This is a genomic window from Paenibacillus sp. FSL H7-0942, assembly GCF_045040715.1.
GTDB lineage: Bacteria > Bacillota > Bacilli > Paenibacillales > Paenibacillaceae > Paenibacillus > Paenibacillus amylolyticus.
The window spans coordinates 2883569-2998911 of the sequence record NZ_CP150279.1 but is presented as its reverse complement, the minus strand read 5'-3'; the positions used below and the strand labels follow the sequence as shown (position 1 = coordinate 2998911).

Here is a 115343-nt window from a genome sequence, read left to right as displayed (position 1 = left end):
ATAAACCAAAAATGATCCAAGCAGTACAACAACGGTCAGACCCAGCGTTAACCAAGGCCATGTTTTTCCAAACCAGCTTTTCATATAAACACTCCTCATTCGATGTCCCATCAATATTCAATCAACAGACGGATGTATTCATTAAGCATACCTGATTCGCATGACAATGAAAATGACCCCTCTGGGCTATTGCGATTGAGCAAAAATATTTCAATAGAAAAAGCCTGATTTCTCAGGCTTATCTACGGGTATTCCCGTTCATGCTTCGCAATATCCCTTTTTGTATAACTCAGGAATAGATCGGTGTATTCCGACTTCGTCTCATGCGTAATTTATACAACTCTGGTAGGGCTACACCAATGAGCACAATAATAACTCCGAACCATTGCAATCCGCTGACATGCTCATGGAGCACGATTGAGGATAACAAAACTGCAATTGGAAGCTCCACTGCACCCAAGATTCCGGCCATGTCACCACCAATATGCGGAACACCGATAGCGAACAGTACTGGTGGAATGAATGCCCCGAAGAATCCAAGCAGCAATCCAAATACAAGCAACTGGCTCCAGATCAATCCGTTAAAGAGGAATGTCGGTGGGAACAAAATGCACAGCAGGATCAATCCGCCTGTAACCATCCACGCACTACGGAAGGCTGGATGCGCTGAAGGAACCGCTTTGCCGCTGAACAAGACAAACAGGGAATAACTTACGGCTGCCATTAGCCCAAGAGCAATACCCAGACCGTTGAACTCACCCAATCCTTGTTCCAGAAAACCCGCTGCCAGCAAGGTTCCACCAAACAGAATGATCAACGTCAGGAACGTGACTTTGTCTGGACGTTGACGTTTGCTTATCGCCTGAATCAATACGCTAATCCAAGTGAACTGGAACAACAGGATAATGGCAAGTGAAGCCGGGATATAACGTAAAGACTGATAATACACGAGACCTGTAATTACCGTTGGTGTTCCAGCAGCCATCAATATCAGACGTTGTTTCCACGTCAACCGCTTGAATACCTGTGCCACGGCTCCTGATGCTTTGCCATTTGCCTGTGACTTACGTTTTGTTCTAAATTTTGTGTATAGCGCCAGCATCCAGGATAGAAGAAAACCCGTGATCAGCTGTGCTCCCACAACCTCTCCAAGTTTATATCCTTCGCCGTACGCCAGAACCACAATCGTGGATAATATGCCATAGCTCATCGCTCCCGCGAGAACGGACAGATAATATTTCATTGTGAATAAACCTCCTGATGATAAGAAAAATACGCCCGCATGTTGGTTCATGCCAAGGTCACAACACCATCTAAATGCAAAAAATCCTAACTACGAGCAAGGAATACATTGATTCCTTGGCATCGTAGTTAGGAAGTATAGGCTTCCCGTAGAGACCCTCGCCCTGTGTACACTTTCGGCCTGCGAGGTTATACGAAATGATATATGCAATTTGATGTAATTCGTGTGTGACGACTTTTCATATATTACATGGGAGGTGAGATGGTGTCAACCCTATTCCGTATAAAAAGTTGAACTAAATTATTACACCGAGTCGCTTCGATCGCTGTACCATTCTTCGAGTACTCTGATTACGTAAAAACGTCACATCCGATTGAAGCCTGAAGAGTCCCACTCCAATGTTTGCTGTAAACCTGCCTTCAATCCACCCAGATCCAGCCCATCCACAGCAAAAGCCTCACGGATCAAAGGCGGCGCGACGAATTCATCATACTTACCCAGATAAGGTGCTTCATCTTCAGCCAGTAACGTAGATGCGTCTTCAGCCGCCCGACACTCACTCATAATCTCGGCTAACAATGTTCGTTCATCCACCTTGCCGGACACTACAAAATAATATGGCTCCATGGGCACAACCGAACGCAAGGCAAGTTTCTTGGACAGATTATGCTTCATCAGGCGCTCCAATGTACGGAATGATTTACTTCCCACCCAAGGAAGAACGTACATCGAATCTCCCCCTGCCGGAATCACAACCTGCTTCAACAGTCCGCTTTCACGAGCTAAGCGGCGTGCCCGTTCAAGTCGATTGACGGCTTGTGGTGACAGGTAAGGATAGATGGTCGAGTCGGACAACACTTCACGCATTTTCTGCACTACCGACGTATGAATATCTCCTCCCGCACCAAGCCATAACGTATCTACCTTACCTTTTGCAGACTTCACATACACAGCCTTGTGCTTATGATCGACCTCTTCCACTTTCCACAGTTTGCCTGCGAGCGAGAAGCAATAGCCAGGTGGGGGTACGGTTGTAATCGAACCGATCTCTTCCGAGCCGTTTAATACTTTATGTTCCTCATCGTCCTTGAACACGGCATAGAAGCGATAATTATTCACAATTTTCTCACCTGTCAGACCGATGATCAATGTTCGATCCTCTGTCCATTGCAGATGATCCGTCTCAATGAGGTAATTCAGGAAAACCTGATATTGATCAGGTCTAATCAACGCAAATGGAGCCAGCGAAAGGATGGCTTCTGCAAGATCTCTCGGCTCCGCCTCCCCCATACTTTTCAACATGCTCATCGTCTGATGGTAGAGCACACCTATGGGCATTTTGCGAGCTTCAAGAGGTTCGACCCACTTGGTTTTTACATAGAGCTCAATGACAGCAATCGCACGCATTAACGTCCACGGCATACGTGCTGGCAATTGGGCTTCCTCATCCTCTTCCTCCGGACATACAAAAAGCATCTCTGATGCCATATCCTCTCGTCTCCCTGAACGTCCCAGACGCTGTACAAAGCTGGACGCACTATACGGCGCACCGAGCTGAACCACACGTTCCAGCTCGCCCAGATCGATGCCCAGTTCAAGCGTGACCGTTGCCGCAGCAACCGCGGGACCCGATCCAGTGCGTAGGGCAGCTTCCGTCTCTTCCCTCAGCATGGCGGAGATACTTCCATGATGCACATGGAACACATCACGCTCTTGCCTGCGAGCCGCGACCCGCCGCATCTCAAGAATGGTGACTTCTGCATCTGTACGGCTGTTGGTGAAGATCAGCGCTTTTTTACGATGTGTGCTCTCATAGATGAAGTCGTAGTACGCTTTACGTGCGTTATGAAGCTGCTCCGCTTGCTCCTCGTCCTGCGCATCTGGAAAAGAGAAATGTTCCACCCGCAATCGCAGCTTGCGGCCGCCCGGGGAAGAGACCACATCCACCCCCTGCTGCGTTCCGGCAGCAAGCCAAGACGTAGCCGCATCATAGTCACTAAGTGTAGCCGACAAGCCCACTCTTCGCGGTGCACAGCCAGCCATACGCTCGATTCTGGCAAGCTCGCTGAGTACTTGAATGCCCCGATCCGCTCCCATGAAAGCATGCACCTCATCGATGATGACATACCGCAGGTCATGAAACAGCGCCGGGATTGCATTCGGTCGATTCATGAGCAGACCTTCCAGCGATTCTGGCGTTATCTGGAGCACACCGGACGGATTTTTCATCAGTTTTGTTTTCTCCGCCTGAGGTACGTCCCCGTGCCAATGCCAAACCGGAATATTTCCTTCGGATAACAGATCCTTAAGGCGTTCGAATTGATCATTAATCAGGGCTTTCAGAGGTCCAATGTACAAAATACCAACCGACTTGGAAGGCCGTTCATACAGCTCGGTCAATGCAGGAAAAAAAGCCGCCTCCGTTTTGCCGGAGGCCGTTCCCGCCGCAATCAGCATATGATGTGGGGTATGAAAACAGATATTGCAGGCCTCAATCTGAGCAGGACGAAGCGATTCCCATCTTTTTTTATATATAAATTCCTGAACAAACGGAGCCAGCCGATAGAACGGATTATCACTCATAATTCAAACTCCGCCAGAAAGTCGTCCAGATCATCTGTATTCGCGGAAGCATCTGTCCCTTTACCCGTTTCCTGAGGTTTGGCAACCCGCTCGCCAAGTAATTGAGTATAAGTCACTTCAGGATTCTGGTGTAACGTATGCAGAACATCCATAAAGTCTCGTACCACTTCACGCGTGGTCAGCAATTCATCCGCACCCAGCCGGTTCACCGCCGTTTGCATAAAATCAACCAATTGTTCATCCGTCAGACTTGCGCTGTATCCAAAATGCAGGGCATGAATCTGCCGCAGCTTCTGAAGTAAAATCAGAATCTCTTCATGCGATAACATCGCCAGCTTCAGGATCGGACCTGTGTAATTCGCATACGCTTTGGCTGCATAACGACCATCAATAAGCCTGGAGCGAAGCGCTTCATAGCTGTATAATCCGCGCCGTTCATCCTCCACAAATTGCGGCGTACCACCTACAAATATGCCCAGGTGCTCTGCCTTACCCTGCATCGTATCATTGAACATAGTCAGCAATTTCTCATAGTTGCTTTGACGGGAGACACTGTTTGTAATTTTGTACAGATTCACTGCTTCATCAATGAACAACAGCAATCCTTTGTAACCAATGCGCGCTGTGAATTCAGACCACAATTTGAAGTAGTCATACCAGTTATCATCGTCAATAATGACCCCAACAGCGAGTTCTTTTTTCGCTTCCGTTTTGGTTGCAAATTCTCCTCGAAGCCAGCGAAGCGCCGCCTGTTTGCGATCATCATCAGCCAGCTTGTACCCGTTCCAGTACGACGCCAGTACTTTGGCAAAATCAAAGCCGTGAACCAGATTCTGCATCTCCCCCGTCACCGCATAGATCTGCTTCTCTACTTCCAGCGGCAGAGCGGGATCATCCGGGCGCAAGTTCTGACTCTGCATCGAGGACTGTTGCAACCCTGCGATCCATTTTTGCAAAATCGGCTCCAACGCTCCCCCATCCGGGCGTGTGCGTGTAGACAGACGAGTCATCAGTTCGCGATATGTCGCAAGTCCCTGCCCTTTGGTTCCCACCAATCGACGCTCAGGTGACAGATCCGCATCCGCAACAACGAAGTCACGATCCATCGCATAGTTACGAATCATTTGCAAAAGAAAGCTTTTACCGCTGCCGTAACGACCCGTAATGAGTTTAAACGCTGCGCCTCCCTCGGCGATATTATCCATATCCCGCAAGATGGCTTCCACTTCCGGTTTCCGACCAACAGCAATCTGCTCCAGTCCTATGCGCGGGACAACACCAGCTGTCAATGAATTTACAAGCGCGGTAGTCAGCCGCTTTGGTATTTTAAGTTCTGTCACTGCGTATCACCTCTTCACATGTTCGAACACATCTATATAATCAGGAACAATCCGATCACCATCAATCAGAAGATCACCGATCGTTTCCATAGCCACATCATTAATTTCATCCAGCAGAAGCGTAGGCATCGTTCCATATTGCTCAGCCAGACGCATCAGCTCCGTATCTGGACTTGCGCCAAGTAGGACATGAATCGTTTGCACCTGCTGAGGGGAGAGTTCATTGGCAAAGAGCAGCCATTCTTCATCCAGATCAGCCTCAGCAGACTCGTCCCACTGCAACCTAATCGATTCTACTTCCGCTCCTGTTGCAATCTCTACTGCAGATGGCTCCGACTCCATGGAACCTTCAGTTGGAGTGATCTCATTCCTTGCTTCCAGTACATCGAATGGATTACTTGTAACATTTGCGTTGTTATCCTCTTCATCCTTCACTTCAGAAGGGTGATCATCCTCAATTGTAAGCGCCAATCGCACGTACTCACTTTCCTGCTGTAACGACGCCAATTTCTCTGTATCAATACGAATCATTGGTTGCTCCACAGTCTCAGCCTGCTCGATCGCATAAGCCTTGTCCAGGTAACGTTCAATCAGATTTGCAAGTTCGGGTTCAAGAGTCTGTCCTCGCAATCGGCCTCTGAATCCGAGCAGTTCACGAAGTTTATTTTCAGTACATCGATAGATCCGCGTGACCATCTGCACAAATTCAGCCTGTTCACCTATGGGCATATATCTGAACGATACCGATCTTCCATAGATCGAATCATCATAGACTGCTTTGCGAAACAGGATGCGCTCCATCGTGCGTTCATCGTTAGGATCACACTCAGGCAACAGTCCAACTAGTCGCGTACGTTCCAGGTACGAATCAACCAAGGCCATGACCCGCGGGATGTACTGCTCCATCACTTCTTTGCCGCCATCTCTATAAAATTTACTGAGTGTAATATCGTAATCATAGTATCTTTGCAGCATATTCAGCGAGATATCCGATACATTATCCTGTAAAATACGTTGCAGTTCCCTATCCAGCATCTCTGCTGGCAGGTATCCGCCCGAAAGGCCCATGACCTCGGATAAGGACATCTCCATCTGATGGACCAGCACATAATCGACCATCCACTCTTGCATATATATATTTAATTGGGGCAGCCGTTCACGGTAGTTCACCCATAGCTGCTTTAATTGATCATAACCATCCTGAGGATTCTGCCAGCGAATGCCGTTAATTAACTCGTAGATATGAACAAATAGATAGGACAGATCGGTATCCGGGTATCTCCCCTGACGTACTTCCTTCCTCCAAAACATATACCACTTGCGCTGGGCTTCATTCATCACGCCATACGTTGGCCAGTAACTCATAAAGGGAACCCACGGGGATACATCCCCCTCCATATCTGCCCACTGCTTTGCTTCCTCTACAAAACGTTTCTCTGAGGACAATATGCCTCCACGATGCTGCATCGTATCATGTGCAGACTGCACAATGGTTGAACGATCGGGAACCGGAACTGTTGCTGTTTCAGGTTCTTCACTCAGATCTATCTCCATAAATTCCAATTGTCTTGAGTTGTCTTTCATAGAACGTTATCTCACCCTCCTCCAAGACAGAATACGAACAAGTGTATCCATAGGGATCATTATATCACTTGTGCTGTGTCTGCGGTGACGAAATTTAGACATTCCTGGACACAAAAAAGAAGGCATTTCTGCCCTCTTTTCATCATGTCTATTTAACTTTTCTCTGTCCTCTCCGTTAGGTGTAAATGTATTGTTTCAACTTATATAGGTTCCTTTTAATATATGAAAAAAGTCCGCCCTACGTATTAATCCATTGATCTAATAGTCGGAATGTCTCTGATGCACTGTGTACCATGTTGTCATGATCTTCTGGAGTGCTGATGGACTGCTGAAGCAAACCTGTAAACTCGCTCCATCTTGTTCTTGTCTCAGAGCCGTAAGCATTGAAATATTCCAATCCACGATCAGCTTCAATGGTCAGGAACTGCGACAAGCGCTTGGTCATGATCTGTCCACCGTTCGTGGACCCCTCAATTACATACAGATATCCGAACAAACGGGCAGGTGTTGAAATATCCGGTAGTTCTTCACAGAGCGGAAGTTGGCTGATTTCCTCTTCACTGGCACCCAGATTTCGTAAATCTTTCTCCAACAGTCCAGCCTTGCCTCTAATCTCGATATCCAAACCCGTACTTCCCCAGAAAGGCAGCAGAACAGCCTGATCTTCCAGTGGTTTCAGGAATCCATAAAATTTCTCTAAATATGTTCTATATTCTTCTATAGTCACAGTTTGATTCATAATGGCTTTTGCATAAGGGTTCTGTTCTACTTGTCTGTGATAATGAGCTGTCTCGCTCTTCAGACGTTCCATAATTGTTGTTGCTGTCATCGTAGTTATCCCCTTTCACAATCTGTTTTATTGTTGCAAATGAATGCTGATCCTCAACTGATCCTCAGTATATTGAAATAGAAACTGCTTTTCTTGCTCTCAGCTCCATTTAAGACAAACAAAGACTCTATGTAAGTATACTTATTCTTGTTTGAGAAAACTATATGAATCCGTCATTGTTTCACGTTAGATTATTTCCCGCATTGTTATGATAACTTAGTTATAATTCATAGGATAAAAAAAAAAAAACGACCCCTGACGTCATGTTTGTCAGGAATCGTTTGATATAAAGATGATTTATTTGTTTATGGTATCGGACCCCGAACCCCAGTTTTTTAACTTGTGTAATAGACTGATTAGAGCCGGAAGCAAGATTGGAAGCATGACAAAACTTAGCAAAACCAATCCGATGATGACAGAAATAGCTACTTCAATCAGCGTAACAACACCGGAAGGAATTAGTGCGGCGAAGGTACCTCCCAATATTACTGCCGCCGAGATCACGACCCCTCCTATATTACGGGAAGCTTCCGTAATTTTATGAATTGGATCTCCTTCAATCTCACGATATTTCATCATGAGGAAGATACTGTAGTCCACACCAAGTGTAACAATCATGATCAGACTGAAGAAAGGAACGTTCCAGCTCAGATAGTCAACGCCAAGCGGGCCAACCATCAGCAATTCATTCAGACCAAGGGCCACATAATACGTCAGGAATAACGCACCTATAATGATTACAGTCTGCCAAAACGAACGAATAATGAACAAAAGTATCAATCCAATTCCAATCAGCATGATCATGGACGTCCGATTCAGATCACCTCCGGATAATTCTTTCATATCCAGGTTCTGTGAGGGTATGCCGCCCAGTGCCACTTTCGCCTCACTCAAATCCGTGCCAACCAAAGCCGTTTCCAACTGCTTGTTAAGATTTTGAACAACATCCATCGCTTCTTTCGAATATGGATTATCGGTCAAAATGATGGAGATTTCCGCTGTCTTCCGATCCGAAGACATATACATGTCGAGCGAACTTAGAAACCCTTCTCCTTTTAATACATCTTCTGGAATGTAGAAGCTTTTCGCAGTATCAGACTGGCCAAGATGGGCCAAATAATCTTCGGCATCACCAAGACCCTTCGACACATCTGAGAGTCCTTTTGTACTTTCGGTCAATCCGGATTTCAACTCACCCATTTTGTCCTGCAAATCGTTCAGACCGCTTAACAACTGGCTCTGTCCTTCATTAATCTGACCCAACCCATCTTTCACTTCCAATGTTTTACCCGCTATCTGCTTGGTTCCGTTGGCTCCAGTCGCCAAACCTTTGGATAGCTCGCCAGCACCGTCTTCAAGCTGACCGACACCTACAGCAACCTGAGTCAGACCGCCACTAATTTGAGCCATTGACTCGTTGGCTTCCTTGAAAGAAACCATAGCCCCATTGTACTGCTGCATCAACGGGTCCAACTGTGTGTATAACGCGTTCAGTTCAGTTCGAGCCGCTTGAGAAATATTAATCACTTGTACGGCATCTTCTTCTTGTTGTAACTCAGGATGAGTCGCAATTAGACGGGTCATGCTGCCTTCGATCTGAGTATAGGCATCAAGCGCTCCCTTAATGGCTGTCTTGATGCTTGTGAAAGTACCACTAAAGGAACCAAATCCCTGTTCAAGTTGCCTATACCCTTTTTGCAGATCATTGGCACCTTTAGACAGGTCTCCAACCTTTTCTTTAAGGGTAGTAAGTCCGTTTTTCAACGTCTCTGCCCCTTCTTCCCCATTATTCAGCCCATCAGATACCTGATTCATGGCGTCTCCCAATGCATTTACTCCAACTTGCAACCGGCTTGTCCCATCAATCAACAGCTGTACATTACTTAAATCATTTGAAGATTGAAGCTGTCCAGCTGCAGAGGACAAACCTTCGTTAATTTCGCTTACACCATCGTTTGCTTTACCAATACCCTGATTAAGCTCCTCTGCTTGATCGTTAATATACAACTCTTTAATTTGGACTCCAGTTGGTCGAGTGACACTGTAAATCTCAGAGACACCTTCCACCTTGGACATCTTATCCGTCAGATCATCCAGTGCCTTCAGCAATGTCTGATTGTCCATTGCCTGCTCGGATTGCACAACCAATGTTGTTGGCGCTGAGAATCCTGGTGCATAATGCTCCATAATCAGATTAATCCCCTGTTTGGAATTGTAGTCATTATTGACTTCAAACAGATCATTATAACTTAGTCGATTACTGTAACTAAATAATAAAGGAACACTAATCACCGCAACCAGAATGATCGCCAGGAAAGGTCTTCGTACCGATTGGCGGGATAAAAATCCCCACAGCCGGCTGTCCGCATGGCCTTCGAATTTTTTCGATGGCCAGAACATTTTTTTGCCCATGACAACCATGAAGAACGGGTTCAACGTATTGAGGACGATAATGAGAACCGCTACTGCGATCGCCACCGCAGAGGTTGCTTGATATAACTGAAACTTGGCAAGCAGGAGTGAAAGAAACCCGATGAATACAGCGATGCCGCTATACAATACGGTTCTGCCTGCTGTTTTAAATGTCGCTTTGGTCGCAAGAATCACATCGCCATCTTGTCTACTTAGTTCCTCCTTGAATCTGGTATATAACAGGATATTATAATCCGTCCCAATACCAAAGAGGATAACGACCATAAATATCTGAGTAAAGTTCGAGAACGGAAAGTTAAACCAATCTACAAGATATCCCACAATAGCTAATGAAACAACGTAAGATATACCTACCGTGAGCAGTGAAATAACAGGTATGATTGGCGATCTAAAAATAATAATCAGGATAACGAGGATGAAAATGATCGCGATAATTTCTGTTTTCTGCACACCGTCTTCAATCGATTTACCAAAATCATCATCGATCAGGTCAGCTCCCGTCAGATATGTATCCACATCAGGGATGGCTGTAGATTCTTTTAATAGACTAATCACTTCCGAAAGAGGAATATTCTCATCTTTAGTGACGGTGATTTGAGTCAGGATCGTGGTTTGGTCCTCGGATATAAGCCGATCAGCTTGCTCTTCACCATCCAGATGGCTTGTGATCGTCTCAATATTCAGTTGCTTTTTCTGATTTTTCAGGTTGGATAAAACGGATTCGATCTCCGTCTTTTGCTGGTTCGTTAATGCTTGTGTATCTTCTCCACTATTAAATACAGCAATGAGGGAATAAGTATTCCCGCTATCCTTATCCATATCTTTCAACATAGTCGCAGCAACCTGGCTTTGTGCCGTTTCAGGAATTGAAATCTGTCCTTTTTCTTTTACCAGTTGACCAAAATCAGGCATCGCCACTACAGAAACGAGAGTAATAAGTATCCAAAAAATCAGGGAAATCGTTCTGGGATTCCTAAGTTTATTCATGATTTATCTTCACACACCTTATGTCTAGTATAGGAATGAATATTCATTCCGTTTATGTTGTAAAAAAGGCCAATAGAATCAATGGACTCTAATGGCATTCCACAGGCACTCCTCAAGCTGGTTCATTAGCTCCGGCGTCGCTTCCAGGAGACCTTTGTTAAAGTGTTCAAACAAATGTATGAAAGCACCGTAAACTATATTCATTAAAGCTTCTGTAGGCAGTATAATAATGGCTCCTTGCTGCTGCCCCTTATGTATGCATTCATTCAGAAACCCCATAAATTCATTGACACTTTCCTTGCTTTCATCGTGAAAATGCAATGCATTACCCGTAGAATTAATAAACTTTAGGCGATCCGGGTCGGACTCTGCGAACTTGAACAATCCACGAAAAATATGATGAAACTGGTCTCGTACAGGTATCGGCTCATTCGGAAATCCCTGTTTTAAGGCATCAAGAAACTCCCTGATACTTTTCTGAAAAAGTTCATTCAACAATACTTCCTTGTTCGTAAAATAACGGTAAATAGTGCCTGCCCCCACCTGAGCCGAATCAGCAATCATCGGCATGGTTGTTGCATCGAATCCCCGCTGGGCAAAAAGCGTTAAAGCAGCTGCAAAAATATCATCTTTTTTGCTGCTTTTAGCCATGTGGCTATCCCTCCTTTATATAGGAATGAACGTTCATTCCGTTATGTTTGATCAGTATAACTCCTTTTGTCACTTCAAGCAAGACCTTTCTATTCTACTGTTTATTCTTCAAAATGATACAATAACAATAAAATCTATTATTTTGGAGGACTTATGTTCATGAATATAACCATTCAAGACATTATACAGTATCTCACAGCCCATGTAGAGTTACCGGAGAACACGGTAGATCGGCTGATTACTGGCTCGTCCGACCAAACGGTCACAGGTGTGTTTGTTACTTTTATGCCCACTCAACATGTCATTGAACATGCCGTACAACGTGGGGCCAATCTAATTATCGCTCATGAATCCCCCTTCTACAACCATCACAGTCATACCGATTGGTTAGCCAATGATCCAGTTTATGAAACTAAAAAAAGCTTGATCACCGAAGCAGGCATTTCCATCTATCGATGTCATGATATCATCCACCGCTTCCAACCGGATGGCATTACCGAAGGACTGATTCAGGCCTTGGGGTGGTCCTCTTATGTGGAGCAACAACTAGCGGAAGCAGACATCCTTTCTTTTCCGGAAGGACGCACCGTTGAAGCTATTGCTCACCATGTGAAAAGTTCCCTGGGCATCGATTATGTACGCGTTGCAGGTAATGCGGAAATAGTCTGTAGACGTGCAGCGGTACTGGTAGGTTTTCGTGGCAATGGCCCTGTGACGATTCCCTTGATTCAGAATGAGCAATTGGATCTCATCATCGCTGGAGAAGGATTCGAATGGGAGACACCGGAATATATCCGTGATGCTGTGCAACAAGGCAAGTCCAAGGCATTGATCATGATGGGGCATGCAGAGAGCGAGGCTTCGGGAATGAAGTTATTGGCAGACAGGTTGGCAGAACGTTTTCCCGAATTGTCTGTTCGTTTTGTAGGCGAGAAGCCTGTTTACACTGTGATCAAGTAGGATCATTGGATTTGTACGGAGAAGATCTTCTAGCTGATTGCTTCTAATCTGCCTGTCCTACCCTGGAGCTTTGGATACTTACTATGCTCCGGGGACGCTGGGCAGACTCTCGTTTCATTTTTTGGATAGCAACGAACCTGATACACTCTATTGAGCGAATATTTGCCGATTTTCAAAAGTAACGAATCGTAGACACCCTATTCCTCCATTCCCCCCTGTTACCGTCCATATCTACCCAACGTAGCCCAATTAGCGTCGCTGAGATTCGTTAGATTTCTCAGTTCAACCAAATCAGTACAATTAAGGTGTCACTGGTTCGTTAGACTATGATGAAAAATGAGTACTGAGCACATTTACCCACGCATCTCTTCATGCCCCATCTGGATTTCCCGAGTTCTTTATTGTACTCTAAATGCTGTGACTTCAAAGCTCAGGACATTTGTCCTTGGCGTTTGGGATGAGTTTATCATTTAATAATAGAAGTCGAAGTGATTGAATAAGGAGCGTACATATGAGAGGAATTATTTTTGCATTACTAGGCGGCGCGTGTATCACGCTCCAAGGTGTTGCCAATACTCGGATTAGCACCGACATGGGCACATGGCAGGCCGCTACGATTACACAACTGACAGGATTCATCTTAGCAGCGCTGATCCTAATCTTTGTTAGAGACACCAATCTTCAAGGACTCAAACAAGTAAAACCTATGTACTTGGCTGGAGGTGCTTTTGGCGCCGTCATTATTTTCAGCGAAGTGACGGCCATTCAGCAAATTGGGGTTACGTTCACGATCTCGGCCCTGCTCATTGCTCAGCTGTTCCTGACTTTTCTGGTGGATAGTAACGGATGGTTCGGCGTCGTGAAACAAAAGATGAAACTGCCGCAATTTCTGGGCATTGCCTTAATGGTGACTGGTGTCATTATTATGAAACTATAGTTTTTGGAGAAGGATTGAAACATATCGTCGGGGGTGAATCACAGCGTGCAAGAGATCCATAACGAGCAACAATTAATGCAGTATCTGAAGCAATATCAACTCGAAAAGGTATTTCACGAGCCCCTGCGTACACATATGACATTATGCCACTTTGAGAAGTGTGAATTGATCTGTCGTGAAGGGGAAACTTCCGAATATTTGTACGTACTGGTCGAGGGTAAAATCAAGATTTTCACCACCTCCGCTCAGGATAAAACGCTGGTGCTTTGTTTCAAAACACCGCTTGAAGTCGTCGGTGACATAGAGTATGTCCGTGAAAGCGATATTGTTAATACGGTTCAGGCCGTGTCACCTGTGGTGATGCTTCGCATTCATTATCAATGGCTCGCTGAGCTTGCCAGCGATTATGCACCTTTGCTTAAATTTTTGCTTAAAATCATCTCACACAAATTCTACATTGACTCGAACTTTTCCAATTTCAACCTGATGTATCCCGTTGAGGTTCGTCTAGTCAGCTACCTGCTCTCCATCTCAACAGAAGAAGCGGGCAACGTCGTTCATGAAGAGCTGGACGCGTTCAATCTGACCGACATCGCGAATCTGATCGGCACCAGTTACCGACACCTGAACCGGGTCATCCAGAAGCTCTGTGCAGACGGGTTAATTGAACGACATCAGGGGTTGATTATGATCAAGGATCGAGCGGGTCTAAGGGAAATAACAGGTCACAATATTTATGAATAAGGAGTTCGACAACCATGTTAATCACAGGTATTTCGCTTGCACTACTGGCAGGTGCACTTGTCAGTCTGCAAACGATTTTTAATAGCAAAGTCAATGAACGCACCGGTTCATGGTCCACAACAACGATGGTGCTTTTCACCGGATTCATTGCTTCGTTCCTCATCTCTCTGCTAGTGGAGGGCAAAAATACATTCAGCTTCCAGCATATGCAGCCCTGGTACTGGCTCAGTGGAGCCATCGGCGTTGGCGTGGTATTCTGTCTCGTGCAAGGGATGAAGCTGCTTGGTCCCACATATGCCATCTCGATCGTACTGACGTCCCAATTGAGTTTTGCGCTACTATTTGATTCCATGGGATGGCTCGGTCTGGAGCAAATTCCTTTTTCGTGGAATCAACTGCTAGGTGTAGTTGTCATTGTCGGCGGAATTGTGTTATTCAAGTTCGGTGGAAGTAAATCGGAAAAATCAGAGCAGTCCCCTGGAACAATTCAGTCTGACTCATAAACAAACAAAAAAAGAGTGTCCGTCCAATCCCGCAGATTGGTCAGACACTCTTTTTATGCAATCAAACCACGTATCGCCTCGTTATCTTAAACGAACTCTACGTTGTGGTAAACTTGTTGAACATCTTCAAGGTCCTCAAGCGCATCGATCAGTTTCTCGAACTGAGCTTGTGCATCCTCTGGAAGTTCAATATGGTTTTGCGCAAGCATGGTCAGCTCGGCTACTGTGAACTCAGTAATACCAGCAGCTTTGAATGCTTCTTGTACAGCGTGGAATTGATCCGGTTCTGCATATACAATTACAGCATCGTCTTCGTCCACGATATCACGTACATCCACATCTGCTTCAAGCAGAAGTTCCAGTACTTCCTCGGAGTTTTTACCTTCTATACCAATAACCGCTGTTGGATCAAACATGTAAGCAACAGAACCGCTGACACCCATGTTACCCGCGTTTTTGTTAAACGCAGAGCGCACTTCCGGCGCTGTACGATTCACATTGTTGGTGAGTGCATCAACGATGACCATCGCACCATTCGGTCCGAAACCTTCATAACGCAACTCTTCATAGTTCTCATCCCCGCTGCCTTTTGCTTTTTCCATCGCACGATCAATGATGGCTTTGGGTACATTATACGTTTTGGCACGTTCCAGCACGACTTTCAGTGCACGGTTCGCTTCCGGGTCCGGTTCGCCCTTCTTGGCAGCTACATAGATCTCAACGCCGAATTTAGCGTAGACCCGGCTCGTGTTTGCATCTTTTGAAGCTTTCTTTTCCTTGATATTATTCCACTTACGACCCATATCGTTTCCGCTCACTTTCAACATTTAATCTGCTTTCTACTATGCCATTATATCTTGTTGAGCGTACTTCAACAAGTTAATACACACGAAATAATGGGAATAACTGCGGCGATTATCCATCTCCATTTGAAGGTTAGCCTCAGTTTATCCTCTCATAAATCTCTCAGCAGCAACTAACGTTACCTCTATTCACTCCATATATAGCAGACAAGAAGCACCCCATAAAGGAATGCTTCCGCCCTAAATCAGTCCTAATTTCAGTTATCTTACTCGGTCAATTAAGCGTGAAATTGTCGACCATCCAACACTTCAGGAACATAACCCACACGAATGACAAAGTCTCCGAAATGTTCACCTTCATTGCGCTCTTTAGCATACTGGTTCACCATTGGAGTTAATGTGTCCAGAATCTCGGTTTCGCCAATGTTTTCTTTGTACAGCTTATTCAAGCGATGTCCAGTGAAGCTGCCACCGAGATACATGTTGTATTTACCCGGCGCTTTACCGATAAATGAAATCTCCGCCAGCATCGGTCTTGCGCATCCGTTCGGGCAACCCGTCATCCGAATGACAATCTCTTTGTCTCTCAGCCCGGCTTCGTCCAGTACAGGCTCCAGTTTGTCGATCAGGGACGGCAAGTAACGTTCGGACTCAGCCATCGCAAGGCCGCAGGTCGGAAACGCAACACAAGCCATTGAACTTCTGCGCAACGCTGAGTAATGCGCACCATCGGTCAGATTATACTGCTGAATCAGCGCTTCGATCTTTTTCTTCTTCTGGCTGCTAATATTACCGATGATCAGATTCTGGTTCGCAGTCAGACGGAAATCACCCGTATGCACTTTGGCAATTTCACGTAAACCCGTCATGAGAGGATATCCATCAACATCCTTTACACGACCATTCTGAATGAACAGCGTGTAGTGCCATCTGCCATTATTACCTTTTACCCAACCATATCGATCTCCGTTAGTCTCAAAATGATATGGACGTGCCGCATCCAGTTTCCATCCCAGACGGGTGGTCAGCTCTTCGACAAACCACTCCACACCACGATCATCCAGCGTATATTTGAAACGAGCATGTTTACGAACTGCACGATCTCCATAATCACGCTGAATCATAACTGTTTTCTCTGCAACATCAATCATTTGCTCCGGGGTACAGAAACCAATGACTTTGGACACCTGAGGATAGGTTTTGGCGTCACCATGAGACATCCCCATGCCGCCTCCTACGGAAACGTTGAAGCCTTGCAACTTGCCGTTCTCCACAATAGCAATAAAGCCAAGATCCTGTGAATAGACGTCCACATCATTGGATGGTGGTACAGCAATACCGATTTTGAACTTCCGTGGCAAATACACTTTGCCATAGATTGGTTCAACTTCTTCGTCCGAGTCCTGGGAATCAACCACTTTCTCTCCGTCCAGCCACAGCTCATGATAAGCCCGGGTCCGAGGGTCCAAATGATTGCTCACCTGACATGCCCACTCATACACTTCAGCATGCACATCAGATTGATTCGGATTCGGGTTACACATCACGTTACGGTTTACGTCACCACATGCAGCCAGTGTGCTTAACAACGAATCGTTCACTTCGCGAATGGTGTTTTTAAGATCCCACTTCAGTACGCCATGCAGTTGGAAAGACTGACGTGTAGTCAGACGAATCGTCTCATTCGCATATTTATGCGCTACCCGATCCATCATCAACCACTGCTCCGGGGTTACAATCCCACCGGAAGCACGCACACGTAACATGAATTGGTATGCAGGCTCCAGCTTGGATTTGTGACGCTCATTACGCAGGTCACGGTCATCCTGCATATAACTACCGTGGTGTTTCATCAGACGGTTGTCGTCCTCTGGAATAGCCCCCGTGATACGATCAGCCAACGTTTCGGTCAGACTTCCGCGCAAGTAATCACTTTTGATCTTTATATCTTCCACATCACTATTCGTGCGCTGTGGGTTAAGTAAGTTATTATAAACCATGCTGCTTTCTCCTCTCGTCTCTGCGGGATGGTGCAATCCGGCTGGGCCGGTGATTAATAGACGTCCCGCTGATAACGTTTCTCCTGCTGTAACCGTGTCAGATATTCCGATGCCTGCTCAGGCGATAAACCGCCTTCTTGTACAAGAATCGTGGTGAGCGCAGCATGCACATCATGTGCCATTTTTTTCTCGTCACCACAGATATATACGCTTGCACCTTCCTGAAGCCACTGGTACAGTTCTTTGCTGTGTTCCAGCATGCGATGTTGTACATACACTTTCTGTTCCGTATCACGTGAGAAGGCTACATCCATCTTAGTAAGCACACCATCTTTGAGCCAACGTTGCCATTCCGTCTGGTACAAGAAGTCCGTGGCGAAATGCTGATCTCCGTAGAACAGCCATGTCTTGCCCTCTGCTCCTATTTCTTCACGCTCACCAAGAAAAGATCTGAACGGTGCCACACCTGTACCTGGGCCAACCATGATGATCGGTGTATCCGGGTTCTCAGGCAGCTTGAAATTCGGGTTATGCTGTATATATACAGGCAGGGTGTCGCCAGCTTCGATTCGTTCTGCCAGATGTACCGAGCACACACCGTAACGTTCTCTGCCACGCGCTTCATAACGTACCGAACGAACGGTAAGATGAACTTCATCCGGGAAAGACTTCGAACTACTCGCTATGGAGTACAGACGTGCCGGAATTTTGCGAAGAGCAGCTACGAATTCTCCGGCAGGGATCCCTTTCAGATTATAATCATGAACCAGATCCAGCAGATCACAGCTATTCATGACCGTGCGGAATTCGGAACCATCTGCGAGTAACGCTGTCAGGCCACTCCCAGGATTCAGTTTCGCAAGTTGTTCCACGACCGGTTTCGTCACAGCTGTAATTTCAAAATAACGCAGCAACGCTTCGTGCACAGATGCCTGATCGCCGTTTTTATTCACGGTCACGCGTTCATCGGCATTCCATCCCATGGCTGCAATCAATTCATCTACAAGGCGCGGATGATTCTCAGGGAATACCCCAAGGCTGTCACCTGGCTCGTAATCCAGGCTGGAACCTTCCAAAGACAACTCAATGTGGCGTGTTTCACGGTCCGATCCTCTGCCATTCAGATTGAGATTCTCCAACACTTCAGCCTTGAATGGATTCGTGCGATCATATTCGGATTCCCCGCCGCTCACCGCAGCTGTAACAGCCTCCGTGGTTACCGTACTCGCACCAGTAGATGTACTGCTTAAGGATGCCAGTACTTCATTCATCCACTCCGCAGCTGCTTCATCAAAATCAACATCACAGTCCACGCGTGGTACAAGGGCTGTGCCACCCAACTCCTGCAACCGATTATCGAAGTCCTTACCTGTCTGACAAAAGAACTCATAGGAGGTATCTCCCAGAGCCAACACCGAGTAACGAAGTCCTTCAAGCTTTGGAGCCCGTTTGCTGTTCAGGAATTCATGCAGCGGAATCGCATTATCCGGTGGTTCGCCTTCGCCATGCGTACTGACGATGATGAGGAGATTTTCAATTTTCTTGAGTCCGTTCGGTTTGAAATCTCCCATCGATGACAACGTTACCTGAAGACCTTGCTCTTCAAGTTTCTTGGCCAGCTTTTTCGATAGGCCACTGGAATTCCCGGTTTGTGAACCAAAAAGCACGGTAACTTCCCGGGATACTGGCGGAGCACTGACAGGTGCAATACCTGTAGCTGGTGCAGCCTGTACCAGGTTAGCAGGAGCCGCTATTGTCGCGCTTGCCTGAATTGCTGCAATATATCCGCTCAACCAAGTACGTTGTCCATCGGTCAATGTAGGAATAAGACGATTAAGCAGTTCAACTTGTTCTTGATTAAAAGGGCTGTTTGTCACTTGAAGTTCCACTGTTTGCCACCTCGCGCATTGCTTCGATTTTAATTCCGACTAAAATCATCACATTAATTTAATTTCTTCTCTCTAAAACCTAACACACCGGGTGTTGAGGGTCAATTTCAATGATTTTATAGCATTTATCAGTTTCGCTGATAAAGGACAAAAAACAACAAAAAACCTCCTTTTTAAATCAAGGACGGTTTTGTTATATTTTTAAATTTGGCAGCCAGCTCAAGTTGAAGTTGAAAGTGGAGTATAGTCACTAAAATGATTTCCCAGCACTCTGCTTTTATCTCCGTATACTCTGTCCAAGTGATTCTCTCCCCATAGACATATGCGGTCAATGATGTCCTGTAGTGTCAAGCCGTACTCTGTCATCTCATACTCTACCTTGGGCGGAATCTGGGGATGAATGATCCGATGGATGATTTCATTCTTTTCCAGTTCACGCAGTTGCTGGGTTAAGACCTTCTGGGTAATGCCAGGAATGGCTCTGCGAAGTTCGCTTGTACGTTTTTTACCTGATATCAGCTGGTGCAGAATAAGAATCCTCCATTTTCCACCGACCAGTTCCAGCATGGCCTGCACACCACTCTCATATTTTTTCATTTCTTGTTCCACTTGTACTCCCCCATAATTCACATATATGTATATCCGTTATTAAAAGTAACCGAAGAACCCCAAAGTATCTACAGCACTCTCAGGTGCGTACTTCTCAAGAAGATGTCATGAAACTTATAATAACATTGGTCAGAATGTTTAACCAAAATAAAAAAGAAAAAAGGATGGTTACTCCTACATGAAAGTTAAACTGGTCGTTACTCACCCAAGACAGGATTCCCTAACATTTGCCGTGATGAATCGTTTTATAGAAGGTATGCAGGAGAATTCCCATGAAATCGATATCCTCGATCTATATCATGACGGATTCGATCCCCTATATCGTGTAGAAGATGAGCGAGACTGGCAAAATCCCGATAAACAGCATGCCCCTGTGATTCGCAAAGAGCTGGATCGTGTGCTTGCGGCTGATGCCATTGTATTTGTTTTCCCGATCTGGTGGTACAACGTTCCCTCCATGCTCAAAGCGTATCTGGACAAGGTATGGAACATGGGTCTGCTGAACAAGGCAAACTCCAAAAAGGCACTGTGGATTGCACTAGCTGGGGGGACAGAGGCTTCGTTCCATAAATACGACTATTACAACATGATTTCCAACTATCTAAATAATGGGATCGCAGGCTATGCGAGAATGCAGGAATCCCGAGTGGAATTCCTCTATGAAACCATTTCAGAATCCAAAGAGCATATCGAAAGCTTGCTGGAGCAAGCATATCAAATCGGCAAACATTACAATTAACAATTCTCAGACATTACAGATAACAACTGCAAAACGATAGGAAGTTACTCGTTCGTTGAGTAACTGACTTTTCGCCCATGACGGGCGTACAATCAAGAAGGCTTACTCCAACCTGGGTTCCAGGTCAAAGTAAGCCTTCTTTTTCACACGCTACAATTCTGGTGTATCATCACTTATTCCATACCAGTTTGTCCATCATCGCATATAACAATGTAGCCGATTCAGCTCGGGTCGCTTCGGCAAGTGGTTTCACCTCACCGTTGTACCCGTGGGCGATACCCAGATTCACAAGTAATGCCACACTATCCCGGGCATAGGAGCGAATCTCGGAAGCGTCGCGGAAACGAGTAAGGTTATCTGTTACAGCCGTCTCAGAGTCAACCAGTCCAGCAGCCGCAAGTGCCCTCACTGTCAACGTCATCATCTCTTGACGAGTGATCGTGGACTCTGGCAAGAAGCGTCCGTCACCAGTACCACTGGTGATACCTAGCGAACGCGCAGCTGTAACTGCTTCGTAGTACGAAGCATTTTCGTTTACATCAGAGAACGCATTCCCGGAAGAAGCATTCAAGCCCAGCGCAGTCATCAACCATTGCATGTATTGGCCACGGGTCATATCCTCTTTTGGATGTAACTGCGTGGAATCACCGCTTGCCTCAGCATCAATTACACCTCGGACAGCCAAAGCCTCCATTGCTTTTTTGGCCCACTGCACTTCTGCAAGATCTGCGAATGTCTGCTCCACAGGCACAACAGCATAATTTCCTGTGAGTGATGTGACGGAAAATACAAGCTGCCCGCTTTTTTGATCGTAGTAACTTTGCGGCAATGGGGTTGCCACACCGTTCGCGCCAATGGCAAATGCTACAATCCGATCCTGCTGAGCATTTTGTGAGGATTGGAAAGGCAGACGAAGTATTAACTGGCTTTCCGATGGCCATGGTTGACCATCCAGTTGAAGTTCAAGCTGGACTCCATATTGCGTGCCAAGCTGATCTGAGACTGTTTTTGGCAGCTCCGTTCTGACCAATCGGATTGATGCAATCCCATCACCAACGATATCCTTTGTCAACAGTGTCGCAGGAAGCTCCAACATTCCCAGCTCTGTAACAATGTTGAACACATGTGACTCACCCTGATCTATTAACGCAGAGGCAGGCAGAGATACTTCATATACCGTTGCTCCCGAAACCGGCTTCAGCCGAAGTTCGACCAAGCGCTGACCCGCATCTGTTGAGGGGGCAACTTTAAAAGCATCTTTAATCGTTGAAACATCCACGTTGGACTGCACTACACCCATCTGATCAGACTGTCCCTGCAACTCCAGAACAGAACGGTCCTTCTCCGGTTTAGGTTGTGGTACCGCATTCTCTGCACTTGAGTTACCACTTCCGGATTGTCCACCATTGCTGGATGAACCAGAACCATTTCCTGGATTTCCACCTGAATTACCACCTGAATTACCACCTGAATTACCACCCGAACCAGGGTCCGTGCCTCCAGGGGAAGGAACAGATGCTGGCACCTTCACTGTCAACGGTATAGTCAGGGCTCTACTGTCGTCAGAAGTTCGAGTAATTTCCAACTCCAGTGTTACTGTTGTTTCCTTGGATGGTGGGACAATCGTTCCATCGGTTTGAATGACCGACGGTACCGAACTGGAAGCGATCTTCACCGTGAAACCTTGCGGCACGGATGGTAACTTCAGTTTTTTTGCACCTGCGGAAGGCTGTTCCAATGCTGTGATGCCTGTAGCTACATCGGCAGCGCTCTGCTGAGCCGTATGCACCTGATAAGCGGAAGATACACCTCTCAAGGATTGCCCCGTCGCATCCAAAGCTTCCACTTTGTAATAATATTCCGTGCCGGGGTTCAGTTCACTGTCCGTGTACTTCCGTCCATTGCCACTGTAAACCACCTTATACTCACCTTGCTCACGATCTGAGCGGTAGAGCTTGTAGGTTGCTGCACCAAGATGAGCATCCCAGCGAAGCGTTGCGCTCGTTGAATCTAACGCATCAGCAGTAAGGCCAGCACTATCATTTGCAGGTGGCGCGGCGTCAGGTTTAACGATCATAATCCAGCTAATCATCGGGTCTTGCGATGCCGTGTTGCGCACGGTCAGTTCTAGCTTGTTGTCCGACACGCTGATGCCATTATGGGCTCTAACACTGGCAGGCGTAAAAGTAACTGCTCCGGTATTGGTGCCATTGATGATTAAATTCGCTCTGCGCGATGTATTGGTCCACGGATCGTTGAATCCGGCGTACACATCGTATGTCCCGTTTGGCACATCAAATCTATAGGTTAAGTCCGTGCCTTTAGGAGAATTGCTGACATTACCACCGTTCAGATAACGTACGGTCGAGAATATATCCCCGCCATTCGAACCGGATGCCAGTGCATCTGCGCTGACATAACCCCAATTGTGTCCCTCAGCCGGAGCGTACATCTGGTCCGCCGTTCCCGGGTTCGCAAGCGTTCCCTTCATATAAGCACCCATGAGACTGTAATCAGCCGTTTCGTAACCTCCGCTGTTCACGAAATACAGTGTATTCTCCGGAATGACATTTACGCGAACTGCCTGCTTTTTGTTGTTATATTCCGGTGTCGTTACCTGTAATGTGAGCGGTCCTGGCTTGGCAAAATCCTCTGCCGTCATGGTCCGGTTATCAATCGTCCATACTGCTGGCGTTGATACCAGTGCTCCACCGTCGCGCACATTCAATGTTGTTGGCAGGGACGGTACTTTGCCTAACGCCACGGCTTCTGGCAACGGATCAGCAATATCTACCTTTCCCATCGAATTCAGCAGATCAGGTGTCCAGCTGTTATACCACTTGATCGCGATGTCGGAGCCTATTCCAAACTCAATTGGCAAGAACACATATTTTGCAGCATCATTCGAGAAATTACCACCATTCCACGTATCCCCCACGTAAATGAATTTTCCTTTTTCCGGATCGACCGGAATGACGGAAGTGGTCTGTGTGCCAAATGCTTTTCCTGGATCGGGATCACTCGGCAACGTGCGCACGAACGGATTGGTCTGCGTTGACCACGGGCCAAAGATGTTGTCCGCCACCGTCACTTTGTTTTCGTTAGGGGCCCAACCGGAAGCTCCGGAAGTCAAAATATAATATTTCCCCTGATACTTGAACATCGCCGGTGCTTCACGTTGCCCTCCCGGGAACACACGCACGTAATCGACGCCGTATTCCGCCTGATAGGTGGAATCTCGTACCGGATTGCCTTTGTCATCCGTTCGACCTTCCTTATGCCACCCTGTTACGTCACTGTAGTCTTCATTCAGTTTGGAGATATACAGCGTCAGGTTTTCCTCACTGGAGTAGATCAGATAACCAGTGCCGTCATCGTCCTTGAACAACGTCATATCACGTGCCATACCCTTATCGGTTGGGAAGAAATCTTTCTCCCCTTCGGGAGCTCTGTCCATCCGGTAACTCTTCTGATACACAAAAGGCCCTGTTGGAGAGTCGCTGATCGCATAACCGGCCCGCGCCTTACCATAATTCGCATTATCGTTATAGGGGTCTTTGTCGCCGTCCATGTGGGCCCACATCACGTATTTCTTCGTTTTGTCGTTGTAGATGACCTTTGGTCGTTCAATAATCCGTCCTTTGCGGATATCTGCCCAGATATCCACGCGGTCTTCACGCCCCGCATACAATTTGGAGATCAACGGGTCATTGTCAAAATCATCCATGGATTGAATTGTTGTTAAAGCCATGCCTTCATCCTTCCAATTCATCAGATCCTTGGATGAATACACACGCACACCAACAGCTGGCCAGCCGCCCTTATGATATTCGCCATACCAGTAATAGGTCTCCGTCTGTTCATCATAGAAAAAGCCAGCCCCATGAGCATCAATCGGTTTCCCGTCCAGATCTGGCCACAATTGCCCTGGTGTAATGCTTGTGCGAACTGTGGCAACACCCAGCGGTGCGGATGCTGGAGAAGTTACGCCGTCCACGGTCGCCTGAATGATGTAAAAATATCCTGTGCCCATCGTCAGACCACTATCGTTAAACGTGCTTTCATTGCCACTATAGACCTGCTGATACGTACCCGTAGCACTGGTAGACCTCGAGAGCGTATACGTTACATCAGATCCAGGCAGGACATTCCACCCCAGAGAGATTGATGTGTCCGTCACAGCTGTGGCAGCAAACTCTGCTGGAGAGTCAATGGAGTATGTCGTGGCTTCTGCAACAGTGGGCGCTGACTCACCAGCTGCATTAAAGGCCGTCACGCGATAGCTGTAGCTAGTGCCAGGCTCAAGCTCCAGATCTGTAAAAGTAAGCCCCTTCCCTTCATAGATCTGCTCGTATTGCTCACTGCCAGCTTTGGCCCGAATCACGCGATAACCAGTTGACTTGTCCACGGCGGACCAAGATAGCTTCACGCTCGTTGCGTTGAGTGCTTCGGCCTTTAATTCGCCAGGAGCCTGTGGTGCCGCCGCAGTCGTCCGAACTTCTAGCGGAGCAGTCCATTGTGACTCGGTTAGGCCTCCGTATTCATAAGCGAGCTTGTAATAATACACCGTATCCCCGCTTAATCCTTCATCCGTGTGTCCCAAATTCCCAGTATTGGTTACCAGGGAATAACCGCCTTCAGGCGTAGAGGAACGGTACAGGCGATAGGCTGATGCACCTACGATTTCAGACCATTGCAGTGAAACCGAAGACGCCGTCTGCTCAGCAATAGAGAGCTGAATATCTTTCCCAGGCGGTTGCTCCGCAATGATCACGTCATCTGTATGTACCGACTGCCACTTATTCCGAATGCCCACGGTACCTGACCCGTATGTAGTATCGACCAGATCAAATACCAACCGATCGGAGCCGTTTTCCGCGATATACCCGCGAATGGTGGTACCTGATAACACCACTTTGAGCGTGTACCATGTATCTTTGGCAAAAGCATAGTCCACCGTTTTCAAAGTTGTGTCTGATCCGTTCACCCGTTTGGAGAAAACGAGTTTATTATTGGGAACCTGCATTTGAAAATAGTAAAAGTTGCTCTTATCCTGAAACCGCGGCAATATTCCCGGATACCCCTGACCGGCTCCCGTGTAAAAGCGCATGGACACGGTCATGTCCGACATGGAGTCTCCAGTAGAGATGATGCCTTCATTGGTATCGCTCTGGAAAAGCGTAAAGTTGGACGCATCTGTCGGGTCAGCGAACACTTCCCAGTTGCCTGAGCTTACGTTCCACGCGGGTGATTCCGTGAAATTCCCATCCGAAAAATCGTCCTGCAACAACGTGGCAGGTATACTGCTCAGATCGGCATACGCCTTACTCGGCAACATCAACGGTCCCGAAGACAGCGCAAGTGTTGCAGATAACATAAATATCATGGGTTTCCTGAGTTTATCCAATGTTCATTCTCTCCTTTGGCGTGAAAGATGAAAGCATGGTTCTTGTATGCGCGGTGTTGTTGTTCAGCCTATCCTTAGCAACCAGTGGTCAGTAACGAGCTCTTGTCCACCTCCTTATTTTAATGAAACCGGTTTCATTGGAGCGCAAAAAAAGACCCGTCTTCCCTTCTAAGTGCAATGATACTCATACGGAATACCGTGTTTTCTTTGCCCCTATGCAGTGAAACAGGTTTTTAATATATAAATGTAATCGCTTTCCTGAATTATATTATTGCCTTATTCAAGCTGTCAACTGTGAATTGGGCTCAAACATTTTTCGTTAAAACCACGCAAAAAAGGCGCGAGTTCTGCTTGTTCTGCAAGCAAAATTCGCGCCTTTTCTCACGCTTCGAGCTTGTTCGCAAGCTCGCACATGATTCGTAATCAAAAGCGGACTTTTTGAACAACCTCTATTTAGAATACTTTTGTTGTCCACGACTCACAGTTCCACGTCTCCGTAACGACATCACGGTAGAATTCCGGTTCGTGGGAAATCAGAAGAATACTGCCTTTGTAAGCCTTGAGCGCACGTTTCAACTCTTCCTTGGCATCAACGTCCAGATGGTTCGTTGGCTCATCGAGCACAAGCAGGTTGGTTTCATTATTGATCAGCTTACAGAGACGCACTTTAGCTTTCTCGCCACCACTCAGTACAGCTACCTTGCTCTCAATGTGTTTTGTAGTCAAACCACATTTTGCAAGTGCAGCACGCACCTCGAATTGGGTATACGAAGGAAACTCCTGCCAGATCTCTTCAATACACGTATTGTAGTTGGCATCCTTCATCTCTTGCTGGAAGTAACCAATCTCCAGATGTTCACCACGTTGAACGGTTCCTTCCAGAGCTTGAATTTCACCCAGAATACTGCGCATCAGGGTTGTTTTACCAATTCCGTTCGCACCAACGAGGGCAATCTTCTGTCCACGCTCCATACGCAGATCCAGTGGTCTGGACAACGGTTCGTTGTAACCAATCACAAGTCCTTTGGTTTCAAAAATGAGCTTGCCGGATGTTCTTGCATCACGGAAGTTGAACTGCGGTTTCGGTTTCTCCTTGGCGATCTCAATGACATCCATCTTGTCGAGTTTCTTCTGTCTGGACATCGCCATATTACGTGTAGCTACACTTGCTTTGTTCCGCGCTACAAAGTCCTTGAGGTCAGCGATCTCTTGTTGTTGGCGTTTGTAAGCCGATTCCAGCTGCTGTTTTCTCATCTCATGCACTTCCTGGAAGTGATCATAATCGCCCACATAACGAGTTAGATTCTGGTTCTCCATGTGATAGATCAAGTTGATTACACTGTTCAGGAACGGAATATCGTGAGAGATCAGAATAAAAGCATTCTCATATTCCTGCAAATAACGTTTCAGCCATTCGATATGCAATTCATCCAGATAGTTCGTAGGCTCATCGAGCAGCAAAATATCGGGTTTTTCTAGCAGCAGCTTGGCAAGCAATACTTTGGTACGCTGTCCACCACTCAGGTCATTGACGTCTTTATCCAGACCGATATCCGTCAGACCCAGACCACGTGCGGTTTCATCCACTTTGGCATCGATCATGTAGAAATCCTGGTTTGTCAGTGTATCCTGAATCGTACCCACGTCTTCAAGCAGTTGTTCAAGCTCCTCCGGTGTAACATCGCCCATTTTGCCATACATATCATTCATTTCCTGTTCCATATCAAACAAGTACTGGAACGCGCCGCGAAGTACGTCACGGATCGACTGGCCTTTGTTCAATACAGCATGCTGGTCCAGATAACCAACACGCATCCGTTTGGACCACTCCACCTTACCTTCATCCGGCTGAAGTTTTCCTGTAATAATGTTCATGAAGGTGGATTTACCTTCACCATTGGCCCCGATCAGACCAATATGTTCGCCCTTCAACAGGCGGAATGAAACGTCGTTAAAGATAGCACGGTCACCAAAACCGTGACTTAATTTTTCTACATTTAATATGCTCATTCATGACACCTTTTCTATATAGACTTAATTCTTTGTATATTATAAGCGTTATATCCTGCACAACTCAACGCCCTATTAAAAAATATTGCACCTTTTTGTCTGAAATTTGCCTTATATGAAAGTATGGGTTAAAATTTTGCCTTAACGAATTACTATTATATAGAACGGAGCTCTTCGAAGAGCATCAGGTGAAGATTATGATTGAAGTGAAACAATCCAAGTTGGGTGATGGTGGTGAGTTTAACCGCGGGGTATTTGCTACCGTTGATATTGCCAAAGGAACGCTTGTCCATCAGGCACCCGTTGTGCCTTACCCAAATGAAGATCATGAGCATGTCGAAAAAACGATTTTGGAAGATTACGTGTTCGAATATGGGGCGAATCATACCGCAATTCTGCTCGGTTACGGCAGTCTGATCAACCACTCTTATGAACCTAACGCTACTTACGATATCAATTTTGATAACCACACCTTTGACTTCTACGCGTATACAGACATCAAAGCTGGCGACGAAATCGTGATCAATTACAACGGTGAGGAAGACAGTATGGACCCGTTATGGTTCCTGGACGATTACGAGGAGCGTATGCTTGAGTTCAATAAGTCCAATGATGATGAGGGTGAAAAAGAGACCAACCCCCAGTCCCTCGATACGGACACGAGTAAATAAACGTTAAACTCAAGTAAAGTTCACAAGCACTCTATTGTATGTGCGAAAAGAACTCACTGACCCCGGTGAATGATGAAATGAGTAACTGAAGACTTTTCATAGTCCAAAGTTTAAACACACAAATAAGCAAGTCCTCCGTTAGTGGAAGACTTGCTTATTTGTGTTGTCTTGCTTTCTAAGCCAGGTACACGTGTTCATGTTTCATTGTTTATCGTGCATCTTAACTTGTTTTAATCTGTAATCGGCGGATCTGTATGCAAGTCTTGATCGGGTGTCGTGGATCTCCACTTGGTAAAGGCTACCTCGAAACCTGCTCGCTTTGGTGAACACAGAAATGGACCAGCATGTTTGTTCGTCGGATAGGCAAAACGTGCAACCCGAATCGTACGCCAAGGATGCTCATCTGTGCGAGCACGAATGACAACAGCCTCATTACTGTAGGAGGCTCTGATTGTTACGATTCGTCCACCCCACTCTGGCACAGGAGAGAGTGACCAATCTGAATACGTATCCGTCACGACAGCTCCAACATGTGCCACGCCATCATTAACCTCAACTCCAGCCTTGATCCATTGGTCTTCTCCGTACCATAACATTAGTCCAGCCTGATCATACAATTCGGTGAATGAGCTTAGATCAAACGATACCTCAATCGCTTCCGTTCCGTCCCATGGAGCAAGCATGGCGTGTCCATCCCGATGACAGAACCCGTAGAATGTGTTCTCCCAGAAGTCACTGCCTTCCCGAGCTTCCACAACGAAACGATCCCCATCCATCCGTGCAGCAACGGGTTCCTTAGTCCACTTTCCTTCATGAAGCCCAATAAAATCCGATGACATCGTTGTTTTCATCCTTCCTTCCATCCCAAAGGGGAGTTCATCATCACTTCTAAATTAAAGAACCCAGGTCCGATGCAGCAGTAGGATATGCAAAATTCATGGTGTTTAACTGATCGATAGTCAGATTGAACTGAATCGCCATTGCAAAAAGATTGATCAATTCTTCTGTTTTGCTCCCGAGCACATGTGCACCCAGAATACGCCCGGTTGATTTGTCGATCACCACTTTGGCCATGGCAAATTTTTCATGAGTTCGCTTGTAAGTATACCATTTCGTCATATCATTTACCTGCACCTCGTAGCCCTCTTTCTTGGCTTGTTCCGTGCTCATACCTACAGCTCCAAGGGCAGGGACAGTAAACACAATGGAAGGCATCACTTTATAATTAGGTTTGTGTTGATTTCCCTCCAACAAATTGAACGATACAGCCCGGGATTCCTGACCTGCTAACGGGGTTAAAGGCAACCCTTTTGTATCCGTTACATCGCCAGCAGCACACACTCTCGGATTACTTTCACTTTGTAAGTACTCGTTCACCGTAATCCCCTTTTTGCTGTAGCTGACGTTGGCTTTCTCCAATTCCAGCCCATCCACATTAGGAACACGCCCGGCTCCATGAACGACAAGTCCGCACTGCCACTGGTGATCTGCACCATTACGTGTGCCATGAACAACATAGGCGTTCCCCTCTTGCCGTATGGACTTCACCTCCGCATTCAAGTGAACATGAATGCCGATCTCTTTTGATTTTTGCAACAAAGATTCTACAAGCTCCACATCAAACGACTTCAGAGGCTGTTCACTCCGATGCAGGATATGGACTTCCGTCCCGGCTCTGGCCGCAATATGCGCAAACTCAAATGCAATGTATCCACCGCCTACCAGAACTAATCGATCCGGCAGCTGTTCCAGATCCAGAAAGTCATCACTATATAGAAGATGCTCCGAGCCCTCAATCTCAAGTGGCGCAGGTCTTGCACCGGTAGCAATCAGGATGTGTTTGCCATGGAGCACTTCTTCTCCAACTTGAATATGATTTTCATCGACAAATGAAGCTTTACCATGAAACGTATCCATTCCGGCCTGTTTGAATTGATCTTCACTTGCTCTAGGTATGCTCTCGGTAAAGGTGCGTTTAAAGGACATAAGTTCAGACCAGTTGATGGTCGCCTGTCCCTGAATTCCTTTCCCTTGCATCCGTTCATTCCAGTCAATCAGCTCCGCGGCTCCGGCCAGTACTTTCTTGGGATCACAGCCACGCAGTGCACACGTTCCGCCGAACTCACGTTCATCAATTACAGCGATTTTCCAACCAGCTTCAGCGCAACGGGTGATTACAGAGCTTGCCGCGCTTCCTGTGCCAATCGCAATCAAGTCATACGTTTCTTGTGTCATCATGGTTCCTCCTCATCCTTTTGGTACATCTATTGCAGGTATGCCTGAAGTTACAGCAATCCAGCCTGTTTAAGGTACTCTGCCGCAACCTGTTCAGGATTCGCTCCCTCTACGTTCACGTCATAGTTCATCTGACGCATCTCATCATCCGTAATTTTGCCAGCAAGCTGATTCAGCACCTCAACCAGTTGTGGATATTGATCTGCCGTTTCTTGACGAAGCATCGGCGCGCCTTGATACGGTGGGAATAACTCCTGATCATCCTCCAGCACAACGAGTTCATATTGTCTCAACTCACTATCTGTGGAGTAGGCATCTACCAGATTGATATCGCCACGTTGAACAGCACCATAGCGAAGCTTGGGTTCCATTGTTGCAACGTTCGGGAATTCAATCCCATACTTTTTCTGTATGCCAAGGTATCCGTCTTCCCGATCCGAGAATTCAAGTGTGAATCCTGCCTTCATCTGCTGCTCAACCGGTTTGAGATCCGAAATGGTCTTGAGATTGTATTGATCTGCGATGCTCTTTGGAACGGCCAACGTATACGTATTGTTGTAATCCATAGGGTTCAGCAGCACCATGTTGAATTGGCTTAACATTCCGTCTCTGGCTTGTTCGTAGACCTCTGTTCGATCCGTACTCACAGCCGTTTCCTTCATAAATTCGGAGATGGCTGTCCCCGTGAATTCAGGATAGATATCAATATCACCCGACTTGAGTGCATTGAAAAGGAATGGTGTTTTGCCTAATCCGGGTTTTAGTTCAACGGTCAGGTCTGTATCTTTTTCGATTAACAATTTGTACATATTAATGAGAATTTCGGGTTCCGCCCCCAATTTCCCGGAAATGACGAGATCCTTCTGTCCACCACGTGCCACGAAGGGAATGGTAATCACAAGTATCGCGATCAGAGCTAGCGAACCAAGGGTAACCAATGTTTTCTTAAAGGATAACCGCTGGAACTGACGCAATAGTGCATCAAACAAAATAGCCAGCAAGGCAGCCGGAACGGCTCCAAGAATGATCAGTGCCGTATCGTTCCGATCAATGCCCAGCAAGATTAATGCACCCAAACCTCCTGCGCCGATCAAGGCAGCAAGTGTCGCCGTTCCTACAATAAGCACCATCGCGGTCCGAATTCCGGCCATAATGACAGGCATCGCCAGTGGCAGTTCCACTTTGATTAGACGTTGCCAACTATTCATGCCCATCGCATTCGCCGCTTCCACCATGGAAGGATCAACTTCGGATATGCCTGTGTACGTGTTGCGGAGTACCGGAAGCAGCGCATACACCACCAGTGCAATGATTGCAGGAAGTGTGCCTATGCCGAATAACGGGATGAGCAAACCGAGAAGCGCCAAGGAAGGTATCGTCTGCAACACAGCCGTAACCCCAATAATCGGTTCAGCGACTTTTGGCTTGCGTGTCAAGTAAATACCAAGCGGAATAGCGATGAGGACAGCAAAGAACAATGCGATAAATGAGATCTGAATATGTTCCAGCAGAGCAGACAACAACTGACCTTTGCGCTCACTGAACACCTCCGTGAATCTACTCATGTTCTTCACCTCGTTCCTGTAACTGACCAGACCAGTATTTCATCAGATCAACTCGACTGATCTCGCCAATAATTTGGCGGTTACGTTCAACCAGCAGATGGTCATGGGAAGCCATGATATCAACTAATTCCGTTAACGTAATGGATACAGGAACGGCAGTTTTGGCTGATTTTGGCACATGACCCGGTGAGAGTGGTGACATGATGAATTCGAGATCAAAATCAGATTGTGAACTCGTATCGGTGTTAGGACTTCCAACAAATTCACGTACGAAATCATTAGCTGGCTGTCGGATCAGTTCTTCCGGGGTGCCTACCTGCAAAACCTGTCCATCCTTCATAATGCAGATGCGATCCCCCAGCTTCATCGCTTCCTGAATATCATGGGTGACAAACACAATTGTTTTTTTCATCTGACGCTGGATATCCAGAATATCGTCCTGTAATTTCTCCCGACTCATTGGATCGAGTGCACTGAACGGTTCATCCATCAAAACTATCTCGGGATCGGCAGCGAGTGCACGCAACACACCAATTCTCTGCTGTTGTCCTCCGGATAACTCGGACGGTTTACGCTCACTGTACGTATCTCCGTGCAAACCCACCATGTCCAGTAACGTATGTACACGCTCCTTGATTTGATCTGACTTCCACTTTCGCAGTTCAGGAACAACTGCAATATTTTCGGCAATTGTCATATGCGGGAATAGTGCAATCTGTTGCAGCACATATCCTATATTCCAGCGCAATTCGTGAATGTTGTATTCATCGATTGGGCGTTCATTAATGCGCACTGTTCCATCTGTTCGTTCAATCAGGCGATTGATCATTTTGAGCATGGTGGTTTTGCCACATCCACTCGGACCAATCATGACAAACAGTTCTCCCTTGTTAATGTTGAGGTTAACCTGACGCAAAGCCGTTGTTCCATCAGGATATTGTTTTGATACATTTTCGAACTGAATCATTCGCTCTCTTCGCCCCTTTATCTAGGGCGTGTTTCAGACACGCCCTAACATTCATCTTCATCTATTTCCCCAAAAGTGTGTTCGTATAATCACTGCTTTCCTTAGTGTCCCTTGTTAGGGAGAGAACCATATTCGAATCAACGATGTCAACATGCTGGTAGACATGCAAAAAGACGGGCACTAGGCACCGTCTTCTCATAATATGAAAATGTTTCTTCCATTATTTCCATACTTCCATATGATTCTGAATAAATTGCTCGAATGAAATCGGGTTATTCCCCGTTAATTTTTTCACCGTATCCGTCGTCTGATCTTCTCTCCCCTCCTCCCGGATAGGCACATCCAGTCCTGCGAGGGCAGTAGCGTATTCTTCTGACATTCCTGCGCGAATCATGCTATTCCTCAATTCATCATCGGACAAAGATTCATGCTGGATGGACTGACCCAGTACACGGCTCAAGACGTCTGCAACCTGTCCATAGGACAACGTCTCCGGCCCTGTAATAATATGCTCCGTATTATGAGGAACAATATCCGTCAGAGCATGGAACACAACTGCCGCGATATCATCTGCACTAACAAATCCAATTTTCCCTTCACCCGTAGCACTGTATATTTTCCCGAGTTGTTTCGTCGTCTCCCGATGCGGTCCCTCCGTAAAGTTCTCCATAAAATAGGAAGGCTGCAATACAGCCCACTCAGGAGCATGGGCTTTTATATACTGATGTACTTTGCCAAAAATAGGGCCATCTCCATCAATTGAAGCACTGCCAAGTAAAACGAATCGCTTAACGCCGTTCCACAATGCTTCCTTGATGAACGGAATGATGACGTCTTCTGGGTTCATATCCATGACTGGCATGACAAGGTACACCTGATTCACATTTTTCAGCGCCAGCGCATATGTCTCGGAATCATACCAATCAAAATAGACATAATTATCGGCAGAACCAGAAAGAGATGGTTTAGTTCTTCCTGCCAAACGCACCGGATAATGATGCTTTTGAAGTATGGCCGCAACACGGCTTCCTGTCTTTCCATTAGCTCCGGTAATAAGTGTCAACGGTTTATCATTGATCATGCTTGTTTCCTCCTAAGTCCGATTCGAGTACGACCATCGGATTCCAATAGTCTTTATAATGTGTAATTTTTTCATTAGAGTGGCTCACTACAGAGATGTACGTTTGGTTGTATGGCTTGCCTGTAACTAATGAACGCCCTTTACAAGTAAATTCAGCCACAAACTGTTGTTTCGTGGAATCAGCCAAGATCACCGGTTCAGAAAACTGCTGAATTTCAATCATCTCCAGTAGATTATGAAGATGATTCGTAATTGCGGCTTTGCCTTCCAGTTTCTGAGGATATCCTGCTGGTGCATATGGGAATTCGAAAATAGCGTCAGATGTATATAGCTCCAACCATTGTTCTAGTTTTCCCTCCAGTAGCAATTGAGTAAATCCATGCATGATCCGATACGGTATACTATTGCCCGCTTCCAACTGCTGAGATTGTGTCATCCTTATTTCCTCCTTCAGTTTGTTTGGTGTTCTTTTTCCAGACCAATCGGTCTATAATAGTCAAAAAATAAACGCTCTAAGCGTCCATTTTCAAGAAAACGTAAAGAATTCTTACTCAAATCATGTAAAACGTTAATCCATAGCCCTTAGGGTCATCTGTACAAAATCTCGTAGCGCTTCTGCGCTTGCACCGCTCTTCGCTGTAAAGGTCAATGAGAGTCGGGAATAATTCAGAAAACGGGCAAGCCCGGGCAATTCTTCCTCTGCATGCCTCAATTCGCCACTCCTCTGGCCTCGTAACAGCGCAGTATGGAAAACATCTTCCATTTGTTGGTTAGTGGTTTGAATAAAGGCCGCGATTTCGTGATTTTGTGGTGCCTGTTCAACCGCGCTATTAATGATGAAACATTCATTACGACGTTCGTTGTCTGTCAACACGTTAACCGCTTCGTTGAACAACTCGGTCACGCCTTGCCTCACACTTGTGCATTCGTTTAATAGTTTGATCCCCGCCTCTGTCTTCTGCTGAATATAGAATTTAAGAGCAGAGACAAATAAATCATGTTTAGTTCCGTAGGTGTCATACAGGCTTTGCCGCGCAATGCCAAGTTCACTCAGCAGTAAGCTCAAAGATGTACCTTCATAACCGTACGCTCCAAATACAGACGTTGCTTTTCTTAGAACAGTCTCCGTGTCGAACTCCTTGGCTCTTCCCAATTTAAGACCTCACCTCCCTATTCATTAACTAAAGAATACCTTTTCCAGACTGATCAGTCAAGAAAATAAATGCTTTGATTTTTGCCAAAGTGGTATAATGGGAATAGAAGCTGAATGAATTCTTTTACCATTTACCAACCATGACCACATATAAAGGAGTGTACCTATATGTATATTCAAATTACAGATTTGGCTGCAAAACGATTGACGGAAAGCCTGAATGACCAACCTGGATATTTCAAAGTGATCTATGACTTGGAAGGTTGCGGATGTAACGGAGTTATCGCTATTATCATTGTTGATGAACTTGCGGCTCTCGACGCGCAGATTGAAACCAATCTGGTGCCATTCTATGTTGATCCGAAGCAGCAGCTAAACCTTGAACAACACATGAAGCTGGATACAGAAGAGAATTATCCTTCTTTCAAATTAAGCAGTGATTCTGGTGTGCTCAGCGCCAACGTTCGCGTTCGTGACACCCGTGCAGTAACTGCGGGAAGCTCCGGTGGATCCGACGCCTGCATGCTGTAACACAGTCTCCAGCATATTTGAAGTAATCTAGCATTATCTCTCTTCACATCAAAAGCCGTTGCATCTAATGCAACGGCTTTTTTAACGTGCTTTTCTTTATATGCCTCTATCAGAGTTGCAAAAAAGACTCTATAAAAGATGAACTAAACATTTACATGAAACGGAGAGGACAGAAAAAACCTGAAGAAACGAAGTGTTCGCCTAAAAGCTTTCTGAAAGAAAGCTGCATCGGAAGCATACGCTATCCCAAGATTTTCACCATTATAAAATTGAATCAAAAAAATCAGGGGATAACAGCGATCGGAAGGTTGTTCTGTCATCGAAGTGGCAAGGTAAATATCCTCTAGTTAGATTTTATAGCAAACTTTGTTTACAACTCGGAAACAATTGGAGAACCTATGGATATAATCCTCTAGTATACTCGGTATATAGATTCATATATTCCGAGGAGGAACACACATCATGAAATCTTTTACTCGTAAATCCATCATATCTACAATTCTCGTAGGCTCTGTTGTAGCAGGTTCTGCCTTTACTACGTTTCCCATCACTTCAAGCCTGAATCCCGTCGCGTCTGCTGCAAGCTCCAGCTTCACTCAATTTCTGCATGATAATGCACCTGGTCGTACGATCAAAACGATTAAAAATGTGGCGACGGTGACCAATGTGTCCAGTACAGTTGTGCTTGTCAATAAAAAGAGAAATCTGCCTTCAACTTATGCACCTCAAGATTTGGTTGTACCTAATATTCCTTTTAGCTTCTCAGGTTCCAGTCCGAAGAAACAGATGCGTAAAGTGGCCGCAACCGCGATAGAGAAATTATTTGCGGCTGCCAAAAAAGACGGCATCGATATCAAAGCGGTGTCTGGCTATCGCTCGTATGCGACTCAGAAATCGATCTTTGACCGTAATGCCAGCATCAAAGGCGAAGCTGTTGCCAATAAAACAAGTGCTCGGCCAGGACAAAGCGAACATCAGACCGGTCTAGCTATGGATATCTCCAGCGCTTCGGCTGGTTATGATCTTCAGCAAAGCTTTGGCAACACCAAAGAAGGCAAATGGCTGAAAGCCAATGCCCACAAGTACGGTTTCATCATCCGTTATGGCAAAGATCAGGAGAAATTGACTGGTTACTCCTATGAGCCATGGCATGTACGTTATGTAGGGGTATATATTGCTGGTGAGATTACCAACCAGAAACTTACGCTGGAGCAGTATTTGGAACGTGCCAAATAAGGCAGGTTAACCCAAAGCTTAGACAGTTATAGTTATCTGATTAGATAAAAGAAGCGTGACTATAGATAACATGACTGAAGGAGAAGATGGGGCCGCAACTGGCCCTCTTCTGCTTTAATTTCTCATTTACACACTTCATCATGTCCCAACGATTTTTCTAAAGACCAGTGGCAGTCTCTTCAGACCTTCTGTTCCAGCCCAAGAGCCTACTCCAGCAAGTATTACATTATGGCACAAATAAAGTGCGACATTGTACACGATAGGGCCTAGAATAATCTCCACGACTACAAAACGTTTTAACGTCGAAGATTGGATTACATATACCCGAAATTCATGAGGGTCATGTCCTCCCATATACCTTGCGATCAATGCTTTCATGAATCACCTCTAGTGTTTTATTTTAGCGTATGGCAGACGATCCTTGTCTTATTCTAAAATAATACTTACATAAAGTAACTAAGTGTGTTATAGTCAGTTTATAAATCATACATAAGCGAGGGAAACTACCATGAGTGAGTTGGAGAATCTAGTCAAAAACCGTAGATCGGCCGTTATTTTTGAAGAAGGAATTGAAATTTCGGATTTGGAACTGCAAGAAATGTTTGCCCTGAACAAATTTGCACCATCTGCCTTTAACCTGCAACACACGCACTATCTTGTGATTAAAGACGAGGAACAGAAAGAGAAAGTCTATGAGGCTTCCCAGCAATATAAGGTAAAAACAGCTTCTGCAGTCATCGTGGTATTGGGCGACGTCAACGCGCATCATCATATCCGCACTATTAACGAAGGCCTGCTGAACCTGGGCGCTCTTACTCCGTTCCAATACGAGCAGGAATCCCAAAGCGTCACCGAATTTTACGAATCTCGCGGCAGATTCTTCCAACGTGAGGATGCGATTCGCAATGCCAGCCTGTCTGCCATGCAATTGATGCTGATCGCTCAGGATCGCGGTTGGGACACTTGTCCAATGATTGGCTTTGACTCGGAAGAACTGCAACGGAGTCTGGAAATCCCTAACCATTACGTACCCGTTATGCTGATCACCATCGGCAAAAAGTCGGAAGCCAAACAGCGCCCACGCGGTTACCGTAAACCGATTAACGAATATGTTAGCTTTAACAAAATGCACGCTGAATAACATATAATATAAGTTGAACTAACATTTACACGATAACGGAGAGGACAGAAAAAACCTGAAAAAGCGAAGCGTTCGCCTAAAAGCTTTCTGAAAGAAAGCTGCATCGGAAGCATACGCTATCCCCGGATTTTCCCCTTTAGAAAAGGAATGGAATTAAATCTGGGGATAACAGCGATTGGAAGGTTGTTCTGTCATCGTAGTGTCAGTGTAAATAATCTTTAGTTCAACACAACAAAAAAGCCACGATCTCGTGGCTTTAATACGTTTCATAGATCAACGTATCCAACATGTGAAATTCATCGTCAAACTCCGCATATATGTATAATCGGCCAGCAGGTGTATCCCCCGCATCATAACCCAATCGGAAATATTGATCTCCCTGAAATTCTGCATCAGCCAAAATCAATGTATTGATATCTTCGTCCGGATGAGCCTCGGCAATGGTTTTAAGTGCCTGCTCACCAAGCATGTCCCACCGTTTCCACGTCTCTTCCATATATGAGGATAAGGCTTCCATCTCTGTCTTGGTTGAAACCTGTGCAGTGACTACCAGTTCTTTATCCTGAATAAGTAAGCTCATCTGATAGTTGGACATCGAGACGTCATACTGAAACAACCCCATACCCGGAACTTCATGATTGGATTCAAACATTAGATTATCTGCATACTGCAGTCTTTCCAGCTTGGGATTAGCGCTATAATCCAACTCGGTTAATTTGTTCTCGGAACAGTACAACTCTTTTAGTTGTACGTTATGGCGAATATCCAGCTTGCTAATATGGTTGTTAAAACAACGGACACTTTCTAAAACCATATTTGAACGAAAATCCAACTGTTTGATATGATTGTGGTTACAACGAAGTTCAATCAAGTTTGGACAACTTGTTACATCAAGTTCTAACATGTAATTGTTGGCGCAATCAAGTCGCCGCAGTTGCTTATTGTGTTCAAGTTCAAGTGAGAAAAGAGCGTTATAACTGCAACTAAGTTCCTCCAACTGCTCAAGGGGCTCCGAAACCAGCTCCGACAACATATTCCAATGACACTCTACCGTTATAAGTTTGGAATTATGAGAAAGATCCAATTTGCGAAGTCGATTAAAACTGCAATCCAGCACCTGCAATTCCGAATTGGAGCGGAGGTCCAGTGTAAGAAGCTGATTCTCTCTGCAACGTAACGTCCTCAGCTTGTGATTCTGAGTAAGATCCAGACCGCTCAATTGATTATAGGCACAATCCAGCTCTTGAAGACCCATGAAATACTTGATTCCATCAAGATTGCTAATATTGTGATTGGAAAGTTGCAATATCTCAACCTCACAAACGTCACTCTCCTGAATGAAATCCCGCTGATCACAAAAACGATCCAACACAACTTGCCTAAAACGCTCATCCGTGAAGGCATAAGTAATATCCATGTCTAACGCCTCCCCTCTCATTTTGCTCTATTGGAACAGTCTTCCAACATATTATCACTATTCTATGAGTTTCGTCTCCAGGATTCAACAATTACCTAAGCAAATTTTTTTATACCATGTTAGCATCAAACATGTAAGAGAAATCGTACAGAGAGGAAGATTTTCATGGAAATGGTTATCGAAAACCTCCCGTCGTATCGTATCGCCTATGTGCGACAAGTTGGTTCGTATGGGCCTGCCAACAGTCAAGCTATGGAAATGTTAAAGAGTTGGGCTAGAACCAAAAATCTGCTTACTGCATCGACTGTATTATTCGGTATCCCCCAGGATAACCCGGAAACCACGATTCCCGAAGATTGCCGATACGATGCTTGTATTGTCATTTCGAAAGATTTTCCTATGAATGAATTGACCCCCGATCTAAACGAAACTGTACTTCCAGGCGGGCAATATCTGGTTTGCAAAGTCAAACATACTACAGAGGCTGTTCAGCAAGCGTGGACTGAAATTTTTCCGCATTTGCAGAGTAGCGGTTATACTCTGGATAACAAACCAGTTATGGAAAGGTATACGGGCCATCTTGTTAACCTTGATTTTTGCGAGATATGTGTTCCAATCAGGCCTGTTTAGTTGCAAAAAAAGTGACTTCAGTCAATGAAGTCACTTTTTTTCTTGGGTTCCAACAAAGACCACTAATCACTTCACTCCGCTCCTTGCTATTGCTAATCAAGCTTAGAAGAAGAGTTTTTACTTAACGGTATACACTTTCAGTGCGTTGAGTATCCTGGTAAAAAGCATTGGAGCAACTCTACCAAAGCAAATGTAGATTGATGCATTATTGTTTTTCAAAAAATTCAGTTGCTTTATGCACGTATTTCAAATATTGCGAAGGTAAATCCTCTTCATAGTAGATCGCTTCAACTGGACAAACGTCTAAACAATCAGCTGCTTTTTCTGAAATACATGCTTCGGTAATTACAAAAGGCATTTCTACCAATCTCCTTTTCGTATTAGAATGATATCTTATCCGTCTTCAATTGAATCTGCATGAAGACTATTTCTTCGGCCAATTTCTCCAACCGACTCAGCGCATCAGCATCTTCGATTTTATTATCAGCACCAAAATGATCACTATTTAGATAAACATATCTTGGCGCTACATATGAACGAAAAAAGCCCGCGATCGGTTTTAATTGATTTTCGACAACCAAATAATGCTGATATGTGCCCCCAGTTGCAATAAAGCCTATCACTTTATTATAAAAACTCTGTACAGGGAGTAGATCGAACACATTTTTCAGTACACCTGTCAAAGAGGATTGATATATAGGTGTGCCGATAACGAAAAAATCAGCATCAATCATTTTTTGGATTACTGACCGGGTGTGTTCATTATAATCCTCTAACTTGCGGCCATCGCAAAATTCGATGTTTTTGTATTCTCTCAAGTCTATTAGTTCAATTTCAATTTCCGGATGATTTTTTTTCACGAATTGTAGTACAGTATCCACACCAATTGCAGTCTTTGATCCAATCAATGACCCAGACAAACCTATTAATTTCATAACTGGTCCTCCTAATCGCTTATCTGTATTTGAACTATTCCGTTCGTTCTAATTGACAGTCAGTCATTAATTTGAGCATACTACCCAAGTTGATTTTTCCTAACTGCCTCATCAGTTGTTGTTCACACTCTATAAAAATACTTGTGAGTTGCATATCTATCTCTGCTGTTAGATGTCCCTTACTGCTCATAGATGGTTTAGGAATCTGTAAAGGCTTAGACGACACCAATTTATATATATCTTGCAAGGTTATATCATGCGGCTCCACAGACAACACATAACCACCATCAATACCCTCTTTTGTCTTAACATATCCCACTTTTTTAAATGAGCTAAGGATACGGCGTATCCTAACAGGGTTTACACTAATCTTTTCTGATATCTGAGCACTGGTTAGTTTCTCATTCTTATGTGAACTAAGGATAATGAGAATGTATATGACAACACTTAGCTCACTATTCATATTAGGCCCCCTAGTTCATTATTCTTCGTAGTTGTCCTTCAAATCCAATGGCATGAACTGTAGGAGGCTGACCTTTATCAAACCATGATTTTCTTTGAAATCTTGCGTCATTTACCTTGCTAAGCATATCAGAGCTTCATGTTACTGCTATGACCTGGTGATAATTTGGCAGTAGGATCAATATAAACCTTAGCATTGTTGATTGCAGTTGGAGCCTCTCCGAAGCCTACAGCGATCAGCTTAATTTTCCCTGGGTAGGACGTAACGTCTCCAGCTGCAAATACTCCTGGAATATTGGTTTGCATCCGCGTATCAACAACAATAGAGCCGTTATCAACTTCCAATCCCCACTCAGCAATGGGACCCAAAGAAGAAACAAAACCAAAATTCACGATAAGAGCATCACAAGGAATGATTCTTTTCTCCCCCGTTTTCGCAATAGTGACTGTAATCTCGGTTATCCGTTCATCACCAGTTAACCCGGTAATCTCAGACGGAGTGACGATATGAACTGAAGATGCCCTCAATTTTTCAACGCTATGTTCGTGAGCACGAAATTTATCTCGTCTGTGAAGTAAAGTGACTTGTTTGGCAATGGGCTCAAGCATAAGTGCCCAATCGACTGCTGAATCTCCACCACCGTTAATAATCACGTGTTGATTGGAGAACTGCTGCAAATCTTCAACAAAATAATGAAGGTTAGATTGTTCAAACTGACTCGCGTTCTCCAGTTCCAATCGGCGTGGTTCGAATGCCCCTATACCTGCGGCAATAATAACCGACTTACTGTAATGAATAGATTTATCTGTAATAATTTCGAAATGATGTTCCCCTCTTTTTAATACCTGTTGTACCTTCTCCTCTAAATAGACATCAACCGGAAATAATTGCATCTGCTCCAGTAAATTTTCAACGAGTTGAGCAGCTGTAACCCTTGGAAATCCAGCAATATCATAGATATATTTCTCAGGGTAGAGGGCAATCGCTTGACCACCTAATTGCGGCATACTATCAATAATTTTGACACTTGCTTGACGCATACCAGCATAAAAAGCGGCAAACATTCCAGTTGGCCCACCACCAATAATTGTGATATCAGTAATTGATGGAGTAAGTTCTAGTGACAATGGGAGCTCTCCCTCTCTTTATGTTTTTATAATACACAACATAATATACTATAATGTATAAAATATATAAATATCAAATAAAATTCTTTATTAAAATCAAACATAAACGATAGATTTGATATTTTTATACTTATATGTATATTATGTATATGTTAAAGCATTTCGAATAATAGATATGAAAAGTTAGGAGGTGTGGAGGAATATGCCCTTTGTAATTACAGAGCATTGCATTCATGAACAAGCTGCCGATTGTCTTGATGTATGTCCAGTCGATTGCATTGTAAAAGGAGAAGACCAATATTTTATCAATCCTGACCAATGCATAGATTGTGGGAACTGTGAAACAGCTTGTCCTGTTGGAGCTATTTATTATGAGGAAGATTTACCTGATCATCATCAAATATATGTAAGCAAGGCACTCGACTTCTTTAAGTTAAGTTAAATGAATATATAAAAAAAGATGCTTCCTAGCGTTATGCTAGGAAGCATCTTTACATATCTAATACGTTCAATTACTTTTTTTTACTTTTATGGAATATGTGCAACGTTGCCCGCCGTCAGCCAAACACTCCATTCTTTTGACTTCAGCCTCCCCAAGCAATGATTTAAACATACTTAATTCACATTGACAAACCTTCTTATATTTCATGGCGACGTGACTAATTGGGCAGTTATTTTCCTTTAAAATAAATTCATCATCGCTAATCTTCTCAAGTCCCACCATATAGCCATTCTCATTCTGAATGTTCGCAAGTGTCTCAACACGCTCCGAGATATTTTTCGCTTTCATACTTTGGTCATATTTTTCGATCATTTTATTTTTGCGACTTTCAAAAATTTTCTCAACAGCTTCCGGTCCTAATTGTTCTTCAAGCTCAGTCAATATATCCAATGTTAGTGAATGATATTTATTAGGAAAATATCCTACAGACTGTTCAGTTAAACAATACACTGTTGTTGGTCTTCCAATAGATTGTCGCTGTATCTTAGACGTAATTAAATTATCTCGTTCTAGCGATTGGATATGACGCCGAACCGCCATGGTGGTGATCCCAAGCTCATCGGTAAGATCTTTAGTAGTCATGTCCCCTTTGGTTTTGAGGAGATGTAATATAATTTCTCTGGTTGGAAGACTATTCACCAGATCAGGATTAGTCATTTATGATTCAACCTCCTTACGAATAAACAATTTTTAACACCTTCGATCGATTTCGTGTATACAATCCATGTATATCGCTCTCGTTGTTTACATCATCTCATGTTCTCAGATACATTATATCCTTAAACAACCGATATAACTAATTTTATATTTATTATATATAATATACGTGTTAATTCAAACTCTAATAAATGGAAAATAACCCAAACTATTAATTGTGATCATATAAATACGAGAATGACAAACTAAACTTTATATACATAAATGTTGATTAAGTATATAAAATGAAGTATGATCAATTTAGAAAGATCATTATATTACATTGGAGGAATAACACATGACATATCAATTACCCGCATTACCCTATGCAAATAACGCACTCGAACCACATATTGATGAGCAAACGATGATGATCCATCATGATCGTCATCATAATACTTACATTACGAATCTGAATGCTGCTCTGGAGCATTTGCCTGAGCTGCAAGGGAAATCTATTGAAGCTTTGATCTCCAATCTGGACAGTGTTCCACAGGAACTTCGCGCAGCTGTTCGAAATAACGGAGGCGGGCACGCCAATCACAGCTTGTTTTGGAAAATCATTGGCCCCAACGGGGGAGGAAATCCAACAGGAGCATTGGCAAAAGCGATCGATAATGAACTGGGCGGATTTGAAGAATTTAAAGCGAAATTTACGAAAGCGGCAACTACTCGGTTTGGCAGTGGATGGGCGTTCCTTTCCGTTGCGAATGGAAAATTGAAAGTCGATAGTCTTCCTAATCAAGATAGTCCTTTGATGGAAGGGGAAACTCCGATTATTGGTCTGGATGTCTGGGAACATGCCTACTATTTGAATTACCAGAATAAGCGCCCAGATTATATTAGCGCATTTTGGAATGTAATCAATTGGAGCGAGGTAAATAAGCGCTACGAATTGGCAATCAAACAAAGCATTGATTCCAACTTCATCATTTCATAAAATTCAAGTCTTCAACTATGCTACTAAGAGTATGACCAAAAGGAGAAGAGCAACCTCATTAGAGATTGCTCTTCTCCTTTTTCACTACACCTATTAAAAATTAAAATGCCCAGTTGCCTTTACGGAATACCGGCTCGATTGTACCGTCTTGTAACTCACCATCGATATCCAACTCAGCGGAACCGATCATGAAATCAACGTGAGTCAAGCTCACATTGCACTCATGCTTCAGCAACTCTTCGTTCGACATCGTTGTGCCATCTTTCATGTTGAATGGATACGCACTTCCCACAGCCAAGTGGCAAGATGCATTTTCATCAATACCCGTATTGTAGAAAATGCGATTCAGGTTGGAGATCGGGGAGTCATGTGGTACGAGTGCGACCTCACCCAGATAACGTGCTCCTTCATCGGTGGCAAACAGGTTCTTCAAATGCTCTTCACCGGATGCTGCCGTAAACGCAACAACCTGTCCATCCTTGAATGTGATTTTCATCTGGTCTACCAGTTGCCCGTTCAGGTTCAAAGGCATTGTGCTGCTGACATACCCATTCACTCCGCTGCGTTTAGGCATGGTGAATACTTCTTCAGTTGGCATATTGGCAACGGTGTATACACCTTGTTTATTTTCGCTACCACCGCCACCCCAGATGTGGTTGTGGACCAATTCAATTTTCAAATCTGTACCTGGCGCACGGTAATGCAGGCTCTTATAGTTCTTTTTATTCAGGAGATCACTCATGGTATTCAGGGTATCCAGATGTTCTCTCCAATTTTGTACGGCGTCTCCGCCATCTACACGGTTCATTTTGAAAATCGTTTCCCACATCACGTTGATTCGGTCTTCTTCCGGGATGTCGGCAAATACTTTGTTCGCCCAAGCCTTGGTCGGTGCTTTGATCAGACACCAGCTAATTTCATGGTTGCGTGTGTATTTGGCATATCCGCGACGTGCGTGTGCAGCTGCCTTGGTAGCACGGGAAACGCTGTCGGAGTCGATTCCGTTATACAGTTCAGGATCTGGAACTTTGATCGTCAGGGTAGCGCCGCCTGCTTCTGCAAACTTCTCCATCATATCCGCTTTCCACGCTGGATAATAGTCAAAGCTGTCATTGGAACCATGCTCAAAACGACTGCGGGTAATGTTGTCATCATCGAAGTCCACTTGTACATAGTTGGCACCAGCCGCATAGGCTTTTTGCACAATGAGACGTGTGAATTCAAGCGTTTCGATCGGTGCAGTGACGAGCAGATCCTGTCCTTTTTGAATATTCACGCCAACTTTAACAACAAGTTCTGCGTATTGTTCCAATGACTTTTCAAAGGTTTGTTCAAATTGACTCATGGTTGTGTTCACTCCTGTTTCATATATTATGGCATGGTTTGCAAACTTGGGATCTGTTGAGTGGCCGTTACAGCGAAGGATCGTTCTTTAGATCGTCGTTGTCTCCAAATTTTCTTCATCGTATTTTTCAAAGGTTAAAATTCGGAGACAAATACGACCGCTTTCGCTTCTGCAGAATCGATTCCTTCTCTTTCACTACGCAGGCACAATCCCCAAAATTTCATCTATACAAAATGATCTAACCATTACGTTTTTCTTGTTCGCGCAGTTCGATCCGGCGGATTTTACCAGAGTTGGTCTTCGGCAGATCCGTGACAAATTCGATCTTGCGTGGATATTTGTAAGGTGCTGTGATTTCTTTGACATGGTGTTGCAGTTCACGCATCAGTTCCGGTGAAGCCAGTGAATCATCTCGCAGTACAACAAAAGCTTTGACAATATTACCACGGATCTCATCTGGACTCGCAACCACCGCGCATTCCTTCACACTGGCGTGTTTCATAAGTGCTTCTTCCACTTCAAATGGTCCAATCGTGTAACCCGAACTGATGATGATATCGTCACTGCGACCTTCAAACCAGAAGTAACCTTCTTCGTCTTTGCGTGCACGGTCCCCTGTTACAAAATAATCGCCACGCTGACTTGCTTCCTTCCGTCCCTCATCCTGATAATAGGACCGGAACAAAGCTGGCATCTCTTTGTGTACCGCGATATCCCCCACTTCACCCGCAGGCACAGGTTGTCCCTCTTCATCGATGATTTCAATCAATCCAGGTGTAATCGACTGACCCATCGAGCCAATACGTACAGGCGCATCTTTGAGACTGCCGATTAACAACGTGCTCTCGGTCTGTCCATATCCGTCTCGAATAGTCAGATCAAAGTGACGCTGGAAGATTTCAATAACTTCCTGGTTGAGCGGTTCGCCCGCTGAAACAGCACTGCGCAGATGAGACAGGTCATAATGTCCAAGATCATCGGCTTTGGCCATCAACCGATATTCCGTTGGTGTACAGCAAAGGACATTAATCTGATGTTCCTGCATCAGTTCCAGGTAACGCTTGGGCTGGAATGATCCATTGTAGACCAGTCCAGTCGCGCCTCTTCCGAGTACCGACAGGAACGGACTCCAGATCCATTTTTGCCAGCCAGGTGCAGCCGTTGCCCATACGGTATCTGAAGGTTGGATATCCAGCCATAATGAAGAAGCGATCCGCAGGTGGGCATATCCCCAACCGTGGCTATGTACAACTCCTTTGGGATTACCTGTTGTGCCCGAAGTATAAGCAAGGATAGCCGTATCATCACGATGAGTCTCCACCGCAGCCATCTCATCGGGTTGATTCTGCATTAACTGATGCACATTGACCCAACCTTCAGCAGGTACGCTAACTTCTTCATTCGGTGATGCCACGATGCGATGTGCCAGTGACGGCAGATCCGCGTCCATCTTTTCCACTTCCGAGGTCGTCTCGGACCATACAATAACAGCCCGCGCCTCAGAGTGACGCAGACGATATTCCAGATCTTTTGCCCGTAACATCTCGGAGGAAGGAATAACGGCAATCCCCAATTTCAGACAAGCAATATAAATGACATAGGCAATAATACGGCGTGGTACCATGACCAACACCCGATCACCCTTCTCTAATCCAAGTTCACGCAGACCTCCAGCAAGACGATTCGCCTGCTTGAACAAATCACCATACGTGATCTCTTCCAATTCTCGTTGATCGCTGAGCCATCTAAGTGCAATCCGGTCTGATGGATGATTCTCCATCTCGGATGTCAGGTTATAGCTTTCAGGCGAAATCCACTGTTCAAAGTTCAAATGGAGCCTCTCCTTCGTAGTTCAATTGTATAGCTTCTATATATTATACCCTAAATCCTAGGACCAGGTGCTATGAACTAGGTTCATTCTAAAAAAAATAAACATAGGTCAATTAATGAACTATTATAATAGATCTTATCCTATAATGAAAATGACATATACAAAATGGCGCCTTCCTGATTGATCAGGTAGGCGCCATTTTCATTCTTCATTTATATTACATTAGTTTTACCTAACTATAATTTTCACACAGCTATACTGTGTATGTTACCACGGATAATTACCCATTCCGTCCAAAATGCTTTCGATCTCATTCAACTCTTCCGTTGTCAGATCCGGTGCGCTGAGCGCAGCTACATTTTCTTCAATCTGGGACACACGGCTTGCCCCAATCAATGCAGAAGTTACACGGTTACCACGCAAAATCCAGTTCAGAGCCAGTTGGGAGATCGTTTGACCTCTTCGCTCCGCAACCGCCTGAAGTGCATCGAACTTGGCAATCCGTTCGTCCGTATATGCTTCTTTTTTCAAATTTCCTGTTGGATTGACGCGTTCTTCCTTGATCTTGTCGACATATTTATTCGTCAACTGACCGCGGCCGAGTGGACAGAACGCAATGGAACCTACGCCTTGCTCATCCAGTACGTCCTGCAAACCGTCTTCAATCCAGCGATTCAGCATCGAGTAGTTTGGCTGATGAACCAGACATGGCGTACCCAGACGACGCAGAATGGTTACCGCTTCTTGTGTCTGTTCTGCATTATAATTGGACAAGCCTACATACAGTGCTTTACCTTGCCGCACGATATGATCCAGCGCCGTCATCGTTTCTTCCAATGGCGTGTCCGGATCTGGACGGTGATGATAGAATATGTCCACATAGTCCAGCCCCATCCGACCAAGACTTTGATCAAGACTGGCAATCAGGTTTTTGCGGGAGCCCCACTCGCCGTAAGGTCCACTCCACATATGGTAGCCTGCCTTAGACGAGATGAGCAGTTCATCCCGGTAAGGACGAAGATGTTTTTTGTAAATCACGCCAAAGTTCTCTTCCGCTGATCCTGGAGGTGGACCATAGTTATTCGCCAGATCGAAATGGTTAATTCCGAGGTCAAAAGCACGCAAAATCATTTCTTCCTGAATATCCAATGTACGGTTGCCACCAAAGTTCTGCCATAAACCCAGCGCAATTTGCGGCAGTCTGATTCCGGATTTGCCGGAACGTACATATTTCATCTCATCATATCGTTGTTCACTCGCAGTATAGGGCATCGTTATTCTCACTTTCCTGTAAGGTTTGTTGAATTCCTTTTCATCTTAGACATTTTCCTGGATAAACGATATGGCATTTCACTTTGAACATATGGAATAATGATTGTTATCTATATATACTAATGTTAAATAATTAATCTTTTCAGCTATTTAGTATGTTAAAATGCAAGATGAGACGAAATCGTACAGGAGTGAATACCCTTGATTACGTATATGTTCAAAAACAATCATTTTCAGGAGCTTCAGCTCCTTCATTATGGTACGGAAGCCTGTACACCAGGTCACCACTTTGGCCCTGCCATGCGAGACTATTATAAAATTCATTATATTTTGAATGGCAAAGGCACCTTCGAAGTTGGTGGCAAAACGTATACCCTGCACAAAGGACAAGGATTTCTGATCGTTCCGCATTCCGTCGTGCATTACGAAGCAGATCAGGATGATCCATGGGAATACAGCTGGGTTGCTTTTCAAGGCAGCAATAGTTCTTCCTTTTTACAGCAAGCATGTCTGTCCGAGCATCACCCGATTTTTGAGCTGGGTAATGAGGATGACGAGATGCGATCCTGCCTGCACCGAATGATCAATTCTCGCAATACCCATAAAGGCTGGGAGATTAGCATGACTGGTTTGCTGTATCAATTCTTCTCTATTTTGATTGATCAGGCTAATTCAGAGCATCTTCAACCCATGCCGGATTATTCGAAGGAAACGTACGTTACGCAGGTAATGGACTTCATTGAAATGAACTATGCCAATGCCATTACCGTTCAGTCCATCGCGGCCCATGTCGGTTTGCAGCGCAGTTACCTGTGCTCTCTCTTCAAGGACCAGATGGGAAGCAGCATCCAGTCGTATCTGGTTCATTACCGGATGCGCAGGGCTGCCGAATTGACCCTTGATCCCGGCCTGACCATTGGTGATATTGCCCGTTCTGTGGGCTATACGGATCAATTGCTTTTCTCCAAAATGTTCAAAAAAGTGATGGGTGAATCGCCCACCTACTACCGCAAACATAAAACAGCACCCTCCCAGTTAAGTTGTTAATTGGGAAGGTGCTGTTTGTGCCAATCGTTTATCCTTACAGTCGTGATTCCTTACATTCTATACGTTGGTTTATACCGTCTCCGGCATGGATATGCCAACAACTTGCACTTTGATTTCATCGACCATAACGCCGGCTAATTGTTCTACAGCCTGTTGAACATTATGTTGAAGTTCACGGCAGACCTCGTGCATCTTGTTGCCATATTGAATATTGATGCGCAGCTGGATGGTTGCCTGATCGTCTTTGACGTGTACGTCAATCCCTTTTTGCAGACTCTTGCCGCTGATACTCTTGGCAATCCCTTCAGTCAGTCCAACGGACATGGAGGATACACCAGCCGTTGATTGAGCGGCCATCCCCACGATCTTGGATAACACATCATTCGAGATGTGAATGGTACCCATTTGAACAGATTGAGGTGCAATATATTCAGGTTCATTGTATTGTTTTTCGATAATTTCAGACATGTGCTCCACTCCTTCGAATAATTAAATTCTATGCATTCTGCCATTTGTCCTTAAAGAACATGTTATAGATTCGAACCAAAAGAATTTTAACAATCATATAAACCGGGATAATAATCAGGATGGCAATAATTCCACCCAGGTCGCCTGCACCCAACACCAGAATGATGGTCGTGAGCGGATGAATATCCAGCTTTTTGCCGAATACGTACGGTGCAACCAGGTTGTCCTGAATCTGCTGAGCGACAAGAATAATAATCAGAGACCAGATGGCAACCGATGGTGATACCACGAGACCCATGATCACAATAGGTACGGACGACACAATCGCTCCGATAAACGGAACAAAGTTCATGATGACCGCAATTACCGTGAGCAGTAATGCGTACGGCAGTCCAATGATCAAGAAACCGATATACATCAGTACACCCAACGCCAGATTGACCAAAACTCTTCCCACGATAAAACCACTCAACGCCTGATCAATCTCAATTACAACATCACGGCTGTCATTTTGGAAACGTTTTGGAGCGATATGTGCCAATTTACGACCAAATTTCTCGCCTTGTAACAGCATATAGAACAAAAGGATCGGTAGTGTAAACAAGATGATCGCAAAACTGGAAACGAGTGAGAAAAATCCACTTACATAGTTAGTTACAAAGTTAAATCCTTTGTTGATATACTCCGTGATCTGGGAGAAAGGTGTCGAGCCCTCAGGGAACAAGGCCTGAATGGCACCATTTTGCTCCAGCTCTCTCAGCTGTTCACTTAATGAATTAATTAGACTTGGTGCGTTATCAACCAGATTGATCAGTTGCTCACGTAACGATGGCCATAAACCAATGATGAAGAACACTCCCAGAATAGCAATAACCAGATAGATTAGCAAAATACTTAGCGTGCGATTTATTTTCTTTTTCTCCATATAATTCACAAGCGGCCTTAGCAGATAATAAAAGAACACCGACAACATCATCGGCACGGTAATGACCGTGATCATGGTGACGAGCGGCTGAAAGATGAAGCTCACACGTGATAATAAATAGATATTAACCAATATCAGCGCCAGTGCAATACTGAACCGGACAAACGTATTTACTTTGAACAAAATATTTCCCTCCACATGGACATTTCTTCTCTTATTTAATTTGGAATCTCAATGGTAAACACGGTGGTCTCTCGCCCACGCCGGGAAAGGATTAGCCGTCCGCCCATTTTCTCCGTATTACGTCGTGCGATGGACAAACCAAGTCCGGTGCCTCCGGTCGCTGTCCGCGCCTCATCCCCTCGTACAAACGGGTCAAAGATCGTTGACCATAGTTCTTGAGGTATGCCCACTCCGTTATCTGCCACTTCAATCACTACATGGGTATGAAGCGGAATGAGTTCGACGCGCAGTTCGGTCCCGATTGGATTATAAGACAGAGCATTGGTAATCAGATTCTGGATGACTCTGGATAACAGCTCCCGATCATACCTCGCGTAGATCACCTCATCAGGAACAAGTACATGAAGGACAAACTGTTTCTGTTCAATCTCCCCATAGGTATCTGCCATAATCTCGCGCAGGAATTCTCCAATCTCTCTTCTCTGAATATGCATGCGAAAATCGGGCGAATCCACCTTGAGCAGCTCCAGCATATTCTGTATCATGCGTGCAACTTGAACAGACTTGTTATAGATGTATCCCAGATATCTTTGCTGCCTATCCTTGTCCTCCCCACGTCCTTCCACCAATGCCTGCGCATATCCCTGTATGGATGTTATCGGTGTCTTCAGATCATGTGATAAATCTACAATCAGTCGCTGTTTGCTCTCTTCGGCGTAACGCTTCTCCGCAGAGGTGTTCTCAATGACGTCCGCCATGTAGTTGAAGGTCTCACCAATCTGGACAAATTCCCTCTCGGCTGAGATAGACATCCGTGTACTATAATTTCCCTGTATCATCTGCGTAAGACCCGAGGAGAGGATACTGAGTGGTTTTTTGATTCTCCGTGCGACCCAGTAGCTGTAGACAAAGATCAACAATAAAACCAAACCGATGCCAATCATAATGTAAAAGGATAATGGATGTTTCAGATTGGTAATCAACTGATTATCATTAATTCGCACGCTGACCAGATCACGCGGGATTTTGAGCAATACATACGCTGCCGCTCCTTCTGTCGAGAGAGGAGTGATCGAATAATAGTATTCCTGGTCACTCCTATTTTCCAGTCCATCATACAGATCGGCTTCACTGTATTGCGTGAACGCATCTTGCTTGTCTCCCACATGACGAATGACATTGCGATTCGCATCCAGAATTTCAATCCAGCCGCCGCTGTCCTTGAGACGTTGAATCTCTGTGTCTTTGCCTTTCGACACCGAACCTCCACCGGAATAAAATTCGTTCTCCAGCTCTTCCACATACACGTGGGCTTCAACATTCAGATCCGGATCAACCACCTGATCCGAAATGCGAAAATCCACGACATCCAGTGAAACCATAAGGTACACAATCAATACCAGTAACAGCAAAAAGAAGTTGAACAGCAAGAAGTCCAGTGTCAGGGATGTCTGCAACAGTCGCTTTTCTCTAGCTTTCCATGGGCGCTTCAATTTTGTATCCCAGTCCCCTTATCGTTTTGAGATATTCCGGTTGTCTGGAGTCACGCTCGATCTTCTCCCGAATGTTGCTGATATGTACCATAATCGTGCTGTCCTCGTGCGCATAATAGTCGCCCCAGACCGCTTCGTATATTTTTTTACGGGTGAACACTCGGCCAGGTTGATCAAGCAACAGTTCCATAATTTTATACTCTGTAGAGGTCAATGTTACAGGATTTCCTGAACGAAAAAGGATACATTGGGATCGATCCAGCGTCAGATCACCTAATACCAGATTCTGTTCTTTCGCTTCGAGGATCTCCGCTGCATCAAATTGATTAACTCTTCTGAGCAACGCCTCTACTCTAGCAACAATCTCAAGCGGGTTGAACGGCTTCGCAATATAATCGTCTGCCCCCAGTCCCAGTCCAAGGATTTTATCGTGATCCTGACTTTTAGCGGATAGGAACAGTACAGGCATGTGATATGTGGCTCTGATCTGTTTGATCAACTGCAATCCATCCATTACAGGCATCATGATGTCCAGTATGACCAAATCGATCTGTGTTGAACGTATGCATTGTAATGCCTCGGCTCCATTCACCGCAGTTTTAATGGTATAGTCCTTCTCCAGATATAGTTGAAGCAGTTCAACAATCTCTGGTTCGTCATCTGCAATTAATACGGTGTATCTCATGTTATTCCTCTCATTTCCTATACTCTATGCCTATCTCTACATTATTACTATATACTACGTCTCTTAATTCAACCTAAATCATTTCTAAAGATAATCTAAATAAATAGAAATAGAACCCTGGCTCATGCCAAGGCATTAACTAAAAAAGGGCTGTTTTCAGCCTACATTCAAGCTTTTCGTTCTTCATTCAGGCTTTTCAATCTTCATTCGGACCATTTGTATTAGATCATCAGATCAGTCCTTAAGCGAACGTAGCCACGGCTCCACTTTTCCGAATAAACGTTCCTTGTCATACTGCACATATTGATTCGCCCGATTGCGCACCGGATCACCCGCGTAGAAACGTTCATATAGATCATGCCTTGCTCCGAGTGGACTTCCGGTCAGCTCCCATGCAAGTTGAAAGAGACGAATCTTCTCCGCGGCTTGCATCGTTACTCCACCAAGATATTTGCCTATCAAAGAACCCATCATTTCATTAGTCTCAAACGTACCTGAAGGAATCTGAATCAGACCACCCGCAGCAATGGTCTTCAAAATCTCCACCGCGCGGGGATAATAGCGATTGCCCAGATTACGTGCGGTTTCAATATATTTGAATTCCGGCAGCCAGTTGCCAAATGTGTCTGGTTTGGACTGTGCTTCAGCAGCAATAATCAGTCCCTCGATAGTCTGCATCTGACTGATCAGCTCTCCAAGTTGTTCCTGCACATTCAGGAAAGAGTCCACCCCAATCTCCTTGGCAATGGATGAGGTCACGGCTGTAATAAACTCCAGTTTCGAGTGTAATCGAATGACACTCTGATGGTAGGCCAGACTGGCCGAAGCTGTATTGCAGCGAATCTGCCATACGGCTTCAGGGTTATTGTGCAGTAATACACGTTCCCAGGGTACAAATACATCATCAAAAAATAATACAGCATCCATCTCATCATACTGCGCACTGAGTGGATGTGATTTATCTGTATCTTTTGTGGCAAAAGATTCACGACACATCATGTGCAAGCCCGGACTGTCCGCGGCTACAATTACCATATGGGCCAGCTCTGGCAGGTGGCCTGGAATTCGTTGAACGGGATAAGCAATGATATCATCCGCATAAGGCGCTGCTGTTGCCACCATTTTGGCCCCGCGTATCACAACGCCCTCTGTATTCCTTTTGACAATTCGCAGCATGGCATCCTCATCTTCTCCAACAGGCAAGGAACGATTAATCTGTGGGTCCCGCTGGACAATTGTCAGGAATGCATCTTTTCGTTTGGCTTGTGCAAAATAATCCGATATTTTGTCTGCAAATGCCGGGTCATGCGCTGTGATCTCTTGTCGTGTTGCATACCAACCCGTCAGCCGGGATCGGGCATAATCAGACAATCGGCTCATCACCCCGTACGTCCGATCGGCCCACAGCCGAAAAGCATCCGCCCTGCTCTTCACGTCAGGAACTGAACGAGGCACAAGAAAAGAGCGATGCACGTAACTTCCCGTCTGTTCGTCCCAATAGGCCACGGTTTCCCTTGTCTCCGGGTCATCCACCAGATTGAACAATCCTTCTATGGTTTGAAGTGTTCCCTGAAAGGCCTGATGCCCAGTTACCTGGATACGCTCTCCGTCCAGCCATACATTCCGCTCATCATTCAAACGCTGAATGTAAGCTTGTCCACGAGACATCGTGATACTCATGATATGTCCTCCCTCTCAGGCACCGGCCTGACATTTCTGTAACTCCATCCTTCTAACTGCTTGAGAAACTATGTAATGATACATTCTGTATCTAATGAAATAGTACTGTGCCTCAGCTAGAAAAGTCAACAGACACCGAGCGATGAGTCCGGTGTCAGTTGGGCCATGCTATTTTAGACTAATTTGGAATACATGTGACGCAGATACCGCCAGCGCACGAGTGCAAAATACAAAATCTGCATGGAAGCAAACACCAAGAAGATGCGCAGGCTATATCCAAAGACCGAGAAATCAACCAGTTGCTGCAACGCCACAAAGGCAACCGAGCTGTGGATGACCGCCACCAGAATCGGCAGGAAGAACATAAGCAATAGCTGCCTTGTTACGATCTTACGGAGTTCGGGACGACTCAGTCCCATTTTGCCAATCATGCGATACTGCGCTTCATCCCGTTCTAGATCTGCGTAAAGTCTGAAATACGTGAAACTTGCTGCAAAGGTGAAGAAAACAATGCCGATCAGGCCGCTCAAAATTAGAATGATGCCATTGGTCTGCTTGGAATTAAGCCAGTCCACCACAAGCGCGCTGGTCTCGAAATAACCTCGATCGGATCTATCATTTTGAATGGATTCGATTAACTCCGGAGCGAAGCTGCGTGTACTCATCCAATCTTTTACGACAAATTGCGTCGTTCGCATGGAATAGAAACCTTCAGGCATCCCCACTTCCTCGTTATACGCCGGTCTCAACTTCTCAAACAATTCGTTGGTTACAACGTAGAGATTAATTTCATTTTGAAAAGGAATCACAATATCGGTACCAGGTGTCACTAGCCGAATCTGTTTCGACCGATTATCAATCTCCAGATTGACCTCCGCCCCTGAGAATCCTTGTTCGGCCTGTTCACGGTACTTCTTACGAACCGCCAAATTGCTTGGTGTCATAAATGACTCATCGACCTGTTTCAACGTACGTTCTTCGTACCCAAGTGCCTTCGCCAGACGGTTATAATCACTCAGTTTGATAATCCTTCCATTATTATTTTCAGGTATATGAGCATAACTGCCCTTCACGTAGGGAACTTGATGATCAATCAACGCTTCTTCAATCTGCCGAATATGTCGCTCGGAGTTGGGAGTATCCCAGTTATTCATATAACTGAATGCGTACGGATTCGACATGGACGACAACCCCGGGTCAGCAATAGCAAGCATGGTGCCAATTCCCGTAAATGAAGAAGCCGAGATGATACTTACCATGAAAAACATGATGGCGTTATCTTTCATTCGATAGGTAAGTTCAGATAGGAAGAGCAGATTGGTTTTACGGAAAAACAACCTTGGATTTCTTTTCAGTGCCCGAATGATGTATACACTGAGCTGCGTGAACAGAAAGTACGTACCTGCAATAACAACTACGACACTTGCGAGTAATAACGGAAAGGAGAAGCTTATCCATACAAAAGTGAATACTCCTGCATAACCCCCGCCAATCAACAATATGGATAACAAGGCGAGTAGACGTGAGGCTTTGGGTTCCGGTTTCGGTTTTTCCTCTGATTTCACAAGGTCAATAAGCGAACCTTTCCGTATGAGCAAGGATGACGACATCGCAATGATAACAAACAGCAGTAGAAATGCACCAGCCGTCAGGGCAATGCCTTTCAGTGGAAAATAGAATCGAAGGCTGTTCTCAACAGCCAGCATGGAGCCACAGATCAGCAGGATCAATTTGCCGAAAATAATTCCGAGTCCGATACCGGTAATAATGGAGGCTAATCCGATACACATGTTCTCCATAAACAGAAGTCTGTTCATCTGTTTACGTGTCATGCCTATGATCAGGAAAATACCAAATTCCTTCTTGCGCGTCTTCAGAAATGAACCAACGGAGTAGAGCAGGAACAGGAATGAAAAGATGAATATAATGATCTCTGCAATCACAAACCCCTGATTCGCAAGCAACGTAACCGTCCCACTTGATCCCTTTAACCCCGCTTTCAAGTCGGGATGGAACAGAAGCAATGCGTAAGTAAAAAAGATCATAACGGAAAATGTACTGCTCAGAAAATGAGCCAGATAAATTCGTTTGTTGCGAACAACGTTATTAATGGCGAACTGGCGAAAATTCATGTCCTGAACCTCCCATTAGGGATAATACATTAATAATCTTCTGGTAAAAGGCTGCGCGATTATCGCCGTAGTGAATTTCATTATACAGTTTGCCATCCTTGATAAAGACAACCCGACTGCAATAACTTGCAGCTACTGCATCATGAGTGACCAGCAGCATCGTAGCCTGATCCTCCTGATTGCGCGTTTCAAGAATCTCCATGACATCTCTTGCCGCCTTCGAATCCAGGTTGCCTGTTGGCTCATCGGCCAGAATCAGCTTCGGGGAATGGATAAGCGCTCTGGCAATGGCCGTACGCTGTGCCTGTCCTCCTGATATCTCATATGTCCGTTTGTTCAGAATACCCTCGATCCCCAACTTGCTTGCCAGCTGTTCGACACGTGTGTTCATCTCTGCTAGCGAAACACCGTCAAGAGTCAGTGGCAGCACAATGTTTTCCTTGACTGTCAGTGTATTTAACAGATTGAACGATTGAAAAACAAATCCAAGCTCTTTGCGCCGGAACAGCGCGAGTTCGTCCTGATTCAATTCAAACGGATTCTTTCCTGCAATCCGCAGTTCGCCTGATGTTGGGTGATCAATGGTTGAGATCATGTTCAGCAGCGTTGTTTTGCCACTACCCGAAGGTCCCATGATGCCAACAAACTCACCTTCCTGAATACTGAGGTCAATACCTGATAACGCTTCATAAGATACGATGCCTTTGTAGATTTTACTGATCTGTTTCACAGAACAAATCTCCATGGTTACAACTCCTTAGTGATATATGAATTCAAAATCAAGTTACATTCATGCTATGTGCATGTGTATTGTGCGTGGCCTTTCCTGTACTCTTATGACTACAGTCTATCGAAGTTTCGGCCATTCTCCTATGGTTTAACCTTTCATCAACATGACAATGTTGTAAGGTTGCATCATGAAAATCAAAAAGACGCCTTCGCCCCGATCAGGCAATAGACGTCTATACATACACTCACACTGTAATTCATACTCCACTCACACTTCTTCAACAAAAATACACACCTCACGGCCCAATCTTACCTCAATCTGTCACTTCAGGAGTTGAATGTGATTCGTACAGTCGTTCCTTCGCTGTACACGGATTCAAGATCAATCCGATGATTCATCCGTGTTAACACTTCTTTGGCAATATACAGCCCCATGCCTGTGGACTCTTTGAAATGCCGCCCGTTCTCCCCGGTGAAGAAAGGCTGGAATACCCGGTTTAGATCAGACTTCGGAATTCCGATGCCTTGATCCTGCACTTCCAGTATGATGGAGCGTTCGGCTTCATACGCACGCACATAGATCTTTTGCCCGCTGCCCGCGGAGTATTTGATTGCGTTCGACAGTAACTGTACCAGGACAAACCGAACCCACTTGGCATCGGATTGCACAACCAGCGCAGGATCTATATGTATCTCTGGATAGACGTGATTGCGAATAAAGAATCGCTTGAGCTCATGGATCGCTTCTTCCCCAGCGGCCTTCAGTATCACAGGTTCCACACTGAAATCCTGCTCGAAGGTATCCAACCGGGCCACATACAGCACAGTCTCCAGACCTCGCCTCATCTGGTCCGCTTCCTCTCGAATGCTTATGAACCGAGGATCGTCATCTTCCTGGCCTTCCACGGTTAACTCAATGACGGATAACGGTGTCTTCATCTGATGGACCCACTGGTTCATGAATGTCAGATATTCTTGCTGCCGTTGTTCCAGCCGATGCAGATGTGCGTGATACTGGCCGTATTGTGAATCCAGCAGCTTCTCCAGCGCCAGTGATAATGGACTTGTTTCGTTCAAGGGTACAAATTCCTTCAGTGAATCTATCGATCGTGACATCCGGGTATAAAAGGAGCGATGTGAATAATAACGATACACCAAATATCCGATGTACAAAAATAATCCCAACGTTACGGCATAAGCAGCCGTGACCCAATCGTTGTAACCGTCATACCAGAACACTGCAACAACGGTCAATAAGATAGCAACAACCCAGCAAGTTAAAGCGAGATGTTCACGTATAAACAATCTCATGATGGTGAAGAGGCCTTCCAAGTATTGTTCAATCGGTAACCCGAACCTCTGACCGTTTCCAGTGCATCCGTAATACCAAGCTCGGCTAACCGTTTACGCACCCGAGTAACGTTAACACTGAGTGTATTGTCATCTACAAAAGAGTCATCCCACAGCTTCTCCAAGATTGTCTCTCTGCTCACAAGCTTTGGACTGCGGCGCAGTAACGTTTCCAGCAGAATCGTTTCCTTCTTCGTCAGCTGCACTTTGCAATCACCAAGCTGAATCTCCAGTCTTTCCAAGTACACGACCAAGCCGTCCAGCTCCACCTTACGTTCTTCGTCACGTGCAGCATAGTCCCCATATACCCGGCGCAGCTGACTACGAATTTTGGCTATAACAATCTCATGCTCAAATGGCTTCGTGATATAATCATCCGCTCCATTCTCCAGTGCCATGACTTGATCCATCTTCCCACTCCGCGCGGAGATAAACAAAATGGGGCATGTGGACAGCGTACGAATCTGGCGGCACCAATAGAAACCATCGTAGCTGGGTAAATTGATATCCAGAAGCACCACATGCGGCTGTACCTGCTCAAACTGTTGTACAATCGTCTCAAAATCCTCCGCCAAAACGGCCTTATCCCCATAGCGTTCAATATGTGATTTCAATAATCCCGCAATCTTGGGATCATCCTCTATTATCATAATGGTATACATTATTGGATCTCACCTCTGGCAAAATCATAACACAGGATTTATTATCTAGCATCGATTTGCTTACGCCAATCCACAATATCTGCATTCACTTGTTTCAGATCTCCGGAAGCTTTCTGGTCATCGGATAACTTGTATTGTTGCTTCAATGCCAGGATACGATATACACTTTCATCAATTCGAGATTCGGAGATTTCGCCTGACTTCACTGCATTCATTAGCGTGTCAAAAATCGTCTTGGCACTTTCATAACTATGAGCTACCAAAAGAATGTCACTTCCTGCTTTAACCGTTGCTAGAGCAGCTTCGTCCAACTTGAAGTTCTTCGCTATTGCTCCCATACTCAGGTCATCTGTGATGACGACACCGTCATACTTAAATTTGCCGCGCAAATGTTCACCAATAATGACATCGGATAAGGAAGCCGGATGATCCGAATCAAGCTTGGGGAACAAAATGTGTGCAACCATGACCGCTTCTACCTGCTCCTTCACTGCGGCCTGGAACGGAATCCATTCAAGCTCGGCCAGTTGTTTTTCCGTTTTGTTCACGACAGGCAGATCAAGATGGGAATCCACGGACGTATCCCCATGACCCGGAAAATGTTTCACTACCGGAATAATGCCTTCACTACGAAAGCCTTTCATCTCCGCAATCCCCATACGTGACACCAGTTCTGCCGAGCTGCCGAATGAACGATCTCCGATCACCGGGTTCTTCGGGTTACTATTCACATCCAGTACAGGAGCAAAGTCCACATTAAAACCTGCAAGTTGAACCTGTCTCGCCAGCAATTCCCCCATCGTTTCAGCGAGCGCGCTATCGTTCGTCTGGCCTACCTTTTTGTTGGAAGGAATGGATTCCACCGTCTCCGGCATACGGCTGACTTTGCCGCCCTCCTGATCCACACTCATGAAGATCGGTACCGGATTGGACTGATTCGTGTCCTTGATGGATTGCACAAACTTGGCTGTTCCGTCGAGTGTCGATACATTGTTGGCATAGAAAATAATGCCCCCTACCTTTTGATCCGTAATCATCTGTTTGGCTTGATCATCCAACGTTGTCCCTTGAACACCGGCCAGTATCATCTGTCCAATCTTCTCTTCTAACGTTAATGAACTGAGTTGCTCCTGCACCGGATCGACTTCTTCTTGCGGTTCCTCTTGCACTTCTTCCTGCGGTGGAGCGGTATTCTGCTCCGGCGATGAGGAAGATTGCCCTGAGTTAGAACCAGCGTTCGAGCCGATATTTGAGTCCGTTGCGGAGGAAGGTTTCTGTGCTTGGCCACATGCCGATAAAAGCAGAACGATCCCCAGCAGAAGACACATCATATGCAGTGGTTTTCTCCATTTATTGTTCGAGGTGTAACTATAGTTGTACAAGGATATTCATCCTCCTTATGTAATGTCATCTTGGTAATTCAAAGGTTCAGGCCTAACCTTATCACAAGGTGAATGATTTTCAAAATGAGCGCTTCTGAGGATTGAATCGTTGTGCTGACATATGTGCAGCGAAAAAAATGGTTGCTATAGAACCTGAAATATGGAACTAAATGGTGTTGTGACCAAGCGCGTGCGGGACGTATGGGGATAATCAATAGGAGCAACGGTGCAGGAAATGATTTTCTATTGTGAATTTTTCATATGTTGAAATTATTAGTATAGGCAGATCAAAAAGCCGCCCAAAGGCGGCCTATTTGTTCGTTTTTGTTTTACTTTTCGTTGTAAATCGTTGCCGTTCAGTGTTAGTTCACCTTTCACCAAACGTTCTTAGGCTTCTATTAATGGAGTGTTTGCAACACTTCCGTTGTAAATGGAATGATTTCGGATAGGCGACCTTCACGAACTTTGGCAGGCCATTCGGGATCACTAAGCAGAACACGACCCAAGGCGATCAAGTCAAATTCATTGTTCTCCAACTTCTCATTTAATAGATCCAAATGGGCATCCCCTGTTCCCTGATTCTCGGTTGCTCTGTCTACAAATTCAGCTTCAAGACCTACCGATCCAACTGAAATAGCTGGTTTGCCTGTTATTTTTTTCGTCCAACCCGCAAGATTCAGCTCAGATCCTTCGAATTCCGGTAACCAGAACCGGCGTGTAGAGCAATGGAATATATCCACGCCAGCAGTACTAAGTGGTGCAAGGAATTGCTCTAATTGTTCTGGCGTCTCCACCAGACGTGCCTCATAATTCCCCATCTTCCATTGGGAGAACCGGAGCACAATTGGGAAATCAGGACCAACTGCCGCACGACAAGCTTCAATCACTTCAACCGCAAATTGGGTTCGACGTACCAAATCACCACCATAATTGTCGGTCCGTCGATTCGTCTGCTCCCAGAAGAATTGGTCAATCAGGTATCCATGGGCTCCGTGCAGTTCAATGCCATCAAACCCGATTCGCTGTGCATCCGCTGCCGCTTGGGCAAATGCCTGTACAAGACCTTGAATCTCCTCTTCCATTAATGGTTCACGTGATGGTTCACCTGCCATGCTAACCCCTGACGGACTTACAGGCTCAGCCTCTGCGTTAGGCAAGTCACCGGAACGACGTGCTGTACCCACATGCCACAATTGTGGCATGATTTTGCCACCCGCTTCATGTACTGCTTTCACTACATTAGCCCATCCTTGCAATGAATCCTCACCATGGAATAATGGAATACTCGCTCCACTAACCGAAGATGGATGATTAATGCCTGTACCTTCCGTTATGATCAGCCCCACTCCACCTGCTGCTCTGCGACGATAGTATTCAGCAACTTCTGGTCCAGGTACACCCTCTGGTGAGAATCCGCGAGTCATGGGTGCCATAACGATTCGATTAGACAATGTTAGCTTGTCCGAGGTGAAAGGTTTGAATAATGCTGAAGGTACGTTCATAGTACATTGCTCCTTTGCAATTGGAAGTGTGGAACTCCGCATCCACATGAAATGCGACATGCTTTTGTATATTGTAACACGTGTAATCCAGTTGACTGGTTTAGGATTATTTCTCTATCCATTTTATAGTTTCTTAATTTTATTTTCAAATTTTCGAAGTTGGGCGTTCAAACTACTCTTATAGAAAAAAAAGAAAGCTACCTTACGGCAGCCTCTGTTGGATCACACTACCGAAGCAGTCTTACATGCACTCTACTACATCTTAAAGTATTTTCCCGGTCACCAATAATGTGGATGTAGCATAGTATATAATCCATAATCTTCCTTCCAATTTAATTAGCATTCACGGGGATATCACTGCGGTTCACTCGAAGCAATTTACCTGATGAAGTTGATAACACATCCGGATCGGTACCCAGACCAAAGTAGAAGTCACCCTCATTCTCTTCGAAAGACTTGGCATAGGTGTCCTGGTTAAAACGTAAAATCTCATTCCATGTGGTCAGATCCGTTGATTGGTAGACCCGATTGATATACAGATTGGCACTTTGGCGAGTATACGTAAGCACATACACCTTGCCTTCACGCAACAGCACATCGGTTGGAAGCGCCTTGGTATCCGGGAGATTAACTCGCCTTGCCTGATTGATGTCGGTCATGACATTCAAAGATTTGGGCAGCAGCTGCCCATCATTAAACACGCCACCTGCTATATAGAGCAACTTGTTATTGAAGTTAACATTTTTGCCTATTTTATTATAAGGAATCGTGCCCGTTTGATAGGTTAGTCCAGGTAGCATTTTGTTACCATAGATGACAACATCCCGTTTCTCAAGCTTTTCATTAATCTCCAAAATATTAGTTTTGTCATTCCATATTTTATTGGCAGGATACATCATGCCAGATGCATATAACTTGCCATTAAGATGGAACATGGTATAAGCCCGGAAACCAAACGTATTAATGGTCGCATATTTTTGCCAAGTTTCACCTTCATTATGAGAGATTAGAATGGTTGGTTTGGACTCTGTACCCAGCGCGGCAAACATCTTGCCTTGATAAGATGCCAAATCGTATACGTGTACACCCAGCGGTAGATTGCGATATTTGGTCCACACCTCTCCATCCAGACGATAGAAGTTACCCAGCTCCCACTGTTCACTATCGGAATCATTGCCAGGAATATATAACTTGTCGTTTAGTACTCGGTAGATATCAATCTGTTCCTCATCCACATACATCTTCGTTGATGGCAAAATGCTCGGATTGCTGTTAGTCACCGACTGGGTCTTGAATTTTGCATTCGCTGTATCATAATAAATGACTGGAATAGGACCTGAATTTGGAGCTACGCCCAGATTGCTGCTATTTCCGTGGCCCAAATATATTTTGCCGTTGTACAGTTGCATGTCCCAGACGTTATTAGCATATGGTGTTTTGGTAAAAGGTCTGCCTAGCAGTTCGATCTTCGATGTTACATCGGCTGAACTGATCGGTGCATTCGACACCTTGGCAAGGCCACGTTCCGTCGCAGGGGGTTGACTCGTTGACGTGGTGTTTTTCGGCTTGGAGTTCCCCATAAGCATCCAGCTCATTCCTGCGACAATGGTCAAAATTACGGCTGTCCATTTTGTATGTCTCTGCATGTCCGCTTCCTCCTTCATTTTTTCATCATCATTACCTTCACACCAAGATGATACAATTTGTATCTTTTTATACTATGTAAAACCACCCGCACATGCAACAAATTCCGCCCTATTTATACAAAAAAAGTAGACAATCACATCTGTTGATGTGCTGTCTACTTTTTCTTACTGTCTGTGATTTCTATTCAGCTTTTACCAAAATCTTAACCTGATTTTTCTCTTTCAACAGTGCTTCAAATCCATGCTCTACCACTTCATCCAACGAGATTCGTTTGGTCACCAGCTTGTCAGCCGGGAAGAAACCTTTATCCATCAGACTGATAACCGCCGGGAACACATCGCGATATCCAATAATGCCATTAACTGTACGTTCTTTCATGACAATCGAGTTCGGGTGAATCGGCGCTTCCTGTTCAAAAATACTGACGATCATCAACTCTCCACCAATACGTGTTGAATCGATGGCTTGTTGCAGAACACGTGGAACACCGGTTACTTCATAGGCTACGTTAACGCCGCCTTGTGTACGTTGATGGATCTCTTCCACTACATTAAACTGCATTGGATCAATCACAATGGCACCAAGCTCTTCTGCTTTTGCTTTCCGTTCATCCGATAACTCCACCACATAAATATCCGACGCTCCCGAAGCTTTAAGCGCTTCGATGACCAGTAGTCCGATTGGGCCTGCGCCAAACACAGCTGCCGTATCTCCCACTTTCAGTTTACTCTGGCGCACAGCGTGAAGTGCTACAGCTGAAGGTTCAACCAACGCACCTTGCTCATACGAGATTGAATCCGGAATGGCATGTACCATGTTTTCTGCAGCAGTTACATACTCAGAGAATCCTCCTCCGCCTCCAGCGAGTCCAAGGAAACCCATCTGATCGCACAGATTGTATCTGCCCTGTTTACAAGCTTCGCAGTGTCCACATGCATAGATGGGTTCTACCACAACACGATCGCCTGCCTTGAAACGCGTAACACCTTCCCCTACTTCAACCACCTGTCCTGAAAATTCATGCCCCATAACTATAGGCGCTTTTTCCCCTGTTAGCGGATGCGGTGCTTGAGCGGGAATGAAGATTGGACCTGCTGTGTACTCGTGCAAATCACTGCCGCAGATACCGCACCATTCCACTTTTATTTTGACCTTTCCTTCTTCAGGGTGAGGTTCATTAATATTTTCGAGACGTAAATCTTTGACTCCATGCCAACGTAATGCTTTCATTCATTTCATCTCCCAGATCATAATTTGTGATATAATCGGAAACGTTTCCGTAAATTAAATATGTCACATTTTAGATACGCTGTCAAACATATTTCTCCATTAATATGTCTATTTCGTGATCATATCGAGTTCATTTTAGAATGCTTATACTTTAATTCAAGTTATCTTAGCGGTATTACAAACGATGTAATCCTTGTTATTAACATATATTATGGCAAATATTATTGTAGTCCCATTGAAATTAAATCAGCCCTCGCCATAAATCTGGTCCTTTCACGGGATACTTCATTGTTCAAATGTTATAATCAAGTTATATAACTATCGTGAAGTTCATACATATTCCTAATAATTCGGAATCGTTTCCGATAAAGTGAGGTAAGCGTACATTGAGGAAAGAACAGAAACTTACGATCAAGGACGTTGCAGAGCGTGCCGGCGTCGGCATCGCTACCGTATCCCGGGCCATCAACAATTCAGAAGGCATCAGCAGTAAAACACGGGATAAAGTGATGCAGGCCATTGAAGAACTGGGGTTTGTACCCAACACCTCGGCACAGAGTCTGAAAATCCGGCAAACGCACCAGATCGCGCTTGTAGTACCCGACATACGTAACGCCATCATTCCGGAAATCTCCTGGTCTGTAGAGCAAACGGCGAAGCAGCATGGGTACCATGTCGTGCAGATCAATACGGCAGGCAATGCCAGAACCGAGTTGGAAACCATTCGTAATGTCAAAAAATTGCATGTAGACGGACTGATCTTCATGCCTCTGGCGTACCCCAAAACGTTACCCGGACTGATTGATAAAGCGCCGCTCCCTATCTCCATGATTAATTACGGCAAAAAACTGGAACCGGGCATGAAGGCAGATATCGTCTCTCTGTCTCAACCTGAAGGCAAACTGGTAATGGAACATCTGTTCAAAATTGGCCGGACTCGAATCGCTTATGCGGGAGCACCGAAGGACATTATTGAAGAACGCTTTCGTGCGTATGAGCAAGCTGTAGGTCACGTGGACATCTCGCTCGTCTACTTTGGTGAGGACTTTTCATTAAATACAGGTGCCAATGCTGCAGATTATTTCTATGGACTTACACATATGCCAGATGCTGTCTATGCCATTAATGATATGGTTGCCATCGGATTGGTTAATCGGTTCAAGGAGTTAGGGGTTCGTGTACCTGAAGATGTGGCAGTTGTGGGTGTCGATAACAATCAATGGACAACCGTCACGTCTCCTCAGATTAGTTCCGTCTCCATTATGGGCGAAGAAGTCGCCAGACTTGCTACCGAGCTGTTGTTAAAACGAATTCGGGAGATGAGCACGACCGATTACGAACACATCCAATTTGAACCACGCTTAATCGTTCGTGAATCAAGCGTAGCCATGATTCATTCTTCCCAGCGAGGGCCACGCAGTTAAATTTGGTGAGGGGGATGGGTCACCAGGATAGGATGTATTTTACATCCGTCCCTTCATTTGTTTTCTACACAGATATACTAAAAAGGTGTTGCTCAGGTCTAACTCTTTCCTGGCAGCACCTTATTTGTCGTTGATTATATATAACTATAGCAGAGTCATACTCCGCATACGTTCATTCTAAGAAAGCAGTTGCCTGATCGGTGTTCCCTTCAGGAACATCGCTATATTCTCTACGGTATGATTATAATAGATCTCATAATTCCCACGAGTCACATAACCCAGATGCGGTGTGGCCAGAACGTTGGGCAATGTTCGCATCACATGGTTAACCGGTAGCGGTTCCTGCTCATATACATCCAGACCTGCACCAGCAATCACACCACGCTGCAATGCCTCCACCATAGCTTCCTGATCGACAATGCCCGCTCGCGACGTATTGATGAGTAGCGCACTCGATTTCATTAGTTGAAATTCGGCTTGTCCGATCAGATTCCGCGTACGATCACTTAACACCAGATGAATGGATACGATGTCGCTCTGTGCAAGCAGTTGCTCCTTGGTCTCGGCCCAGATCACACCATGTTTTCCGGCTTTCTCTTGTGTCAGATTCTCGCTCCAGGCCATCACATTCATACCGAATGCTCGTGCAATCTCAGCCATACGAGTACCTATTTTGCCCAAACCAAGCAATCCAAGTGTTCTCCCATGCAAATCCAACCCTACAGTGCTCTGCCAGTTTCGATTGGAGCGAAGTGCATTATTTTCCGTAACCAGTTGTCTGGACAGCCCCAGAATCAGTGCCCATGTAAGCTCCGTCGGCGGATTAGAGCTTCCCTCAGTTCCACACACAATGATGCCGTTCTGCTCTGCAGCCTTGAGATCTATCGACGCGTTGCGCATACCACTTGTAATCAGAAGTTTTAGCTTAGGGAGCTGCGAAATGACCTTCTCTGGAAACGGTGTACGTTCCCGCATCAGGACCACAATATCAAAATCCTGCAATTCCTGAATGACTTTTTCTTCCGAGCCCATATAGTTGTTGAATGTCTGAATCTCCACCTGATCCCTCAACGGACCCCAATCCGCCGACGTCAGCGCAACGTTCTGATAATCATCCAAAACAGCACAGCGCAACTTCGTATTCATTTCTGATCCCCTCCTATATCTGCTCAATTCTTAAATATATTGTAGCAACTCCGCATCACTTTAAACAGAATAAATACCTATTACTGCAGCAAAGACAGCGTAACCTGGATGCTCTGCTCTACAAACAAGCGGTCCGGTCCTGATTTCATCAGTACGGTCAGTCCAATCATGGATACAACCAGAGACTGTGCGACCGCACTCGCGTTCATGTCAGTAGACAACTCCCCGTTCTGTTGCCCTCGTTCTATCGTTTCTTTGAAAAGAACACCCAGGTACATCTGATGCTCCCGTGTAAGGACAGCGAATTTGGGATCACGTGGAGCCAGCTCAACCATCGTATTAATGCAAAAACAGCCGTGACTAGGCTCGGTCACACTCCCCTCTGCTCCAATATGTTCAAACAATCCACGAAAGGCTTCCCGCACGGAGGAGCCCTGTTGAAGTCTGGCTCTGACTTGAGCCGCATGCTGAGTGGTATACCTGCGAAGTGCTGTTTCAAATAATTCCTTTTTATCGCCAAAAGCCGCATACAGACTGGGACGTTGTATGCCCATTGCGGTCGTCAAATCATTTAAAGATGCCGCTTCGAACCCTTTGTCCCAAAACGTATGCATCGCTGCATCGAGTGCTTTATCCGTATCAAATTCCCGTTGTCTAACCATACAATCCACCTCTTTATGTATCGATCAGTATGTTTATATATTTTAACCTCACTCTTATTACAAAGTCAAAACCTAATAACCGGAAAGGCGTGTTCAGCTATAAATGAATCGAAAAATCTGGAATAGAAGCGATCGCATCGTTATTTATCGTCGTATTCTCTGGTAAATAATCTTCAATTTAACCCTCACCCATTTCTCTGTTGACAAAATTCACGCAAATAAAGTATGTTTATCCCGAAACATAACATACCAATCAGTACAGAATAGAAAGGTGGCATCCATTATGCAAACTTCTTCTCCAGATGCACAATTATCCAATAAGGATCGTCCTGCCATGTCACGGTTAGTTGCTCTTCTTTTTGCCGTGTGCAGCGGACTTGCGGTCGCCAATATCTATTATGCTCAGCCTTTGCTGGACTCCATCGCTCAAGAATTCAGCCTCTCTCCATCATCCATAGGGATTGTCATCACAGTGACTCAAATATGTTATGCCTTGGGGCTGTTCCTTCTTGTTCCGCTTGGTGACCTCTTAAATCGCTGCAAGCTGATCATCATTCAAATGCTCTTATCCGTACTTGCACTGGTTCTCGTAGGAACCGCACAATCTAGTTCCCTGTTGTTCATGGGGATGGCTGTCGTAGGTCTACTCGCGGTCATTACGCAAACGCTCGTTGCCTTTGCTGCACACTTGGCAGCCCCGTCCGAACGTGGTCGCATTGTCGGGCAGGTAACCAGCGGAATCGTCATTGGTATTTTACTTGCACGAACGGTTGCAGGTACGCTGAACGATTGGTTCGGGTGGAGATCGGTATATCTCTTCTCCGCCAGCCTTACATTACTCGGAATTGTCGCCTTATTTTTTGTTCTCCCAAGGCAACAATCCCCACAAGTAAAACAAAGCTACTTCCAATTACTCGGTTCCGTCTTGCAACTGTACCGTGAGTTGCGTGTGTTACGAGTACGAGGTGTGCTGGCCATGCTGATTTTTACAGCCTTCAGCATCTTGTGGACTTCTATGGTACTGCCACTTAGTGCCCCCCCACTGTCCCTATCTCATACAGTCATAGGTGCATTCGGTCTCGCTGGAGCGGCGGGAGCATTGGCTGCTGCCCGTGCAGGTAAACTTGCCGACCGGGGCCTTGGGCAGAAAACAACCGGTATCGCCCTTGTCATTCTACTCTTGTCCTGGCTGCCCATCGGTTATGTCCATCATTCTCTCTGGTTTCTGATCCTGGGCGTTATCCTGCTCGATCTCGCCGTTCAGGCCGTACATGTTACCAACCAGAGCCTGATCTACGAAGTTCGTCCCGAAGCTCAGAGCCGCCTGACGGCAGCTTATATGATCTTTTATTCCATCGGCAGTGCAACCGGCTCCATCGTTTCTACCCAAGTGTATGCATGGGCGGGCTGGACAGCCGTTTGCTGGTTAGGTGCTGGCGTTAGTGCAGCAGCCCTTGTGTTCTGGATGATCGATCGTTATATGCATCGGAATCTCGATCGTTGAATTAGTCCAATTTATTCCACACCACAATAAAGAGGGTTGCTAACGGACCAAATAACAGGGAAATCAGAAACCAGTTCCGACCACTTCTGTTTTTTCCCTGTGCCAGTCCGGCATTAATCAATGCAAGGGTGCCCCAACCTACAAAATATTCATTATCCATCAAACGTCTTCTCTCCTCTATCCATTCAATTCTGACTGCTGTTCAAGTATCACTTTGAGTTTACGATTGCGACTCTCCAGAAATGCCTGCATGTATCTCTTCAGCACAAGTCGTTCGGTTGCCCATCCCAGCAATCCAAGTGGCGCTTCAAACCGCAGCGTGTCTCTCATGCAAGTCACCTGTTCTCCGCATTCGCTAAAATGATGTTCATGTCGCATGCTCTTGAAAGCCCCTTTCTCCATTTGATCCACAAATAGAAACGGTCGTTCAAACTGCACGATTCGGGACTTCAACTTCTGTCTGACCCCAAAATGAGTAGCCTGAAATGTAACGGTATCCCCTGCTCCAATTCTTCCTGTGGTTACTCCTGCAACTGCTCGCTCTCTCGTATGTTGCCAGACGGTCTGAGTATGTACATCAATATCCCGGGCATAGTCAAAGCATCGTTCAATCGAGGCATGTATCGTAATCTCGGTTGTCACTTCAATCATGGCGATCGCTCCTTGGCAGGAAAAATAAGGTCTTTGCAAAGTATACGCTTGCTTCCTTGGTCGAACAACACATCTAGGATGATATAACAAAAAACGGGTCCCCTGTCTTCGTACAGGAGGCCCGTCCTCAATATAAATAAGGAATACAGATCATATTTAGATTAAATAAGCAATTCATCAATGGCAAGCGTACGCTCTTTGGAGAGATCGCGATATTCTTCAGACTCCACTTTGATGAGTGGTTTGAAAATATCAGACGTATTGTTCATGACAATAACACCTTTTTCTCCATTGCTGAGCAGTACCTGTTTCCCGATGAAATTAGGAAGCAAATGTTGCATCAATGCCTGAACCGGTTTTTCATTCAATTTACCAAATCCCATTCCATAGATATCTCTAAGGTTGTTGATCAGGTTTGGATTGCTTCCTCCGTGGTTCCCGGATCTCATGCCTATATAGATATCCGCTACAGATACAATCTGTGTATATGGATGAATTTCACTTTTCTCAAGTTGCATCGGATAACCCGACCCATCTTCCCGCTCGTGATGTTGCAGAGCAACCAGTGCTGTCGCTTCATCCGTCATCGAATTTTTGATAATTTCATGGCCATATATAGTGTGACGCCGCATTTCAAGCTGCTCATCAGCCGTCAACGGTTCTGTTTTGTTCCGAATCCGGTGTGAAACTTTGCACTTTCCAATGTCATGCAGATAACCACCGCGACTAATCTGATAACTCTCCTTCTGAGAATATCCAAGCCAATTCGCGAGGTAGAATGACAACAATCCTACCTGGATTGAATGTGTATAGTTATTGACGTCATCCCGCTCCAGCATCATCAGGAGATGAACGACATCTTTTTGCTCATCCAGTCCTTCAACCATCGGTTGCAGTGCATCATCCACCATGGTGGCGTTGAACTTGCCAACGGTCAGAGCTTCGAGAAAAGCATTTTGATAATTATGTACAGTCTGAATAAATTGGGACTTCAGCTCTTCTTCAGGCGGTTCTTCCTTCGTAGTTATCCCCGAAGCATGCTTTGCGGCTGCTGCAAAAAATTCTGCTTCAGTGATTTCCTCTTCGCGTGATTCAATATCTACATAATCTACACGGTGCTGCATAAGCAAGGTGATATCCTCACCTTTGATCACAGTTCCCTTCCCGAGAACGTGTAATCCTGCATCGCTGAATGTATCCGCAGTTAGACGGTCTCCGTCTTGCAGGTTCATAATATGGATTCTCAAATCGGTATTCCCCCTGAACAATTCATTATAGTAACAGCACCCAACGGAACGGGGCCACAAAAATACCTATACTTCTTTATATCGTTATAATTCTTCATTTCATACATAGTTCAAACGACCTTAATCACAATGGTAAATACGAACGCCTAAGACTTTATCCTCACTCCAACATCCAAATTAGTCCCGGTTTTAAACTTTTACACACTTTTGTGCCTCATTGCCGTATCAGAGTAAGCCAAAGAAGTTCAAACGCTCCGTTTGAACTTCTCCAAGACATCTCAAATTAGATTTTGATCGAACCCAGGCTAGCACCTTTAACAAAAAATCGTTCAATGCTCTTCTCGACCGAAGCATCGGGAATCAGCGGTGGTGCCTGATGGGGTTTGGTACGTGCATCAATAATCACCTGATCACAGCCCCAATGCTTGTGGTCATATCCGCTATTAACCCCGTACATGTCATGTGAAGGGTTGCTGCGAGTAAAGGTTGCCCATAAGAAGTTGCTGAGGTTAGCACTCAGGAACGAACTGTCGTCACATAGAATGATCATCGGACACGAGTCCAGACCTCCCTGTTCTTTCAATAGAGACGTGAATGCTTGCATCTCCTGTGCTGTATCCGCATAACTCGTAAAGGCCGATGTCTGGATCGAAACGATACCCGGCATGATGAGCTGTGGATTCTCATAACCACGAATGTTTTTCAAAGACTCCGGAACTTCCGTGCACAGATCCCGAATCTTGTCGCCATAGGCTGCAAAAACAACTTTGCTACCGCTGTTCAGTCCTGTACCCGAATAATCGAGTGTATCAATGGTTGTATGGGTATGGAAATGAATATCCCGCTGCATATCCATCCGCTCCAAGATATAGGTCAGGAATTCAACTTCCTTATGGGTGTCCAGAGGTTGCTGATCCTCAGCAGTAATAAACAGGTACTTCGCCAGACTGAGCTGACCCGTACCCAAAATACGGTTGGCAATCGTAAGCAACTCTGTCGGCTGCTTTACCGCCTGATACGGCGTGTAACGTTCACTGCCGATTGCAAACAGTAATGGATGGACCCCTGCTGCATCGACCGCATGCACTTCTTTGACACCTGGAATCTCCTGTTTGATCGCGTCTCCAGTAATCTCATGAATCAAATCCCCAAAAGCCGTATCCTCTTGCGGTGGACGACCAACAACCGTAAACGGCCAGATAGCATTAGGTTTGGCATAGACTTTATGCACACGCATTAGCGGGAATTCATGCGTCAGACTGTAGTAACCCAGATGATCCCCGAACGGACCTTCGGGCTTTGTCTCGCCTGGGTAGATATCACCCGTGATGACAAAATCGGCATCATTGCTAATGCAATACCCGTCCTTGTAACTGTACCGGAAACGACGTCCGGCGAGCAGGCCGGCAAATGTCATTTCACTTAGTCCTTCAGGCAAAGGCATAACCGCTGAAAGTGTATGTGCAGGTGGACCACCAATGAAAATACTCACTTTCAGTGGTTCTCCCTTTTTGACCGCATTGGCTTGATGTATACCAATTCCGCGATGAATCTGATAGTGTAACCCAATTTCCTTGTTCATTTCAAAATCATTGCCATCCAGTTGAACCCGGTACATCCCCAAGTTTGAATTCATGATTCCTGGTTTGTCCGGATCTTCCGAATAAACCTGTGGCAGCGTCACAAATGCCCCACCGTCCATAGGCCAATGTTTGATGAGTGGTAAGTCCGAGATTTGAATCTCTTGCGCCGACACGGGTAGGCTTATAGATTTCTGTTTTGGCAGCGCCTGCCACGCAGCAAGACCTGTGCGGACATGCTGAAATGGCGTCTTAAGCGCCTTCATAGGATCGTCACGAACAGCCATGACCCGTTGTACGCCTTCCAGCGTACCGCGGAACATGAATTTGCTTCGTTCCACCGTACCGAACAGATTCGACACAGCCTGGAACTTTGAGCCTTTTACATTTTCGAATAACAAAGCAGGGCCTTTAGCCTCGTGCACTTTCATGTGGATCGCTGCCATCTCCAGATGAGGATCAACCTCTTCTTTGACCCGAATCAAATGACCGTGCTGCTCCAGATCGTTAATACAATCTTCCATATTGCGATATTTCATTGGATGGCTCCATTCTCTGTATGATTAAATTAATTAAGTTCATAGATTCACATAACGTCTCTTCTATTTTATCAAATGATCCACTGCTAAACAAAACTATATGTGAAATTTTGTCGCGAATACAGATATCAAAAAAAAGCAATCTGGCAGCAATCTGAATCCTGATGGCACAGGGACCGATTGTTTCCATATTGCTCTCTCTGTTCTGGCTTGCCTTAAGGTGTAATGGTCGATCTGGGGATCGTGACAATAAACTGTGTGCCTTTTCCTACTTCGCTCTCTACATCAATTGTACATTGATGCAATTTCAAAATTTTAATGACAATGGACAAACCCAATCCATTCCCTCGAAGCGAGCTGCTTCGCGCTTTGTCCACCATGTAGAATCGATCAAAGATATACGGGAGAGCTTCCTCAGGTATTCCTTGTCCAGAATCTCTAATCAATACCTTCACAAATGAAGATGACGTCTCAATTTCAACATGAATGGCACCTTGTGGACCGGTGTATTTGATCGCATTGTTTATTAAATTTTGCCAGACCTGATCAAACAAATCTTTGTCCACTGTGATCTCGCAGGGCAACAAATCCAATTCGATCTGTATGTCCTTCTGAGCCCACTGCGGCTCTGCCAGTAAGATCGCCCTTCTTAATTGTTCATCTACCTGGAATGTGGTGAAATGAACCGGATGATGCTCTGAATCCAGCGAGGCTAGCCGAAGCAGATTATCACTGAGCCTCGATAAGCGCAGCGTTTCTTCATATATAATATCCAAATGCTCTTTCTGCTCTTCTAATGGAATAACACCATCTTGTAGTGCTCTGGTGAATCCTCTAATTGATGTGAGCGGAGATTGCATTTCATGAGAGACGTTGCTGACAAAGTCATCACGAACCGAATCGATTTTTTGCAACTCACTGGCCATATGATTAAAGCTCTCCATCAGTTCGCCAAACTCATCCTGATTATTATGTTTCAAGCGAACCGACAGGTCACCTGATGACATCTCCTTCGCTGCAACCGTTAATCTCTTAATCGGTTTCACAATGTACCCGGACATGAACAGGATTAATAAGCTGCCAATCACCAGAACTGTTAATAGTGAGGTTAAGAGCGTGTTTCGCAGTGTATGAAAAAGAGAGGAGAAATCACTTTGAATCAGAAATGTGCCGATCCCCTCGTTTGTTCCAGGAACACCTATGGTCGCGACTCCATCTTTACTGGACAGAAAAATGGCATCCGTTGTACCCACCTCAAATAACGAATGAACTTTGTCCTCTGGCAAGGAAGATAACACTTCACTTTGTTCATTCACGGGAGTGATATTTAAGCCGTAGCGAGCAAAGATACCTAAGCTTGATTTCACTTTTTCCGGATCATCGATCAGGTTAATAAGTGTAGCGAGGTCTTCAGCAAAAGTAACCATAAAACGATTCGGTGTCTTTTCCTGGGACCCGTTATTTATCATAAAGGAGAGAATTAAACTCACCAGAACAATCCCGATAAACGTAGCTACGATACGAAGTCGCAGGCTTTTCCTAAACATTTTCATGCCCGCTCCAGCCGATAACCGAGTCCTCTGATAGTTGAGATCACTAACTCAGGTACAGGTTCAAGTCGCTCCCTTAACCGTTTGATATGTACATCAACCGTACGCTCATCTCCTTCGTAATCGATGCCCCATATGTCATCTATAAGCTGTGTACGTGTGAATATTTTCCCTGGCGAACTCGCCAGAGAAAATAACAATTCACATTCCTTCTTTTTCAATTCGATAGATTGTCCATCCGAAACAACCATCAGATTGCCCAAATCAATCGTTACACCGCTGATCTGAATCATGTTTGATGAACTTTTGTTATATCGTTTCAGTAACGATTTTACACGCAAGATTAACTCCACAGGATCAAATGGTTTAACCAGGTAATCGTCTGATCCTGCATTAAATCCTCTGACTTTGTCCTTGGATTCTCCCTTGGCAGTCACCATCAGGATTGGAATATCCAGATAAGACCGAATATCTTCCGTCAGTTCAATGCCGTCTATTCGCGGCATCATCACATCCACAATCGCCAGATCAACTTTCGTGTGCGAGAGGATATCTAACGCCTCTTGACCGTCTGGTGCTTCCAGCACGGAAAATTGATTCTTTTCAAGATAGATTCGGATCAATTTGCGGATATGGGAATCATCGTCCACCACCAGAATTGTGTTCATGTAGCCATTATCCTTTCCAAAATTGATATTTATTCGTATCGTAAGGATTCCATCGGGTCCAGCTTTGCTGCTTTTGATGATGGCATCAAACCGGCAACAATACTAATCGCTGTACTTACCACGATCCCAAACAAGATATAATATCCCGAGAGATTAATGAGTTTGGCTCCAAACGCATTGTCCAAAAGAATGTTTAATACATAACTGATGATCACTGCAAAGATTACCGCAATAATACCACTTAATACGCCTAATAAGGCAGATTCGGAGAAGAATATTCGCTTGATGTCTTTCTTTCTTGCTCCAATCGCCCGAAGAATTCCGATCTCCTTTGTCCGTTCCACGACACTAATGTAGAGTACTACCAGTATCATAATACCGGATACGATCAACGAAATACCTGCAATACCCGCAAGTACAATGGAAGCCATACTTACATATGTGGTGATATTCTCCATCACCTTGGCCATTTGGGAGCCTGCGAAGCCAGCGTCTACAGCAGCTTCATTGATATCATTTACATATTTCATATCGGTTGCATAGGCGTTAACCTGAATCGGCCCGATAGTTATTCCCTTGTCTGTATACATTTGCTCCAACGTTTCTGATGAAATGTATCCCGGGGATTGTTGCATTGGAGATTGCGGATCTGCCGCTTCGTAGATCCCTGAGATCGTTACTTCTTTCTCCAAGGTCACTGGTTTATTATTACTATCCATCTCATTGATATATAGAAACACGGACTTGCCGATCATGGTTTCAGCTTGATCATTTCCGCTTAATTTATTCGCTGTATCGAGAGGTAACAGCATCTGATTTTCTACTGGCAGAACACCAGTTGTCATCAGTGCTGGATCAAAAGCATCCGTTAACGTTGTTAACTGTGTGAGTCCTACACTTTGTTTTTCATTCACCATAGTGGATTTGCCTGTAATGGTCGTAATTGTCTCTACATGATCCACATTAGGAAAATTGCGAATCGTCTCTACATCAGCTTCGGTGAACGGTTCACCTGGTGCCATCAAGGCCTCGGGACCTTGCATGTCCTTGGCTTCTTCACTCGGCTTTGTTATATCCACAAGCAAAGGGTCCATACTTGAATTGATTTCGTCATTCATATACGTTGATATACCATTCCCCAAGGAGAGCATCAGGAGTACACTTAATATACCTATAGATCCACCCAATGCTACCAATACATTACGCTTGCCGTTGAGTTTCATATTTTTAAGTGCCATCTTAAATGAAGCAAGCAAGCTCAGGCTACGGGAAGAATCCTGACCACTCTCGTAAACAGCCGTAGAAGGATCTTTCAGGTGAATATCATCACTAATACGCCCCTCTTCAACCTTCACAATCCGTGTACCGGAGTCAGCGACTTTCTGCGAGTGAGTTACGGCAATCACCAGCATTCCCTTCTTGGCTATACTGTCGAGCAGAGCGAGGATTTGATCTCCGTTTTCCCTATCCAGAGCACCCGTCGGTTCATCTGCAAGAATAATATCCGGATTGTTGGATAATGCCCGTGCGATGGAAACCCGTTGCTTCTGACCGCCAGATAACTGGTTGGGACGTTTGTTCAGATGATCCTTCAGTCCGACCTCTGTCAAAATATCAACGGCACGTTTATTGCGATCCTTCTCATTCGTATCTGTCATTTGCATCGCAATCGTTACATTTTCGAGGACAGACAGATGCGGGATCAGATTGAAATTTTGAAAGACAAAGCCGATATTATTCTTCCGATAATCATCCATTTCTTTCTCGGTCATGGAACTTAAGTTCTTGCCACGAACAACGACGTCCCCTTCATAATCGGAGTCCATGCCACCAATGATATTCATCAGTGTCGACTTACCACAGCCAGATTCGCCGAGGATGGAGACAAATTCCCCTGTCTCAAAACTTAAGTTCAAACCGTGGAGTACGGGAACTTTTTCTTTTCCATATAAGGTGTATGATTTCTTCACATTTTTAACTTCTAGTATTTTCATATGGATCTCTTCCTCTCCTGATCATGCACGATATCTATCTATTTGATGTTCATATCGTAACAAATCAGTATGAACTGATAATGAACTGGACCATCGCACCTACAAGAGGTTGTTCAAAAGAACTATATACAAAAAAACACCTACAGCTTGCTTGAAACAAATCATTTCAAGTAAGTGTAGGTGTCCAAATTTGATTAGATTAATCCCGCTTTTGCCAGCAGCCTTTTCACAATCGCTGCCGACTGCGCACGACTAATGTCTGCATCTGACATCAGTTTGCCATCAGTACCTTGTACCAGCTCTTGTTTAATCGCCGATGCAACTGGCTCTGCTGCCCAAGCCTGTACTTTAGCGCTATCGCTGTATGTGCTAAGCAGACTTGTTGTCTCTGACGCGTCGGCCTGTGCCAGACCGACCAGTTTCATCGCACGTGACACAATAGTCAGCGCTTCAGCACGAGAAATTTCGCTATTCGGACGGAAGCTGTCGTCAGCATAACCTGAGATTAGGCCGTAGGACACAGCCGTCTGAACCTCATCCTCATACCAGCTGCCAGTCTTCACATCTGTGAACGATGTCGCTTCTGTACTGCGCGGGGAGTGGAGCCCCAAACCTCTTAACAGAACAGCCGTAAACTCTGCCCGTGTAATACTCCGGTCTGGCGCAAACACGCTCTCACCGGTACCTTGTACGATCAGACGGGATGCCAGATCCTGTACGTCATCCCGACTCCAGTGACTTGATACATCGCTGAATGTTGCCGGATGATAGATCAGAGCGTAAGTGCTGTTCGTCAAGCTGTTAATAATAGCAGAATCTTGCACGTTACCTTTGATAACCTTTGTCGGTACATGCAGAAGGCTGCCATCTGGCTGAAGCACAACTCCTGTCGTGGTCTTTGAACCATCGACACCTTCTGGCAAAGTAATGGAGCGCTCTACATAAGAGTTGAAACGATCTACATTAACTTGCTGTCCATTCCAGATCGCTTTTACTTCAAAATCAATCGGAGCTGCGATCACCGTTGTGTTCTCCAGCTTACCCGCTGCAGCCTGAATTGCTGTTTGTTTAGATGTGGCACTAGGCACAATAGCGATTTGGATTGTGATATCTTCCAATGGAACCGTGCTTCCGAATTGGTTCAGAATCTGATCCACTTGAATCTGGTTAGCTGGAAGTGTGTACGTACCGCTATCAGTCTGAATGACAACTTCGGCATTACTTCCTTCCATTGTTTTGACCAACTTGCCGTTCAGTTCACCAACGACCGCACCCTTGCCAGTACCTGTAATAGGTAGCAGAAGCGTTTTTAGTCCACTTCCAACCTGATTGATGACTTTGTCATTATCCACGTGAACAGTAGTGGTAACCTGATTGTTTACCGTTGATGTGCTAGCCGTAGCAGACTGTTCCTGTTTCTGACCGTTCACATAGATGTCTACACCTTTAGTAACCGCCGGAGTCGATGGAACTGGGGTAACGACTGGTGAAGTTGGTGATACACTTCCTCCTCCTCCACCTGAAGAGTTACCAGGATTCGGTGTAGGTGTCGAACCAGAATTGTCGCCACCTGAGTTTGCTGCTGTAATTGTGATTGTTCCACCAAACAACTGAGCGCCACTATTGTGTTCTACATTTGTAAAATGCCAATGTTCTGAATCAGTTTGATCTACGGATAGCTGTTTCGTTCCAGGCGCCGCATTACTTTTGGCTTTGATTTCCATATCAAATAATTGGGTTTCATCTACAATTGAGTGGTCACCCCCAGTAAAATCAACCCAGATGATACGTACCCAGCCTTCCGCATTATTAATTTGGTACTGGAAGTCTGCTACACCATCTTCATTTGGGGATGTGCTGATGACGTTGACAGATTTAGGCGTGATCCGAACAATTTCCAGTGCAGACGTATCATAATCAATCTGCATATTATAAGCTTTCACCCCGAAATAGGACTTCTTCAATGCAACAGGTACATGAACGGTCTGCCCTGCCTGTACGCTCACATTTGCAAATTGTACTTGTGATGGTTCTACCGGTTCTGCTCCAGCTACATTTGGCAATATGAGTGAAGAGAGTAATGTCAGTGCGATCAGACCTGACATTGTTTTTCTGATTCTAGGACGTTTCTTTTTCGGTTGAAACATGTGATAGCCTCCATGTCTGTATCAATTGATAGATCGTATGGTAAAGATAGAAAATGTATTGTTATTCGTTATCTAAAATAAAAAATATGAATTAATCAAGGCGTTGTATTTTTTCTTTTCCAACAATGTATACTTTTCTAGGCTCCGTATTCGAGTCCCAAGTGGACTGAGTAATAACTTTGAGCACAAGATAATAACCTTCGTCCTCATCTTTAACGGTATACTTTGCTCCTGTTTCCCCCTCGATTGGCACCATATCTTCTCTCGAAGCTTCTGTTGCGCGGTACCACTGGTAAGAAGGAGTATTAATGTAATCATTGTAATCAATATCCATTATATAATGACTAACGCCAATTTCATTTCCAATTAACATGGCATTCTTCAATTCACCATTTAGTACATACGGCGCATCATCTACTTGCTTAAAGGTCAACACATAGTCATTGTTTTTTCCACCAAGTGTTTTGCCTTTGTATCCTATTAACAAAGCATCCATGTCCCCCAGAGTGGGTTCCGTATTACGATCTACATCCATTCGGTTCATCTCTACATAAGAAAAGCTGCGGCGAGTCATCATGTTACGAATATAATTGAAAAGGTCTACGGCATCCAAAGAATTCACTTTTCCGTCTGCATTTACATCCCCTTTTTTACTAATGTAAAGTTCAATGTTATCCGTAACAGTCTCTGGTGCACCAGAGATCATATAATTCGCTTTCAATTCGATGTTGATTTTGCCGCTTTGGCGAGGAATAACCACCAATGTACTGACAGGCGTTGTCATATTCTCATCCTGTCTCGTTTCTACATACGCCTCAGCGATGCTGTTATCACTTGAGCTGGCTGTAGGCGGGCTATACTCATCGGATCGAAATTGTGTACTTAGATTGATTCTGATGATATTATTGGTGGTTACCTCAATAGGCACTTCGGGCACAAAAGAAGGATTATCTTGTGCCGATGAATAACTTAACCAGTTAATGCCATCGTTAAGAACAGGTTGTGAAATCTTAATCTCCGGACCAATGACTCCTGCGTTAGCCTGCGGGAGCGTTCCACCTATAGGCAATGCAATGCCCAATCCGAGCGCAGTCAACATGCTTTTTTTCAATATCGGCTTAAGCCGTTTTTTGTTTTGTTTCCCCTTCAATTCATGTTCCTCCTCGTATACATTTCAAATTTGAACAACTACATGCTCAGTATAACGAGTCATTCTGAACCGATTCTGAACAGGACCATGGAACTACTTCCAGTTGCAATTCGACAAAAAACGCTATGGAGTATGCCTCCATAGCGTTTTGAACACAAATCATTTTCCAGTTCGGATCATATTCACCTAAAATTAAATTCCCTCAACAATCCGTTTGGCTCTAACCTTCACCTCACGGTAAAGTTCATCCTCATCGATCGTGAGCAGCTTTCTGCCTCTCATGAGGATCTGGCCATTCACGATCGTGGTGTCCACGTCCGCCCCATTTACGCTGTAAGCCAGTAACGATTCTACCTCATGTACCGGTTGAAGATGTGGTTTCGCCAGATCGATCAGGATCAGATCAGCTTTGCGCCCCACCTCAAGCATCCCTACGTCATCCTGTAGACCAAGCAGACTAGCACTTCCGCGTGTAGCCATGCTTAGTACGTCCTTGGCTGGCAAGCGAGTGGGATCGCTATAGTCCAGCTTTTGCAGCCAGGTCGCGGCTTTGATCTCCTCGAACATATCCACGGTTGTGGCACTTCCCGCTCCATCCGTTCCGATTCCAACGTTAATTCCCTGAGCCAACATCTCGGTAATTGGAGCAATTCCACAGCCCAGCTTCAGATTGCTGACTGGATTGTGTGCTACACCGCCGCGCATGCCCTTCAATCTGCCGATGTCCCTTCGATTGAGGTGCACACCATGTGCAAGCAACACATGTGCCTGTTCGAACATTCCCGCCTCTTCCAGATACTCTGTCGGTGTCATGCCATAGCGCTCACGAATCTTCACAACTTCTTCCTTCGTCTCAGCCAGATGAATATGTAGCGGGATATCCTCTGTGACAGCCATGGCAATGACTTCACGAAGCGGCTCCATGGGACAAGTGTAGGGTGAGTGGGGCCCATACATGGTTGTTATCCGTCCCTCGGCCGCTCCAGACCAGCGTTGCACAAGATCAATCGCTTCCTGCAACCTGCGTCCCCCATCCTCCTCCATGAATACCATCCCACGTGTAAGCGATGCCCGCATACCCGTTTGTTTAACCGCTTCTGCAATTTCGTTCATATGGATATACATATCCGCAAAAGCAGTGGTACCCGTACGGATCATCTCGGCGATGGATAACTTGGCACCCCAATAGATGTCTTCCGGGTTCATCCGTGCTTCGGCAGGCAACATTTTGCGTTCGAGCCAGTCCATCAGCTTCAGATCATCCGAGAATCCCCGGAGCAGACTCATCGGTGTATGTTGGTGGGCATTAATCAGTCCTGGCATGGCAACCTTATTGCGTCCATCGATAATCTCATCTTGGGGGTGAGGCACAATGTGTTCAGCAATATGCGTAATGCGATCACCCTCAACACGAATATCCCCCGTAAAGGGGGCATCGGCATCTTTCATCGTTAGGATCGTAGCTTGCTGAATCAGTATACTCATTACATTCACGGCTCCTCTGAATTGGTTGTGGTTCCTTCCATATCCGAGGGTAAGCCTTCACGTAACGGCAAGGTCAAGTCATTTTAATTTTTGGATCGTCATCTTTCTGAAATGTTGTATAAAAGGTTTGGGGTCGATTTCGACCATATATGGATATACTCCTGTGCTTGTGTGCAAATAGAAAAATCCACCTTCATCGCCCATACGGCGAAATGACATATCAAACACTTCCGTGATGTTGAACTCGCGGTATTTGGTCACGATTTTATCTGAATACAGAATCATGGAGCGGGCATTCATCTCAATCTCTTGGGCGAGACCTGTCACTTCTCTCTGTACTTTGTAATAAGGTAATACAGCAACGCAGTTCATGATCTCCCTCCATTCATGCCATGATTATTGTTCCATCATAGCAGATCGGAGGTTCTCAGCAAAAGAACATGAAACTAGGTGATCTTGGTCGTCACCTTTAGTGGCGTATGAAGTGCATCCTGAATGTCTTGCAGAGAGAGACACTGTTCAATATGAAACACACCATGTGGCAACTCTGTTTTATACACACGTTCTGCCACGGCTGCAGCTACCGCTGCTGTTGCATCTGCTTCCTTTGCACCGACCAGTAGTTGTTCGACGCGGATTTGCTCACCATTTTCCCATCCTACGGCATCGACCTTGACCGCATACATCGGTTCTCCCCCAGGAATAAGGCCAAATGCCTTAACCGTTCCATTCCGAATAGACGGGATACGCAACAACGAAAACAACCCTGCACGTTTGGAGATTGCCATGGATCTTGTGATCCAGCGGGAGTCCAGACAGAGTCTGGTAGATACGGTTGGAATACGTAACGTCCGAGCAACCACATGCTGATCCGAAAAGTTAAATCGATAGGCCTTCCGCTGCCCAAGTTTTGCTCCAAAATCAATACGTTTGCCATCTCCGAAACTTTGTACCTCAGCAGGTTTGCCCTTTTGCATCACTTGGTAAGTGGCATTCATCTGATCAACGGTCCACTCCACGGCAGCTTTTCCGTGCTTCTCTCCAAGTCCCAGCATTACGGTAATGTCTGCTTCCTCCACCTGATCCATATGCATGGTCGCTTCGCGCACAAGCAAATTAGTCACTCCAGGTGATAATCCAACGCTGAGGATCGCGGTCGATTTGGAACGTTGCATTTTGGTGTGGAGCTGTTCAACCTGAGCGAGAAAATCATATTTTGCAGAAATATCAATATAGTCGGTTCCGGCTTGTGCGCAGGCTTCAACAAAACGGGTATCGCTCTGATCCACACACATGATGACCAGCTTCACAGGCCGTAACATGGATGGCTCCACAGGTTTTGTTACATCCAGTTGAAGCGGTAGCACAGCACCACCTGTAGACCTGCTGAACTCTTCCGCACGGTTCATGCGTGTACCCGCAGCCCATACTTTACCCGGGAACAATTTCCCCAGTTGAGTACATATCATCTGCCCCACTTGACCATAACCACCAACCACCCAGATCTGATCTTTCATAGGCTTCACGCTAGTTTCGAATTGCATAATACCCCTCCACCCAGAACGCCCCGAAGTAACGTGTAATATGTGAGAAACCGCATTCGGTCAGTAGCTGAGTCATCTCTTCAGAGGATATTGGATCGGATTCACGGCCCAGGGAAGCAGCAAAGCGCTCCCACTCTTCAGGAAGGACGCCCACACTCAACATGTGATCCTTCCAAGCTTGCATCATGATTGGATGTGCAGGTGAACGAAGATCGGCATTTACAGCCGCAATGATCAGTGGTGCACCCGGTTTAAGTCTAGCTGCGAGGCTGGTCAGAAACGTTCTCTTGGCCTCCATCCCCTGAAGGAAATGTAACATGAGCATGCTTGTCGCCCCATCATATACAATATCCTCTGGCAATTCTTCAACCGTGACAGGTTGCAGTTTCACTCTGGAACCGATGCCTGCTTCCGTGACTCGTTTCTCAGCAAGTTGTAGCATGGGCTGTGATGGATCTACTCCAGTCAATGTCCAACCGGTATGACGTGATCCGAGCAGAGCAATCTCTTTTCCCCCTCCCGCACCGGCAACAAGGATATGAATATCATTGTTATTCGCGAAAGATGCTGAAAGCAGCCGTTCCATTAGATCATGCATATGAGAATAACCCGGAATTTTCAGGGCTATCGATTGTTCGTAACGATGAACATCTGCTGTTTCCCAGCTCATCGGTGATAGATTGTGATTCATGGACACCGCACTCCTCTTGAATTGAAGTTAGACTTGACTCGTTGTTCGTCTAATTTCATTATAGAAGGATACGGCGAGCCTACAATCCCAGAACATTGGGATATGCGCACAGAGAGAGGAGTAATCTTGTTGACATCACGTATTGATCGGAACCACAGACTTATCACTTCTCTTGAAAAAGGAACCTGGACCTCACATACCTATCGGGAAGCTGTTCTTAAGCAGATCCATACGGTTATACCTTACGATGCATACTGTTTCACTACCGTTGATCCTCTGACTCTTCTCTCCACAGGAGCCGTGACAGAAGATGGCATTGAGGCCATTCATGATCGGTTATTCATCAATGAATACATGGAAGAAGATATACATAAATACGCTGAATTAATTCGCAGCGGTGAGCATACAGCTACACTTCATACGTCCATGAACTCACAGCTTGAACAAAGCCCACGTTATATCAACATTCTTCAGCCAGCGGGGTTTGGTGATGAACTACGTGCTGTATTGGTCAGTGGAGACGCTTGCTGGGGATATCTGACCCTATATCGTAAGACAGAAAGTGCTGTCTTTACAGAGGAGGAGCGGTGGATGATTCAGTCCTGGACCGCTTCTATTGCATCGATGCTGCGGTCCACGAGCCTGACACTGATCGATGAGATCACGAGTGAAAGTCCCGAGGAACCCGGAATCTTGATCACCTCAGACACGTTCCAGCTCTTATCCCTGAACGCCTCCGCTCAATATTGGCTGTCCCAATTGCGCATGCTGGAACATGTAGGGCCTGATGTTCTGCCCCGTCCGGTACGTGCAGTGAGTTCCCACCTGCAGCGCAAGAATCGGGCAGAACTGGTCGTGGATACTCAGATCGCTCCCGAATCACCCTCCAAAGTTTGCATCCAACTTCCGGATGGGCGTTACCTCATACTTCATGCTAGTCTCATGCAACAGCTTACAGGGCCGGATCAGATTGCTATCCATTTGGAGCAGGCGATGCCACAGGATTTACTGCCCTTGCTCGCTGAAAGCCATGGATTATCCAGTCGAGAGCGGGAACTGCTCGGATATGTGCTACGTAGCTATTCGTCCAAGGAAATTGCTGCTGCGATGCATATTTCCGTCTACACGGTTCAGGATCATTTAAAATCCATTTTCGCCAAAACCAAGGTATCCTCACGTCGCGAGCTCATCTGGTATTTCGTTTCCCGTTTTCAGCTGTCGGATGAACCTGCCATATAAATCTTGAATAATTCTCCAGTATCAAATTAACTATCAAATGAGAAAAAATCAAAAGATGCCAATACGATATCCTCGTAATGGCATCTTTTTCTATAGCTATTGTTTAAAAAGCATAGCGGTAATACAGGGTAACTTCGATGTTTGAACTTTTGATATCGTGCATTCTGCTTTAAAAATGCAGCGCACAGTCCTGCCAAGCCGTTTTCCACAAAAAATTCCGACTATATTATTGATTGTGTTATTTGGCTTTTGCTAGTAAATAAAGAAAATATGGAACACTAATAACTGTAATAACGATTCCTGTTGGCACATCTCCTACGAGGCTAACCGTGCGCGTAATCGTGTCAGCCAACACCACGACTAGTCCCCCAGCCAAGCTGGCAGCCGGAATGAGCAATTTGTGATCGGGACCGACCAGTTTTCTGGCCATATGCGGAGCGATCAATCCAACGAAAAAGAAACTACCTCCCACAGCTACACTGCCAGAGGATAAAGCAACAGCAGCGATTGACAACCCCAAGAACTGTCGCTTCACGGAAACACCAAGCCCCTGTGCTGTCTGATTGCCCAAATGGAGGGCATTCAATATGCGAGCCTTGTAAAAAATATAGCCGAGTAAGATCAAGACCCATGGTGTCAGTATGGAGATATAACCCCAATCATCGCCCCATAGGCTCCCCGCCAGCCAATACAGCATGAAGTTCATCTGCGAATCATCCAGCTTGAGTGTCAAGAAGGTCGTCAGCGCCCCGTACCCGCTTCCTAGCGCGACCCCGGTCAAAATCAAACCGATTGGCGAGATGTCTCGTCCGCGGCGATACGATAATAAGAAGATCAACCCCGCCGCCAATAGTCCGCCAACAAAAGCCAACAGAGGCAGAGCAATAAAGGAACTCTTGCCTGTGGATGCAATGAATACAACAAAGAACAGGACAAACAAACCCGATCCCGAACTAATACCCAGTGTCCCCGGACTAGCCATGTCATTACGCAGCAAACTCTGCATCACGACACCCGCCGCTCCCATTCCCAGACCTACCAAGATCGAAAGTACAATTCGTGGCAAACGAAAATCAAAAACAATCAGATTTTGCTTATCGGTACCGTTTCCTATGAGAACGTTCAGCACTTCTAGCGGTGAAAGATTCATTTTGCCAGAATTCATGCTAATGATCGCAAACACAAGGATGAGCACCATAAGCACTACATTGATGATAATGCCTCGTTTCATCGTATAACGCCGCTTGATCATTCATATTCCCTCCTTTGTCTTCGAGCCAAGAAGAGAAAATACGGCACACCAATGATAGAAAATATAATGGCAATCGGCGTTTCGAACGGTTTATTGATCAAACGTCCAGCCAAATCGGCCGATACGGTCAGCAACGCACCATATAAAGCCGCTGCCGGAATAATGTATCGATAGTCGACACCTACCATATATCGCACAATATGCGGGGTGATCAGACCCACAAAACCAATCGGGCCAACGACAACAACAGCCAATCCAGTCAGTACAAGTACAATAATTGTCGACAAAATCTTGACCAGTCCGCTACGAATGCCGAGTCCACTTGCCACATCATCTCCCAAACTGAGCAATGTAACGGAAGGGGACAGCGCCAGTGCCAGCAGTATACCCCCAACAAAGAGCGGTGAGATAATCAGCAATTCTCCCCATTTGACCCCCGCTGTGCTACCCGCCGTCCAGAATGTCAATGCTCGCCCCAAATCATAATTGATTGCCAAGTACTGACTGAGTGCGCCAAACAACATTGAAATAGATAGACCTGCCAGTACAAGCCGCTGAGGCGTCATTCCGCGATTGCCCAGTGACGCGGTAAAGTAAGTCATACCGGTGGCGATCGCTGCTCCCAGACAAGCGAACAACATCATCTGCCAATACGAATAACCCGGCAGAAAGGCCAGGCATAGTGCAATTGCAAATGCTGCGCCAGAGCTAATCCCCATCAGCCCGGAGTCGGCCAGCGGATTACGCGTTGTCCCCTGCATGATAGCGCCACATACCGCAAGGCTGCACCCAACGATCAGATCAGCTACGGTACGCGGGAGACGCATGGTTTGAATAATTTGATGTTCAGTGAGCATTGGATCAAATCGGAAAATAGCCTCCCATACCGTTGCTAACCTCATATCAGCAGCACCAAACATAATGGATGCCGCCGACATGAGAACCGTTAATCCAAGCCCTACTACCATGTACATGGTGAAGTTCATCGCCCCACGGCGTTTATGTTCAGGCTTGCTTTTCATCTCGTTTCCCTTTCATCACCTATTGACAATCCAAACGAATATGGATAGTAACGTCCATAAATTCGACTGGTCATGTTTGAAAATTTGGAGTGCTCAATTAAAATTTCGTTTTAACTCTTATTTAGCTAATGCCAGCAATTGACTAACAATATAATCAATCAATGCACTGGAAGTCATTACGTCGGTGGACCAAGATAGCGAAGAATCCACCTTTACGATCCGATCATGTTGAACAGCAGGTATGGCATTCCACACTGCATTATCAGCAGCAACTGTCCCATCTCCTAAGAAGATCATATAATCCCCCGAGTAAGCGGGTAATACTTCCATGGAGACATCGCCCCAATATTTATCTGCATCGATAATATCCGTTTGGACTTTTGAAGGTGCCTGCAATTGAAGTTCATCGTAAACAAGCTCGCCAACGGCATGCTTGGCTCCAGCTATGTAGTTACTTTTATCACTGAATTCTCCAACCGTAATTGTCACATCGGATAGGCCCGCATTCTGAAAGGCTAGCTTTGCTTCTTCGATTTTTCCGTTATAAGCATTCAAGACATCCTTAGCCTCTTCCTGTTTGTTCAAAACATCGCTAATAAATTGTATCCGCTCTTCTGTAGTCATATCACCATAGGGAACATAAATGGTCGGGGCAATTTTGGATAAATCATCATACGACTCATCGCTCCATGCCAAAATGATAAGATCCGGCTCAAGCGTCATGATATCTTCCGGCTCCATGGCTACTTTTATGGAGTCTGTAATCTGGTTAGCATAAACAGGCTCTGTCTCTCCCCGTGCAGCTCTAGCAACACCTAAAGGAGTTACACCTAGGGCTACCACATCACCAACCAAATAATCGACTACAACTCGCTGAGGATTGTTAGGTACCTCAACATCACCCTTAACTGTGGATATCGTTCTGGTCTGCGAGACTGCTTCTGAAGCTTTTGTCTCCGACCCTTCTTGTTGTGTCGCCTGCTGTGTCTGCGCAGGTGTTGTATTTGCCGTTCCCCCATTATTCGCTGGCGTCCCCGACGTACATGCCGTCAATAAGAGCATCATGCTTATCGCCGCCGCCAAAATCATTTCTTTACTTCTTAATGTTCCAAACATCGTTGATTCCCCATCTCTATAAGACTTGACTAGACTCGCTAGTTCCCTCTCATCGTAAGGGAGATGAGAATCATTATCAATACCATCAACCTGCATGGATAGTGCGTTTATTTTCCGATAATCACTTGGTGTCATCTTGTAATGCTTCTTAAACATGCGGAACAGGTTTTTCTCATCTGTGAAACCAGCTCCTGTTGCGATTTCTTTAACTGTCGCTTCTGTATGTTTCAAGTCATGACAGGCAGCTTCAATCCTTCTCTGAATGAGATACTCCTGTAAGTTCATCCCTTCCCTTTTTTTGAACAAACGCGTCAATTGTCCACCACTGATCCCAAACATATCGGCAATTTGTTGAAACATAATCGGCTCCCTGTAATGTTTATCGAGATATACCTTGGCAGAACAGGCTGGATCTGGCTGGAGATACCGAATCTCACCACCCTCCAAATCCCTGTACACCTCATGAATCAATTGATATAGAAAACTTTTGGCCTGTAGCTGATCCATCGCTTTGCCACGTTTCCAGCCATTCATCATTCGTTGGAACCAATCACGTAGCAAGATGGGATTACTTGGCGTATAACCAAACTGTTGAACAAATGGATTTACTTGCTCCAGTAATTGTTGCAGATGTTTCTTGAAAAAGAGAGGTGATTCTGCTCTATAAAACACCATAAAGGTCTTCACCATCTCCTCTTTAGGCGTAATACTGAGCAGGCTCCCCTTCCCGCCGTGAACTAAACCGAAGCGTTCCATTGCAAATGTGGTTTCATTCAGTTGGATTTGCGCTTCTCCCCCATATGCATAGATAAACATGCTACTAGGCATTTTATATTGCTCCAACGGGTATTGTGACGCTACATTCTGAAAGCGTACATCTATTAATGTAATGATCGAACGTGTCCAGATACTGGCCATCATATCAATCATCTCTGGTGTAAATCCCTGTCTTGCTTCTTCCTCTTGCATCTACCCGCACTCCTCGTTTCACTTTTTCCAATGTATACATCACTTAATAATTGATATTGATTATCAATATCACATTTGATCAGGTAAGTATATATCATTAAGTGATATTGGGGAACAGGCAGTGGACGTTATGCTTTCCATCCGCTTTCGTAAAAAACTAAAAAGGAACACCTGATAGTACAAAAAAGAAGCCTGATCCATATGGATCAGGCTTCTTCATTATGTTTATTGTATTTAACAAGATTACGTAGTCACCATGTTTCTCTTGTCACCTGCGACCAAGTTTATTAAGACTTTGCAGGTTTCCGAGAAGGTTTGGCGGAGCTGGATTTTTTATTCTTTTTCTTACTTACTTCCACAACCACAGGCTCCTGTGGGTGTTCCACCGGGTACATTTTACGGAACAATAATGTCTGTAGTACCAGGAACGAACCCCCAACGGTCCAGTAGAGCGGCATCGCTGCCGGAGCTGTAAGAGAAAAGAATGCCATCATCAATGGGGAGAGATAACCCATAATGGCGAACTGTTTTCGCTGCTCAGGCGCCATATTGGCTTGTGATACCTTGGCTTGAATCAGATATATGACCGCAACCACCACAGCGAGTACGTAGTCCGGCGCTCCCAGTTTGAACCACAGGAACGAGTGGGAGGACAACTCCGGTGTAAGTCGGATGGCTGTGTAAATACCTGAAAGTATAGGCAGCTGAATGAGCATCGGCAAGCAACCAATGTTCAGCGGATTGAACTTATGTTTCTTGTATAGCTCCATCGTTTCCTGAGACATCTTTTGCTTATCAGCAGGATCATTTTTGCCTTCATATTTTTTCTTGAGCGCATCCATCTCGGGTTTCATGGCGTTCATGATGACTCGTGTTCCCTGCTGGGACTTGGCTTGACGCATCATCAAGGGCAACAATGCTAAACGAATGACCAGCGTAATCACGATAATCGCGACCCCGTAGCTTCCGCTAAATATGGTGGCAATATGCTGAATCAGATACGACAGTGGAAATACAATGTAGTGATTAAAAAATCCCGGTGTCGATGAAGTAATCTCCGACACGTTGTTGCTGCATCCGGCAAGCAGCATGACTGCAAACAAAATGACAATCAGGCCATAGATCCGTCCCTTGCCCGAAGTAAAAGTGAATCCCTTGTTGGTCTTATGTTCCATATATATCCTCCTCGTTGATTTGTTGACCAATCGTTCAACGAGGAATGACAATCTGGTTCATCTTCATCGGGCGCTTCTCTTCGTCTAATCATGCGGCTCCAGTCTTCCTGTCTGTGCTGTCTGTCCAAACACAGGGCGGGAAGTACAGGTTCAAGTCCACCACCGGCGCCACCTTCCATCCAGTACTCTGTCATGCCACAATGAAGATGGGCAATATAGGCATAACTGACGGTGAAGATGAGTCCAATCGAGAATAAATATGGTAATAACTCCTGCAGTTCAAACAAGGGATTCACCCCCTTTATAGGTTAGTTTTTATATTATAACACTTACATATTGTTTTTGCATAAATCCGTACGTGAAAACAACTACTATTCAGCTATTCCGTTCTCAATTTGGACATTTCTAGCTCAGCTCGGTGTCTCGCCACGTTATAAGAAGGCCATGAACGATCTGATGCATCCTCGTCCAGGTAGGCTTGACGTTCCAGCATTTCCCTCTTAAGATCCGGATACTCCTCCTGAGCAAACTCTCGAAGTAACGGAACTGCATCTGCCGACAGACTTGCCAGATAGGTTGCATCAATATTGCCAGTCTGATGATAACGTTCAATATTCAGCTCGGCAATCCGTTTATCCATGCCCACATAATTGATAGCAACATATGCAGTGAGCGCAAGCACAATATACCAGCGGATCAGCGGTATTGACGTGTACCGTATACGAAGGCCAGCAATCAGCAACAGGAGTGCGAGGAAGATCATGAATGCGTGTACCAGGAAGCGGATGTACGTATATCCATATGCCTGCTCATACAGATTTAGGCGCATAAACGCGGAATACAACATAATTGCTGAACAACTGACCAGAATCAGGAGAAGTACCTGATGTACGATGGAACCCGCTTTGCCACTCGAACGGGTATACTGCAAAGCAACAATAAGAATAAAGAAGTTAATACCTGTGACGAGAATTAACTCTGCGAATCCACTTCTTGCATAGTCTGCGTAAGACAGATCTACCGGAAGATGCCCCTCTCCTGCACCAAACAGATACGAAAACTGTACAAGTACAAACAAAACGTACACACAGTTAATGACAATCAGCATCGTCCCCACAATGATGGGGTCCAATCTGAATGGTTCCCGATGAACCGGAGTGCGTTCGGGCTCGGGTGTAATCTTATTGGTAACCTGAACTTCAGTGGCCGGGTCCACAGGAGAGAATATATAGGTCTGATCACGCTTATCAACCGTGGATGCTACTCCATTTTTCCAATGTGCGTTCGCTCTCTTCTCTGCCTCATATTGCATTGGCTGTACAAATCCCCATACATAACCAAACAGCAATATACCTGCGATGACAATCCAGATGATTCTCGGTATCCCTGGAGTAAAAGCCAATTGATTCAGCCACTCCGGAAAACCGGCTAAATACTGATTAAAGACCCCGTCAGCGGAGGAAAGTAATGCAACGACTACAATGAGGATAGGCAAGGACGCCACAAGACCAATGAGTACTTTGAAAACAACTGTTTTCTGGGATTTGCCCATGCCACGCCCACCTGCTCTCACAGCAATGGCGGCAACAGTCCCCCAATGACGTATGGCTTGAGGCAGCATGTGGTCAATAGCCGTACCAATCAAACCAATCTCCCACCACTGCTTCTGTTTTCTGCCCATCAGATACGTCATATGTAAGATAACTACGCCAGGTATGACCAGAAAATTAAGAACATACAGCAGTTCATTGTCGTATAACAGAAACGTTAGCGACAACAATAGCACTACAGCCGCTACAAAAGCATCAATGAACTTGAAAGACCTCATGCGATCCCGTGCAAACAGATACATGAACACATAAAAGAGAATTACAAAGATAGGATACGATACGCCAATCTCATTACCATAGAATAAATACTGGTGAATGATCGCCAGCATCCATGCAGACAGTAGCGTGATTAGAGCGCGTTGCGGTGAAGCCATTATTTTATCAATCATGGGAAAAACCTCCATTAACCTTTCTATGCTATATTCTAGATGATAAAATAGGAATATAAATAGAAATTAAAATCGACAAAACTTCTTATTTTAGAGGAATACGTCAGAGTTCACCTCCAGGAGGGAATCAACACTTGAAATTACATCAGCAATATCTGCTGTTACATCGTCATTACGGTCACCATGCAGAACATGAACTTACACTCGCCGATCTCGCTGAGTTGCTAAATTGTACACACCGCAATACGTTAACGATTGTCAAAAAGATGGTTGCCCATGATTGGATTCGTTGGGTTTCCCAGCGTGGCCGGGGTCGGCGTTCTTCACTGACCTTGCTTGTTCCGGCTGATCAAATCGCCGCAGAATATATGATGCAGGCCATGAATCGCCGGGAGTTACAGGAAGCTGCCGAGCAGGTGAGCGCATTCTCCAGTTCAACAATCATGCAGGATCATCTAAACCAGTGGTTGCTTGGGTATTCAGGACATCATACGGAAGCCGGCACCAATAATGAGCAGATTGATACGCTTCGGTTGCCCCTGCGCCAACAGCTTCATGCCCTTGATCCGCTGTTCATTAATCTATTAGCTGAATCCTTTGTTACCAGCCATGTCTTTGACGGGTTGGTTCAGCGGGGTGAACAGGGAGAGATCCTCCCATGTCTCGCTCATACCTGGGATGTCAGTGTAGACCGAAAGACCTGGATCTTTTATTTGCGAAAAGGTATTACATTTCACGATGGTCAGTTGTTGACAGCCCATGATATTGTTCATACGTTTGAACGGCTGCAATCTACAGATCGCCGGACACTGTACCGTGATGTAAGTAAACAGATTCTATCTATTGAAGCGGTCGATTCCTTAACCGTGTGTTTCCAGCTTAAAAATCCTCATGAATTGTTTTTGTCCTTCCTGACAACAAGTCGTGCGGCGATTGTACCCTCACCAGGAACAAACGAACATAAGATGAAGCATTCGGGTGATGTACATGGGATGCAAAAACCTGTTGGGACGGGACCGTTCAAGGTCACCGCTTGGGATGATCACTTGTGCAGACTTGAAGCCTTTTCATCATATTTTCAGGGTAGAGCACATATGGACCGGGTGGATATTCTGCAGATTCCGTGGAGTGCCTCGGCAAAAATGGACGATAGCCAAGATATCGAAACTCCGTTCTTTCATCTTGTTCATAATCCGTCTTCGTCTGCGGGTGCAGAATGGACACAGATTAGTGCAGGTGTACTGGTTCATAAATTACTCACGTGTAATACACAAAAAACCGGACCGTTAAACGATCCGGAAGTAAGAGCACACCTTCAGTTATGCCTTGCTGGAATGTATAGAGATGACGGACGTGCCGATGACTCTGAGGTCGTGGAGACTGATTTTAGTGCGGTGAATACCGGAATGGTTGACCCGGAGGGATTTAGAGATATTACTAAACGACTTACTTCGTCTACTCCCATCTCACTGCAAATTGCGACCATCCCACAGTATCGCAGGGATGCCCAACATCTGGCGTCCATACTGGAGCTGTGCGGTTTCTCCTGTACCGTCCGTACTGCTACGATGGAGCAGTTCAAAGGAAACTTGAGGTTGGAATCTGATCTGATTCTCTTCTCTCTCATTCGGGACAGGGACGAAGAACTGCGCAGGTATGATCTTTACTCCACGTTGTCTGAGCATCTGGAAGATTCTACTCGTATAACGATCCATGAGATCTTGCAAACCATCGTCGCCTCTCACATCGCTGCGGATCGAACTCGTGAATTAGACCGCATTGAGCAATTTTTGGTTGGTCAGAATTTACTGTTCCATTTATCCGAAAAACCGGTAGAAACCGCTTATCTGCCTTCGGTACGTGGTCTATCTTTCAACAGCCAGGGCTGGGTGAACCTGCGTCATATCTGGTTTCCTTCGCAGGTGATGAAGTGAGATTGTTATGGATTGTGCTAAAATAAGCAAATGATATTAGCTCACATCTTACACGCACTTGCACCATACTAAGGAGGCATTACATTCATGAGCAAACTGATTTTCTTTCTCGGCGGGGCCGGAAGTGGCAAGTCCACCCTTGCCACAGCCCTTTCCCGTAAACATAAAGCTGCTTTCTTTGATATGGATATTTTGCTTCGTCCCGCGGCTGAGGCGATCATGACCCTTCAGGGACTTGATCCTTCCGACCGAGATTCGCCTGAATACAAAAGGTTGTGCCGTGATCTTGGGTACCGCATTACGATGGACGCCGCTCTGGATAACGTTCAGTTGGGTATCGATACGATTGTTGTGGGGCCATTTACCAAGGAAATCGGTACCCCGGATTGGATTGCTCAGGAACTTGAACGAATTGGACATACTCTGGATGATACGGATGTTCGTGTGGCCTATATTTATCTTGAGAATGAAGCGTTGTATCACAAACGGATCTCAGCAAGACAATCCCCACTAGATGAATGGAAGTTAGCCAACTGGGATGCCTTCACAGCTTCTCTCGTCCGTAAAGAAATAGCCTGGCCCCTCCCTGCTTCATCCGTCGCTTATATTGATAATTCCAGTGATGATCCTGCGATTGCCTATGCTGAACTTGAACGACGGATGTACGCGTAGTTTTATAAAATCTACGTCCCAATTCCTCTGCACGATGTCGCTTTGCATGGAAAATAAGAAGACAAAACAAAAAGAGGTATTTGTCGAGACCCCCATTGGGTCCATCATGACAAATACCTCTTTTCATATATTTAAGATCATTCAAAACTCACTCAAAACTCACTCTTCATCCTCAACAATTGCGGGATCACGCAAAAAGGTTTGCGGTAGTCCTGCCATAATAAGTGCGTACTACGGAATCGCCATTACATTCGAACTGATAGATTATAGATGTACTTAACTGTAAGAGAACAAACATATCTCAACTCAAAGGAGAATTTCATGAAATCTCATGTAGCAACATGTCCAACTCGACAACAACAACACAGCTACAAATCAAATCCTAATTGGAAACGTGCCGTAGCCAACATCCTCCTGGTGGCATCTCTGAGTTTCACCACAATAACCAGTGTATCGGCAGAGAGCAGTCTCCCTCTTCCTCAGGTAAGCCCTCAGGAAACTGAATCGTTCATCAATCAATTCTTCGCCCAACCTGAAGTGAAGTCTGCTCTGAAAGGTGCGGTAGTCACCGTTGTTCACGATCAACAGATCGTTTTGAATAAAGGATATGGTTATGCCAATGTGGAAAAACAAATCCCCGTCGACGCCGACTCCACTCTATTCCGTGTAGCCTCCATCTCCAAAACGCTGACAGCAACCGCTATTATGCAATTGACCGAGCAAGGTAACGTAAAACTTAATCAGGATATCAGCGCATACACAGATGGTCTTAATCTGACCAACCATACCGGAACAGCGTTAACATTGGATCATCTGATGACCCACACCAGCGGGTTTGATTTCACAGATGCAGCAGCTATACCCAGGGAGTTGAATCATTCTTATCCGCTTGAGCAATTCATCCAGGACAACAAACCGTCCGTTGTTCGCAATCCAGGAGAAGTTTTCCGTTATGACAATTACGGTTATGCACTCTTGGGCTACATTGTTCAGAAACAGTCCAAACTTCCGTTTGAGACTTATGTACAACAGCATATATTCAACCCACTTGATATGTCGGATAGCCATTTTACACTAAGCAAAGACACACTGAGTAAACTCGCAACTCCTTATGGCGCTGAAGGACAGGAGCTTCCGCAATATCCCAATATACCGGACAGCTCCCCTGAGGGCGGATTAATTACAACTGGACGGGATATGGCTCACTTTATGCTTGCTCAGCTCAATCAAGGTTCGTACCAGGGTGCACGTATACTAGAACCGTCATCCGTCCAAGCAATGCAAACGCTGTATGTGTCCATACACCCGGATATACCTGGAACAGGTTACGGATTCGAATCCACCTATTCGCAGTATAATCATGGACGGAAAGTCGTGAGTAAAGCAGGCGATCTGGACGGATTCCACTCCAATCTGTGGCTGTTGCCTAACGAGAAGACTGGACTATTTATCGTCTCCAACAGTGATGGACCAGATCTGCGAGAAGCGCTTTTTCAAGCATTTATGGATCATTTTTATCCGAGTAATGAGGTCCAAGATGTCAATTATAGCGTACCCGAGTCTTCACTCCATTCCTACGAGGGACTATATCGGGATATCCGTTTGCCTGCATGGTTGTATGATATTACAGCAACAGAGAAAGGTCTTCAGGTTATAGATGCTTATGGCACTCACACTTTAACACCCGTTAAGGACATGTTGTTCATGGATGAGGAAGGCAAGCTCGCTGGTTTCAAAAAAAATCAGTCAGGTGAAATCACGTATTTCTATTACAACAAGTCAGATAGCTGGTCCGAGAAATTGCCAGAAGCCAAACCTTATGAAGATGTGCCAGAAGACCATCCCTATGCTCCGTACATCTATCGTTTAACACAGATTGGCCTGTATCCACAGGATCAATCCCTATTTGAACCAGAGAAGCCTGTTAGTCGTGGGGAGTTTGTAACACAGGTTGTGGGCATAAGCGGAATGTCCATTTCAGCTCAATCACCAAAATTTAAAGATACCCAATCAAGTCCCTACGCCGCCTACATTCAAACCGCTCTTGAACTGGGTATTGTGCAAGGTAATACTCGTGGATTGTTCCATCCTGACCAAGCCATAACAAGGCAAGAGGCCGCGGTGATCATATCGAGAACGGCACAACAACTCCTTGGCGCACCTGCCGTAACTGCCGATCTCATCGGTTCACAGGATCGTTGGGCTGAAGAAGGTGTCCAGTTTGTGGTTGCTCTAGGTCTCTACGGTCCGGAAGTATCTGTATCCAGCACCGGTGCTGTGGATTATAGATCGAAGCAACCTATGCTGAGGCAGGAATCATCAGTTTTGATGTACAAAATGTTAGGCACTCTGCTACATTAACATAGAGTGATGCTCGGCAAGCCATGTCATTGCTACATGGCTTGTTTTTCCACTTCATTTTACCAACGATGCATTTTATAAGAACGGATGATTTTACCATGCGACTAAAACTCTCATTACATAGATTCATGAAAACTAAATTTAATTTCGTATGGTTTGTAACGATGTTGTGCTTTATACTGACAGCCACGTATATCCATATCTCTTCATTTATGAATCCTTATATCGGACTTTCGTTGACACCAAATGCCTCCAATTCTTGGGCAGTACATGATGTAGATCCGCAAGGTTTAGCTTATACATCCGGGATTAGATCAGGTGACACCGTTATCTCCTTGGAACCCAAAGGAGGAGTCCGGTTACTCCATCAAAAAGGTGTATTCTTAGTGACTGAAGCCTACATCATCGACGTTGAGAATTCTCACGGTCAGGCATCCGAACATACCATGAAGCCTGGACCACGTGAATGGTTCAACATCGGCTTCTCATCCATAGTAGAATTATTGCTATTGTTGACCGGAACCTATGCCTTCTTTAACCAACCCGGTTCACGAGTGATGCGCCTGTTCTACCTCCTTAACCTGTCCATGGCCATATGTATACTGACGATATACACATCCCAGTTGCCTTTATCCAATTATATTCTGGCCTTTTGTGCGGCATGGTTACCTTACTGTCTAACTGCTTTTTATGTGTCTTTTGTATTCCGTACCCGTCTGCATCGTTTTCGATGGTTATTAATCATCAGCAGATGTATTGCGATTGCCTACTCTACTGGCCTTGCCTTTCTGTACATCAAGCAGTGGATGATGACCGATATTCAGATCAATCAAGGCATTACTACCGTCAGTACTCCTGTTGCACCGTCTGGTCCAACCAATCTGCTCAACTTTATTCTTTGTGCAACCCTTCTGATCTTAATCTGGATGACATGGGTTAATCGTAAAAGCTACAATCGCAAGGAGCAGAACCAGCTATTGCTCATGTTAACAGGAATTATTGTCAGCCTGATTCCCTTCATCATCTGTTTTGCTATTCCAACCCTGCTTCAAGGTGAACCGTTATTGCCTGTAGAGTACACATTAATTGGATTTCTGCCTTTATCATGGATGTTCACTTATGTACTTGTACAACGGAGTATGCTTGACCTCAAACTGGTTATGCCAAGATTGATGATTCATGGACTATATGCTTTAATCGCATTTTTACTGTTTCTGGCTGCTTCTCACCTGCATTCGTTAATTCATATCAGCTTGCTGTTTGTCTCGTTTTTGCTGATCACTTGGGTGTATCAGTACACGCTCACACGCTCACGCAAGAAAAACAAACTTAACAAAGACTGGCTGGAACACCAGCAACTGCGGTTGACTGTGCGAATGGCTGAGCAGCAAAACATGCGGGACATGATTCACGTGTTTGCCGAGATGTTCCACAAGATGCTGGATATTGAAGGTGTAATTCTCATATGGATTGATGATAAACACAGATATTCTCAGGAAGGCACAGGGATTTTTGCTTCCATTCAGAATATAGATAACCAGATTTTGGATATTGAAGTTTTACGACAAAAATATGAATTGGCACAGGTTTGGGAGCTATCAGGTGAACCCACTACGGAGACGATAGGATTTTTGGGCATCGGTCACAAAGAAAATCGCACCCTTTTTTCAGCAGAAGAGCAGGATATCATTGATCAAGGCAGGCTGGAAGCAATTCGAATGCTCGTCAATGGGAGACTCTTATCCGATCTGCAGAAGCGATATGAATACCGTGTAGACCAGACAGCTCTTCATGAATACCAGATACGCCGTCATCGGCAGTTCAATGATATTATGATGGAAGCCCAACAGGCAGAGCGTATGAAAACCTCTTATTTCCTTCATGATCAACTGCTTCAAAACCTGATTTTCCTGTCTCGTGATTTGGAGGAATTACACGATACCGGAGATACGCATAAGGATCAAACGGCTGTTTGGCTGGAGTGCCTGTATGCTTCCCAGAGAGATATACGTCAATTGTGCGATGATCTCTACCCTCATATTATGGATCGAAGTGATCTTGAGGAAGCGTTGCAATGGCTCATCCGTACACTTCAAATGCAAAGTGGCATCAGAATGGAACTAAACTACAACGCCCTCTCTGAAGAGTTGAAGCACGAACCTCTGAAGTCCACCGTCTTTCGGACGGTCCGCGAACTCATTATGAATGTGATGAAGCACGCACAGGCGTCGTTCTGCTCCATTCAGGTACATACAAGGGATACTGACTTGATTCTCCAAGTAGAGGATGACGGCTTGGGGTTTAATGTTCATACCACATTTGATACTGCAACAGGGCACTTCGGTTTGATATCCATACAAAGCAGCATTCAGCATCTCGGTGGAGAATTCACCATACATTCCAGCCTTGGCAAAGGAACCTCAATCAACATCCGTTTGCCTTTAACCAAAGGAGCAACTGAACAATGAGCGAACCCATTACAGTCGTACTGCTTGATGATCACCCCCTGGTCATGGAAGGTCTCAACAACCGCTTAAACCGCGAACCCGGCATACAGGTAATAAAAACATTCAGCGATCCATTGCTTTTTTTATCCGAAGTAGAGGCGTTGCGACCAGATGTTGTTGTGATGGATATCCGCATGCCCCAGCTTGACGGGTTCGAGGTTGTGAGAAGATTGAAAGATCAATACGGGTTATCCGTCAAAATTATACTGCTATCCGGATACAACTATCACGAATTCCAGTTAAAAGCTTATGATCTGGGCGTTCATGCCTACTTGTCAAAGCAAGCAACGTATGGACAGATTATCAACGCCATCCACCAAAGTATGTTGGGTCATGTGCTTATTCCAGAGAAAATGTTATCTCCTAATCTTGAGCAATCCCTCACAGCAACTGAACGGGAAGTGCTTAACCGCATTGCACTGGAGATGACCAACAAGGAGATTGCACAGGATCTGGCGATCAGTCCACGTACAGTGGAGTATCATATAACTTCTATTACGCAGAAATTTGGTGTGAAGTCCAGAGTTGGTGCTGTAGTCAAAGGCTATCAGGCAGGGATTCTCGGTGACGTAACACTCCCTGAGAAACGGTAAAACATGTACCACTTTAAAAGAACAACAAAAGAGCGGCAGAACACCCTGTAATACAACCTGAGGTTTGTTCTGAACCGCTCTATTTGTTGATTTACTTTACTATGAGGTTTTCCTATAAGGAGCATTCATGCTTGATACGTCTGCTCCTTTACCCGCGCTGACGTGCCGCTTGACGTTCAGCAATGCGAGACTTAATCATTCCGTGACTTTCATCAATCTCTTCCGGTGTGCACGCGGCTTTCAGCTCATATACTTTCACCGGAGAACGGTCGATAATATCCAAAAACGAATCAAAAAAGGTCATGTCTTTACTATGGATGTATGGACACCAATGATCTGATAACCCTACGGTTTCATGAATATGCACGCCAACCACGTGATCAATCAACGCGTTAGCCTCACGTACATTATCGTACAGCCCCATTCGATCCATCATCATGCCGTGACCAATATCGTACCAAAGACCAAGCGGTGCGCCCTTCATTTGTCCAATAATCGTTCCCGCTTCGTGCAAAGTCGGCATCTGATAACAGCGTGAACGGGTCTCAATACCGAAATTCACCCCGTATCCCCGCTGCTCCGACAAGTTACATACCTCTTCCAGACTCTCCTGAATAAGGCTCAGGTAATGTGCGCTGCCATCTTCCCGCTTCTCCAGCATCTCTTGCCATAAAGATTGATATGCTGGTGAATCCGGTCCTTGATCGTGGTATATCTTTTTCAACGCTTCATCTATATTATATTCAAACGGAACCTCACCGGGATGTACAACGACAGCCTTGGCCCCATAACGATGTGCGTACTCGGCTGAGCGAAGTAACAGCTCAATCGCCCGTTTGCGGCGCGGTTCATCATCGAACCCAAGCAGGACGGAATCCGTCCCATAGTCGGGATCAGCCACATGCGGGAATGTATTATGCACACTGGATACACCGATCTCGCCCCGTTCAATCATCGGTTCTATCGTCTGCAGCATCTCTTCCGTAACGTTATAATTCAGCTCAACTTGTTTGAATCCAAGAGACTTGATCTCCTCGATCATGCCTTGTCCGGTCGTATGACGTTTGATATTCCAACATGTTGAGAACGAATATTCCTGTTTGTCCGTATACATCATTGGTCCTCCTGTCTCTCATTCTATCGCCCATTCATATTCCATTTATCTCTATCTATATAAGTTGAACCAATACACTTTATACTAGATCACTCCAATTGCAGTACCATCTTCTGATCGCTGTTATCCCCAGATTTTTTTGATCCCCTTCTCCAAAGGGAAAAATCCGGTGATAGCTTATGCTTCCGATGCAGCTTTCTTGCAGAAAGCTTTCAGGCGAACGCTCCGCTTCTTCAGATCGGTTCTGCACTCTTCGTTCTCGTGTAAATGTTCAGTTCATCTTATATACCTATTTATTCCTCAATCCGTTGTCTTCACGGAGGGTGAGTTTAAATCTCATCTTCTTTGCAGTTTTCCCAGGCACATAACGATAGTTGATCTCCGCATGATTCACGTACATTAACACGGATGGTTCAGGTGCTTCAGCCTTCACGGTACACGTAAGTCCAGGGAACTGCCATAACACTGGTGTAATATCCTGCTGACGAAGGGAGGGGCCTCTGATTTCAAAATAAACGTCGATCTCTTCCGCCGTATCCAGCTCCACATCAATGGTTAACGAATCTGGTGTGAGATCCGCATCGAAATTTACTCCGCGCAGATGACTGTTCCACCCCTCGCCTACCTCACGGCGGATCAAGCGAAGATAATAACGCTCCCCCGTCTCTGTCTGCCAGTGGATCGTGGCGGGATGCATCTGGCCGTTGGTATTCACGCTTCCCGACATGGCCCCGATCATCCGATCCTCACCGATCCAGGCTTTGGCTGTACACAGATTCCGATTGGACGTTGGATCATTGCGCTCACACAGTTCCATGAACTGTTTCTGCACAAGCCGATCTTCTTGATGAGCCTTGAAATACGGCACGGCTTCAGCGGGCACATCCACCCCAAGGAGCGCAATCAGTGGATCATGGCCTGACTCACAGTTGATTCCTGCCAGATATTCATACCCTTCTCCAAGCAAGAGATAGATAAATACACCGATCGAACTATGCTCTCGCATCTCCATGTCGTACGCCCGAGAGAATGGGCCGGAGAGATTCTCCAGGTTGGCATTATAATATAGCGCAATGTTATTCCACAGCCCATGTTCAATCCGGTGTCCGATTTCGATCAAACGTTCCGTGAGTCCATACTTTCGATACATGCCAAGCACGGACAGATCAACCCCGTAATACGTTGTCGTATTGAACTCCGCGAATGTACCGTTGTATTGTTCAACCTCCTTCATCAACCCCTCCGCCTGTTCATCCGAATGCTGAATCCAATCTGTTCGGTTCAAGCGATGGCCGTAGTAGTGGGTAATGAAAATATGCATCAACTCAATATTCGTGTTCATTGGAATTACGTCGGATAACCTGCGTTCTATTGACCCTTGAACAGCCAGTTCCATCGCATGGTCCATCCGTTTCATGAGTGTCTCCGGCAGTAGTTCGGCGAATTCGGCAGTTACGACCACACAGACACAAGCGATAAACTCGCGCCAGTTGGGATCATAGCTGATCCAGACCGGTGGCAGAACCTGATTCACTGCCGAATGAAAAAGGTGTTTCAGTTGTTTGGGGTCTACTGCCTCTGTGAGCAGAGAACCCTCTTCCTGTAGTTTATGGATAAACTGCGCAGACACCTTCTCAAAGGTGCGTTCCAGGAAATAGGCCGTGCCTGGCGCAAAAGATTTCCAAGCATAGTGACCCGCTGGTGGATGCACATCATTGGGGCGGGTCGCGAATGTTCCGTGATAGATCTCATCCGGAGCGTCATATTGAACATCGAGCACCTTGTGGAACACCCGTATCGCGTGTTCCACATCACCAGGCTTATTTCGAATCAACAACCCGAGCGCATAATGTGCACTGGCTCGTGTGCTATGCTGCGATGAATCCTCTTCTTCAAAACTGCGAAGCAGATCCATTTCCTTGTCATAGAAGCTATCCATCATCAACATGGACTGATTTATAAGATACTGTTGTTCTTTCGACATCTTCTCTACCATTCGTTGTGTCATGTCATGGACCTCCCGAGACTATAGGTGCGTGTTCAAAAAGATCAGTTTTCAGTACCAAGAAGATGGAATTAAGCTAGAAATGGAGTAGCGGAGCGTAGGACAACTACGTGAGCAACGGACATTTCGGCTGAATTTCATATTCGATGCTGATAATGCCACTAGGCATCATTCGTAATCAAAAGTGAACTTTTTGAACAACCTCTATTAACCTTTTACAGCACCTACCATTACGCCACTGATAAAGTACCGCTGCAACCACGGATACACAAGCAGGATCGGTAACGTTGAGAATATAACGCTGGCTGCTTTCAGACTCTCAGGCAGGACTTGAACAGCACCAATACCTTCGTTCTGCATCAGTTCTGTAATCTGGTTTTGCTGAATCATCTGATACAATTTCAATTGCAAAGGGTATAGTTCAGGCTTCGTAATATACATGAGTGCATCCTGGAAACCATTCCATCGTCCTACCGCGTAGAATAGGCTCAGTGTCGCCATAACCGGAAGGGATAGCGGCAAAATAATGCGCATAAGTGTTCCAAAGTGGCTGCTTCCATCAATGCCTGCTGCTTCTTCTAGACTTTCGGGAATACCTCTGAAGAAGGTAATGAGGATAATCATATAAAACGGACTAATCAATCCAGGCAGAATAAGTCCCCATGTGCTATCAAGTAGATGTAGATTTTTGATCAGAATGTACTCGGGGATAATGCCGCCACTGAAGAACATCGTCACCACAATGACAAGCATGAACCATTTGCGCCCTTTCAGATTGCTCTTCGCCAGTGGATATGCCGCTGCAATGGTCATCACCATGCTTAGCACCGTACTCAAGACGGTCAGCCAAATGGTATAGATGAGGGAACGAATCATCGATCCATCTGCAAATACTTTGGTATACGCCTCAAAGGATAACTCTTTGGGGAAAAAGGAAACTTCTCCTGAACCGATCGCCCGGTTTGAACTGAGCGAGATCGCAATAATATGAATGAATGGTGCAAGACACAGCACCATCGTAATGATAATAAGAATGACGTTTACCGTGTTGAATATTCGATTCGCCGTGTTTTCAGACATCCCACTCACTCCTTACAGATCATATGTGAATCAATCCACTACATAATGCTCTCATCGGTTAATTTCTTGGACGTATAATTTGCTCCGAGTATGAAGACAAGTCCAACTAATGCCTGGAACAAACCTACAGCTGTTGCGAGCGTAACTTGACCAGACTGTAAACCGACACGATAGACAAATGTGCTGAGCACATCCGAGTATTCACGTACAGCCACGTTACCGATAATAAACGGTCGGTCGAAGCCGATAGAGATCATATTGCCGACATTGATGATCAATAAGGTAACAATCGTTGTTTTGATGCCTGGCAAGGAGATGTGCCAGATTCTGCGTAACCGACTTGCTCCATCCACTTCAGCCGCTTCGTAGAGTTCCCGGTTAATGCCCGTCAGGGATGCCAGATACAGAATCGTACCCCAGCCTGCACTCTGCCACACGCCTACCGCAAGATACGTGAAGAGCCAATAGTTTTTGTCTGAAAGGAAAGGTAATGGATCAAATCCCATGCTCATCAAGATATTGTTAATAAAACCGGATTGTGTACCGAATACCTGAAGTACAATCCCTCCAATAATGACCCACGAAATAAAGTGAGGAATGTACAGTAAAGTCTGTGCCAACTTTTTGAACCAGGCCTTCTTCAGCTCGAACAATAAGATGGCTAATATAAGTGGTGCCGGGAAGGAGACCAGTAGATCCAGCATGTTAAGCACTAACGTGTTGCGTAATGCCGTGTAGAATCCCTGATTTTGAAACACTTCTCTGAATGCATCCAAGCCAATCCACTCACTACCGGCGATCCCTTGAAAGAAGTTAAAGTCCTTGAACGCAATCTGCACGCCATACATTGGCCCATACTTGAAAATAATGAAGTAGATCATGGGCAGTAGGAGCAACGCATATAGTTGCCAGTTTCTGCGGAAATAGATGCTTGTTTTCATATACCTTCCCCCCATGTCATTCAGGATTCTTCATCAAGGCGATGTTGCCATCGCCCTAATGAAATCCCTGTTCTTTGTTGTCATACACATTAGATGTGATCTCTACTCTACTTATTTCATCGCTTTGTAAGCTTCTGTACGTTCATCCAAGATTGCTTGACCACCGCTCGCCATGTAGTCCTTCATCATGCTGTCATACGTAGCTTCAAAATCAGCGGGTTTGGAAATGGTTGTTTTCACGAAAAACTCCATAAACTTGTCTTTCAAGCCGTTACCGTAACGTGCTTCTGCGTCAATCGGTTTGGAGAAACGTACGGGTTGAATGGTGTCCGTGTTAGAGATCACTACCGACTTGCGCATATCATCCCGATACTTCGACTCTACCTGTACGACATAAGCCTCTTCATTTTTCTTGTCATCTCCAACGTATTTACCATTGACGATAATGGCAATGTCACCGGAATTATAGATACGACCTGCGATTTCAGGAGAAGCATCATCTTTGATCAGTGGAACTCCATCCACAAGTTCATAGTTCTCGTTTTCAACACCGAATTGCAGATCGAACAGGTTGTTGCCCGAAGCCATCCAATCCAGATACTTCATCGCGGCTTCCGCATTTTTGCTCGATTTCGGGATCATGACATACATCGCATTGGGTGCATATGCCGGTTTGGCGAATTTGCCCTCGGAGTTTTTGAATGCATCAATCGGTGTCATCACTGCACCAGGTTGATTGGTTTGCAGGTTTTTGTACGTACCGGAGATATAAATCTCCCCTGCATCCTCCGTGTAGAATCCAACTTTGCCGTTAGATACATCTTCCCACAGCTTTTTCTTGTCTTTGTCGAGTCCAAAGTCCTTGCTCATTAATCCTTCATTATAAAGTGTGTTCATATATTTCAGGGCTTCCTTGAAACCAGGCAACAACGTTGGATAGTCATTGGAACCCAGTTGTTGCGTTAATGTATACTTCTGTTCTTCCGTCAGCGGTTCAATGAATGACCAGATCAGTGGTTCATATTGAGCCGAGGCAATGGACATCCCCATCGGGATAAGTCCTGTGCCAACCTTACCCGGATCTTTTTCCTTAAAGGCCTTCAGTGTTGTATGCAGCTCCTCAGCTGTCTCAGGGGAAGGCAATCCGAGTGCATCCAGCCAGTCCTGACGAACATAGGATGCGTACTTGCCAAGTACAAGACGTTTACCTGGAACCGCGAACTGTTGTCCATCGTATTGACCGTAGGCCAGCGTTTCATCTCCCAGGAACTTCTTCAGGTTAGGACCACTTTGATTGATCAGATCCGTAAGTTCGGTCAGACCTCCTTGCTCTGCATACCGGTTGAATGTTCCCGAATCGTAGGTAAAGACGATATCAGGTACTTCAGAGCCACTCGCCATCAGAACGTTAAGTTTCTGTACTTCCTCCGAGCGTGGTACTGGAACAAACTGAACATCGATGTTGTTTGGATCACCAAACTTCTCTTGAATGAAGCGAGTCAGATAACTGTCCGAAATGGTGTAGCCCGCCGGTGTGTTTCCCCGATCGAAGATTTCTACTTTCAAAGTCGTTTTTTCCCCCGAGCTCGACTCTCCAGATGAAGATGTTGATTCGCTTCCTGATGAACATGCAGATAATAATAGAGTGAATGCTGTTACCACTGCGAGGATTGAACTTGCCTTGCGTGCCTTACGTCTTTGAAATAATCTCATTTGACCTTTCCCCTTTCGCACACTCTCTGAATGGATTCACATGATTGCCACTCCACTTTGTTCATCCCATTTTGTCGCACCTGTGAATGTCACTAATCATTACATACGATCTGATATTTAGACAATAAACTATTTTCAAAATGTGAAATTCACGTTTTTTACGTTAAATATCGCGATATATAAACATATTTCCTGACAATATACAATTTTCACACCTTTAATGTTAACTATAATAACATATTGTGTTGCATTCATTTTGATTTCTCATAGACAATCTGGCATCACCCATCTTGCAATAATCTTTTTTCCATTAAATCTCTCTTCAAAAAATGAAAAAGAGACCACATCTTATGTGATCTCCTTGTTTAGCAACACGTGTAGAACGATTCCACGACTAATTCCTCGGCGGAAGATTAAACTTCATTTGACCAAACAACGTATCGATGGCATTTCCCGCAAATTGATCGATGACATGTTCGTTGGTCATGTCCGTATGTTCCAAAATCAACACATTATACTTCTCATCATAATGCATTCCGCCCAAAATAAATCGTACTGGAATGTTCTGAGCTGCCCCTGCCTTCGAAATGGCCTGAATAAGTTCGGATTCATGCCTTTGTTGACTTGTCGTGTAGGTACCAACAGGTATAGTTATCGTATATGACGAGTCATCTACATGAAATGCAAATGTGTTGTTGCTTGCTGTAATGGTAACCCGCCTATTGATATCTACCGATCCCCACACTTGCTGTCCGTATGTATACATCATCTTCAACTCCTTCCCTATGAATTAATGGATTGTCATAATGCTAGTATAGGTCATTCGTAAAATTCCTTAACGCACCAGCTTAATGGGCCTAAGATCGTGGTTGAACATCCAAAAAATCTCCTGCAAAGGACGATAAGGGACGATACCTTATTGCCTCATACAGGAGATTTCATAGATATCTCTAGGATTATTGGATTTTACCCGATACGCGAATGTTCTAACACGTGCAATTCCGTTATTGATCCCCTTGTTTTCCACCCTGCTTGCGGTAGTCTCCTGGTGTCACGCCCATAATCCGTTTAAATACTCTGCCGAAGGAAATTGCATTGGCGTATCCCACTTGAAGAGCAATATCCTGAACAGCCATATCGGATGCAGACAACAGACGACAGGCCTTTTCGACCCTCAGTTTCACCAGAAAATCAACAAACTTCATCTCAAACTCTTCCTTGAACAGATAACTCGCATATTTGCCCGAGATCTGGAACCGATCACTCAGATGTTTCAGCGACAGATCCGGATCATCAAAATGCTCTTCAATATATATCCGCAGCTCGTTGATCATCGCGCGATGACTTTTCGTTTCATTTACAGATACATAATTGCGATAAACCTCTTTAAGCCACTCCTGCAAAATCTCTTGAATCCCCTCGAGTGTCTCCACCTGCTGGATATCACTGCGAAGACGAGTCAGGATTTCCTCGGCAAATTGGCTTTGCAACCGCTCAGACAGCTCCCCGAATTCACGGGACAACATCTGGATTAACGCCTGCAGCAACATGCGAATATCGTTATCTGTAATCTGATCTTCATTAAACGCAACAAACATCTGGTCCAGCTGCGTTCGCCAACCATCACCCGTAAGCCTGAATTCACGGACAAAGTCTGCGAGCATCTGCAAATACTTGTACGATTGCAGCTCAATACGATCCGGCAGTTGCTCACTGAGAACGATCGCATCTTTACCTAGGGTAAGTCTATGCTGCAAACCCGCATCTGCACTCACATAGGATCGAGTAATCTCCTCCCAGCCCGATACGGTTCGTCCAATCCCGAACGCAAACCGTAAGCGGAAGTTTTCCGCAATCCACATATGCATCTGCTTAGCCAGATCCATAAGTAATTCACGGTCCAGTCCTTCCTGCTCATCCGATGCAATCACTACAATAAGCCTGCGGTTCCCAAACCATTCAGCCCAACCGCCGAACTGGGTCTCATTCTGCACAAGTTCTTCCACTACGTTCATAAGCGCAATCTTCAGAATATTCTGATTGGTCGAGAGATCGTCACCATTCATCTCCGCAATGAGGACTGCAACACTCTTCGGTTCCATGAATCGTTCCTCTAGCGGTTGCAGATGGCGAAGTCGCTGACGGAACGAATCCATCCGCTCTCCTTCCATCAGATCCACAAGCAACTGTCTGCGATGAATCAGCAAGTTTTCATGATGTTGTTTCTCATAGTCAACCGTTTGAGCAATCAGATGTTCCAGCGCACGATCGATGAGTGCCAGTTCATCTTTAACGGATGGAGTTGCTTCATCCTCCTCGGCACGTGGCTGTAACGCCTGAATTCGATTCATGATCAGCTGAATGGGGCGTGTATTTCTGCGAGTAATGTAGATTAGTCCAGCCACCGCACCAACAATCGTTAATAAACCAATACCGATCCACACATAAGAAACAAGGGATACCCATGAATACAGCTGTCCGGATTGAATACCACTCTCAAAGACCAGACCAAGCTTGTCCGCAGTCACACGATTAAGGATTTCACCTGCTGAAGGGTCCATTTGATGCGCGGTATAGATCAGATTGTCGCTCTTATCCCGAACCTGAAGAACAGATAACTTTTCATTGGTCATGTTATCAATCTGCCGTTCCACTGCATACATGCGGATGGTAATGACGAGCAGTCCTTCCCCGCCCCACGGTAACGGAAGCCACTTATTCATGCTAATCACCTGTGAAGGTACGTCGAAGGAACGTTCCTTATAATCACGTGGCAGGTTCCAACCGAGGTACTCCCGATCTTTCAAGGCTTGCTCAATATAGGCACGATCTTCGAAATCTTCCAAACGCATCATGCCTCTGGGCGTAAGAATCTGGGAATCGGACATGCGATAGAGATAAATGGATTGAATCATATCCTGCTGATCCAGCATACTTCCCAGCCCACTTGCCGCATCATAGATGAACTGACTCGATAATTGTCCCTGGCCAGCTTCCAGAAAGCGACTATATGTTTTGTTTGCACCAATGTCTTCAAGCAACCGAAGTTCAATGTCGCTTAGTGAGCGCTCCAGTGTATCCACGATATAGCGGGTGGAGATCATGTCGGCTTTTTGTGTTTCGTTACGTGAGAGTTCGTTGACAATCAGGAAGGAGAGAAAGATCAGAATGGAAATCGTAAGCAGAAAAATAGGAAAATACGAATACATCAACTTGGTGTGCCAATTCCGCTTCAGATTTACTTTCATAGGCTCCAACTCCTTCCATCTCTATTCATTCTAATGAGTATGCTCTTCTCTGTTCTTTGGCCTGCCTGCTGACGATATACAGAATCACTGATCCTAGTGCCGCACTGATCGTGCAAGCCAGATACATCAGTGATGGACCGCCGGAATCGAGTAAATATCCGTTAAGCATATTACCAACAATTCCGCCCAGGCCAGCAAACACCATGTTAAATAAACTTTGTCCGGTGGCCTGCATTTCCCGCCCCGTAACCGATGCCACATATTCCACTGCTGCAATATAAAAGAATCCGAAGGATAACCCATGCAGCACCTGAACGCCAATCATGACCTCAGGCGTCGGCCATAGCCATTGTATCCCCCAACGTAACATATAGGCCCCCGCTGCAAGCAGCATCGTGCGTTCATGCCCCCATTTTCGGAGTATGAATGCCGCTGCCAACATGGATGGAACATTGGTAATCGACGCAAGCAACAACGCCGTACCTGTCATGGTTACAGAACCGCCAGCCATCTGAAATGAAATAACAAAAAAGGAGTTAAACGCAGTGAGCGTTTGGTTAACCAGGAAACAACCTGTTAGAAATAGAAGGAATGTCCGGTTTCGGAGCAATCTTGCCAAACCTACGGAGAAGGTTACCGAGGACGAGGATATGCTCGTCTGCCGGGGAAGTGTACTTGCCAGTATAGCGCTCAGAATGTTAAACAGAAGAAATGGCAGCCATAACATGTGAATGGAAAACTGGGAGAGATACATCCCTGCGGCAAATCCCCCAACTCCCGTTCCTATGCTGCCGAAGAGTCGGATCATGCCATATGAGGTGTTCGCGGCTCTCGCAGCTGTAACCGCATAGGAGTCAGCAACGGGTATTTGAGTCACTTGGAATATAGTGCATAAAGTATAAATCAATATTAATATAAAGTACACTTGAATATTGTAGAAATACGCTAACGATGCAGGAACAAGCAGGCTTATCACCAGTACGAACCGTGTCTTTTTAAAATTATCTACCAGAATTCCCCATATAGGTTGAAGGATAATAGATACAAGTGTGCCAAACGCCATAATAAATCCGGTTTCTTTACTGGAAAACCCTTGTGCTACCAATATGGGATTAATGTACGGGTTAAACATCCCCCCGGCAAGCCCCATAAACAGATATAGGCCCTGCAATTGGAGTAAAACATGTTTTGCATCCTTGGAATCGGCTTTTATTTTCTCTGTATAAGCCTTCATATGTCTACTTCTCATCCGGATCTCCATCCTTTATTTCTGTAGTTGCTTCGCCTATTCTCTATTTTTTTTAAGTGCGTGTCAGA

At 45.2% G+C, this 115343-nt stretch carries 95 protein-coding genes and 1 riboswitch (2 of these 96 running past the window's edge); of the genes, 21 read left to right on the top strand and 74 right to left on the bottom strand.

Translation table 11 applies throughout. The features are described 5' to 3' along the window. The 8 genes from MHI48_RS13585 to MHI48_RS13550 all read right to left on the bottom strand — a co-directional run. On the bottom strand, positions 1-84 hold the 5' end (the start) of the coding sequence (locus tag MHI48_RS13585) for a cupredoxin domain-containing protein (protein WP_017688751.1). Its footprint begins 342 nt before the window's first position; the window shows 84 of its 426 coding nt (coding positions 1-84); the start codon lies at positions 82-84; its stop codon lies off the left edge, out of view. Positions 85-289: 205 nt separating this feature from the next. Next, complete coding sequence (locus tag MHI48_RS13580) at positions 290-1243, bottom strand: DMT family transporter (RefSeq protein WP_017688752.1); 954 nt, start codon at positions 1241-1243, stop codon at positions 290-292. A gap of 105 nt (positions 1244-1348) precedes the next feature. Continuing rightward, positions 1349-1459, bottom strand: a riboswitch (purine riboswitch). Positions 1460-1606: 147 nt separating this feature from the next. Beyond that, the gene (locus MHI48_RS13575; protein WP_405144302.1) at positions 1607-3826 is read right to left on the bottom strand and encodes a DEAD/DEAH box helicase; all 2220 of its coding nucleotides are present in this window, start codon (positions 3824-3826) and stop codon (positions 1607-1609) included. After that, entirely contained in the window at positions 3823-5166 is a 1344-nt protein-coding gene (locus MHI48_RS13570; protein WP_405144300.1) for an ATP-binding protein, read from the bottom strand. The genes MHI48_RS13575 and MHI48_RS13570 overlap by 4 nt, the downstream gene beginning before the upstream one ends. Before the next feature lie 6 nt (positions 5167-5172). Beyond that, entirely contained in the window at positions 5173-6750 is a 1578-nt protein-coding gene (locus MHI48_RS13565) for a TerB N-terminal domain-containing protein (protein ID WP_405144298.1), read from the bottom strand. 238 nt (positions 6751-6988) lie between these two features. After that, positions 6989-7579: a biliverdin-producing heme oxygenase gene (locus MHI48_RS13560; RefSeq protein ID WP_405144296.1), complete on the bottom strand. Its 591-nt coding sequence runs from the start codon at positions 7577-7579 to the stop codon at positions 6989-6991. 297 nt (positions 7580-7876) lie between these two features. Continuing rightward, positions 7877-10999 (bottom strand): MMPL family transporter, encoded by a 3123-nt coding sequence (locus MHI48_RS13555; protein ID WP_405144294.1) that lies wholly within the window; start codon positions 10997-10999, stop codon positions 7877-7879. 78 nt (positions 11000-11077) lie between these two features. Beyond that, the gene (locus MHI48_RS13550; RefSeq protein ID WP_340936102.1) at positions 11078-11650 is read right to left on the bottom strand and encodes a TetR/AcrR family transcriptional regulator; all 573 of its coding nucleotides are present in this window, start codon (positions 11648-11650) and stop codon (positions 11078-11080) included. A gap of 159 nt (positions 11651-11809) precedes the next feature. Between MHI48_RS13550 and MHI48_RS13545 the strand changes: the two genes are divergently transcribed. The 4 genes from MHI48_RS13545 to MHI48_RS13530 all read left to right on the top strand — a co-directional run bounded on the left by MHI48_RS13545 (position 11810) and on the right by MHI48_RS13530 (position 14794). Beyond that, positions 11810-12610: a Nif3-like dinuclear metal center hexameric protein gene (locus MHI48_RS13545; RefSeq protein ID WP_340936103.1), complete on the top strand. Its 801-nt coding sequence runs from the start codon at positions 11810-11812 to the stop codon at positions 12608-12610. 511 nt (positions 12611-13121) lie between these two features. After that, the gene (locus MHI48_RS13540) at positions 13122-13547 is read left to right on the top strand and encodes a DMT family transporter (protein WP_105409482.1); all 426 of its coding nucleotides are present in this window, start codon (positions 13122-13124) and stop codon (positions 13545-13547) included. Positions 13548-13592: 45 nt separating this feature from the next. Further along, positions 13593-14291 carry a Crp/Fnr family transcriptional regulator gene (locus tag MHI48_RS13535; RefSeq protein ID WP_405144647.1) on the top strand — a complete coding sequence of 233 codons (699 nt, stop codon included), beginning with the start codon at positions 13593-13595 and terminating at the stop codon, positions 14289-14291. Positions 14292-14305: 14 nt separating this feature from the next. After that, positions 14306-14794, top strand: a complete 489-nt coding sequence (locus MHI48_RS13530) for a DMT family transporter (protein ID WP_405144291.1) — start codon at positions 14306-14308, stop codon at positions 14792-14794. Between the two features lie 86 nt (positions 14795-14880). Here the strand turns inward: MHI48_RS13530 and MHI48_RS13525 are convergent, their stop codons facing one another. The 4 genes from MHI48_RS13525 to MHI48_RS13510 form a co-directional block, all read right to left on the bottom strand. Next, positions 14881-15597 carry a YebC/PmpR family DNA-binding transcriptional regulator gene (locus MHI48_RS13525; protein WP_036608916.1) on the bottom strand — a complete coding sequence of 239 codons (717 nt, stop codon included), beginning with the start codon at positions 15595-15597 and terminating at the stop codon, positions 14881-14883. Between the two features lie 278 nt (positions 15598-15875). After that, the gene (cysI, locus tag MHI48_RS13520) at positions 15876-17597 is read right to left on the bottom strand and encodes an assimilatory sulfite reductase (NADPH) hemoprotein subunit (protein ID WP_076327892.1); all 1722 of its coding nucleotides are present in this window, start codon (positions 17595-17597) and stop codon (positions 15876-15878) included. A gap of 53 nt (positions 17598-17650) precedes the next feature. Then, positions 17651-19486 (bottom strand): assimilatory sulfite reductase (NADPH) flavoprotein subunit, encoded by a 1836-nt coding sequence (locus MHI48_RS13515; RefSeq protein ID WP_076327891.1) that lies wholly within the window; start codon positions 19484-19486, stop codon positions 17651-17653. A 219-nt stretch (positions 19487-19705) separates the two neighbouring features. Beyond that, positions 19706-20083, bottom strand: a complete 378-nt coding sequence (locus MHI48_RS13510) for a helix-turn-helix domain-containing protein (protein ID WP_076327941.1) — start codon at positions 20081-20083, stop codon at positions 19706-19708. Positions 20084-20273: 190 nt separating this feature from the next. Here MHI48_RS13510 and MHI48_RS13505 point away from each other — a divergent pair, with 190 nt between their 5' ends. Then, the gene (locus tag MHI48_RS13505) at positions 20274-20834 is read left to right on the top strand and encodes an NAD(P)H oxidoreductase (RefSeq protein WP_036670680.1); all 561 of its coding nucleotides are present in this window, start codon (positions 20274-20276) and stop codon (positions 20832-20834) included. Between the two features lie 169 nt (positions 20835-21003). Here the strand turns inward: MHI48_RS13505 and MHI48_RS13500 are convergent, their stop codons facing one another. Beyond that, positions 21004-26241 carry an S-layer homology domain-containing protein gene (locus MHI48_RS13500; RefSeq protein WP_076327890.1) on the bottom strand — a complete coding sequence of 1746 codons (5238 nt, stop codon included), beginning with the start codon at positions 26239-26241 and terminating at the stop codon, positions 21004-21006. Positions 26242-26694: 453 nt separating this feature from the next. Next, the gene (locus MHI48_RS13495; protein ID WP_017688769.1) at positions 26695-28251 is read right to left on the bottom strand and encodes an ABC-F family ATP-binding cassette domain-containing protein; all 1557 of its coding nucleotides are present in this window, start codon (positions 28249-28251) and stop codon (positions 26695-26697) included. Between the two features lie 197 nt (positions 28252-28448). Here MHI48_RS13495 and MHI48_RS13490 point away from each other — a divergent pair, with 197 nt between their 5' ends. Then, positions 28449-28922 carry an SET domain-containing protein gene (locus MHI48_RS13490; RefSeq protein WP_076327889.1) on the top strand — a complete coding sequence of 158 codons (474 nt, stop codon included), beginning with the start codon at positions 28449-28451 and terminating at the stop codon, positions 28920-28922. A gap of 230 nt (positions 28923-29152) precedes the next feature. Here MHI48_RS13490 and MHI48_RS13485 read toward each other — a convergent pair whose 3' ends face one another. The 7 genes from MHI48_RS13485 to MHI48_RS13455 form a co-directional block, all read right to left on the bottom strand. After that, a complete protein-coding gene (locus MHI48_RS13485) occupies positions 29153-29773 on the bottom strand; it encodes a DUF1349 domain-containing protein (RefSeq protein ID WP_235200736.1) in 621 nt (206 codons plus the stop codon). Between the two features lie 37 nt (positions 29774-29810). Next, complete coding sequence (locus tag MHI48_RS13480; RefSeq protein WP_405144644.1) at positions 29811-31157, bottom strand: dihydrolipoyl dehydrogenase family protein; 1347 nt, start codon at positions 31155-31157, stop codon at positions 29811-29813. A gap of 50 nt (positions 31158-31207) precedes the next feature. Next, positions 31208-32722: an osmoprotectant update ABC transporter permease/substrate-binding subunit OpuFB gene (opuFB, locus tag MHI48_RS13475; protein ID WP_076327887.1), complete on the bottom strand. Its 1515-nt coding sequence runs from the start codon at positions 32720-32722 to the stop codon at positions 31208-31210. Then, entirely contained in the window at positions 32715-33689 is a 975-nt protein-coding gene (locus tag MHI48_RS13470; protein WP_076327886.1) for an ABC transporter ATP-binding protein, read from the bottom strand. Before MHI48_RS13470 ends, opuFB begins: the two co-directional genes overlap by 8 nt. 220 nt (positions 33690-33909) lie before the next feature. Then, entirely contained in the window at positions 33910-34770 is an 861-nt protein-coding gene (locus MHI48_RS13465) for an ergot alkaloid biosynthesis protein (protein WP_076327885.1), read from the bottom strand. Next, positions 34760-35206: a nuclear transport factor 2 family protein gene (locus MHI48_RS13460; protein ID WP_076327884.1), complete on the bottom strand. Its 447-nt coding sequence runs from the start codon at positions 35204-35206 to the stop codon at positions 34760-34762. The genes MHI48_RS13465 and MHI48_RS13460 overlap by 11 nt, the downstream gene beginning before the upstream one ends. Before the next feature lie 132 nt (positions 35207-35338). After that, positions 35339-35923: a TetR/AcrR family transcriptional regulator gene (locus MHI48_RS13455; RefSeq protein ID WP_076327883.1), complete on the bottom strand. Its 585-nt coding sequence runs from the start codon at positions 35921-35923 to the stop codon at positions 35339-35341. A 168-nt stretch (positions 35924-36091) separates the two neighbouring features. Between MHI48_RS13455 and MHI48_RS13450 the strand changes: the two genes are divergently transcribed. After that, positions 36092-36454: an iron-sulfur cluster biosynthesis family protein gene (locus MHI48_RS13450; RefSeq protein WP_076214772.1), complete on the top strand. Its 363-nt coding sequence runs from the start codon at positions 36092-36094 to the stop codon at positions 36452-36454. Positions 36455-36916: 462 nt separating this feature from the next. Next, positions 36917-37690, top strand: a complete 774-nt coding sequence (locus MHI48_RS13445; protein ID WP_017688779.1) for a D-alanyl-D-alanine carboxypeptidase family protein — start codon at positions 36917-36919, stop codon at positions 37688-37690. 138 nt (positions 37691-37828) lie between these two features. Here MHI48_RS13445 and MHI48_RS13440 read toward each other — a convergent pair whose 3' ends face one another. Beyond that, a complete protein-coding gene (locus MHI48_RS13440; protein ID WP_235193803.1) occupies positions 37829-38068 on the bottom strand; it encodes a hypothetical protein in 240 nt (79 codons plus the stop codon). Between the two features lie 130 nt (positions 38069-38198). On the opposite strand from MHI48_RS13440, the gene MHI48_RS13435 reads away from it, so the two are divergent. Continuing rightward, entirely contained in the window at positions 38199-38831 is a 633-nt protein-coding gene (locus MHI48_RS13435) for a nitroreductase family protein (protein ID WP_047842731.1), read from the top strand. Positions 38832-39087: 256 nt separating this feature from the next. Here the strand turns inward: MHI48_RS13435 and MHI48_RS13430 are convergent, their stop codons facing one another. Then, positions 39088-40248, bottom strand: coding sequence for a leucine-rich repeat domain-containing protein (locus MHI48_RS13430; protein WP_076327882.1), 1161 nt, complete (start codon positions 40246-40248; stop codon positions 39088-39090). 165 nt (positions 40249-40413) lie between these two features. On the opposite strand from MHI48_RS13430, the gene MHI48_RS13425 reads away from it, so the two are divergent. Further along, positions 40414-40878, top strand: a complete 465-nt coding sequence (locus tag MHI48_RS13425) for a GyrI-like domain-containing protein (protein WP_076327881.1) — start codon at positions 40414-40416, stop codon at positions 40876-40878. 205 nt (positions 40879-41083) lie between these two features. Here MHI48_RS13425 and MHI48_RS13420 read toward each other — a convergent pair whose 3' ends face one another. From MHI48_RS13420 to MHI48_RS13405, 4 genes are all read right to left on the bottom strand, one after another. Beyond that, positions 41084-41236 (bottom strand): hypothetical protein, encoded by a 153-nt coding sequence (locus MHI48_RS13420; protein WP_179086473.1) that lies wholly within the window; start codon positions 41234-41236, stop codon positions 41084-41086. 22 nt (positions 41237-41258) lie between these two features. Then, positions 41259-41813, bottom strand: a complete 555-nt coding sequence (locus MHI48_RS13415; protein ID WP_076327880.1) for an NADPH-dependent FMN reductase — start codon at positions 41811-41813, stop codon at positions 41259-41261. 34 nt (positions 41814-41847) lie between these two features. Beyond that, positions 41848-42276, bottom strand: a complete 429-nt coding sequence (locus tag MHI48_RS13410) for an Rrf2 family transcriptional regulator (protein ID WP_036608578.1) — start codon at positions 42274-42276, stop codon at positions 41848-41850. Positions 42277-42404: 128 nt separating this feature from the next. Beyond that, positions 42405-43403 carry an NAD(P)/FAD-dependent oxidoreductase gene (locus tag MHI48_RS13405; protein WP_076327879.1) on the bottom strand — a complete coding sequence of 333 codons (999 nt, stop codon included), beginning with the start codon at positions 43401-43403 and terminating at the stop codon, positions 42405-42407. Positions 43404-43605: 202 nt separating this feature from the next. Between MHI48_RS13405 and MHI48_RS13400 the strand changes: the two genes are divergently transcribed. Next, entirely contained in the window at positions 43606-43845 is a 240-nt protein-coding gene (locus MHI48_RS13400) for a 4Fe-4S binding protein (RefSeq protein WP_036608584.1), read from the top strand. Between the two features lie 66 nt (positions 43846-43911). Here the strand turns inward: MHI48_RS13400 and MHI48_RS13395 are convergent, their stop codons facing one another. Beyond that, positions 43912-44562, bottom strand: a complete 651-nt coding sequence (locus MHI48_RS13395; RefSeq protein ID WP_076327878.1) for a metalloregulator ArsR/SmtB family transcription factor — start codon at positions 44560-44562, stop codon at positions 43912-43914. Between the two features lie 337 nt (positions 44563-44899). Between MHI48_RS13395 and MHI48_RS13390 the strand changes: the two genes are divergently transcribed. Continuing rightward, positions 44900-45541, top strand: a complete 642-nt coding sequence (locus tag MHI48_RS13390; RefSeq protein WP_076327877.1) for a superoxide dismutase — start codon at positions 44900-44902, stop codon at positions 45539-45541. A gap of 100 nt (positions 45542-45641) precedes the next feature. Here MHI48_RS13390 and MHI48_RS13385 read toward each other — a convergent pair whose 3' ends face one another. The 3 genes from MHI48_RS13385 to MHI48_RS13375 form a co-directional block, all read right to left on the bottom strand. Continuing rightward, positions 45642-46886, bottom strand: coding sequence for an aminopeptidase (locus MHI48_RS13385; protein WP_076327876.1), 1245 nt, complete (start codon positions 46884-46886; stop codon positions 45642-45644). 238 nt (positions 46887-47124) lie between these two features. After that, positions 47125-48717 carry an acyl-CoA synthetase MbcS gene (gene mbcS, locus MHI48_RS13380; RefSeq protein WP_405144280.1) on the bottom strand — a complete coding sequence of 531 codons (1593 nt, stop codon included), beginning with the start codon at positions 48715-48717 and terminating at the stop codon, positions 47125-47127. Between the two features lie 267 nt (positions 48718-48984). After that, the gene (locus MHI48_RS13375) at positions 48985-49989 is read right to left on the bottom strand and encodes an aldo/keto reductase (RefSeq protein WP_076318065.1); all 1005 of its coding nucleotides are present in this window, start codon (positions 49987-49989) and stop codon (positions 48985-48987) included. A 201-nt stretch (positions 49990-50190) separates the two neighbouring features. On the opposite strand from MHI48_RS13375, the gene MHI48_RS13370 reads away from it, so the two are divergent. Continuing rightward, positions 50191-51036, top strand: coding sequence for an AraC family transcriptional regulator (locus MHI48_RS13370; RefSeq protein WP_076327875.1), 846 nt, complete (start codon positions 50191-50193; stop codon positions 51034-51036). 69 nt (positions 51037-51105) lie between these two features. Here MHI48_RS13370 and MHI48_RS13365 read toward each other — a convergent pair whose 3' ends face one another. The 13 genes from MHI48_RS13365 to MHI48_RS13305 form a co-directional block, all read right to left on the bottom strand. Then, positions 51106-51504: an Asp23/Gls24 family envelope stress response protein gene (locus MHI48_RS13365; protein ID WP_047842725.1), complete on the bottom strand. Its 399-nt coding sequence runs from the start codon at positions 51502-51504 to the stop codon at positions 51106-51108. Positions 51505-51532: 28 nt separating this feature from the next. Further along, positions 51533-52612, bottom strand: a complete 1080-nt coding sequence (locus MHI48_RS13360) for an AI-2E family transporter (protein WP_047842724.1) — start codon at positions 52610-52612, stop codon at positions 51533-51535. 35 nt (positions 52613-52647) lie between these two features. After that, positions 52648-54105: a HAMP domain-containing sensor histidine kinase gene (locus MHI48_RS13355; RefSeq protein WP_076327874.1), complete on the bottom strand. Its 1458-nt coding sequence runs from the start codon at positions 54103-54105 to the stop codon at positions 52648-52650. Continuing rightward, positions 54083-54790 (bottom strand): response regulator transcription factor, encoded by a 708-nt coding sequence (locus tag MHI48_RS13350; RefSeq protein ID WP_076327873.1) that lies wholly within the window; start codon positions 54788-54790, stop codon positions 54083-54085. The genes MHI48_RS13355 and MHI48_RS13350 overlap by 23 nt, the downstream gene beginning before the upstream one ends. 234 nt (positions 54791-55024) lie before the next feature. After that, positions 55025-56470 carry a 4-hydroxyphenylacetate 3-hydroxylase family protein gene (locus tag MHI48_RS13345; RefSeq protein WP_083677382.1) on the bottom strand — a complete coding sequence of 482 codons (1446 nt, stop codon included), beginning with the start codon at positions 56468-56470 and terminating at the stop codon, positions 55025-55027. A gap of 173 nt (positions 56471-56643) precedes the next feature. Beyond that, complete coding sequence (locus MHI48_RS13340) at positions 56644-58602, bottom strand: ABC transporter permease (protein ID WP_076327872.1); 1959 nt, start codon at positions 58600-58602, stop codon at positions 56644-56646. Beyond that, positions 58577-59347, bottom strand: coding sequence for an ABC transporter ATP-binding protein (locus MHI48_RS13335; RefSeq protein ID WP_036608600.1), 771 nt, complete (start codon positions 59345-59347; stop codon positions 58577-58579). The genes MHI48_RS13340 and MHI48_RS13335 overlap by 26 nt, the downstream gene beginning before the upstream one ends. 311 nt (positions 59348-59658) lie before the next feature. Next, complete coding sequence (locus tag MHI48_RS13330) at positions 59659-60642, bottom strand: HAMP domain-containing sensor histidine kinase (RefSeq protein ID WP_083677381.1); 984 nt, start codon at positions 60640-60642, stop codon at positions 59659-59661. Then, positions 60639-61343, bottom strand: coding sequence for a response regulator transcription factor (locus tag MHI48_RS13325; RefSeq protein WP_076327871.1), 705 nt, complete (start codon positions 61341-61343; stop codon positions 60639-60641). The genes MHI48_RS13330 and MHI48_RS13325 overlap by 4 nt, the downstream gene beginning before the upstream one ends. A gap of 41 nt (positions 61344-61384) precedes the next feature. Further along, positions 61385-62725 carry a beta-N-acetylhexosaminidase gene (nagZ, locus tag MHI48_RS13320; RefSeq protein ID WP_245838105.1) on the bottom strand — a complete coding sequence of 447 codons (1341 nt, stop codon included), beginning with the start codon at positions 62723-62725 and terminating at the stop codon, positions 61385-61387. 398 nt (positions 62726-63123) lie between these two features. Next, on the bottom strand, positions 63124-64227 hold the full coding sequence (locus MHI48_RS13315; protein WP_083677380.1) for an NADH:flavin oxidoreductase: 1104 nt from the start codon (positions 64225-64227) through the stop codon (positions 63124-63126). Between the two features lie 332 nt (positions 64228-64559). Further along, complete coding sequence (locus MHI48_RS13310) at positions 64560-65873, bottom strand: hypothetical protein (protein ID WP_076327870.1); 1314 nt, start codon at positions 65871-65873, stop codon at positions 64560-64562. 181 nt (positions 65874-66054) lie between these two features. Next, on the bottom strand, positions 66055-67104 hold the full coding sequence (locus MHI48_RS13305; protein ID WP_076327869.1) for a 2,3-butanediol dehydrogenase: 1050 nt from the start codon (positions 67102-67104) through the stop codon (positions 66055-66057). Positions 67105-67490: 386 nt separating this feature from the next. On the opposite strand from MHI48_RS13305, the gene MHI48_RS13300 reads away from it, so the two are divergent. After that, positions 67491-68528: a LacI family DNA-binding transcriptional regulator gene (locus MHI48_RS13300; protein ID WP_076327868.1), complete on the top strand. Its 1038-nt coding sequence runs from the start codon at positions 67491-67493 to the stop codon at positions 68526-68528. A 177-nt stretch (positions 68529-68705) separates the two neighbouring features. Here MHI48_RS13300 and MHI48_RS13295 read toward each other — a convergent pair whose 3' ends face one another. Both MHI48_RS13295 and MHI48_RS13290 read right to left on the bottom strand, forming a co-directional pair. Next, positions 68706-69674: a D-2-hydroxyacid dehydrogenase family protein gene (locus MHI48_RS13295; protein WP_076327867.1), complete on the bottom strand. Its 969-nt coding sequence runs from the start codon at positions 69672-69674 to the stop codon at positions 68706-68708. An 80-nt stretch (positions 69675-69754) separates the two neighbouring features. Further along, on the bottom strand, positions 69755-70336 hold the full coding sequence (locus MHI48_RS13290; protein ID WP_405144272.1) for a TetR/AcrR family transcriptional regulator: 582 nt from the start codon (positions 70334-70336) through the stop codon (positions 69755-69757). Positions 70337-70619: 283 nt separating this feature from the next. On the opposite strand from MHI48_RS13290, the gene MHI48_RS13285 reads away from it, so the two are divergent. After that, complete coding sequence (locus MHI48_RS13285; protein ID WP_405144270.1) at positions 70620-71840, top strand: MFS transporter; 1221 nt, start codon at positions 70620-70622, stop codon at positions 71838-71840. Between the two features lies 1 nt (position 71841). On the opposite strand, the gene MHI48_RS13280 is transcribed toward MHI48_RS13285, so the two are convergent. The 13 genes from MHI48_RS13280 to MHI48_RS13220 all read right to left on the bottom strand — a co-directional run bounded on the left by MHI48_RS13280 (position 71842) and on the right by MHI48_RS13220 (position 87086). Beyond that, on the bottom strand, positions 71842-72003 hold the full coding sequence (locus MHI48_RS13280) for a hypothetical protein (RefSeq protein ID WP_155985038.1): 162 nt from the start codon (positions 72001-72003) through the stop codon (positions 71842-71844). Between the two features lie 14 nt (positions 72004-72017). Then, on the bottom strand, positions 72018-72491 hold the full coding sequence (locus MHI48_RS13275; RefSeq protein ID WP_405144268.1) for an SRPBCC family protein: 474 nt from the start codon (positions 72489-72491) through the stop codon (positions 72018-72020). A 161-nt stretch (positions 72492-72652) separates the two neighbouring features. Continuing rightward, positions 72653-73738: an HD-GYP domain-containing protein gene (locus tag MHI48_RS13270; protein ID WP_036608620.1), complete on the bottom strand. Its 1086-nt coding sequence runs from the start codon at positions 73736-73738 to the stop codon at positions 72653-72655. Between the two features lie 283 nt (positions 73739-74021). Continuing rightward, positions 74022-75857, bottom strand: a complete 1836-nt coding sequence (locus tag MHI48_RS13265; protein ID WP_405144266.1) for a UbiD family decarboxylase — start codon at positions 75855-75857, stop codon at positions 74022-74024. Between the two features lie 215 nt (positions 75858-76072). Continuing rightward, the gene (locus MHI48_RS13260; protein ID WP_405144264.1) at positions 76073-77404 is read right to left on the bottom strand and encodes an ATP-binding protein; all 1332 of its coding nucleotides are present in this window, start codon (positions 77402-77404) and stop codon (positions 76073-76075) included. 2 nt (positions 77405-77406) lie between these two features. Beyond that, entirely contained in the window at positions 77407-78075 is a 669-nt protein-coding gene (locus MHI48_RS13255; RefSeq protein WP_405144262.1) for a response regulator transcription factor, read from the bottom strand. A 29-nt stretch (positions 78076-78104) separates the two neighbouring features. Further along, positions 78105-80069, bottom strand: a complete 1965-nt coding sequence (locus tag MHI48_RS13250; RefSeq protein WP_405144260.1) for an ATP-binding cassette domain-containing protein — start codon at positions 80067-80069, stop codon at positions 78105-78107. A gap of 194 nt (positions 80070-80263) precedes the next feature. Beyond that, entirely contained in the window at positions 80264-82216 is a 1953-nt protein-coding gene (locus tag MHI48_RS13245) for an S-layer homology domain-containing protein (RefSeq protein WP_405144258.1), read from the bottom strand. A 91-nt stretch (positions 82217-82307) separates the two neighbouring features. Continuing rightward, positions 82308-83366 (bottom strand): dockerin type I domain-containing protein, encoded by a 1059-nt coding sequence (locus tag MHI48_RS13240; protein WP_405144256.1) that lies wholly within the window; start codon positions 83364-83366, stop codon positions 82308-82310. Between the two features lie 192 nt (positions 83367-83558). Next, positions 83559-84851, bottom strand: coding sequence for an amidohydrolase (locus MHI48_RS13235; RefSeq protein ID WP_405144254.1), 1293 nt, complete (start codon positions 84849-84851; stop codon positions 83559-83561). Positions 84852-84929: 78 nt separating this feature from the next. Then, complete coding sequence (locus MHI48_RS13230; protein WP_036608638.1) at positions 84930-85223, bottom strand: hypothetical protein; 294 nt, start codon at positions 85221-85223, stop codon at positions 84930-84932. A 74-nt stretch (positions 85224-85297) separates the two neighbouring features. Beyond that, positions 85298-86395: a saccharopine dehydrogenase family protein gene (locus MHI48_RS13225; protein WP_405144252.1), complete on the bottom strand. Its 1098-nt coding sequence runs from the start codon at positions 86393-86395 to the stop codon at positions 85298-85300. Beyond that, a complete protein-coding gene (locus MHI48_RS13220) occupies positions 86379-87086 on the bottom strand; it encodes a class I SAM-dependent methyltransferase (protein ID WP_405144250.1) in 708 nt (235 codons plus the stop codon). The genes MHI48_RS13225 and MHI48_RS13220 overlap by 17 nt, the downstream gene beginning before the upstream one ends. A gap of 129 nt (positions 87087-87215) precedes the next feature. Between MHI48_RS13220 and MHI48_RS13215 the strand changes: the two genes are divergently transcribed. Continuing rightward, entirely contained in the window at positions 87216-88325 is a 1110-nt protein-coding gene (locus tag MHI48_RS13215) for a helix-turn-helix transcriptional regulator (RefSeq protein WP_405144248.1), read from the top strand. Between the two features lie 238 nt (positions 88326-88563). On the opposite strand, the gene MHI48_RS13210 is transcribed toward MHI48_RS13215, so the two are convergent. The 6 genes from MHI48_RS13210 to MHI48_RS13185 form a co-directional block, all read right to left on the bottom strand. Continuing rightward, positions 88564-89577 (bottom strand): iron ABC transporter permease, encoded by a 1014-nt coding sequence (locus MHI48_RS13210; protein ID WP_017688818.1) that lies wholly within the window; start codon positions 89575-89577, stop codon positions 88564-88566. After that, positions 89574-90599 (bottom strand): FecCD family ABC transporter permease, encoded by a 1026-nt coding sequence (locus tag MHI48_RS13205; protein WP_405144246.1) that lies wholly within the window; start codon positions 90597-90599, stop codon positions 89574-89576. The genes MHI48_RS13210 and MHI48_RS13205 overlap by 4 nt, the downstream gene beginning before the upstream one ends. 117 nt (positions 90600-90716) lie before the next feature. After that, on the bottom strand, positions 90717-92684 hold the full coding sequence (locus MHI48_RS13200) for an AraC family transcriptional regulator (RefSeq protein ID WP_405144244.1): 1968 nt from the start codon (positions 92682-92684) through the stop codon (positions 90717-90719). Positions 92685-92971: 287 nt separating this feature from the next. Further along, positions 92972-93859 (bottom strand): membrane protein insertase YidC, encoded by an 888-nt coding sequence (yidC, locus tag MHI48_RS13195; protein ID WP_405144242.1) that lies wholly within the window; start codon positions 93857-93859, stop codon positions 92972-92974. Beyond that, positions 93796-94146: a hypothetical protein gene (locus MHI48_RS13190; RefSeq protein ID WP_235193801.1), complete on the bottom strand. Its 351-nt coding sequence runs from the start codon at positions 94144-94146 to the stop codon at positions 93796-93798. The genes yidC and MHI48_RS13190 overlap by 64 nt, the downstream gene beginning before the upstream one ends. Before the next feature lie 92 nt (positions 94147-94238). Further along, positions 94239-95858 carry a DUF4153 domain-containing protein gene (locus tag MHI48_RS13185; RefSeq protein ID WP_405144240.1) on the bottom strand — a complete coding sequence of 540 codons (1620 nt, stop codon included), beginning with the start codon at positions 95856-95858 and terminating at the stop codon, positions 94239-94241. Between the two features lie 134 nt (positions 95859-95992). Here MHI48_RS13185 and MHI48_RS13180 point away from each other — a divergent pair, with 134 nt between their 5' ends. From MHI48_RS13180 to MHI48_RS13160, 5 genes are all read left to right on the top strand, one after another. After that, entirely contained in the window at positions 95993-97792 is a 1800-nt protein-coding gene (locus MHI48_RS13180) for an ABC transporter substrate-binding protein (RefSeq protein ID WP_405144238.1), read from the top strand. Between the two features lie 87 nt (positions 97793-97879). Then, a complete protein-coding gene (locus MHI48_RS13175) occupies positions 97880-98464 on the top strand; it encodes an AAA family ATPase (protein ID WP_405144236.1) in 585 nt (194 codons plus the stop codon). A 321-nt stretch (positions 98465-98785) separates the two neighbouring features. Further along, a complete protein-coding gene (locus MHI48_RS13170; protein ID WP_405144234.1) occupies positions 98786-100825 on the top strand; it encodes a serine hydrolase in 2040 nt (679 codons plus the stop codon). A gap of 128 nt (positions 100826-100953) precedes the next feature. Beyond that, complete coding sequence (locus MHI48_RS13165; RefSeq protein ID WP_235193800.1) at positions 100954-103293, top strand: sensor histidine kinase; 2340 nt, start codon at positions 100954-100956, stop codon at positions 103291-103293. Then, positions 103290-103925: a response regulator gene (locus MHI48_RS13160; protein ID WP_036608667.1), complete on the top strand. Its 636-nt coding sequence runs from the start codon at positions 103290-103292 to the stop codon at positions 103923-103925. Before MHI48_RS13165 ends, MHI48_RS13160 begins: the two co-directional genes overlap by 4 nt. A 148-nt stretch (positions 103926-104073) precedes the next feature. Here MHI48_RS13160 and MHI48_RS13155 read toward each other — a convergent pair whose 3' ends face one another. The 9 genes from MHI48_RS13155 to MHI48_RS13115 all read right to left on the bottom strand — a co-directional run. Further along, positions 104074-105039: a sugar phosphate isomerase/epimerase gene (locus tag MHI48_RS13155; protein WP_036608668.1), complete on the bottom strand. Its 966-nt coding sequence runs from the start codon at positions 105037-105039 to the stop codon at positions 104074-104076. A 289-nt stretch (positions 105040-105328) separates the two neighbouring features. Then, positions 105329-107047 carry a hypothetical protein gene (locus tag MHI48_RS13150; RefSeq protein WP_405144231.1) on the bottom strand — a complete coding sequence of 573 codons (1719 nt, stop codon included), beginning with the start codon at positions 107045-107047 and terminating at the stop codon, positions 105329-105331. 204 nt (positions 107048-107251) lie between these two features. Then, positions 107252-108124: a carbohydrate ABC transporter permease gene (locus MHI48_RS13145; protein WP_076249554.1), complete on the bottom strand. Its 873-nt coding sequence runs from the start codon at positions 108122-108124 to the stop codon at positions 107252-107254. 38 nt (positions 108125-108162) lie between these two features. After that, complete coding sequence (locus MHI48_RS13140; protein WP_017688833.1) at positions 108163-109065, bottom strand: sugar ABC transporter permease; 903 nt, start codon at positions 109063-109065, stop codon at positions 108163-108165. A gap of 111 nt (positions 109066-109176) precedes the next feature. After that, entirely contained in the window at positions 109177-110778 is a 1602-nt protein-coding gene (locus tag MHI48_RS13135; RefSeq protein ID WP_405144229.1) for an extracellular solute-binding protein, read from the bottom strand. A 394-nt stretch (positions 110779-111172) separates the two neighbouring features. Then, positions 111173-111547 carry a hypothetical protein gene (locus tag MHI48_RS13130; RefSeq protein WP_405144227.1) on the bottom strand — a complete coding sequence of 125 codons (375 nt, stop codon included), beginning with the start codon at positions 111545-111547 and terminating at the stop codon, positions 111173-111175. A gap of 235 nt (positions 111548-111782) precedes the next feature. Further along, the gene (locus MHI48_RS13125; RefSeq protein WP_405144225.1) at positions 111783-114026 is read right to left on the bottom strand and encodes a helix-turn-helix domain-containing protein; all 2244 of its coding nucleotides are present in this window, start codon (positions 114024-114026) and stop codon (positions 111783-111785) included. Positions 114027-114051: 25 nt separating this feature from the next. Beyond that, positions 114052-115275: an MFS transporter gene (locus tag MHI48_RS13120; RefSeq protein ID WP_405144223.1), complete on the bottom strand. Its 1224-nt coding sequence runs from the start codon at positions 115273-115275 to the stop codon at positions 114052-114054. Positions 115276-115327: 52 nt separating this feature from the next. Further along, positions 115328-115343: the 3' portion of an ROK family protein gene (locus MHI48_RS13115; protein WP_340020162.1), read on the bottom strand. The gene runs 1037 nt beyond the window's last position; 16 of the gene's 1053 nt are visible here — the last part of the coding sequence; the start codon falls outside the window, past its right edge; the stop codon is at positions 115328-115330.

Coding starts and splice junctions, on each gene's coding strand:
- MHI48_RS13170 (WP_405144234.1), top strand. CDS start 98,786: ATGAAATCTCATGTAGCAACATGTCCAACTCGACAACAACAACACAGC.
- MHI48_RS13415 (WP_076327880.1), bottom strand. CDS start 41,813: ATGAAATTAATAGGTTTGTCTGGGTCATTGATTGGATCAAAGACTGCA.
- MHI48_RS13350 (WP_076327873.1), bottom strand. CDS start 54,790: ATGAGATACACCGTATTAATTGCAGATGACGAACCAGAGATTGTTGAA.
- MHI48_RS13530 (WP_405144291.1), top strand. CDS start 14,306: ATGTTAATCACAGGTATTTCGCTTGCACTACTGGCAGGTGCACTTGTC.
- MHI48_RS13290 (WP_405144272.1), bottom strand. CDS start 70,336: ATGGTTAGACAACGGGAATTTGATACGGATAAAGCACTCGATGCAGCG.
- MHI48_RS13495 (WP_017688769.1), bottom strand. CDS start 28,251: ATGAGCATATTAAATGTAGAAAAATTAAGTCACGGTTTTGGTGACCGT.
- MHI48_RS13140 (WP_017688833.1), bottom strand. CDS start 109,065: ATGAAAACAAGCATCTATTTCCGCAGAAACTGGCAACTATATGCGTTG.
- MHI48_RS13250 (WP_405144260.1), bottom strand. CDS start 80,069: ATGAAAATACTAGAAGTTAAAAATGTGAAGAAATCATACACCTTATAT.
- MHI48_RS13460 (WP_076327884.1), bottom strand. CDS start 35,206: ATGACACAATCTCAGCAGTTGGAAGCGGGCAATAGTATACCGTATCGG.
- MHI48_RS13430 (WP_076327882.1), bottom strand. CDS start 40,248: ATGGATATTACTTATGCCTTCACGGATGAGCGTTTTAGGCAAGTTGTG.
- MHI48_RS13200 (WP_405144244.1), bottom strand. CDS start 92,684: ATGCAAGAGGAAGAAGCAAGACAGGGATTTACACCAGAGATGATTGAT.
- MHI48_RS13120 (WP_405144223.1), bottom strand. CDS start 115,275: ATGAGAAGTAGACATATGAAGGCTTATACAGAGAAAATAAAAGCCGAT.
- MHI48_RS13395 (WP_076327878.1), bottom strand. CDS start 44,562: ATGACTAATCCTGATCTGGTGAATAGTCTTCCAACCAGAGAAATTATA.
- MHI48_RS13315 (WP_083677380.1), bottom strand. CDS start 64,227: ATGAACGTACCTTCAGCATTATTCAAACCTTTCACCTCGGACAAGCTA.
- MHI48_RS13275 (WP_405144268.1), bottom strand. CDS start 72,491: ATGATTGAAGTGACAACCGAGATTACGATACATGCCTCGATTGAACGA.
- MHI48_RS13485 (WP_235200736.1), bottom strand. CDS start 29,773: ATGAAAACAACGATGTCATCGGATTTTATTGGGCTTCATGAAGGAAAG.
- MHI48_RS13565 (WP_405144298.1), bottom strand. CDS start 6,750: ATGAAAGACAACTCAAGACAATTGGAATTTATGGAGATAGATCTGAGT.
- MHI48_RS13575 (WP_405144302.1), bottom strand. CDS start 3,826: ATGAGTGATAATCCGTTCTATCGGCTGGCTCCGTTTGTTCAGGAATTT.
- MHI48_RS13470 (WP_076327886.1), bottom strand. CDS start 33,689: ATGATTCAGTTCGAAAATGTATCAAAACAATATCCTGATGGAACAACG.
- MHI48_RS13555 (WP_405144294.1), bottom strand. CDS start 10,999: ATGAATAAACTTAGGAATCCCAGAACGATTTCCCTGATTTTTTGGATA.
- MHI48_RS13340 (WP_076327872.1), bottom strand. CDS start 58,602: ATGAATTTTCGCCAGTTCGCCATTAATAACGTTGTTCGCAACAAACGA.
- MHI48_RS13175 (WP_405144236.1), top strand. CDS start 97,880: ATGAGCAAACTGATTTTCTTTCTCGGCGGGGCCGGAAGTGGCAAGTCC.
- MHI48_RS13335 (WP_036608600.1), bottom strand. CDS start 59,347: ATGGAGATTTGTTCTGTGAAACAGATCAGTAAAATCTACAAAGGCATC.
- cysI (WP_076327892.1), bottom strand. CDS start 17,597: ATGGTTTATAATAACTTACTTAACCCACAGCGCACGAATAGTGATGTG.
- MHI48_RS13545 (WP_340936103.1), top strand. CDS start 11,810: ATGAATATAACCATTCAAGACATTATACAGTATCTCACAGCCCATGTA.
- MHI48_RS13220 (WP_405144250.1), bottom strand. CDS start 87,086: ATGAATCACAATCTATCACCGATGAGCTGGGAAACAGCAGATGTTCAT.
- MHI48_RS13255 (WP_405144262.1), bottom strand. CDS start 78,075: ATGAACACAATTCTGGTGGTGGACGATGATTCCCATATCCGCAAATTG.
- MHI48_RS13305 (WP_076327869.1), bottom strand. CDS start 67,104: ATGAAAGCATTACGTTGGCATGGAGTCAAAGATTTACGTCTCGAAAAT.
- MHI48_RS13295 (WP_076327867.1), bottom strand. CDS start 69,674: ATGAATACGAAGTTGCGCTGTGCTGTTTTGGATGATTATCAGAACGTT.
- MHI48_RS13325 (WP_076327871.1), bottom strand. CDS start 61,343: ATGTATACCATTATGATAATAGAGGATGATCCCAAGATTGCGGGATTA.
- MHI48_RS13420 (WP_179086473.1), bottom strand. CDS start 41,236: ATGCCTTTTGTAATTACCGAAGCATGTATTTCAGAAAAAGCAGCTGAT.
- MHI48_RS13375 (WP_076318065.1), bottom strand. CDS start 49,989: ATGCCCTATACTGCGAGTGAACAACGATATGATGAGATGAAATATGTA.
- MHI48_RS13155 (WP_036608668.1), bottom strand. CDS start 105,039: ATGTATACGGACAAACAGGAATATTCGTTCTCAACATGTTGGAATATC.
- MHI48_RS13145 (WP_076249554.1), bottom strand. CDS start 108,124: ATGTCTGAAAACACGGCGAATCGAATATTCAACACGGTAAACGTCATT.
- MHI48_RS13285 (WP_405144270.1), top strand. CDS start 70,620: ATGCAAACTTCTTCTCCAGATGCACAATTATCCAATAAGGATCGTCCT.
- MHI48_RS13150 (WP_405144231.1), bottom strand. CDS start 107,047: ATGACACAACGAATGGTAGAGAAGATGTCGAAAGAACAACAGTATCTT.
- MHI48_RS13505 (WP_036670680.1), top strand. CDS start 20,274: ATGAAAGTTAAACTGGTCGTTACTCACCCAAGACAGGATTCCCTAACA.
- MHI48_RS13365 (WP_047842725.1), bottom strand. CDS start 51,504: ATGTCTGAAATTATCGAAAAACAATACAATGAACCTGAATATATTGCA.
- MHI48_RS13445 (WP_017688779.1), top strand. CDS start 36,917: ATGAAATCTTTTACTCGTAAATCCATCATATCTACAATTCTCGTAGGC.
- MHI48_RS13165 (WP_235193800.1), top strand. CDS start 100,954: ATGAAAACTAAATTTAATTTCGTATGGTTTGTAACGATGTTGTGCTTT.
- MHI48_RS13385 (WP_076327876.1), bottom strand. CDS start 46,886: ATGAGTCAATTTGAACAAACCTTTGAAAAGTCATTGGAACAATACGCA.
- MHI48_RS13235 (WP_405144254.1), bottom strand. CDS start 84,851: ATGAGTATACTGATTCAGCAAGCTACGATCCTAACGATGAAAGATGCC.
- MHI48_RS13580 (WP_017688752.1), bottom strand. CDS start 1,243: ATGAAATATTATCTGTCCGTTCTCGCGGGAGCGATGAGCTATGGCATA.
- MHI48_RS13135 (WP_405144229.1), bottom strand. CDS start 110,778: ATGAGATTATTTCAAAGACGTAAGGCACGCAAGGCAAGTTCAATCCTC.
- MHI48_RS13540 (WP_105409482.1), top strand. CDS start 13,122: ATGAGAGGAATTATTTTTGCATTACTAGGCGGCGCGTGTATCACGCTC.
- MHI48_RS13435 (WP_047842731.1), top strand. CDS start 38,199: ATGAGTGAGTTGGAGAATCTAGTCAAAAACCGTAGATCGGCCGTTATT.
- MHI48_RS13550 (WP_340936102.1), bottom strand. CDS start 11,650: ATGGCTAAAAGCAGCAAAAAAGATGATATTTTTGCAGCTGCTTTAACG.
- MHI48_RS13260 (WP_405144264.1), bottom strand. CDS start 77,404: ATGTTTAGGAAAAGCCTGCGACTTCGTATCGTAGCTACGTTTATCGGG.
- MHI48_RS13230 (WP_036608638.1), bottom strand. CDS start 85,223: ATGAACTGCGTTGCTGTATTACCTTATTACAAAGTACAGAGAGAAGTG.
- MHI48_RS13400 (WP_036608584.1), top strand. CDS start 43,606: ATGCCCTTTGTAATTACAGAGCATTGCATTCATGAACAAGCTGCCGAT.
- MHI48_RS13480 (WP_405144644.1), bottom strand. CDS start 31,157: ATGACACAAGAAACGTATGACTTGATTGCGATTGGCACAGGAAGCGCG.
- MHI48_RS13450 (WP_076214772.1), top strand. CDS start 36,092: ATGTATATTCAAATTACAGATTTGGCTGCAAAACGATTGACGGAAAGC.
- MHI48_RS13205 (WP_405144246.1), bottom strand. CDS start 90,599: ATGAAAAGCAAGCCTGAACATAAACGCCGTGGGGCGATGAACTTCACC.
- MHI48_RS13525 (WP_036608916.1), bottom strand. CDS start 15,597: ATGGGTCGTAAGTGGAATAATATCAAGGAAAAGAAAGCTTCAAAAGAT.
- MHI48_RS13440 (WP_235193803.1), bottom strand. CDS start 38,068: ATGAAAGCATTGATCGCAAGGTATATGGGAGGACATGACCCTCATGAA.
- MHI48_RS13225 (WP_405144252.1), bottom strand. CDS start 86,395: ATGCAATTCGAAACTAGCGTGAAGCCTATGAAAGATCAGATCTGGGTG.
- MHI48_RS13410 (WP_036608578.1), bottom strand. CDS start 42,276: ATGAATAGTGAGCTAAGTGTTGTCATATACATTCTCATTATCCTTAGT.
- MHI48_RS13390 (WP_076327877.1), top strand. CDS start 44,900: ATGACATATCAATTACCCGCATTACCCTATGCAAATAACGCACTCGAA.
- MHI48_RS13465 (WP_076327885.1), bottom strand. CDS start 34,770: ATGATCAATGATAAACCGTTGACACTTATTACCGGAGCTAATGGAAAG.
- MHI48_RS13160 (WP_036608667.1), top strand. CDS start 103,290: ATGAGCGAACCCATTACAGTCGTACTGCTTGATGATCACCCCCTGGTC.
- MHI48_RS13490 (WP_076327889.1), top strand. CDS start 28,449: ATGATTGAAGTGAAACAATCCAAGTTGGGTGATGGTGGTGAGTTTAAC.
- MHI48_RS13310 (WP_076327870.1), bottom strand. CDS start 65,873: ATGCAGAGACATACAAAATGGACAGCCGTAATTTTGACCATTGTCGCA.
- MHI48_RS13210 (WP_017688818.1), bottom strand. CDS start 89,577: ATGATCAAGCGGCGTTATACGATGAAACGAGGCATTATCATCAATGTA.
- MHI48_RS13130 (WP_405144227.1), bottom strand. CDS start 111,547: ATGATGTATACATACGGACAGCAAGTGTGGGGATCGGTAGATATCAAT.
- MHI48_RS13510 (WP_076327941.1), bottom strand. CDS start 20,083: ATGAAAAAATATGAGAGTGGTGTGCAGGCCATGCTGGAACTGGTCGGT.
- MHI48_RS13425 (WP_076327881.1), top strand. CDS start 40,414: ATGGAAATGGTTATCGAAAACCTCCCGTCGTATCGTATCGCCTATGTG.
- MHI48_RS13330 (WP_083677381.1), bottom strand. CDS start 60,642: ATGAGATTGTTTATACGTGAACATCTCGCTTTAACTTGCTGGGTTGTT.
- yidC (WP_405144242.1), bottom strand. CDS start 93,859: ATGGAACATAAGACCAACAAGGGATTCACTTTTACTTCGGGCAAGGGA.
- MHI48_RS13245 (WP_405144258.1), bottom strand. CDS start 82,216: ATGTTTCAACCGAAAAAGAAACGTCCTAGAATCAGAAAAACAATGTCA.
- opuFB (WP_076327887.1), bottom strand. CDS start 32,722: ATGAGTAGATTCACGGAGGTGTTCAGTGAGCGCAAAGGTCAGTTGTTG.
- MHI48_RS13265 (WP_405144266.1), bottom strand. CDS start 75,857: ATGAAATATCGCAATATGGAAGATTGTATTAACGATCTGGAGCAGCAC.
- MHI48_RS13345 (WP_083677382.1), bottom strand. CDS start 56,470: ATGAGTATCACGATGTCTCGTGGACAAGCTTACATTCAGCGTTTGAAT.
- MHI48_RS13185 (WP_405144240.1), bottom strand. CDS start 95,858: ATGATTGATAAAATAATGGCTTCACCGCAACGCGCTCTAATCACGCTA.
- MHI48_RS13560 (WP_405144296.1), bottom strand. CDS start 7,579: ATGACAGCAACAACAATTATGGAACGTCTGAAGAGCGAGACAGCTCAT.
- MHI48_RS13125 (WP_405144225.1), bottom strand. CDS start 114,026: ATGAAAGTAAATCTGAAGCGGAATTGGCACACCAAGTTGATGTATTCG.